Origin of the sequence: Ferranicluibacter rubi, assembly GCF_011603255.1 — a bacterium.
In the GTDB taxonomy this organism is placed as follows: Bacteria; Pseudomonadota; Alphaproteobacteria; order Rhizobiales; family Rhizobiaceae; genus Ferranicluibacter; species Ferranicluibacter rubi.
Genome location: NZ_JAANCM010000005.1, coordinates 282,867 through 381,396 on the forward strand (window position 1 = coordinate 282,867; position 98,530 = coordinate 381,396).

A 98,530-nucleotide genomic window follows, 5' to 3' on the forward strand; every position below is an offset into this window, starting at 1 on the left:
GTTGGACTTGCCGTCGAGAGGTTGACCTGGGGCTCAAAGACGTATCTTGCAGACACGGAATAAGGCGGTTCGCCGCCAGAATTGTGAAAGTGAAGAGCATGGGACTGGGAATTGGACTGCTGGGGTTTCAGACGACGATCGCCGATGACGTAACCCTGACCGGCACGGGCGTACATTCGGGCGCCGACGTTTCGATCACCTTCCATCCGGCTGAAGCCAATACCGGTATCGTCTTCCAGCGTCTCGACGGCGAGCGGGTTCTCGGCGAATACCTTGCCGTGTCCTCCAATGTCGGCAATACGGATCTCTGCACCATTCTCGGCACGTCGCCGGCCACATGGATCGCCACGATCGAGCATGCCATGGCGGCAATCTACGCCGTCGGCATCGACAATCTGCTGGTCGAGGTTCACGGCGCGGAAATGCCGATCATGGACGGCAGCTCGGCGCCCTTCATCGAGGCCATCGAACAGACGGGCATCAAGGCTCTCGCCGTGAAGCGTCGCTACATCCGCATCCTTAAGCCGGTGCGCATCGAGAACGGTGCCTCCTGGTCGGAGTTCGTGCCTTATGAAGGCGGTATGCGCTTCGAGGTCGAGATCGATTTCGATACGCCGCTGATCGGCCGCCAGTCCTGGCAGGGCGACATGACGGCGGCGACCTTCAAGAACGAGCTGTCGCGGGCCCGCACCTTCGGTTTCATGCGTGATGTCGAGCGGATGTGGGCGGCCGGTCGCGGCCTCGGCTCCTCGCTTGAAAACTCGGTTGTCATTGCCGACGACCATACGGTCATCAACGTCGAGGGCCTGCGCTACGCCAAGGACGAGTTCGTGCGTCACAAGACGCTGGACGCCGTCGGCGACCTCGCGCTGGCCGGCCTGCCGTTCATCGGCTGCTACCGCTCCTATCGCGGCGGTCACAAGATGAATGCCAATGCCTTGCAGGCTCTGTTCAGCGATCCCACGGCCTACGAGATCGTGGAAACGGCGATGCCGCGCACGCGTGTTGCGCGCGAGAAGCAGGTCGCAGGCGCGTCCGAGCTTTCCGCCTGACGCACAATATACATAAAAATTGCCTTAAAGCCGGTCATATGACCGGCTTTTTCATGGACGCGATGCCACAAAATTGCGTTAATCGGTCACCATGACGTTGCGGACTTGTTCTAGTATGATCTAGAACCGCATGGTCGGCGGCGGGGCAGCTGCCACTCGAGTTGGGATGTTCTGATGGTTTTTGCAGACGGCTTCGAATGGAAGACGATGGCGCGCGTGGCGATGGTCACGCTTGTAGCGGCGACAACCAGCGTCGTCGTGACCGCCTGCCAGAACGACCCCGACATCGACATCACCAAGCTGACGGCCGAGACCGATCCGCCTGAGGTCCTCTACAATCAGGGTCTCGCCAACCTGAATGCCGGCAAGACCACGGAAGCCGCGCGCAAGTTCGATGCCATCGACAAGCAGCAGCCGTTCTCCGAATATGCCCGCAAGGCGCTGGTGATGAAGGCTTTCGTCAACTACCGGCAGGGCCAGACACAGGACGCGATCAACGCGGCCACGCGCTATCTCAACCTCTATCCCGAATCGGAAGATGCGGCTTACGCCCAGTACATTCTGGGTCTTGCCTATTCCAAGCAGATCCCGACGGTGACGCAGGACCAGAAGCCGGCCTTCAAGACCATCGAGGCCATGCAGGTCGTGGTCGATAAATATCCGAAATCCGAATATGTCGAGGACGCGCAGGCGAAGATCCGCTTTGCGAAGGACCAGCTGGCCGGCAAGGAAATGCAGGTCGGGCGCTATTATCTGGAGCGTAAGGAATATCTGGCGGCCGTCACGCGTTTCCGCACCGTGGTCGAGCAGTATTCCGGCACGAACCAGGTCGAGGAAGCGTTGGCTCGCCTCGTCGAGAGCTACTTCGCCATGGGTATCACCAGCGAAGCGCAGACGGCTGCCGCCGTTCTCGGTCACAACTATCCTGACAGCCAGTGGTATGCCGACAGCTACAAGCTGCTGCAGTCCAATGGGCTCGAGCCGCGCGAGAATGGCGGGTCCTGGATTTCCCGGGCCGGCAAGAAGATCCTCGGCGTCTGATCCGAAAGAACAGAAGACCGGATGCTTTCACAGCTCTCGATCCGCGATATCGTCCTGATCGAACGGCTTGACCTGTCCTTCGATGCCGGCCTGTCCGTGCTGACCGGCGAAACCGGGGCAGGCAAGTCGATCCTGCTCGACAGCCTGTCGCTGGCGCTCGGCGGGCGTGGCGACGGTTCGCTCGTGCGCCATGGCGGTACCAAGGGGCAGGTGACGGCGGTCTTCGATGTCGCGCTGGATCATCCCGCCCGCGTGCTGGTGCGGGAAAACGGCATCGACGACGATGGCGACCTGATCTTCCGCCGCGTGCAATCCTCAGACGGGCGCACCAAGGCCTATGTCAACGACCAGCCGGTGTCCGTGCAGCTTTTGCGGCAGGCGGGGCAGATGCTCGTCGAAATCCACGGACAGCATGATGATCGTGCGCTGGTCGATACCCATGCCCACCGCTTGCTTCTCGATGCCTTCGGCGGCCTGACGTCTGAGGCGGAGACCGTCGCCGATCTCTTCCGGATCTGGCGTGATGCCGAGCGCGGCCTGAAGCGTCACCGCGAGAAAGTGGATGCCGCCGCGCGCGAGGCCGACTATCTGCGTGCCGCCGTGGAGGAGCTCGAGGCGTTGGCGCCGCTCGATGGCGAGGAAGACGGGCTTGCCGAACGACGGGCGACGATGATGAAATCCGAGCGCATCGCTTCGGATATCAGCGAGGCCAGCGATTTCCTCAACGGCAATGCATCTCCCGTACCGCAGATCGCCTCTCTGGTGCGCCGTCTGGAGCGCAAAAGCCACGAGGCGCCGGGCCTGCTGGAGGAAACGGTCAATCTGCTCGATGCGGCGCTGAACCAGCTGTCCGACGCGCAGATGGCGGTGGAGGCGGCGCTTCGGCGCACCGAATACGATCCGAAGGAACTGGAGCGGGTGGAAGAGCGGTTGTTCGCGCTGCGTGCCGCCGCCCGCAAATACTCGGTTCCCGTGACGGAGCTTCCGGCACTGGCCGTCCGCATGATCAACAGCGTGGCCGACCTCGATGCCGGCGAAGAGAAGCTGAAGCAGTTCGAGGCGCAGGTCGCGATCGCGCGGACGGATTTCGATGCGGCGGCTGCAGCCCTGTCGTCCAAGCGGCACAATACGGCAAGCGCGCTTTCCGAGGCCGTGATGGCGGAGCTGCCGGCGCTGAAGCTGGAGCGTGCGCGCTTCATGGTGGAGGTCGCGAGCGACCCGACGCAGCTGACAGCCGAAGGCATCGATGTCGTCGAGTTCCATGTGCAGACCAATCCGGGCACGCGGCCGGGACCGATCATGAAGGTCGCGTCGGGCGGCGAGCTTTCACGCTTCCTGCTCGCGCTCAAGGTGGCGCTGGCCGATCGCGGCTCCGCACCGACGCTCGTCTTCGATGAGATCGATACCGGTGTGGGCGGCGCCGTTGCCGATGCCATCGGGCAGCGGCTGAAGCGGCTGTCGAAGACGGTGCAGGTGCTCTCCGTCACCCATGCGCCGCAGGTTGCCGCGCGGGCGGCGACCCATCTCCTGATCTCCAAGGGGCCATCGGAAAAATCCTCGGAGATGATCGCGACGCGCGTGGCGCGTATGAACGACAAGGACCGCACGGAAGAGATCGCCCGCATGCTGGCCGGCGCCTCGATCACCGAGGAGGCAAGGGCGGCGGCGGCGAAGTTGCTGGCGGGCGGCGGCTGAGGCGGGAACCGCTTTTCCATGCGTTCGTAAGCGGAATAACCGGGCACGAGATGAGCTTGGGATCACCGGCTTCGTGCTCTTCTCAAAAGGACGATTTTCGCTAAAACACTCCCGACAGCAGGAGTGACCGCCATGACCGATATCAAGCCCGTGGATGCGCTGAGCGAAGCCGATGCCGTGGAAGAGTTGGCGTTTCTGGCCTCCGAGCTTGCCCGTCACGATGCGCTCTATCATGGCAAGGACGACCCTGAGATTTCGGATGCCGACTATGATGCGCTGAAGCGGCGCAATGGCGAGATCGAGGCGCTGTTTCCGGATCTCGTGCGGCCCGACAGCCCTTCCGGCAAGGTGGGTTCGGCACCCTCCGGCCTCTTCCAGCAGGTCACCCACACCCGTCCCATGCTGTCGCTCGACAACGTGTTTTCCGACGAGGACGTCAGCGATTTCATCGCCAGCGTCTACCGCTTCCTTGGTCGTCTGCCGGATGGTTCCATCGCGTTTACGGCCGAGCCGAAGATCGACGGCCTGTCGATGTCGTTGCGCTATGAGAAGCGCAAGCTGGTCACGGCCGCCACGCGGGGCGACGGCACGACGGGGGAGAACGTCACCGCCAATATCCGGACCATCGCGGAGATACCGCAGACGCTGCCCGACGGCGCCCCCGATGTGGTCGAGGTGCGCGGCGAGGTCTACATGGCCAAGAGCGACTTCCTCGCGTTGAACGCGCAGATGGAAGAAGAGGGGCGCCAGACCTACGTCAATCCGCGCAACACCGCCGCCGGTTCGCTGCGCCAGCTCGATCCCACTATTACCGCCACCCGCAAGCTGCGCTTCTTCGCCTATTCCTGGGGGCAGATGTCGGAGATGCCGTCGGATACCCAATCCGGCATGGTCGGGGCGTTGAAGGGCTGGGGTTTCCCGGTCAATCCGCTGACGCAGCGGCTGACATCGGTTGCCGCCATTCTCGATCATTACCGGCAGATCGGCCTGACGCGGCCGGAACTCGACTACGACATCGACGGCGTCGTCTACAAGGTCGATGACCTCGTGCTCCAGGGCCGGCTCGGCTTCCGTTCGCGCTCCCCGCGCTGGGCGACGGCGCACAAGTTTCCGGCCGAACAGGCCTTTACGATCCTCACCGCCATCGACATCCAGGTCGGGCGAACCGGGGCGCTGACCCCCGTCGCGCGTCTCGTACCGGTCACCGTCGGCGGGGTCGTCGTGACCAATGCGACGCTGCACAATGAGGACTACATCAAGGGTATCGGCAATGCCGGGCAGCCACTGCGCGAAGGGCGCGATATCCGCATCGGCGATACCGTCATCGTCCAGCGAGCCGGCGACGTCATTCCGCAGATCGTCGATATCGTCGAGGAGAAGCGTGAAGCAGACAGCGCGCCTTACGTTTTTCCGAAAACATGCCCGGTTTGCGGCAGCCACGCGGTGCGGGAGGTCAACGAGAAGACCGGCAAGGTCGACTCGGTGACGCGTTGCACCGGCGGTTTCGTCTGCCGGGCGCAGGCGGTGGAGCATCTGAAGCATTTCGTTTCGCGCAACGCTTTCGACATCGAAGGCTTCGGCGCAAAGCAGATCGACTTCTTCTTCGCCTCCGAAGACCAGACCCTGTCGATCCGCACCGCGCCCGACATCTTCACGCTGGAAGAGCGCCAGCAGGGTTCGCTCTCCAAGCTCGAAAACATCGACGGCTTCGGCAAGGTCAGCGTTCGCAAGCTCTACGAGGCGATCAACGAACGGCGTCAGGTGGCACTCCCCCGCTTCATCTACGCGCTCGGCATCCGCCATGTCGGGGAGACCACGGCGAAGCTGCTGGCGCGATCCTACGGAAGCTACGGCGAATTCGACAACGCAATGCGGGCGGCGGGCGAGCCGGGCGCGGAGGCCTGGGACGACCTGAACCGGATCGACGGGATCGGCGATGTCGTCGCGCGCGCCATCGTGGAGTTCTACAAGGAAGACCGCAATGTCGCGGTGGTGGACCGGCTGCTCGAACAGGTAACGCCGCTCGATGTCGAAGCGCCGTCGGGCGAGGGCAGCCCGGTTGCGGGCAAGACGGTGGTCTTCACCGGCTCTCTGGAAAAATTCACGCGCGACGAGGCCAAGGCCCGGGCGGAAAGTTTAGGGGCTAAGGTTGCCGGCTCCGTTTCCAAGAAGACGGATATTCTTGTTGCCGGCCCGGGCGCGGGCTCGAAGCTCGACAAGGCGCGGGAACTCGGCGTCCAGACGATGGACGAGGACGAGTGGCTGGCATTGATCGGCGGCTGATTCCGTCGATCGACGTCCGTGTATGAGCGGTTTATTTTGCACCTGCTTCGTCTTTGAATTGTCTTTTTGCACCGCACACGATACCGGATGCCGCATAACGGAGGGGAGATCCGGGATGGAGACAGTTTCGACAATCGTGAGCCTGCGCCAGTTGCTGGGTGAACATCGACGGGCAGGGCGCTCCGTCGGCCTCGTGCCCACCATGGGCTATCTTCACGATGGGCATATGGAACTCGTGCGTCGGGCCCGTGCGAGCAACGACGTCGTCGTCGCCAGCATTTTCGTCAATCCGCTGCAGTTCGGCGCCGGCGAGGATCTTTCGCGCTATCCGCGCGATCTCGCGCGCGACCAGACGATGCTGCTGGACGGCGGCGTCGATATCCTGTTTGCGCCCGGCGTTTCCGATATGTATCCGCGGGTGATGGAAACGGTGGTTGATGTGCCGGCACTCGGTGCCGAGCTTGAGGGCGCGGTGCGTCCCGGGCATTTTGCGGGCGTCGCGACCGTGGTGACGAAGCTCTTCAATCTCGTTCAGCCGGATCGCGCCTATTTCGGCGAGAAGGATTTCCAGCAGGTACAGATCATCCGCCGCATGGTGGAGGATCTCGCCCAGCCGGTCGAGGTGGTGGCGGTGCCGACCGTGCGCGAGGCCGACGGTCTCGCCTTCTCCTCGCGCAACGTCTACCTGTCACCAGCCGAGCGCCGCGCGGCCGTGATCGTGCCGCAGGCACTGGAAGAAGCGGCCCGGTTGCTGGGCTCCGGTATCGCGTCTGCCATGGAGCTGGAGCAGGCCATTGCCGGCTTCATCCGCCGCGAGCCGCTCGCCGTGCCCGAGGTCGTTGCCGTTCGCGATCCAGAGACGCTGGCGCCCATCAATACGGTTCAGGGTCGCGCCGTTCTGGTTCTTCTCTTCGTCCGGTTCGGCGCCACGCGGCTCCTCGACAATCGCGTCTATCTCCCGTCCTCTTCTTCCGAAAGCCGCCCGTCATGAGCGTTCAGCCCGGTTCCCCCTCCCGTCGTCGTCTGACGCCCTCCGCCATCCAGGCGCTGAAGGGCGAGCGGCCGATCGTCAGCCTCACGGCCTATACGACGCCGATTGCGCGGCTGCTCGATCCGCACGTGGATTTCCTGCTGGTCGGCGATTCGCTCGGCATGGTGCTCTACGGCATGGAGTCGACGCTCGGCGTTACGCTGGAAATGATGATCGCGCACGGTCAGGCTGTCATGCGCGGAACCTCGGCTGCGTGCGTCGTCGTGGACATGCCGTTCGGCTCCTATCAGGAAAGCCGCGAGCAGGCGTTTCGCAATGCCGCCCGCATCTTGAAGGAGACGGGGTGCAGCGCCATCAAGCTCGAAGGCGGGACGGAGATGGCCGAGACGGTCGATTTTCTGTCGAGCCGCGGCATTCCGGTTCTCGGCCATGTCGGCCTCATGCCGCAGCTGGTGAACACGACGGGCGGGTATCGCTCGCTGGGGCGAACCGAACGCGAGGCGGCGAAGATCCGCCGGGATGCCAAGGCCATCGACGATGCCGGCGCCTTTGCCATCGTGGTCGAGGGAACCGTCGAGCCGCTTGCGCGCGAGATCACCGCCTCCCTGAAGGCGCCGACCATCGGCATCGGCGCATCTCCGGCTTGCGATGGCCAGATCCTCGTGTCGGATGACATGCTGGGCCTTTTCAACGACTTCAAGCCGCGTTTCGTCAAGCATTTCGCCAATCTCGCGCCGCAGATTTCGGCGGCGGTCGAAGCCTATGCGGCCGAGGTGAAGGCGCGCAGCTTCCCGGGGCCGGAGCATACGTTCACGGTGAAGAGCTAAAGCAGGGGCATCCACCTCTCTATGCATGACGCGGCTTGATCGGGCCATCAGCGGAATTCATTTGCCGCTGATGCCGTCCGTGGCTAAAGCCGGGGCCTCAAGCCGCAGGCCCGGCACTTCCCTTGGATCTTCATTATGGCATCTCGTGATTTCTGGGACGGCGCTCGCCGTGGCGTTCCGATCGTGCTTTCCGCATCTCCCTTCGGCGCCCTGTTCGGTGCTCTCGCCATCGACAACGGGTTCAGCATCGTCGATGCGATGTTCATGAGCGCGACAGTGTTTGCCGGTGCGAGCCAGATGGTGGGGCTCGATCTCTTCGGCCATGCCGTCCAGCCGTGGCTCATCGTGCTCTCGGTTTTTGCCGTGAACTTCCGCCACGTTCTCTATTCCGCCTCCATGGCGCGGCACATCGCGCATTTCTCGCTTCTCCAGAAAGGGGCAGCGCTGTTCCTGCTGACCGATCCGCAATATGCGGAAACGGAGAAGAGGGGCGAGCGCGGGGAGCCGGTGACCTTCGTCTGGTACATGGGGCTCGGCCTGGCGATCTACCTGCCGTGGCTGCTTGCGACCTTGCTCGGAGCGGTGTTCGGGGGGCTGATCGGCGATCCCAAGGCGATCGGGCTCGATGTTATGCTGCCGATCTACTTCATGGCGCTGGTGCTCGGCTTCCGCAGCCGCGACAACTGGCTGCCGGTGGTCGCCGTCAGCTCGGTCGTCTCCGTGATCGCGATGCATTTGGTCGGCTCACCGTGGCATGTCAGCATCGGGGCGCTGGCCGGCGTCGTGCTGGCTGCCTGTCTGCCGGTGAAATCCGGGGAGATCTCTCGATGAGCTTCGACCATTTCCTGCCGCAGGATCTCCGCCTGATCGGCATCATCATTCTCGCGGCCCTCGCCACCTATCTCACGCGCATCGGCGGTGCGATCATGATGGCGCGGATGGAGCGCATTCCGCCGCGCATGGAAGCCGCGCTGAACGCCGTGCCCGCAGCCGTGCTCTCGACGCTGGTCGCGCCGGCGCTCTTCTACGGCGGAGCGGATGTCACGATCGCAATCTTCGCCGCCTTCCTCGTCGGCCTGCGGTTTTCGGCACTGCCCATGCTGTTTGCCGGATGGGCCGTGGTGATGGTGCTCAGATATACAGGTCTGTTCTGATCGGGCCGACGAGCATGTCGCCTGTCGGCCCTCCCTCGCTTCCCTAAAGCGCAGCCGTCGCAGCTTCCAGCCAAGCCTTCACGTCCGCGCCGTCGATGAGCGGCGTCAGCTTCTCGCGCGTTTCGGCGTGGTAGGCATCGACCCAGGCGCGCTCCTCCTCCGTCAGAAGCTCGGGCAGGATGAGGCGGCGGTCGATGGGGCAGAAGGTCAGCGTTTCGAAGCCGAGCATCGTCTGGTCGCCACCCTCGACAGGGGCTGCGTCCAGCACATGCAGCAGGTTCTCGATCCGGATTCCGAAGGCGCCGGGGCGGTAGTAGCCGGGTTCGTTGGAGAGGATCATGCCGGGCAGAAGCTCCTGCATGCCGGCGCGCGAGATACGCTGCGGCCCTTCGTGGACGGAGAGGTAGGAACCCACACCATGCCCGGTGCCGTGCCCGTAGTCGGCGCCGGCCTTCCAGAGGGCGATACGTGCCAGCGGATCGAGTTCCACGCCGCGCGTGCCCTTGGGGAAGCGCGCCGTGCTGATCGCGATCATGCCCTTCAGCACCAGCGTGAAGAAGCGCTTCTGCTCCGCCGGCACGTCGCCGATGGCGACCGTGCGGGTGATGTCGGTGGTGCCGTTGACATATTGCCCGCCGGAATCGACGAGGAACATGGTTCCCGCTTCGAGCGGCTGGTCGCTTTCCGTCGTCACGCGGTAATGCATGATCGCTGCATGCGGACCCGCCCCGGCAATCGTGTCGAAGGACACGTCCTTCAGTGGGTTCTGCAGACGTTCGCCGCAGGCGATCCGCACCGCTTCCAGCTTCTCCGTCGCAGCGATTTCGGTCACGGTGCCAGGCGTCGTTCCATCGAGCCAGGCGAGGAACTCGACCATGGCTGCCCCATCCTGCAGGTGGGCGCGGGCGGAGCCTTCGAGCTCGACCGTGTTTTTGCGCGCACGGGGAAGCCGGGCCGGGTCTGCCGCCTCGATCACGGTGCCACCGTCCTTGCGGATACGGTCGGCGAGCGCGACGGCGGCGTGGTCTGGGTCGAGTATGAGACTGACGCCGGATGTGGCGAGTGCCGACACGCGGGCTTCGAAGGTTTCCGGCGCTGCGATCTCGGCCATCTGGGTGAGGTAGGCTTTCTCCTCGATGCCGGTCTTGCGGGCGTCGAGGAAGATTTCGGCCCTGCCATCGGCATGGATGATCGCGCGGGCGAGGGGATGCGGCGTGTGGGGGACGTCGTTGCCGCGCAGGTTGAACGTCCAGGCGACGGAGGAGGGGTCGGTGAGGATGACGGCGGCGGCCCCGGCTTTCACCACCGTCTCTGCCATGTCGGCGATCTTCTCCGTTGCGAGGATGCCGGCCTGTTCGATCTTCTGGATGACGACGCGGCCCAGCGGCGCGTCCGGCCGGTCGGTCCAGAGGCGGTCGAGGGGGTTGTGGTCGAGGTGGACGAGGGCGCCGCCGATCTTCGCCAAGGCGGTTTCCAGCTTGCGGACGTCCGCGCCCGTGTGAACCCATGGATCGATGCCGAGGCGGAAGCCCTTCGGCGCGTGGCGCTCGATCCAGAGGTGCGGCGGCTCGTCGATCAGGTCGCCGCCGGTAAAGACCGTGCCGTCCACCTGTTCGGCCAGCTGTGTGACGTATCGTCCGTCCACGAAAACCACCGCCGTCTCGCGCAGGATGAGGGCGATACCGGCCGAGCCGGTGAAGCCCGTCAGCCATGCCAGACGCTCGGCGGAGGCCGGAACGTATTCTCCCTGGAACTCGTCGGCCCGGGGCACGAGAATGCCATCGATGCCCAGCGCATCGAAAGAGGCCCGGAGACCGTCAGCCCGTTCGCGACCGAACTGCGGTGTGGAGGTGACGTCGAAGGACTGGAACATGATGTCTTCCTGCATGCGGATGAGATGGAACGTTCCGCTTTATAGCAAATCCGGTCCCGATGTCCCATCGGTGCAGGCGGTGACCAAAGCGCCGAGACGCATTCATCATACTTATGCAGATTGCGCATGGCACCTATTCGCGCCAGCCCCTAGCTACCATCGGGCAATGCGTTAAAAGCACCGCCAACGGACGGGCCGCGAACACCCCGTTGCCGCAGATGCCGCAAGGCAATCTTCTGAGTGATCCGTTCGATCGGTTGCCTTCTCCTCCTCCCTCCGGGCGCCGTTTTTGGGATCACGCAGAGTCCGCTTGAGCGATCCTCCTCCTTTGGCTCGCGGACATTGGCCGGCTTGCCGGTCACGGGCGATGCTTCGGCATCGCCTTCGTTTACGAAAAGGCCGTCCCATGCTCCCGCATCGGACGGCTTTTTTCGTTATGCCCTATGCCGTTACCCGCGCTTCAGGCGCGGCTGTCGAGATGGATGGTGACCCAGCCGTTGCGCCACAGCGTGCGCACATGGCGCAGCTTCTGGGCGTTGTAGGCGGACAGGACCTTCCAGCGCTGTTCCGCCAGGATGCCCGAGAGGATGACGGAGCCGCCAGGCACGAGGTGGCGGGCGAGGTCCGGCGCCATGCGCATCAGCGGGCGGGCGAGGATGTTGGCGATGATCAGGTCGAAGGGTCCGTGTTCGGAAAAAGCCGGCGACTGGAAGCCGGTGGCGGTGACGGCCGCGATGCCGTTGGCGATGCCATTGCGGCGAACGTTTTCGCGGGCGACGCGAGTGGCGATCGGATCGATGTCGGTGGCCAGCACCGGCACGGTCTTGATCTTGCGAAGGCCGATCGCGAGAACGCCGCTGCCGGTTCCCAGATCCAACGCATTGGTGACGGTGCGCGAGCGCACGACGCTTTCGATCATCTCCAGGCAGCCGGCCGTGGTGCCGTGGTGGCCCGTGCCGAACGCTTCGCCGGCGTCGATCTCGATGGCGATCTGTCCTGAGCGGACCTTGTCCCGGTCATGCGAGCCGTGGACGAGGAACCGGCCGGCGGCGACGGGGCTCAGGCCCTCCAGCGACTTCGCGATCCAGTCGATATCCGGAATTTCCTCGCGCAGGATCTCGGTGCCGGGCTTCCAGCCATCCACGATCTCCGCGAAGCGCGCCTGGATCTCGTGCTCCTCGGCAAAGTCGAGATAGACGGAAGCCTCCCAGATGTCGCGCTTCTCGTCGATCTCCATCGTGGCGATGGCATAGCCTTCGTCCTCGAAGACGTCCGTCATCAGAGCGAGAACGCTGTCGGCACCTTTTTCGGTGGTGGTGAGATAGAGGCGCAAATCAGCCACGGGCGGTCCTTCAGGTCTTTTGAGCTTCGGATGAGCGCTTTACCACGACCACACGGCATTGCACGGCCAAAATGGCTCTTGCGGTCAAAGCCTATGCCCGCAGGGGGAAAGACGCTTAGCTCTTGGTCAGGTTTTCGAGCTTCTGGACGGCCGTGTCGGTGTTCTCGCCATAGGCGATGGTACCGCGGAAACGACCTTCGGCGTCCAGCAGGAAGACGGAGGCCGAATGGTCCATCGTGTATTCCCCATCGGGCTTTTCCGCATCGAGCGGGACCTTCTTGGCGTAGACCCGGAAGCCCTTGACCATCTCCATGACCTTGTCCGGCGGGCCGGAAATGCCGGTGACGCGGGCGGAGACGTTGGAGACGTATTGCCCGAGAATCTCCGGCGTATCGCGTTCGGGATCGACGGTGACGAAGAAGGCGTTGAGCTTCGTGTTGTCGGGATCGACCTTGGCAAGCCAGCCGTTCATCTCGAACAATGTTGTCGGGCAGACCTCCGGGCAATGGGTGAAGCCGAAGAAGACGGCCGAGGGTCTGCCGGTCAGGGCCTTCTCGGTGATCGGCTGGCCGTTCTGCGACACCAGCGTGAAGGGAACCCCGAACGGCCCGCCCACGGCGGCCTCCTTGGTTTCCGTCATCTTGTAGGTGAGGAACCCCAACGCCGAGGCGGTGACCAGAACGGCAATCCAGAGGACGATTCGAAAGAGTTTCATGTCAGGCCCGTTTCACGTCCATGCCGCTGCGCTTAATGTCACAGCCAAGGCTTACTGCATAATTCCTTCCATCGGAATCGATTTCAGACGCAGAGCGACAGGCTGCCGGCGGCAAGCGCCATATCCGGACCAAATGTCACACAGCCGAGCATGCCGGCCCAACCCGCCAGCGGAAGGCCTGCGGCGGCAAGGGCGAGCCGGGTGGCGTTGCCGGGCGAGATGCGATCCATCACGGGGTGCTTATAGTTTGTTTTTGTCTGCGTCAGATGCCGGAGGGAAGGTTTGTTATCTTTACCGGATCTTTAACGCATCGCTGTTATGCTTCTTTTCCGTGCAGGTCTTGCCGCGCGTCGACATGAGGTCGGCCGTTCCCGCCATCGCCATCTGTGAACGCTGCTCCTCCATCTGTGCGCGACACGATTTGCGCCATCCCGGACCTCGATCATGCATCATGAGACCCGCCAAAGATCCCTGACCGTCAGCCAGAGGCTTGCCACGCTGGGCGTCGTTACCTTCGTCGGAATCAGCGCGATTCTCGCCACGGGATGGTACGAGCAACAGCAGGTCGAGCGTGTTCTCGCCGAAGCAAGCGTCGCGAAGTCCGTCGAGAACAGGGCTATCGAGCTGCGGGTTACCAGCCTCGACCTCGTGCTCGCGGCCATGGACACGATCGTCGACAAGGGCGACAAGGTCATCGCGCCGGATCGCATGAAGGAAATCGATACGGCTGTGGCGGATCTCAAGAGCGCGAGCGGTGACGTTGCGGGTCTCGCCGTCGCCGTCGGCAAGCCCGACCTGGGTGCCGGGGTTCCCGAGATGATATCGCAGTTAAACCAGTCCATCCAGACGGACCTGAAGGCGCTTGTCGAAGCCGGCGCCGACCAGACCGCGTTCGATGCCATCGACGACCGGATCGATACGGCAGGGTCGCAGCTCACGGAACGTTTTGCGAGCCTTGCGGAAGCCGGCATGGCAATGACACAGATGCGTGTCGAAGAAGCGGGCGCGATTTCGCGCTCGGCCTTCGTCTGGCAGTTCGTCTGCGGCCTCGGTGCGATGGTGGTCGTTCTCGGGCTTCTGACAATTCAAGGTAATATCCTGCGCCGCGGTATCCTCGGCGTTCGCGACAGCATGCAGCGCATTCATGGCGGCGATTATGCGACGCCGGTCGGCGCGGTGGAGCGCAGCGATGAGATCGGCGACATGGCGCGCTGCGTCGATCGCTTCCGCACCGACGCCATCGACAAGCAGCGGCTGGAGCGCGATGCTGCCGACAGCCGCAGCCATAACGATACCGATCGCCGCCAGCGCGAAGTTGCAGCCACCGAAGATGCCCGCCAGGTTCAGGTCGCCGTGAGCGCGCTCGGTCAGGCGCTGAACAAGTTGGCGGACGGCCAGTTGACGGTCGCCATCGACACGCCGTTCCGCGCCGATCTCGAATCACTTCGTCTCGATTTCAACCAGGCGGTCGAGAAGCTCCGCAACGTTCTCTCCGGTATGCGCGACAACAGCGCCTCGATCACGGCCAATGGACGCCAGATGCGGTCTGCGGCGGACGATCTTGCCAAACGCACCGAAAAGCAGGCGGCCTCCCTCGAGCAAACCTCTGCCGCGCTCGACCAGATCACCGTTACCGTTCGCACCGCGACGGACAAGGCGGAAGAGGCGAGCCAGATGGTCAGCCGCACGCATGCCAATGCCGAGGAGTCCGGCAGGATCGTCGGCGAGGCCGTTGCCGCCATGGCGCGCATCGAAGATGCCTCTGCCGAGATCGGCAAGATCATCAACGTCATCGACGAAATTGCCTTCCAGACCAATCTTCTTGCGCTGAATGCCGGCGTCGAAGCCGCGCGCGCCGGGGAGGCGGGCAAGGGCTTTGCCGTCGTCGCACAGGAAGTCCGCGAACTGGCGCAGAGAGCGGCCGGTGCCGCCAAGGACATCAAGGGCCTCGTCAACAGGTCCTCGACCGAAGTCGGCACCGGTGTGCGGCTGGTGCAGGAAACCGGTGAAGCGCTTGGCCGCATCGGTACGGACGTCGACCAGATCAACGAGCACATGCGCACCATCGTGGTTGCCGCCCGGGAGCAATCGACGGGGCTGACCGAGATCAACATCGCCATCGGCCAGCTCGACCAGATGACGCAGCAGAATGCGGCCATGGTCGAGGAGACCAATGCTGCCAGCCATACGCTGGCGCAGGATGCCGAGAGCCTTTCCAGCCTGATCGCCCAGTTCGCCATCGGTGGCGCCGCGGCGTCCTACGCATCGGCGTCGTCGTCAGGCTATCGCCCTGCGGCGGCGAAGACTTCGTCCTCCGCCAAGAGCCCCATCGCCATCCGTCCCGCGACCATAAAGCCGGCTGCCGCCCATTCGCGCCCGGCGCCGTCGCCCGCCAAGGCGCTCATGGGCAAGCTTTCCGGCGCGTTCGCAACGCCGTCGACCTCCAGCTCCAACGATCAATGGGAAGAATTCTGATCATGAACATCACCTCCAAACAGTCGGGAAGCTCGATGGAAATCGTGTCCTTCCATCTCGGCAACCAGGAATTCTGCATCGACATCATGGCGATCCGCGAAATCCGCGGCTGGGCGCCGGTCACGCCGATGCCGCACACGCCGCCTTACGTGCTCGGCCTCATCAACCTGCGCGGCGCCGTCATCCCCGTGATCGACATGGCCTGCCGCCTCGGGATGAACATGACGGAACCGTCGGAACGCTCGGCCATCATCGTGACCGACATCGCCGGCAAGCTGGTCGGCCTTCTGGTCGAACAGGTTTCCGACATGATGACGATCCGCAGCGAGGACCTGCAGTCGGCACCGGAGATCATTCCGGAAGCCCAGCGCGCCTTCTGCCGCGGTATCGTGGCGCTGGAAAAGACCATGGTCTGCTTCCTCAACCTCGACACCGTCATCGCCGACGAGCTCGCTCAGGCGGCCTGATCGGCCTGCTTGGTCGAAGGTCTCCCGTTCTGACATCGCATGCCGGGCTAGCCCGGCATGCAGGGCCGGTCTATGCTTCTTCTCAATAGCTCATGTCTTGGGAGACGCCCGGCCGATGAAATGCCTTTTGCTTGTCGATATCCAGAACGGCTTCTGCCCCGGCGGCCATCTTGCCGTGCCCGGTGGGGATGCCGTCGTGCCTGTTGCCAACCGGCTGATGGCCGAGGGCGGTTATGATCTCATCGTCGCTTCGCAGGACTGGCATCCGGCCGACCACGGCAGTTTCGCCTCGCAGCATGACGGCGCTGCACCCTTCACCATGGGAACGCTGAACGGCCAACCGCAGATGCTGTGGCCGGACCATTGCGTCGAGGGCAGCGAGGACGCGGCCCTCCGGCCGGATCTCGACCAAACCCGAATCGACACGATCCAGCGCAAGGGCCTCGACCGCAACGTCGACAGTTACTCCGCCTTTCGCGACAACGATCAGACGGCGCTGACGGGACTCTCCGACCTTCTTCTCGCACGCGGCGTGACGCGGCTCGATGTCTGCGGACTGGCGACGGATTACTGCGTGAAATTTACCGCGCTCGATGCGCGTGCCATGCTGCCGGAGGCACAGATCCGGTTCATCGAGGATGCCAGTCGGGGGATCGATCCAGAGGGTGTTCGCAGCGCGATCAAAGAGATGACGCAGGCGGGCATTGCCGTGGTCACCTCGGATACGGCTCTGAGCGAAACGCGGGTCTGACGCGGCTTCCGCTGAAGGGGCAGCGCCTTATTGTGGTGCGCCCTTCTTCCACGTGACCTGCTGGTTGAAGAGGGGAACGGTCGAGATCGACATCTTCGCCGAACCTTCGACGACCTGGCGGGAATGCGCGAGATAGATCAGCGTGTTGTTCTTCCGATCGTAGATGCGGGTGACCTGCAGCGACTTCCAGATCAGCGAGAGGCCCGAGCGGAACACCTCTTCGCCGTCCTTCGAGAGGTCGATGTCGTCTATGACGACGGGGCCGGTCTGGCGGCAGGCGATGGAGTTGTTGGAGGGGTCTTCGAACCAGTTGCCCTTGCGCAGGCGATCGATGACGCCGCGGTCGAAATAAGTCACGTGGCAGGTGATGCCCTCGATCTTCGGATCGCTGACGGCGTCCACGATGATATCGTTACCGGTCCAGTCCACGCCGACCTCGCCCACGGTTTCAGCCGTGGCCGGCGCCGAAAGGGCGGCGAAGCTCAGCAGGGCGACAGCGGCGGCGAGGCGGATTTTGGGCAAGGGCATCGGCAGATCTCCGGAACGGGTTCACAGCCGAAATAAGCGTCCGGGAATGCAATGCAAGCCGTCGGCGATGAATATGCTGTTCCCACGACATGCGTATGTCGTCTTTCGACGACAATTTGGGAGATTGGCGGTCGGGTAGGGATTTCTCACGCATAGGACAATATTAATATATAATTTCTATCTAAAAGATAGATTACTCCGCACTCTGTCGTTGTTTCAACAAGGAGCGCCCCTATGGGAGTGATCGAACCGCAGTCTATCGACTACACGCAGCACCCGCGCGTGAATTCCAGCGATCCTGTCCCGCCGCGCGGGCGGCCGACACAGGCCGCGCACGTCATTGCCAGCGACGAAGAGGCTCTTGCTGTCGCTCACCAGCTCGCTGCGCAGTTTGCGGTCGGCGCCGCTCTGCGCGACCGGGAGGGCCTGCTGCCGATCGCAGAGATCGACGCCTATTCGCAAAGCGGCCTCTGGGGGATCAATGTGCCCAAGGCCTATGGCGGAGCGGGCGTTTCCTACCGGACGCTGGCGCGTGTCATCGCCATTCTCGCCGCCGCCGACCCATCCATCGCACAGATCACGCAAAATCACCTCGCGATCACCGGTCATATCGATCTCGACGGCACGGACGAGCAGAAGAAAGAATTCTTCGCCTGGGTTCTGTCCGGCCTGCGCTTCGGCAACGCCTTCTCCGAACTGAACAGCAAAACCGTCGCAGCTTTCGAGACACGGGTCGTCCGCGACGGCGACGATGTGGTCGTCAACGGCGAGAAATTTTACACGACGGGTGCATTGCTGTCGCACATCATCCCCATCGTGGCCGTCGATGAGAACGACCAGGGGGTCCTCGTCTTCGCCGACCGGGACGCACCCGGCATTACGGTCACGAACAACTGGTCGAGCTTCGGTCAGCGAACGACGGCCTCGGGTTCCGTCAAGATCGAGAATGTCCGCGTTCCGAAACATCGTCTCCTGCCGATTGCCGCTTTCGATCGTCCGACGATCGCCGGCCCCGTTTCGCAGATCATTCAGGCGGCCATCGACGCCGGAATCGCACGAGGGGCCATCGATGCAACGATTGCCTTCGTCAAGACGCATAGTCGGCCCTGGGTGGACAGCGGTAAGGAAACGGCCGGCGAAGATCCCTTCACGATTGCCGCTATCGGCGACCTCAAGATCAGGCTGCACGCCGCCGAAGCCCTGCTGGCGATCGCCGGCGATGCGATCGATGCGGGGTATGAGAACCCGACAGAAGAGGTGATTGCCGATGCGACGGTGAAAACCGCGGAGGCGAAAGTTCTGACGACGGAGATCGCCATTCTCGCGACGAACAAGCTCTTCGAACTGTCGGGGACGCGATCGACGCTCGCAAAATACGATCTCGACCGTCATTGGCGCAACGCCCGTGCGCACACGCTGCACGACCCGGTGCGCTGGAAGTTCTTCCATGTCGGCAATTTTTATCTGAACGGTCTCAATCCGCCGCGTCACCCCTGGAGCTGAAGCAACGAGCGCTGCGCGGTGGTGCCGTGTGGCGTCCGTTTTCCGTCTTTCGCGAAGCCGCGGGCATGCCCCGCGGCTTCTTCATTTTTGACAATCCTCAGATTTCGGGATGCTCGTAAAGGAAATGGTTACCATGTTTCGCCATTCTTTCGCCTAGCCGCAGTGTTCTAGGGAGCGCGCAACTTCAGCGCCAGGCGACCCAAACGGCCGGCTTCGACGACAGTGCGTAGTGCTGTTTTCGGATTGCGTAACCAATTTGGGTAAAGAGTTCCATGGCGCTAGCGATTGAGAATGTTCGACAGATCGATACGCGTTCGCAGACGCGCCCCCTCCGCCAGCAGTCCCCTTCGCCGCATAAAGCCGGCCCTGCCAAAACGCAGCGCTCGCGTCTCTTTCCTGCCGTTCTTGCCGCAGGCGTCGGCCTTGCCGGCGTCGGCTGGCTCATGGCCACCATCCTCACCATGCATGGCGTTGCCGGCGATCTCGCGACCGGCGGGCGCCCGACATTCCAGACCTCGCTTGGACTCAACGCCATTCCCCGCGGCCCGGTGGGCGAGCGGACGGTGCATGTGGCGAAATTCTCGCGTCTCGTAAAGACGCCGGTCGTGGCTGTTGCCGCAGCCAAGACGCAGCCGCAGATGGCATCCGCCAGCACCGTTCACCGCATCGTTCTCGCCGCCCTGCCGCCCAAGCCGGCAACACCTGCCGCGACGGCAGCCCCTGTTCAGGTTGCCTCGCTCGACGCGCGCGCGGATGTCGCCGTTCCCTTGCGCGAGAATGCGATGCTGGAGCCGGATGCCCGGCCGACCGGATCGCTGCCCAAGCCCTTCAGCCTCGTTCTCAATGACGACGAGACGACGGAGCATCTGCCGGATCTCGGACCGCTCCCGCTATCCCGTCCGGGGATTGCGATCGAGGCGGACGACGCGCCGACCGCGAGTGAGCGCCCTCGCAAGCCGCCGGTGCAGCTGGCCTATGCCAAGCCGAACGCGGCGATCGACATGGATGACGACGAGCCGTCCATGGCGCCGCGTAAGCCGCTGTTCGGCAACCGCAAGGGCGTCGCCTATTACGACATTTCGGCCGGCGTCGTGCATATGCCGAACGGCGAGAGGCTGGAAGCGCATTCCGGGATCGGCAAGCTGCGCGATAATCCCGATGCCGTGCACATTCCGATGAAGGGCCCGACGCCGCCCGGCACCTACAAGGTGACGATGCGAGAATCGTTGTTTCATGGCGTGGAAGCTGTTCGCCTGACGCCGATCGACGGGGTCGCCCCGCATGGCCGCGTCGGTCTTCTGGCGCACAGCTATCTTCTGCGCAATCGCGGCGACAGCCATGGCTGCGTCGCCTTTGCCGACTATCCCCGCTTCCTCAAGGCCTTCAAGCGCGGCGAGGTGACCCAGATGGTCATCGTCAGGAGCATGAAGGGCGGCTTCTCCAAGCCTGCAAAGACGCTCGCTTCGCTCTTCTCGCGCAACGGGTGAGGTTGGTGTAAAGAAAGGAAAACCCTCTCTGGCCTGCCGGCCATCTCCCCCACAAGGGGAGAAGACTCGGAGCAACGCCCCGCTACCTTGCTGATGGGAGTGGGGCGGTGGCCACAAGTCTTCTCCCCCCTTGTGGGGGAGATGGCTGGCAAGCCAGAGAGGGCCTTGTTTCTTCACAACCACCACGCCGGAGCCTTTCAGGCAGGCGTTTCTGCGGGACTTAAGCGATGCTTCCTTGGATCGAGATCGACACGGCCGATGTTCCCGGCGGTGGCGGGCAGTTGCGGCTGAAGAGCCGGGGCCAGGAATTTTCGATCATGCTCGGCAGTAACGAGTTGATGAACAGCCGGCTCAGCGGCTCGGAAGAGGCGCTGGCGTCGCTTGCGCGCGAGAAGATCGGCGATCGTCCGCGTCCGGCCTTCCTCATCGGCGGGCTCGGCATGGGGTTCACGCTGCGCGCCGCGCTTGCGATCCTGCCTGGAGATGCCGAGGTTGTCGTGGCCGAACTGGTGCCCGCCGTTGTGCGATGGGCGCGGGGGCCGATGGCGAGCGTGTTCAAGGGCTGTCTCGACGATCCCAGGGTGACGATCTACGAAGGTGATGTCGGTGCGTGCATCGCGGCCGCGCGTTCGGCCTATGATGCGATCCTGCTCGATGTCGACAATGGTCCCGATGGGCTGACCCGTGCCTCCAACGACAGCCTCTACGACCATCAGGGCCTGCGGGCGGCGCAATCGGCGCTTCGACCGGGTGGCGTGCTGGCCGTCTGGTCCTCCGGGCCGGATCCGCGTTTCACGCGCCGGCTGAAAGATTCAGGGTTTGAGGCCGAGGCGGTCTCCACGCGTGCCAACGGCAAGCGCGGCGGGGCACGTCATGTGATCTGGCTAGCGGTCAAGCGCTAGGATCTCAGACCTTCTCGACGAAACCGTCCAGAACGCGTTTCTGGCCGGCACGGTCGAAATCGATGGTGAGTTTGTTGCCCTCTATACCCGCGATATTGCCGTTGCCGAACTTGATATGGAACACGCGGTCGCCGACGCCGAATTTCGACGGGGTTTCTACCGTCGAGCGGACGGTCAGTTCGCCCTCGATGGTGCGGGCCTTGGGGCCGCTTTCGCCATAGCCGATGCGATCGATGGCGACGCCGGAGCGGTTGCCCCAGTTGTCGCGGGTCGCATCGGTCTTGTTGGCCTGCGCGCGCTTCCACCCCGGTGTCGCATAGGTGTTCTGGAACGGCTCCTGCTTGTCGAAGCGGGATTGGCCATAACCGCCACGCCCGTAGCCGCCATAGGACTGCTCCATCTCCGCCACTTCGACGTGATCGACCGGAAGCTCCTCGATGAAACGCGAGGGGATGGTCGATTGCCAGAGGCCGTGGATGCGGCGGTTGGAAACGAACCAAAGGTGGCAGCGGCGCTTGGCGCGGGTGAGGCCGACATAGGCGAGGCGCCGTTCTTCCTCCAGCCCCGAGCGGCCGCCTTCGTCGAGCGAGCGCTGGTGCGGAAACAAGCCTTCCTCCCAGCCGGGCAGAAAAACCGTTTCGAATTCCAGCCCTTTGGCGGAGTGCAGCGTCATGATGTTGACGGCGTCGAGGTTCTCGTTCTGCTCGGCATCCATGACCAGCGACACGTGTTCGAGGAAGCCGCGCATGCTCTCGAACGCTTCCATAGAGCGCACGAGTTCCTTCAGGTTCTCGAGCCGACCCGGCGCTTCCGCCGTCTTGTCGACCTTCCACATGTCGGTGTAGCCGGATTCCTCGAGGATGATTTCGGCAAGCTCGGTATGCGGCGTGTTTTCCAGCAGCCCCTGCCAGCGGCGCACCATGGTGACGACGTCGAACAGCGACTTGCGGGCCTTGGCCTTCACCTCGTCGGTCTCGATGATATCGGCGGCTGCCGCGAGCATCGGGATATCGCGGGCGCGGGCATAGTCGTGCAGCAGGCGGATGGTGGTATCGCCGAGGCCACGCTTCGGTGTGTTGACGATGCGCTCGAAGGCGAGATCGTCTGCATCCTGGCAAACGAGCCGGAAATAGGCCATCGCATCGCGGATCTCCATGCGCTCGTAGAAGCGCGGGCCGCCGATGACGCGGTAGTTGAGGCCGAGCGTGACGAAGCGGTCTTCGAACTCGCGCATCTGGAAGGAGGCGCGCACGAGGATCGCCATGTCGTTCAGCTTGTGCTTGTCGCGCTGGAGTTGCTCGATTTCCTCGCCGACGGCGCGCGCTTCTTCTTCCGAATCCCAGGCCGCGTGAACCTGGACCTTCTGGTCCTCGGGGTCGTGCCGATCGGTGAAGAGCGTCTTGCCGAGACGACCTTCATTGTGTGCGATCAGATGGCCGGCAGTGGCAAGGATATGGGCGGTCGAGCGGTAGTTCCGCTCCAGCTTGATGACAACCGCGCCCGGGAAGTCCTTGTCGAAGCGGAGGATGTTGTCCACCTCCGCACCGCGCCAGCCATAGATTGACTGGTCGTCGTCGCCGACGCAGCAAATATTAACGGTATTGTCCGCCGTGCGCGGCTCCCCCTTCGCGGGGCTCGGTCGCTGGGCCAGGAGCCTTAGCCACATGTATTGAGCGGTATTGGTATCCTGATACTCGTCCACGAGAATATAGCGAAAGCGGCCGTGATATTCGCGTAGCAGGTCGGGATGCTTGCGGAATATGGCGATGGGGTGCAGCAGCAGGTCGCCGAAGTCGCAGGCGTTGAGCGTGCGCAGGCGCGCCTGATAGGCGGCGTAGAGGTCGCGGCCCTTGCCATTGCCGAACGCGCGCGCGTCGCCTTCCGGGATGTCGGCGGGCGTCAGGCCCTTGTTCTTCCAACCGTCGATCAGCTGGGCGAACTGCTTGGCCGGCCATCGCTTGTCGTCGATGGATTCGGCCTGCAGGATCTGCTTGATCAGGCGGGTGACGTCGTCCGTGTCGAGAATGGTGAAGTCTGAGCGGATGCCGGCAAGCTCCGCATGGCGCCGCAACAGTTTGACGCCGATGGAGTGAAACGTGCCGAGCCAGGGCATGCCCTCGACCGCGCCGCCGACCAGAACGCCGATGCGCTCCTTCATCTCGCGCGCCGCCTTGTTGGTGAAGGTGACGGCGAGGATCTGGCTTGGATAGGCGCGGCCGGTCGCCATGATATGCGCGATGCGCGTGGTGAGGACGCGCGTCTTGCCGGTGCCGGCACCGGCAAGCACGAGCACGGGGCCATCCAGCGTTTCCACGGCGAGCCGCTGCTCCGGGTTGAGGCCCGACAGATAATCCGGCGCGCGATCGCGGTCGCGGGCAGCCATTGCGCGGGCTGCAAGACCCGAAGGCCCCTGTGCCGGGGCGTTGCCTTGATCCTGCCCGGGATGCCCATCGCGTGCACCAACGGGCACATCTGCCGGGTCAGCGCCTCGGCGCTCGCCTCTCGCGGGCGCGCGTGCAGGCTCTTCGTCGAAGAAGGGGATGTCGTCGAAACCGTTGCTCATGCGGTTCAATGTAGTGATTCGGGTCCGAAAGGCCAGAATTGCGTTCTTCTTTTATTCCCCGGGCAGAGGTGCGGCGATCTCCTGAACTGGGGAAATCCATCATCATTACAATTGCGTAATGATGAGCTTGCGGGATTGCGTGACATGCGGACTGCCCGGTACTTTGGGACAAACCGTCGCATTCCGCTCATCTGAACCGTCCCTGTCGGGAATGCCCACGTCGGAGACCTGCATGCAGATCTGGAAACAGCTGGCCGTCAGCCTCGTCATTCTCCTCGTCGGCCTCGCCGCCTGGGTGCGCTTCGTGCCGTCCGCCGGGCCGATGCTCGTGTCCGCCGGTGTGCCCGGCAGCGTCGTGGCACTGGTCGCGCCGTCGGCTGCATCCGGCGATAAGGGGCAGGCGCGAGGCGGACAGAGCGGGACCCAGCGGGCAGCGGCCGGCAACCAGACGCCGCTCGTCGTGACCGAGGCTGCGGGAACCGCGCTCGTCAATGATCGGCTGAACGCCATCGGCAACGGCGAGGCCATCCTCTCCGTGACCGTCACGCCGCTTTCCACCGGCAATCTCACGGAAGTGCTGGTCAAATCCGGCGAGCGGATCGAGCAGGGGCAGGTGATCGCCAAGCTCGACAGCGACGAGCAGGTGCTCGCCGTCGCGCAGGCCAAGGTGCTGCTGGACGCCGCCCGCGACAAGGTGGAGCGCAACCGCCGCCTCGGCAATGCGGTTTCGATCGCCACGCTGCGGGAAGCCGAGTTCGCCGAGCAGGCCGCCGAGCTGGCGCTAAAGACCGCGGAACTCGATCTGACGCGGCGCGACATCGTCGCTCCGTCCAAGGGCATCGTCGGCATCATCACCGTCAATCCCGGCGATTATGTCACCACCTCGACGCCGATTGCCGTGGTGGACGACCGGTCGCAGATCCTCGTCGATTTCTGGGTTCCCGAACGGTTCGCCAACAATATCAAGGTCGGTCAGGAGGTCTCGGCGGTTGCCGTGGCGCAGGTGACGCGCCAGCTGACCGGCGCCATCCACGCCATCGACAACCGGATCGACCAGGCCAGCCGAACGCTGCGCGTGCGAGCGCGCCTCGACAATCCGGACGACAGCCTGCGGGCCGGCATGTCCTTTTCGGTCAACGTCCGCTTCCCCGGCGACAGCTATCCCACCGTCAATCCGCTCGCGGTGCAGTGGAGCGCCGACGGCTCCTATGTCTGGCGCGTGGTGGACAGTAAGGCGGAGCGCGTGCCGGTGACGATCATCCAGCGCAACTCCGACAAGGTGCTGGTGGATGCCAAGCTCAAGAAGGGCGACATGGTGGCGACCGAGGGCGTGCAGCGGCTGAGGGACGGCGGCGAGGTCAAGGTCGCCAATGCGCCGGCGGGCGCTGTAGGTGATGCGGGCGAGCAAAAGGTTTCGAGCGCGCAACCCGCGGCGACGGGCACGGAGGCCGCGCGATGAGCGGCCCCCACAAGACAGGGGCGGGTGGCTCTGCGGGATTTACCGCCCTCTTCATCCGCCGACCGATCCTTGCGCTGGTGGTCAATACGCTGATCATCGTCGCAGGCCTTGCGGCGCTGAACGGCGTCGAGATCCGCGAATTGCCGGAGGTCGATCAGCCGGTCGTGTCCGTCAATACGCGTTTCGAAGGGGCGGCACCCGAGACGGTCGACCGGGAACTGACCTCTGTGATCGAAGGCGCCGTCTCGCGCGTGCAGGGCATCAAGGATATCTCGTCCACCTCGCAATATGCCCAGAGCCGCGTGACGCTCCAGTTTTCAGACACAACCGATATCGGGCAGGCGTCCAACGATGTGCGCGACGCGCTCGGCCGGGTGACGAACGATCTTCCCGATGGCGCCGATGCACCGCAGATCGTGAAGGCGGATGCCGACAGCCAGCCGATCCTGCGCCTCGCGCTCACCTCCGACACGCTGTCGATGGAAGACCTGACGCTGCTGGCCGAAAACGAGGTGACCGACCGGCTCGCCTCCGTGGAGGGCGTGGCCGACGTCCAGCTGAACGGCGAGCAGGAGAAGATCTTCCGCATCGACGTCAACCAGGGCAAGCTTGCCGCCCGCGGCCTGACGGTGGCCGACCTGCGCACGGCGCTGGCCAGCGCCTCGCTCGACGTTCCCGCGGGATCGCTGACCAGCGCCAATCAGGACCTCTCCGTCCGTGCGACGGCGGACCTGCAGACACCGGAACAGTTCGAGAAGGTTATCCTCGGGCCGAACGTGCGGCTCGGCGACGTCGCGACCGTGACGATGGGACCCGATATCGGCACCTCGTCGCTCCGCTCCGGCGGCAAGCAGGGCATTGGCCTCGGCATCATCCGGCAGGCGCAGTCCAATACGCTCGACATTTCGAACGGCGTGAAGACCACGGTCGCCGAGATCGGCAAGATCCTACCACCGGGCACGGAGCTCACCATTACCAGCGACGATGCGGTCTTCATCCAGGGCGCCATCCACGAGGTCGAGATCGCGCTCGTCGCCTCGGTCATTATCGTGACGGTGGTGATTTATATGTTCCTGCTCGACTGGCGGGCGACGCTGATACCGGTGCTGACCATGCCGATCGCGCTGATCGGCACCTGCGCTGCGATCTACATGGCCGGCTTCTCGATCAACATCCTGACCCTGCTTGCGATCGTGCTGGCCACCGGCCTCGTGGTGGATGACGCGATCGTCGTGCTGGAGAACATCGTGCGACGGCGAAGCGAGGGAATGGGACCGCGTGCGGCGGCCGTTCTCGGCACGCTCGAAGTGTTCTTCGCGGTCATCGCGACCACGGCGACGCTGGCGGCCGTCTTCATTCCGCTGTCTTTTCTGCCGGGGCAGACGGGTGGTCTCTTCCGCGAGTTCGGCTTCGTTCTCGCCTTCGCCATCATTCTCTCCGCCTTCGTGGCGCTGACCTTCTGTCCCATGCTCGCCTCGCGCATGCTGAAGGCGCAGCCTGACGGCCATGGCCATAGCGGGTTCCTTGGCCGCATCGGCGGCATGTTTGCCCGCGGGTACAGGCGCTCGCTCAAGGCGTGTCTCGATTCGCCACTCGTCGTGGGTCTCGCCTCCGTGATGGTCGTCATCGCCGGCGGCATCGCGTTTACGACACTGCCATCCGAGCTGACGCCGACGGAGGACCGGGCGCGCATCCTGCTGCGCATGCAGGCGCCGCAGGGCGTCTCGCTCGATTACACGCAGGCGCAGATGCGCCGGGTGGAGGATGCGCTGCAGCCGATGGTAAAGGCCGGCGAGATCGCCAATGTCTATTCCATCTCGGGGCAGGGCGGTTCGGTCAACAATGGCTTCATGGTCCTGTCGCTCTCGTCATGGGGCGATCGCGAGCGGACGCAGCAGCAGATCTCGCGCGAAATCTCGCGCCTGTCGGCTGAGATCCCCTCGATCCGGGTCTTCCCGGTGCAGCCGAACAGCCTCGGCATTCGCGGCGCCGGCAACGGTTTGCAGCTCGCGCTGGTCGGTAACGACTACAAGGCGCTCGGTGATGCCGCCGCCAAGCTGGTGCGGCAGATGGAGGATAGCGGTCGCTTCGAAAACGTGCGTCTGAACTACGAGGCGAACCAGGCGCAGCTGTCCGTGACCATCGACCGGGAGCGCGCGTCCGATCTCGGCATCGACATCAACGGCCTGTCGGCGGCGCTGCAGGCCATGCTCGACGGCAACAGCGTCATCGACGTCTATGTCGAAGGTGAGGCCTATCCGGTCAAGCTGCTCTCGACCACCAATCCCGTCAACGACCCGACCGACCTCGAAAACCTGTTTCTGAAGACCGGGGACGGCAAGATCGTGCCGATGTCGTCCATCGCCACCGTGAAGGAGCAGGCCGTCGCGCCGCAGCTGTCGCGCGAATCGCAGTTGCGCGCCGTGTCGCTTTCGGCGGGCCTAGCGCCCGGCACGGGCCTTGGCGAGGCTCTGGCCTATGCCGAGCAGGTTGCCAAGCCGTTGCTGCCGGCCGGCTCCCGCGTGGTGCCGCTGGCGGAAGCCGCGACGCTCAACGAGAACTCCGGCGCGCTGTTCGTCACCTTCGGCTTTGCCATCATCATCATCTTCCTCGTGCTGGCGGCCCAGTTCGAAAGCCTGATCAGCGGCCTCGTCATCATGTCCACGGTACCGCTCGGGCTCGCCTGCGCCGTGTTCGCGATGGTCCTCACGGGCAACTCGTTGAATATCTACAGCCAGATCGGGCTCGTGCTTTTGGTCGGCATCATGGCGAAGAACGGCATCCTGATCGTCGAGTTCGCCAACCAGCTTCGCGACCGCGGGCAGGGTCTGCGCGAGGCGATCGAGAATGCTTCCAACATCCGGCTTCGTCCGGTGATGATGACGATGATCGCGACCATCGTCGGTGCCGTGCCGCTCGTGCTCGCCAGCGGCGCAGGAGCCGAAGCCCGTATTGCGCTCGGCTGGGTTCTCGTCGGCGGCCTCGGCCTTGCGACCGTGGTCACGCTGTATCTGACGCCGGTCGCCTATCTCGCCATCGCCCGCTTTTCCAAGCCGCAGGTGGACGAGGAGCGTCGATTGCAGCGCGAGCTTGCCGCGGCCTACGGCGTGCACGAGGTCGAGCCGGAAGAGAGGCTGCGCGCGGCAGAATAGGCCGGCGCGCTTCCCGATGTCTCGAACCGGCGCAGCTGTGGCGCTTGCGTCCCATGCGTTCCGAAAATGTGCGGTAACGCTCGCGCGATGAAGGAGGTGCTGGACAAAGTGATTCCGGATTCTACAGTAGGGCATTGATATTTCAGCAGGACCGCAGGTAAAGGGCCGGCGGTGGAGGATGCGGTCGATGGCTCTCAAGGCGATCAGGTCGGGCGTTCGTAACGAAGCGGGGATCGTTGCGGCAATAACGGCGCTGAAGGCGCAGTTCGGCGAACGCTTGCAGACGGGTGAGGCGATCCGCGCGCAGCATGCCCACACGACCACCTATATCCCTGCGCAACTGCCGGACGCGGTGGTGTTTCCACAAAACAGTGCCGAGGTTCAGGCGATCGTCGGGATCGCCGGGGAAAACCGCGTTCCGCTGATCCCGTTCGGAACGGGCTCGTCGCTCGAAGGCCATGTCAACGCACCGCATGGCGGCATCAGCGTCGACATGAGCCGGATGAACCGCGTTCTCTCCGTCAACGAAAGCGATCTCGACTGCACGGTCGAGCCGGGCATCACGCGGGAAGAACTCAACAGGGAATTGCGCGCGACCGGCCTGTTCTTCCCGATCGACCCCGGCGCTAATGCATCGATCGGCGGCATGGCATCGACGCGTGCTTCTGGCACCAATGCCGTGCGCTACGGCACCATGCGGGAGAACGTTCTTGCAGTCACCGCCGTCATCGCCGACGGGCGCGAGATCCGGACCGCGCACCGGGCACGCAAATCTTCGGCGGGTTACGACCTCACGCGGCTGTTTGTCGGTGCGGAAGGCACGCTCGGCGTCCTGACCTCGGTCACTCTTCGGCTGCATGGTATTCCCGAGACGATCGCGGGCGGCGTTTGCTCTTTTCCAGATATCGGTGCTGCCTGCAACGCCGTCATCCTCACCATTCAGTCCGGTATTCCCGTTGCGCGGATCGAGCTTCTGGAAGAGACGCAGGTGAAGGCCAGCAACGCCTATTCCGGGCTGCATCTGCCGGAGATGCCGACGCTCTTCGTGGAATTCCATGGCAGCGCGGACAGCGTGGCGATGCAATCGGCGGCATTCGCGGAGATCGTCGAGACGTTCGGCGGCGGCGATTTCAGCTGGACCTCGAATGCCGATGAGCGGGCCGTGCTATGGAAGGCGCGGCACGACGCCTACTGGGCGCAGAAGGCGTTGCGGCCGGACTTCGCTATGCTCTCGACCGACGTTTGCGTGCCGATCTCGCGGTTCGCGGACTGCGTCGAGGCGACACGGGAGGACATTCGCGAAAACGACCTGATCGCGCCCATCGTCGGCCATGCCGGCGACGGAAACTTTCATGTCGGCCTCCTGTTCGACGACAAGGATCCGGCCTATGTCGATCGGGCGGAAGCGTTCGTGGAGCGGTTGAATGCCAGGGCGCTGGCGATGGACGGGACCTGCACGGGAGAGCACGGCATCGGGCAGGGGAAGATGCCGTTCCTGGAGGCGGAGCTTGGCGATGCGCTCGATCTGATGCGTCAGGTCAAGCGCGCGATCGACCCGGTGGGAATCTTCAATCCGGGCAAGATTTTTATGGGATGAACGAGAATTTGCCGCCGTGCCATGCTACTGCATCGCCAGCGCGGTGCCTCGCCCGCAAGGGAGTGACGGCAGATATTTGATGTGTGCCGGCCGGCATCCTGGCGTCGTTGACGACACGAGGTGCAGGGCGGCAAAGGCCAAGAGGATACACCAGCCCGTTGTGGGCTGCGTGCAGGATCGGACAGGACGTAAGGCTCGGTGCTTTCGCGTATTTTCGTCATCGTCGGCGGTTTGTTTGTGCTCGCGCTGTTTGCTGCGCTGATCGCGCCGCTGTTCATCGACTGGACGGATTTCCGCAAGGACTTCGAGCGTGAAGCCGGGCGGATCATCGGGCAGCCGGTTGTCGTGCACGGCAGTGTCGATGCGCGGCTGATCCCCTTTCCCTCCGTGACGCTCAACGACGTCCGCATCGGCGAAACCGAGGCTGGCGCGCCTCTGGTGCAGGTCGAGCATTTCTCCATGGATGCCGAGCTTGCGCCGTTCCTGTCCGGTGAGGCACTGATTTTCGACATGCGGCTGGACAAGCCGAAGGCGAAGATGCGGCTTCTGCCGGATGGTACGCTCGACTGGGCGCGGGGCCGCCGCGCTGCCATTCCCGCAAAGACCGTCGTGCTTGAGAACGTCGAAATTACCGATGGCGAAATCGAGTTCATCGACGAGCAAACCGGGCGGACGCGCGAAGTGTCGGGGTTGAACGCCGATCTTTCCGCGCGCACCCTTGCGGGTCCCTGGAAGGTCGAAGGCCGGGCAGCACTCGATGGCGAGGCCGGTAGCTTCTCCTTCTCCAGCAGCGAGCCGCTGGAAGGCGGCGGGCTGCCGTTGCGGGCGCGGCTGACGCCCGACAAGCGGCCGTTCGGCGTCGATCTCGATGGCGAGCTCAAGATCGTCGAATTCCGCCCGGTCTATCAGGGCAAGTTCACCATGACGGAGAACCGGCCCGCCGATGCCCCGAAGCGCGAGGACGATGCGGCGGCGCTCAGAATCAACGGACAGTTCGAACTGACCAATGATCGGATCCGTGTGCCGGACTACCGCGTCGAGGTCGGCCCGCGCGACGATCCCTATCTCGTGACCGGCGAGGCGACGCTCGACACCGGCAAGACGCCGGAATTCCTGCTTCTGGCCGATGGACAGCAGATCGACGTCAGCCGCATCGGCGGCAAGCCGGGTGCTGCCGGCAAGACCGGGCGTGATCCCGCGATCTCCATCCGCCAGCGGCTTTCCGCCATGATGGAGATCATCGCCAATATCCCCATTCCGCAGGTGCCGGGCCGCGCAAGCCTCAAGCTTCCCGCCATCGTCATCGGCGACACCACCGTGCGCGATGTGCGGCTCGATCTTCGCCCGGATGGTGCGGGTTGGATGATCGACAATGCGGTGGCGCAGTTCCCCGGCCGGACACAGCTCGAAGCCAAGGGCCGGCTCAATCTGTCCGGCCAGCGCGCCTTCCGGGGCGACCTTCTGGTGGCGTCCAACCAGCCGTCGGGGCTCGCCTCCTGGCTCGCCGGCTCAGTCGATCCCGCGATCCGCCGGCTTCGCACGGCCGGATTCTCCGCGACCGTCAACCTGACGGACACACTGCAGCAGTTCGAGCGCCTGGAAGTGGCGGTGGGGCCGGCGACGCTGAACGGGCGCGTGGAGCGGCAGGCGTTGAACGGTGTGCCCCCGACGCTCTCCCTGCAACTGAAGGGCAACCGGATCGATCTCGAAGCCTTGCAGGCGCTCACCGGACTTGTCGCGGGCGATGCCTCCTACGAAACGCTGCTGTCGCACACGATCGCCGCCGATATCTCCGCCGACACGCTGCTGGCCTTCGGTGAGGAAGCGCGGGACGTGCAGCTGGTGGCGACGCTCAAGAACGGACAGGTTCAGGCCGAGCGTGCTTCCATCGGCAGCATTGCTGGCGCCCAGCTGGCGGCCTCCGGGCGGATGGGTGGCACGCTGGCTGCACCGATCGTCTCGGCCAAGATGAAGATCGCCGCGCCGGACATGACCTCCTTCTTCCAGATGGTCGAGCGGCACGCGTCAGCCCATCCCATCCTCGCGCGGCTTGCCCGCAGCGGCGGCTACTACAATGATGCGGCGCTGGACGTGACGCTGACGGCCGGTAGCCGCGAGGGCGACGCGCCGGTGACCTTCGGCATCGTCGGCACGGCCGGTGGCAGCCGCGTCGCTGCGAACTATCAGGCGCCGACGATCGCGCAGGCGCTCGCGGGGCAGGGCATCTTCCTCGAGGCGACGCTCGAGAACCCGTCGAGCCTCGTGCTGCTCGGACAGGCGGGCTTTGATCCGCTGCCGTTCGACACGGACGCCAATGGGCTCCTCTCCATCAAGCTGCAGAGCACGGAGGGCGACAGGGCTAACGGCACGCTGAGTTTTACGACCGAAAAGACGGCGCTGAACGCCAGCGGTGAGATCGACCTGTCGCGGGATCGGTTCCTCAGCGGCCAGACCAAGATGACGCTGGAAAGCCAGGATTTCGAGCCCTTCCTGCTGGTGCAGGGCATTGCCCTGCCGCAGACGGGAACGGGCCTGCCGCTGAGCCTGAAGAGCGACGTGACCGTGACGCCGGAGGCGGTGACGCTTTCCGGCGTGGAAGGCAAGGCCGACCGGAATGGCTTCACCGGCCAGATCGCCTTCGACCGCACCGTTCCCGGCAAGGCCACTGGTCAGTTGGCTTTGGATACGCTCGATTTCGCCTGGGCGGCCGAAGGCTTGCTCGGGCCGGTGCAGGATCCGCTTGAGGGGACGCTCGCGACATCTCCGGTCGCGCCTGTTGCCTGGAATGGATACGACGTCGCGCTCGATCTCACCGCCAAGCAGGTCTGGCCCGGCGTCTACGGCACCATCTCCAACATGATCGGCAAGGCCGTCTGGAAGGGCGACCAGCTGGAAATCACGGATGCCGCCGGCGAATGGCTGGGCGGGAAGATGTCGGGCCGGATGTTGCTCGGCAACGGCAACGGTTCCGGATTTCTTCAGGCACGGCTCGATCTTGCCGGCGGCGATCTTTCCGCCGCAGCGTGGAAGACATCCGGGGCCTCGGTCGCCAATGGCCGGTTCGATCTGTCGCTGGCGCTCGAAGCCTCGGGCAAGACGGCGAAGGCCATGGCGGAGTCGGCGAGCGGGTCCGGTGCCGTCAATCTGTCCGATCTCACGGTGCGGGGGCTGAATGTCGGCGCGCTGCCGGCGATCCTTGCCGGGGCCGATAAGCTCGAAGGCGAGATCACGCAGGCCGCCGTGGAGCCCATCGCCCGTCCGGCCATCCTTTCCGGCGACGCAGCACTCGGCGCGGTCAAGGTGCCGTTCAGCATCGCCGGGGGAACGTTGCGGGCGCAGAACGTCACCTCCAAAGTCGATGGCGCGACGGTGACCGGTAATGCCGAGGTGTCGCTGCCCGAGCAGACGCTGGACGCAGCCTTGCAGGTCGTTTTCGATGTCGGCGACCAGACGGTTGCCGGCGCCGAGCCGCAGGTGGAACTTTCCTACACAGGCGCGCTGGAAGCGCCGGGCTTCCAGTTGCAAACCGGCGAACTCGCGAGCTTTCTGTCGCTTCGCGCCTTCGAGCGCGAGCGGCGGCGTGTAGAAATCCTGCAGGCCAACGTTCTGGAGAAGCAGCGCCTGCGCCGGGAGGTAGCGCTCTACAGAGCGCGGGCCGAGGAGCGCGAGGCGGACCGCGTGCGTGCGGCCGAAGAACAGCGGCGTCGTGCGCTTGCGCTCGAGCAGGCGGCACGGCAGAAAGCCGAAGCGGAGGCCCGCGCGGCGGCAGCGGCCAAGGCTGCGGCTGAAGCAAAAGCCATCGCCGACCAGTGGGCTGCACAGGCGGAACGTATGGCCGCAGAGAAGAAGGCCGCCGCAGAGGCGCGCGATGCAGCGCGCGCAGCGGAAGAAGACCGCCAGAGGCGCCTGATGCCGGTCGATCCCGGCGAACAGGTGGAGCGTGGCGGTACGCTGGCGCCGCCGGGCACGCTACCCGACAGGTTGAATTTCCAGACGCTGCCCGGTGTCAGGCCGCAGTAGGTCGATGCGTTGAGCGCTCCCGGAGCGTAGCGTGTGACGCTCAATCGACGTTTCGAAGGTGGTCCGAACGCCCGATCTCAGGCGTGCTCTGCCTCATCCGCGGACAGAGGCTCTGGCATAGGCAAGTTTGCACCCTGCGACTTGACCCAGGCGAGCACGTGCACGCGCAAGGCGGAGGACAGGTTGCTGTCTGCCGGTCGGGCATCGTCGATCTCGGCGATGAGGCGGGCGAGGGGAATGGTGCGGGCGACCGCGATGGCTTTCAACTCTTGCCAGAAGACGTCTTCCAGCGAAAAGCTCGTGCGGTGGCCGTGGAGGGTGGTGGAGCGCTTCTTCAGCATGCCTGTGACGACCGCTCGCGAACGGGAGGCGTCCCGCACGTCATTCGCGCCGGGTGCACAGGTTCGGCGCTTTTCAATCCGTATCCCGCCGGTCGGTCTCAGCCGGCGGTTCGCGCCGGCCCTGGTCCAGCCGACGCTCCGACGTTTCGTTCAGCGCCCGCGTCAGCGTTTTCTCGGACTTGGTCCGGCCAAAGTCTATGCGGTTCTGTTCCGCAGACTTTTCGTCCCTGGCGCGGGTCTTCTGCTTGCGGAACTGGCGCAGATTGACGACGTCGCCGGTCATGACGGGTCAGTTCTTCTTGCGGAATGCATCGAGGGAGACAACGGAAGCGCCGGCCTTGCCGTCTTCGGCCTTCGGTGCTTCGGCGTCCGCCTCACCATCGCCATCGACAGACACGTTGGGGCGCTCCACGGTGACGCCGGGATAGGCGGTGATCTCGGCGGATTCGGTCTCCGCATCCTCGTCTTCCGCAACCGCGACGTCGAATTCCAGTTCGAAATTCACAGAGGGGTCATAGAATCCGCGGATCGCGTTGAAGGGGATCACCAGCTTTTCCGGTGTATCGGAGAAGGAGAGGCCGATTTCGAACAGCGATTCCGTGACCTTCAACTCCCAGAACTGATGCTGGACGACGATGGTCATCTGCTCGGCATATTTCGACTTCAGGTGCTGGGAAATGCGCACGCCCGGCGCACCGGTCAGGAAGGTGATGAAGAAGTGATGATCGCCCGGAAGGTGACCGGTCGCTGCAACTTCGCTCAGAACCTTGCGGATGACGCCACGCAGCGCGTCCTGTGCGAGAATGTCGTAGCGGATGTGGTCCTGGCCCATCGGATCTCCGTCGTGTCTTGGCTGTTTCAGTGCGCAGGATCATTTGCCGCGCAAGCGGCGATCGACCCTGCGTCGTCCACCAAACCATTTGCACTATTGATGGACGATTTCAAGGCGCAGCGGCAGCAGCTTCTGAAATGCACGGAGGCAAAGCCTGCCATCACGCGGCATAGATCGTTCATTCAGATATGAGGAGAAGTGGAGGTTTCTGTTGCCAGGTACCTCCGAACCCCGCCTTACGGTGCGAACCGGAAGGACTTGATTTGAAGTGTCACACCGCGATTAAGCAGCGAGACGAGCTTCCGCATAGTTGTTATTTGCAACTACTGTTAAGCCCGATAACGGTGGTACAATGCCGAGCAAAAGTTCGATCTTTACGCCCTTGTCGATCCTATTTCGCCCCCATCAAAAGCCGGCCTTTAGAGCTTTCGCCGTTCGGATGCTCCGTTTCCAGAACATCTTCGGGCCGGTTTTTGGTGGAGGCGCCGGGTACCGCCCCCGGGTCCAATAGGTTTATTACACCGACAGTTTATTGCCATATCCGCCTTGCGACGGCAGGATTGATATAGGCGTTCCCGCAGCCGATGAAAAGGGCAAAGCGCATGGAAAAAGGGCACCTCCGCGGAAAAGCAGGGTGCCCTTTCGTATCTTCGTCAACAAGCGGTCTGCGCTACTGTCTTCAGGCGGCGTCCTGCTCGATTTCGGCGATCTCGATGCGGTCATCCGTCGAGATGGCGTCGATCGTGCGGCCGGGCTGCTCGGGCGAGCCATCCGCATGCTCGATGGTGATATCCACGGCGCCGGGGTCCATGAGGCCGAAGGGCGTGCAGAAGGCGATCTCGGCTGCATCGCGACCGACGCCGATGCGCACGAGGCCATCGAGATTGGCCTGGCGCGTGGCATCGAACAGCCACCAGCGGCCATCGAGATAGGCTTCGAAGACGGCATGGAAATCGGAGGGACGCAGGCCGTAGGCATAGCAGCTGACGAAGCGGGCGGGGATGCCGAGGGCCCGGCAGAAGGCGATGCCGATATGGGAGAAATCGCGGCAGACGCCGGCGCGCAGCAGCAGGCTTTCATCCGCCGTCGTCTGGCCGTTGGAAGAGCCGCGCTGGTAGTCGATATTGTTGTAGATCCAGTTGCAGATCGACGTCACGCGCTCATGCCCCTTGGGCAGATAGCCGAACTCGCGGAGGGCGAAGGCGGCAAGGCGGTCCGAGGAGACGAAGCGCGAGGGCAGGAGGAAGGGCATGATGTCGAGCGGGATTTCCGACAGCGGCGTCTCGTTGATGGTGGCCGGATCGGCGCGGAAGACGTCCAGAGTGACTTCGGCCGCGTAGTTGATTTCCAGCGGACCGGGGGCCACGTCGATCTTGAAATAGCGGTTCTGCTCCTCCGGCACGGTATAGGTCCAGCGCGTGGCCTTGGGGCTGATCGTCAGCGTTTCCACTAGGTCGTGGTGACGCTGCAGCTTGGCGACTTCGACGTTGAAGATGAACACGGTGGGTTCGCGAACTTCATAGGTGAGGGTGCAGCCAAGCTTGTAACGGACGGTCATGAGCGCGCTTTCGTAGAGGGAGGATGCAGGCCGGGTGGACGCTGGGAGGTGGCGTAGCCCGGATGACGGGTATGATGAGGGTGCCGGGGAATGCGCTGGACGATAAAAGGTTCCATCGTCTTTCCGAAATTTGTAAACGTCATGCCGAAATTGATAAATGTCATGAATGTCAGGCCTGTGACCAATTCTGCAGGACGGCACCACGAGCGAGTGGCTGGTAATGTAAACCGGGATGCGCAAATCGCCAAGGTGTCGGCAGTTCGCTTTGGAGAATGGATTTCCGGGTCTATCGCACGGGCACCACAGGTCTTATCCTGATGCGGACTCGAAGTTCGCGGACACGCCGATCATGAAACAATATCTTGACCTCCTTCGCCATGTGATGGACACCGGCTCCGACCGCAGCGACCGGACCGGAACGGGCACGCGCTCGGTGTTCGGCTACCAGATGCGGTTCGACCTTGCGGAGGGCTTTCCGGTTCTCACGACGAAGAAGCTGCATCTGCGCTCGATCATCCACGAGCTTTTGTGGTTCCTCCGCGGCGATACGAACATTGCCTATCTCAAGGAAAACGGCGTCAGCATCTGGGACGATTGGGCGGACGCGGCGGGCGATCTCGGCCCGGTCTACGGCTATCAGTGGCGCTCGTGGCCGGCGCCCGACGGGCGGCATATCGACCAGATCGCGCAACTGGTGGAAGGACTGAAGACCAATCCACATTCCCGCCGGCATATCGTTTCGGCCTGGAATCCCGCTTTGGTCGATGAAATGGCGTTGCCGCCATGCCATTGCCTGTTCCAGTTCTACGTGTCCGATGGCAAGCTTTCCTGCCAGCTTTATCAGCGGTCCGGCGATATCTTCCTCGGCATTCCCTTCAACATCGCGTCCTACGCTCTGCTGACGATGATGGTGGCGCAGGTGACGGGGCTGCAGCCGGGGGATTTCGTGCACACGCTGGGAGACGCACATATCTACAGCAATCATTTCGAGCAGGTGCGGCTACAGATGACCCGGACGCCGAAGGCGCTGCCGGTCATGCGGCTGAACCCTGACGTGAAAGACCTGTTCGCGTTCCGCTATGAAGATTTCGAGCTGGTGGGCTATGAGGCCGAAGCGGCGATCCGGGCGCCGATCGCGGTATGACGGCTGCAAGGATCGTCATCGTGGTGGCGGCCGCGCGGAATGGCGTGATCGGCCGGGACGGGGACATGCCCTGGAGGCTGCCGACCGACCTAAAGCATTTCAAGGCGTTGACGCTCGGGCGGCCGGTGGTGATGGGTCGCAAGACGTGGCAGTCGATCGGCCGCCCGCTGCCGGGCCGCCCGAACATCGTCATCACGCGCGACGAGACCGTTGCGCCTGACGGTGCAGAGCGAGTCGGTTCGCTGGAAGACGGCTTGAAGCTGGCGGGGGAGACGGCGGCTTCTCTTGGCGTGGACGAGGTCTTCGTCATCGGGGGCGGGCAGGTTTATCGCGATGCGATGTCCTTCGCCGACATCATCCATATGACCGTGGTCGAGGCCGATCTCGACGGCGATACGGTGTTTCCGGCGATCGATGCTTTGATGTTCGAGAAGGTTTCCGAGGTTTCACCGCCGCGTGGCGAGAAGGACAGCCATGGCGTCGTGTTCACGACGTGGCAGCGGCGGACCGGCAGCGGTTCGCTCGAACTTTAGCAATAAACGGAACGAAATTGCCTTGTTAACGCCAAAGTTATGACGCGCCGCGTTGAAAGGCCTCGGGGCGGTCCCTATAACGGGTTTACTTCCCAGTCGGTTCCGCCGATTGCCGGAGGTGGGAGTGTAACGAAAGAGGTATGAATGCCCTGGAGCAATCAGAACGGCGGCGGCGGTGGTCCTTGGGGCGGCGGCGGCGGTAACGGCGGCAATGGCGGTGGTGGAAACAAAGGCCCCTGGGGTCAAGGTCCCAACCGCCCGCGTGGCGGCGGCGGTGGCCGTGGCAATGGCGGTCCGCCGGATCTCGAGGAGATATTGCGCCGGGGTCAGGACCAGCTGAAGAACGTCGTTCCCGGCGGCTTCAACGGCGGCGTGGCTGCGATCATCGGCCTACTGATCGTCGGCTTCATCCTCATCAATTCCGTCTACACTGTCCAGCCGGACGAGCGTGGCGTCGAGATGCGCTTCGGTAAGCCGAAGGAAGAAATCTCGATGCCGGGCCTGCATTATCATTTCTGGCCGCTGGAAACCGTCGAGCTGGTCAAGGTCACCGAGCAGCAGCAGAACATCGGCAGCAAGTCGGTCTCGGCCGATCCGTCGTCTGCCGGCCTGATGCTGTCGGGCGACCAGAACATCGTGAACGTCCAGTTCTCTGTGCTGTTCTCGGTCACCGACCCGAAAGCCTATCTCTTCAACGTCGAGGATCCCGCCAACACCCTGCAGCAGGTGTCCGAAAGCGCCATGCGCGAGGTCGTCGGCCGTCGTCCGGCACAGGACATCTTCCGCGACAACCGTCAGGCGATCGCGCAGGACGTAAAGGCCACGATCCAGGCGACCATGGACACCTATGGCGCCGGCATCTCCGTCAACACCGTTGCGATCGAGGATGCGGCTCCGCCGCGCGAAGTTGCCGACGCGTTCGACGAGGTGCAGCGCGCCGAGCAGGACGAAGACCGTTTCGTCGAGGAATCCAACCAGTACGCCAACCAGGTGCTCGGTCGGGCCCGCGGTCAGGCGGCTCAGAACCGCGAAGAAGCGGCGGCCTACAAGGACCGCGTCGTCAAGGAAGCCGAGGGTGAGGCGCAGCGCTTCGTCTCCGTCTACGATGCCTATGCGCAGGCTCCGGACGTGACGCGCAAGCGTCTCTATCTGGAAACCATGCAGGAGGTTCTCGGCAAGTCCAAGAAGGTCATTCTCGACGAGAGGAACGGCCAGGGCGTGCTGCCCTACCTGCCGCTCACCGAAATCGGCCGACCGGCCCCGCAGGTCGGAGGAAGCAACTGATGAATAGCCGTCTTCCCTATTTTCTGATCGCGTTCGCGGTCATCCTGATGGCCGTCTATTCCTCGGTCTTCGTCGTTACCGAACGCCAGCAGGCGGTCGTCGTCCGCTTCGGTCAGATCCAGGACGTGAAGACCGAGCCGGGCCTCTATTTCAAGCTGCCCTTCGCCTTCATGGATGCCGATCGCGTCCAGTATGTCGAGGACCAGGCCCTGCGCTTCGACCTCGACAATATCCGCGTTCAGGTTTCCGGCGGTAAATTCTACGAGGTCGATGCCTTCGTGGTCTACCGTATTCAGGATCCGCGCCGCTTCCGTGAAACGGTGTCCGGTGACCGGTCCTCCGCCGAAGCCCGACTTCGCACGCGTCTCGATTCGTCACTGCGTCGCGTCTACGGTCTTCGCGGCTTCGAGTCGGCTCTTTCCGAAGAGCGGGCTTCGATGATGCGGGAAGTCCGTGCCGACCTGAAGACCGACGCCGAATCGCTCGGCCTCAACATTCAGGACGTTCGTATCCGCCGTACCGACCTGACGCAGGAAGTCTCGCAGCAGACCTTCGACCGCATGAAGGCGGAACGTCTCGCCGAGGCGGAGTTGATCCGCGCCCGGGGTAACGAGCAGAGCCAGCGCCGTCGCGCCATCGCCGATCGTCAGGTCGTCGAACTCGTGGCCGACGCGCAGCGTGATGCGGAAATCCTGCGCGGTGAAGGCGAAGCCGAACGGACGCGCGTGTTTGCGGAAGCCTTTGCGCGCGATCCGAGCTTCTTCGAGTTCTACCGCTCGATGACCGCTTACAGCGCAGCGATCGCAAGCCCGGAGACGACGCTGGTGATTTCGCCGGACTCGGAGTTCTTCCGCTTCTTCAACAGCTCGCAGGGTGCGCCCTTGCCGTCCGCGGCTCCGGCCACTCCTGTTGCACCGGCCGCCCCGGCGACGCCTGCCGCGAACTGAGCCAAAACGAACCATATGATAAAAGAAGGGGCCGGCAGCGATGCCGGCCCCTTCTTTCTTGACGGCATGCGCTAGGGATGGCAGGGCAAGCTTGCAGGGCGGCGCATCTCCCATGTCCGGCCCTCACCGAATGGTTTGACCTGCTGCTTACGCGCAGCAGACGTTACGTCCACAACGCTTGTTGCCCGTCAGGCCTGATGTCGAAGGCCTTTTCTCTGGCGCTGGCGTATCGAGGGGTATGAATGTCTCGCAAACTGCTGATCCGGCTGGTTGAAGCCGAATATTCGATCACCCGGCTGAATGTCGGCTCGCCTCTGCCGGAATGGCTGCCGGGCGCCGGCTTCTGGTCGGTCTCCTCGTCGCGGGAGGAAATGACGCTTGTCTGTCGCGCCGCGCGTGTGCCGACCGGTGTGATCTCGTCGAATGGCTGGCGGTGCCTCCGGATCGAAGAGCACTTCGCCTTCGATATTCCGGGCATTCTGTCGTCCGTGCTGGATCCGCTGTCGACGGCCGGTGTGGGCCTGTTTGCGAACTCGACCTTCAGCACCGACTACATCTTCATTCTCGGCTCCGACCTTGACAAGGCGGTCGCCGCGCTCAGGGGCCACGGCCATGAGGTCATGGTCTGAGCGGGATCACCCCGAGCGCGACAAAGCTTGGTCCGGTCAGGCCTTTTTGAGGAACTCCGTGCGCAGCACGAGGCCCTTGACCTTCTCCGCATTGCATTCGACTTCCGCCGGATCGTCCGTCAGGCGGATGTTCTTGACCAGCATGCCGCGCTTCAGCGTGACGGATGTGCCCTTGACCTTGAGGTCCTTGATCAACGTCACCGAGTCGCCATCGGCGAGTTCGGTTCCGTTGCTGTCCCTGACGACGATGCCCATGGTTGTATCTCCTCTGGCGCGCCCCCGCGCCTGCGTGTGCGTTTCGCCGCTTATGACGCCCGTGCGGTGCCGACGCAAGGGCCTGCGGCACCGGATGGTCTGCGGTGCCTCGTCGCATCCGGGCCATAACGAAAAGATGACTGGACGGGTGGGGCTTGCGCCTTATCTTCGCTTCCATGGGCGTGCAGGACTTCGGACTGTATGCCTCGCCTCTATCTGCTTCCGTACCGTGCGTCTGGCACGCCCGAGGCTTTTCCTTCCGCCGTGCTGCCGGTAAGGTACCGGCGAACCGACGGCATATCTTTCCGAAACGAGGACTTCATGGGATCACACCGCTCCAGCTTCACCCGGACGGCGGCGCTTGCCCTGTCGACGGCTCTCGTTTTCGCAGGCCCTTTCGAGGCAGCGGCTCAGGTCGCCAAGCCGATCGCGCCGCCAGCGGCCACCGGGCCGCTTCCGGTCCCGCCGCAGCCGTCGCCCTCCATCGCCCCGCCGGGACGCGCCGCGCAGGGCCCGGATTCGGTGGCCGATCTTGCTGCCGGGCTTCTGGATGCCGTCGTCAACATTTCCACCTCGCAGAACGTGAAGACGGACGACGACGCGCCGATGCCGAAGGTGCCGCAGGGCTCGCCCTTCCAGGATTTCTTCGACGAATTCTTCAAGGGCCAGAACGGGCAGGGTGCGCCCGGCCGCAAGGTCGAGTCGCTCGGCTCCGGCTTCGTCATCGACCCCACCGGCTACATCGTGACCAACAACCACGTCATCGAGGGTGCAGATGATATCGAGGTCAACTTCGCCAACGGTTCGAAGCTGAAGGCAAAGCTGATCGGAACGGATACCAAGACCGACCTTGCGGTGCTGAAGGTCGAGCCGAAAAAGCCGCTGACGGCGGTGCCGCTGGGCGACAGCCGCACGATGCGGATCGGCGACTGGGTAATGGCGATCGGCAATCCGTTCGGGCTGGGCGGTACGGTCACCGTCGGCATCATTTCAGCCCGCGGGCGCAACATCAATGCCGGCCCCTACGACAACTTCATCCAGACGGATGCCGCCATCAACCGCGGCAATTCAGGCGGTCCTCTCTTCAACATGAAGGGCGAGGTGATCGGCATCAACACGGCGATCATCTCGCCCTCCGGCGGCTCGATCGGTATCGGCTTTTCCGTGCCGACGGAGCTTGCGTCCAACGTCATTACCCAGCTGAAGGATTTCGGCGAGACCCGGCGCGGCTGGCTCGGTGTCCGTATCCAGCCGGTCACCGACGATATCGCCGAAAGCCTCGGCATGGACACGCCGCGCGGCGCACTGGTCGCCGGCATCATCGAGGGCGGCCCGATTTCCAAGGGCGAGATCAAGTCCGGCGACGTCATCACCAAGTTCGACGGTCGTGATGTTGCGGAAATGCGCGATCTGCCACGGGTGGTGGCAGAAAGCCCGGTCGGCAAGGCTGTAGACGTCATCGTCATCCGGGATGGTAAGGAGATGACCGTGCAGGTCACGCTCGGCCGGCTGGAAGACGCCGATGTTGCGAGCGCCGAAGCCTCTACGGATGAGGCGCCGGGCTCTTCGGACGACGCTCCGGCGACCAAGGGCGAGGGCGAGGGCGGTGCGGGCAGCCAGGAAGGTACTGATCAGGCGGAGCCACCGGCCGCCGATTTGCCGAAGTCCGATGAGGTGCTCGGCATGAAGCTGGCCCTGCTGGAGGCGCCGAACCGCCGCAGCTTCGGCATCGGAGACGATGTCGAGGGCGTCGTCATCACCGAGGTTGCCCAAAGCTCGGCCGCAGCCGAGCGGCGGATTACGGCGGGCGATGTCATCGTGGAGATCGGTCAGGAAGCCATGAAGACACCCGAGGACGTGACCGCACGGATCGAGGAACTGAAGGCTGATGGACGCCGCAATGCCTTGCTGATGATCTCCAACAAGACCGGCGAACTGCGCTTCGTCACTGTGCGCATCGAGTAGCCGGGAGATCGCGTCGGAAACGATGGGCCTCCGATGGGAGGCCCACGATCACTCCGGGCGCTTCCGGCGATAGAGCACGTGGCGTTTCAGATGCGGATACGTGTCCGGCACACGCGGATGGTCGAAGTCTCTATCGATAGCGCGGATAAGGCCAATGCGCTCCATCACGGCGATGGAGCGGCGGTTACCGGCGACCGCGAAGGAAACGATCTCGTCAAGGCAGCGCGTCTCGAACCCGAAGGCGAGCAGGGCGCTTGCCGCTTCCGTCACATAGCCTTTCGACCAGTGGCGCCGCGCCAGGCGCCAGCCGATCTCGACGGTGCCGATCGGCAGAATCGGAGCGAGATCCGGAATGGCGAGACCGCAGAAGCCGATAGGCTCATTGGTCTCCTTCAAAGCGAGCGCAAAGAAGCCATAGCCCGTGTCCGCGATGGCCTGACGGTTTCGGTCGAACAGGGCGTCGGCGTCCGCGCGATCCCGGCGGAATGGGAAGAACGTCATGACCTCGGGATCGCTGTTGATCTCGAAGAAGAGATCCCGATCCGTGTCCAACCAGTTGCGGATGCGAAGGCGTTCTGTTTGCGTGATGATCATGCGCGACCGGTGGGGATGACAAAATCCGTTTTGCGGTAGCCCTGGATGTAGAGAAGTGCGGTGAGGTCGCCATGGTCGATGCGGATCTTCGCCTCGGCGGAGACCGTTGGCTTCGCGTGCAGGGCGACGCCCGAGCCGGCGAGTTTGATCATGCCGAGATCGTTGGCGCCGTCGCCCACCGCCATCGCATCTTCCGGCGTGATGCCGAGACGTTCCGTGATCTCGATCAGTGCATCGACCTTGGCCTGACGGCCGAGGATCGGCTCCTCCACGGTCCCGTCGAGAATGCCGTTCTCGACCACCAGCCGATTTGCGCGGTTCTCGTCGAAGCCGATTCGCTCGCCGATGGGGCCCGTGAAGACGGTAAAGCCGCCGGAGACGAGGGCGGTATAGGCGCCCTTCGCTTTCATGGTTGCGACTAGCTCGATCCCGCCGGGCGTCAGCGTGATGTGCTTGGCGATCACGTCGTCCACGACGCTGATCGGCAAGCCCTTCAGCAGGCCGACGCGTTCGATCAGGGCCGGTTCGAAGGCGATCTCGCCGTTCATGGCCCGCGCGGTGATGGTCGCGACCTGCTCCTTCAGGCCGACTTCGGCTGCGAGTTCGTCGATGCATTCCTGCCCGATAATGGTCGAGTCCATGTCGGCGATCAGCAGGCGCTTGCGCCGCATTTCCGCATCCTGCACGATGACGTCGATCGGCTGTCCGGCAACGGCATCGCGCAATTGCCGCTCGGCCTCGGCCGGGTCGGTGCCGTCGCGCAGGGCGATATCGCAGGCAACCCCGTCGGCAAGCCAGTAGAGACCGGACGCCTGAACGGCCGCTGCGGCCTTTTCACCGAGAGCCGCGCTCAGCACCGGATTTGACGGATTGGCGACAAGCGTGGCAACGAGAGCCATGATGAAAAACCTTGAAAGAGGACAGGACACGATCCTGATAACGGGACCGACCGCCAGCGGCAAGTCCGCGCTGGCCGTTCGGCTGGCGCAGGCGCATGGCGGCGTCGTCGTCAATGCCGACAGCATGCAGGTCTACGATACGCTCCGCGTGCTGACGGCGCGGCCTTCGGAGGCGGACATGCACGGCGTGCCGCACAGGCTCTACGGGCATGTGCCGGCCGGCCAAAGCTATTCCACCGGCGAATGGCTGCGAGAGGCGACGGTGCTTCTGGGTGAGCTTCGCGCGGAGGGGCGCGTGCCGATCATCGTCGGCGGCACCGGGCTCTATTTCAAGGCGCTGACGGGCGGACTGTCGGAGATGCCGGATGTGCCGGACGAGATCCGGTCGCGCCTGCGGGCCCGCCTTCAGGCGGAAGGGCCTCATGGATTGCATGCGCGACTCGCTGAGATCGACCCGGATACGGCGGCCGTGCTGAGGCCCGGGGACGGGCAACGCATCGTCCGGGCTCTCGAAATCTTCGAGGCGAGTGGCCGGTCGATCCGCGGTTTTCAAGCCACACGCGGCGCGATGGTGGTCGATCCGGACCGGGCGTTGAAGATGGTCGTGATGCCGGAGCGGGGCGAGCTTCGGCGGCGGATCAACCGACGGTTCGAGACGATGCTGGATCAGGGCGCGATCGAGGAGGTCGCGTGTCTGCTGGCGAAAGACCTGTCACCCGACCTGACGGCCATGAAGGCGATCGGTGTGCCGCAGATCGCGGCGATGCTGCGCGGAGAGATGGACCGGCACAGCGTCATCGAGACAGCGTCGGCTGCGACGCGGCAATATGCCAAGCGGCAGATGACGTGGTTTCGCAACCAGCTGGACGAGAGCTGGGAGCGCGTGGTGCCTTGAGCAAGCCGTTTCATAAGGCATCGGCCTACTTGCGGATCAAGCTGCCGAGCGGCTTCTTGAGCAGGCTTTCGCGAAGGGATGGTGCCCGCGTGGACGCTGACGGGTCGTCCAGCGCCTGAGGCGCCGGCGCTTCGGGTGGGCGACGATCGGTTTCGCCGCCGAGGATTTGCCGGCGATAGGCGTTGAAGCGGTCGGCCTGCGGATTGGATATGGGGTCCGGGTACTGCGGCTCGACGCGCGGCAGCATGTCGGGGCGATAGCTTTCGAGCCTTTCCGAGCTGGCTGGGGTTTCCGCTCGGTTCTGGCTTTCGTGCCGCTCGGGAGCGCGAGGCGAGAGCGGTGGCGGCTCGATGCTGTCGCCGAAGGAGAGGCTGCCGGCTCCCATAGGGCTCGTCGTGTATGGCGTCGTCTCGCCGCCGGAGCTTGCGCGCATCCGCGCGACGATCGTGCGCAGGTCCACATTGGCGGGCGTGTCGTCGTCGGCCTTCATCAGCCCGCCGGCCGCCTTCGGCAGGCGGCTCTCCGGTATGCGTTCGAACCGCATGCGCATCGGCACGGAAACGGCCTCGCCGAAGGCGATCGCCTCGCCGTTTCCGATCGAAGAGAGGAAGCTCATGGTCGAGACGGAGGAATCCGGAATGGCCGAGCGGATGATGTCCTGGTCGCGATCGTTCGACAGGCGCATGGCAAAGACCGTCGAGCACTGCGAGAGGATCGTCGGGTCGAGTTCGCCCGGGCGCTGTGTGATCATGCCGAGCGAGACGCCGTACTTGCGGCCTTCCTTCGCGATACGGGCGATAGCTTGGCGCGTCGGCAGGAAGCCGAGCGACTGGTCGGACGGGACGTAGCGGTGCGCCTCCTCACAGACGACGAGCATGTGGACGCCGCCATTGCTCCACAGGCCGATTTCGAACGCCATGCGGCAGAGCACCGACGCGACCGAATTGACGACCTCCGAGGGGATGCCCGCCAGCTGGAACGTGGTGATGGGGCGACCGTCGCCCGGAATGCGGAAGATCTTGGCGATCGTCTCGAGGATGGTGTCGTTGATCGTGTTGGACGAGAACATGAAGGTATAGCGCGGGTCGTTGACCGCCGCCATGATGCGGACCTTCAGCGAGCGGAGTGCCGGCTTTTCTGTGCGACCTTCCAGACGGCCGATGCGCTCGTCGATCAGCGCCATCAGGTCGGCGATGCGATAGGGGACCGGCGTATCCGCCGTCAGGGAGCTTTTCTCCGTCTGGCGCCGCATCAGGCCGCCGTCGCCCTTGAAGCCCTTCTTGGCGTCGGGAATGAGATCGCGGAGGATGTCGAGTTCCTCGGCAATGGCGGGGCGTCCCCGGAAGACGACTTCCGCGAATTCCTCAAGCCGCATCAGCCAGAAGGGCAGATCCAGCGTATCGGTATCGATGACGACGGCATGGTCGGGGAAGGCGGCTGCGAACTCGTTGTGCGGATCGAGGATCAGGATGCGCAGCTTGGGATCGGCCTCGATCGCCTTGCGCAGGAGCAGCGTCACGGCTGTGGATTTGCCGACGCCCGTGGTGCCGACAACGGCGAAATGCTTCGACAGCATGGACGGAATGTGGATCGCCGCATCCAGGCTTTCGTCCTGCGTCAGCTTGCCGATGGAAAAGCTGCCGCCGCGGCCGGTGTCGTAGATGCGCGCGAGGTCGGCGGTGCGGATGCGGTGTGCTATGGCGCCGAGATAGGGATACTGGCTGATGCCGGCGGAAAAGGCCTCTCGCCCGTCGATATCGACACGGACCTCGCCCACGAGTTCCACGTCGATCCGAAAGATATTGTCTTGCTGCTCCGCCCAGTTGTCGTCGCTCGTGCGCATGGAGGAGACGAGGGCGACGACGCGATTGACGCCGACGGTGATGGAGACCAGCCGCCCGACGGACCAGAGTTCCGTCAGGGACGTCTCGCCGTTTTCCGCAAGGGCTGCAATGGTTGCGCGGGAGCCATTGCAGGCGATGACGCGACCGAGGAAGCGATTGCCCCGTGCGACCGTGTCGCGCCTGTCCGCCTCCGCTGTGCGGCCCTCGGCCTGAAGTTCGTTGCTCACTACGTCGTAACCCCGCTTGAGGGACGGAATGTAAGCGAGGGACTTTAAGAAGATGTTTCTCTTCGGCTATTTTTGATTTCGCTGGCGTTCGGAAGGAGCGGTTTCGCTGCCGATCTCGACAGTGTCTTGCGCTGTTGCCGCCGCAGGGCGCCCGCCCGGCAAAGGTGTAAAAAGCGTTGACGACACGGCCGAATGCCGGTATCAGTGCGCCCCATGAACATTCAAGCAATCATTCTTGTGGTGGGATCGCGCATGGGCAGGATGGTGTAACCATCCGGCGATAGCCACCCATGCGCAAACCAAGGCTCCTGACGGGGCCTTTTTTTATGCCTTCGAACAAGCAGAGCACAGGATCGAGACATGTCGGGCGGGAATAGCGAAATGGATGCAGCGAGCAAGGATAACACGATGACGGGCGCAGAGATCGTTCTGCGCGCGCTCAAGGACAACGGCGTCGAGGTCATCTTCGGCTATCCCGGCGGTGCCGTCCTCCCGATCTATGACGAGATCCACCAGCAGGAGGACATCAAGCATATCCTCGTTCGTCACGAGCAGGGCGCCGGCCACATGGCCGAGGGCTATGCGCGCTCCACCGGCAAGGTCGGCGTCATGCTGGTCACCTCCGGCCCCGGCGCAACGAATGCCGTGACGCCGCTGCAGGACGCGCTGATGGATTCGATCCCGCTCGTCTGCCTGTCCGGTCAGGTTCCAAGCTCGCTCATCGGCTCCGACGCCTTCCAGGAGTGCGACACGGTCGGCATCACGCGGCCCTGCACCAAGCACAACTGGCTGGTCAAGGACGTCAACGAGCTGGCAGCCACCATCCACGAGGCGTTCCGCATTGCGCGGTCCGGTCGTCCTGGCCCGGTTCTGGTCGATATCCCCAAGGACATCCAGTTTGCGACGGGCACCTATACGCCGCCCTCCGCCGTTCCGATCCAGACCAGCTACCAGCCGAAGGTTGATGGCGATATCCGCCGGATCGAGGAAGCCGTCGCGCTGATGAAGACGGCGCGCCGTCCGATCATCTATTCCGGCGGTGGCGTCATCAACTCGGGCGACGCGGCGACACGTTTGCTGCGCGAACTGGTTTCGCTGACGAATTTTCCCATCACCTCGACCCTGATGGGGCTCGGCTGCTACCCGTCATCCGGCACCAACTGGCTCGGCATGCTGGGCATGCACGGCACTTACGAGGCCAACATGGCCATGCATGATGCCGATGTCATGATCTGCATCGGCGCGCGCTTCGACGACCGGATCACTGGGCGGCTGAACGCGTTCTCGCCGAACTCCAAGAAGATCCACATCGACATCGATCCGTCCTCGATCAACAAGATCGTCCGCGTCGACGTTCCGATCGCCGGTGATGTCGGGCGGGTTCTCGAAGAGATGGTTCGTCTGTGGCATGCCGGATCGGCCGATCTCGACAAGACACGGCTTAACGACTGGTGGGGCGACATCGCGCGCTGGCGGGCCCGCAAGTCGCTGTCTTACAAGCCAAGCGACGACGTCATCATGCCGCAATACGCCATCCAGCGCCTGCACGCGCTGACGAAGGATCGTGACACCTACATCACCACGGAGGTCGGCCAGCACCAGATGTGGGCTGCGCAGTTCTACGGCTTCGAAGAGCCGAACCGCTGGATGACCTCGGGCGGCCTCGGCACGATGGGCTATGGTTTCCCGGCTGCCATCGGCGTTCAGGTCGCGCATCCCGACAGCCTCGTCATCGATATCGCGGGCGATGCCTCGATCCAGATGTGCATTCAGGAAATGTCCTGCGCCGTCCAGTACGCGCTGCCGGTCAAGATCTTCATCCTTAACAACCAGTACATGGGCATGGTGCGCCAGTGGCAGCAGTTGCTGCATGGCAACCGCCTCTCCAACTCCTACACGGAGGCCATGCCCGATTTCGTCAAGCTGGCGGAAGCCTATGGCGGCGTCGGCATTCGCTGTGACAAGCCGGGTGAACTGGACGATGCGATCCTGCGGATGATCGACAGCCCGGCGCCCGTCATCTTCGACTGCCGTGTCGCAAATCTTGCCAACTGCTTCCCGATGATCCCGTCGGGCAAGGCGCACAACGAGATGCTGCTGCCGGACGAAGCCACGGACGAAGCAGTCGCCACCGCGATCGACGCCAAGGGCCGGCAGCTGGTTTGATTGCACCGGCGGGACGCTGTAATGTGGCGGCGTCCTGTTCGAGAGAGGTGAGGGCCATGGCGAGAGTGAGACTTTCGGAATCCGGCGATTTGCATGTGCCTCTCGAGTTGCGAGAGAGGCTTGGTCTTGCTCCCGGTGCAGAAATGGATCTGACGACCAGCGACGGGCGGATGATTGCCGTCCCCGTGGAACATACGAGAGCGCCGGAAAAGAAGACTCTGAGTATGGTGGAGTTTCTTGAGCGGATACCACTCTACGAAGGCCCTCCAATCGATTTGACGGAAGCGTTGATAGAGGAGGCTCTTCTGGCAGAAGCGAAACGTCGGTTTGAAAACGTAAATCGGCAATGGCATGACGACCGACCATAACGATTGATACGAATATTCTCTTCCGGATCCTTCTTAAGGATGGCAGTGATCAATGGCAGCTTGCTGCGCGGCTCCTGCAGTCTCATCGCATCGTGATCATTCCCACTGTCCTTCTCGAAACAGAGTGGGTTCTCCGCAGTGTTGCAAAATATTCTCGCAGTCGCGTCTTGGAGCTCTTTCAAACGATAATGGCATCGCATGACTTCGTGATCGTCGATCGAGACGACACCGAAAGGGCTATTGCGGCCTTCGAGGCCGGAATGGACTTTGCGGATGCCATGCATCTCTGCCTCAGCGATGAGGCCACGACGTTCGTCACCTTCGACCGCGATCTCGTGCGGCGGGCGAGACGGTACTTGCCAAGTGCCAGCGTTGAGCTGGCAGACATACTCTAGAGGAAACGGACCCAGACCATGAACGCCCATCTACAGCCGACCGGCTCGGCCTACTTCATTGCCAAGGAAACCGAGATTGCGGAGAAGCATACGCTGTCCGTTCTGGTGGCCAACGAGCCGGGCGTCCTGGCGCGGGTGATCGGGCTGTTTTCCGGGCGCGGCTATAATATCGAGAGCCTGACCGTGTCGGAGACCGAGCACGAGGCGCATCTTTCGCGCATCACGATCGTGACGCGGGGGACGCCGCATGTTCTGGAGCAGATCAAGTCGCAGCTTGAGCGGCTGGTGCCGGTTCACCGTGTCGTGGACCTGACAGTGCGGGCCGGTTCGCTCGGCCACGACCGGCCGATCGAGCGCGAGGTTGCCCTGGTCAAGGTCAAGGGAACGGGCGAAAACCGGGCGGAGACGTTGCGGCTCGCCGATGCGTTCCAGGCCAAAGTGGTTGATGCGACGGTGGAGCATTTCATTCTGGAGATCACCGGCAAGTCGTCGAAGATCGACCAGTTTGTTGCCGTCATGAAGCCACTCGGCCTTCTGGAAGTCTGCCGCACCGGCATCGCCGCGATGAATCGCGGTGCGCAGGGCATGTAATAATGCCTTGTCTTTCAGATGCTTGAGGCGGGTTTTGCGGATACAGAATCCGCCGCCTCATGTAGCGAATCAAGCACAAGGGCCGCGTCTTCGTGAGGAGGCGCGGCCCTTGTCGTTCAGATCATTTCGAGAGGGCGTTTTCGCGAGGGCGGCGGGAAGGCGGCATCGAGCGTGGCGTTGTCCTCGTCCGTCAGACGGATGTCCAGTGCGGCAAGATTCTCCCGGATGCGGTCGGGCCGACCGGTTTTGGGGATGGCAATGACATCCGGCGTTGCCAGCACGAAGGCGAGCGCGATCTGGGCAACCGTCGCGCCGTGTGCGGCGGCGATGCGCTTCAGGGTGGCGTTGCCGAGCAGACGGCCTTCGTCGAGCGGCGAATAGGCCATGATCGGCACCCGCCTCTCTGCGCACCAGGGTACGAGGTCGAAGGCGATGCCTCTGCGCGACAGGTTATAGAGAACCTGATTGGTCGACATCCTGCCCGGTGCCAGTTCCTCGACCTCCTCCATGTCGTCGACATCGAAGTTGGAGACGCCCCAGGCGCGGATCTTGCCGTCCTGCTGCAGGCGCTCGAACGCCTCCACCGTTTCGGATAGGGGAACGCCGCCGCGCCAGTGCAGGAGGTAGAGATCGATATGGTCGGTGCCGAGCCGCTTCAGGCTGTCCTCGCAGGCGCGCAGCGTCTTTGCTCTCGCGGCGTTCGACGGCAGGACCTTGCTGACGATGAAGGCGTCGTCGCGACGGCCCGCAATGGCTTCGCCCACCACCCGTTCCGCACCGCCATCCGCGTACATTTCCGCGGTGTCGATCAGCGTCAGACCGAGATCGAGACCCAGTCTGAGGCTCGACACTTCGTCCGTGCGCGAGGCAGGACTCTCGCCCATATGCCAGGTACCTTGACCGAGAACGGGAACCGAAGTGCCGTTCGGGAAGGTGGTGCGGGGCAAAGTCGTGTTCATCGGGCGCATCCTCTCTGTGTCTTCAGGGGGATATAGGCGCCTACCGGTCGGACGGAAGAGGCGTCATGCCGGAGGCAGGCGGGCACCGGCGCGCTTGGCGACGAAGCGGGCGAGCGGCGGGCCCATCGCCATGACGAGGAGTAGCCGCGCCGTCTGCAAGGCCATGACGAAAGAAATGTCCACATTGCTGGATGCCGCGATGATGGCGATTGAGTCCATGCCGCCGGGGCTGGTTGCAAGATAGGCGGTCAGCGGATCGATGCCTGCGGTCTGCGTCAGGATGAACGCGAGGATGCCCGATATTCCCATCAGCACGAGGATGGAGGCGACGGTCGGCAGGAGGACGCGGCGGGCATGGGCGATGACGGGCCGCGTGAAGCCGAGGCCAATATTCCAGCCGAGGACGGCATAGCTGATGGCGAGCAGCCATTCGGGCAGGTGGATGTGAACGCTGCCGGTGACGCTGAGCAGTCCGCCGATGAGGAAGGGCATCAGGAGAACGCCGGCGGGGATGCGCAGGTACCAGCCGAGCATGCCGCCGAAGACCGCAACGGCAAGCGTCTGTGCCAGCGAAAGGGCGGCGATCGGCTCGAACCAGACGATCGCTGTGGGGGCACCTTCAAGCCCTGCCCAGTAGCGGGCGACGAGGGCGGCTGCTGCGGCAACGAAGACCACGCGCAGATATTGCATGAAGGCGACCAGCCGCACATCGGCGCCATAGGCTTCCGCCATCACCATCATGGTGGTGGCGGCGCCCGCCGAACAGCCCCAGATGGCCGTGGTGCCGGGCAGCACATTGAGCCGGGTGATCATGTAGCCGCTCAGCGTGCTCATGGTGATGACGCAGACGACGATGCCGAGAAAGAGGGGCCAGTTTCCAAGGAAGGTGCCGACGATGTCGCCGGTGATGGAGCCGGCAATCATGGTGCCGATGAGCGTCTGGCAGGCGAGAACAAGCACGCGGTTGAGGCGAATGGTGCCGCCGTTCAGCCCGACGATGCCGCCGGCGACCATGGGCCCCATCAGGAGCGCTGCCGGGATGCCGAGCGCTTCAAGGCCGCCGGCAATCGCGAGGGAGAGAACCAGCAACAGCGACCATTGTACGACGTGCGACCGCCGGCCGAGGCCGGTCTTCACGGGAGAGAGGTGTGGTGTCATCAGGCGAGCCGATCTCAGGCATCTCCAGCCGAACCGCGGAGGTTTCGGCGCAGGACATGCGGAAACGCAATGGCCGGATATTCTCTGGTGAGCCGAGGTTCACCGGTAATGCTCGGGCCGGGATAGGAGACATCCGGCGCGTCACGCGCAGGTGCCTGTCGTCAGCGGGTTAAGGACCATGGGCGGTCGGAAGTCAAGGTTCGGGCTCGCAGAGGCAGGCCCCGGATGCTTATCTGCCTTTGCTCTCGGCACTGCGCCGTGTGGCCTATCCACAAGGGGAAAGCGCACGGCCGGGCTTGCGCTCCGGCGCCGAATCCTGCCACGTCGTCTCATGGAATTTGCACCCCAGCAGGATGAGGCGCTGAAGGCTGTCAGCCAGTGGCTGAAGGCCGGGCGCAAACCGTTGTTCAGGCTGTTCGGCTATGCCGGAACCGGCAAGACGACGCTTGCGCGCCATTTTGCCGAACATGTCGATGGGGAGGTGCTGTTCGCAGCCTTCACCGGCAAGGCGGCGCAGGTGCTGCGTTCCAAGGGCGCCTCCAACGCCAAGACGATCCATTCGTTAATCTATCGTCCGCGCGGCGAGGAGGAGGTTTCCGACGAGGAAACCGGCAAGACGTCGGTCTCGCCCATGTTCTCGATCAATCGCCAGAGCCCGGTCGCGAAAGCGGCGCTGATCGTCGTGGACGAATGCTCCATGGTCGATGAAGCGCTTGGCAAGGACCTGATGAGCTTCGGCACGCCGATCCTCGTTCTCGGCGACCCCGGGCAGCTGCCGCCGGTCACCGGCGGGGGATATTTTACCAATGACGAGCCCGATTACCTTCTGACCGACATCCACCGGCAGGCGCGCGACAATCCGATTATCAAGCTTGCCATGCAGGTGCGCGAAGGCAAGGAGATCATGTTCGGCGACTACGGCACCGCGAAGATCATTCCGAAGTCCGAGGTGACGCAGGATCTCGTGCTCAAGGCCGACCAGGTGCTGGTGGGCACCAACAAGACCCGGCGGCGCTACAATACGCGTCTGCGGGAGTTGAAGGGGTTCACGACGGAATATCCGCAGTCCGGCGACAAGCTTGTCTGCCTGCGCAACGACCCGGCAAAGGGGCTGCTCAACGGGTCTCTCTGGCAGGTGATGACCTCGTCCAAGGAGACGGTGAAGCCGGGGATCAACCTGATGATCCGGCCGGAAGACGACGACATCGATCGGGGCGCGGCCAAGATCAAGCTGCTCAAGACCGCCTTCGAGGATGTCGAGGGGGAAATCCCCTGGTCGACGCGCAAGCGCTACGACGAGTTCGACTACGGCTATGCGCTGACGGTACACAAGGCTCAAGGGTCGCAGTGGAACGACGTCGTGCTGTTCGATGAAAGCTGGGCATTCCGCGACACGCGCGAGCGCTGGCTTTACACGGCGATCACGCGCGCTGCGGAAACGCTGACGATCGTGCGCTGATCCGGACCACGGTCTCGTGCATCCGGATCGAAGCGCTCACCCGTCAGGGGTGAACGTTGCGCTTCAGCTCGCTGGCGCTTATGACGAATTCGCGCTCGTTTTTGCGCTTGCCCAGCAGCTTTTCCTGGCAGAGGCGCGCCTGCTTCAGAGCATCCCGGCTTTTCTCGCGGCGATAGGTGTCCGTGATCAGCATGCACTGCATCAGCGGGCTCGATATCCCCTTGTCCACGGCATAGTGGAAGAGGTCGCCATTGGTCGCCAGCGTCTTCGCAGCGATCCCGAGGCTTTCGAATAGCAGGTCGAAATCGTTGGAGAGGTTTTCGTTGTCGATCCATATTTGCGAGACGATATCGCCGGTCGCATCGCTCGACACGGTGACGCGCGTCTGACTGTCGGTCTCCGCGGGACTGATGGAGATCGTGAAGGCGAGGGGGCTCTTCGATGGTGGAGGTGCCGCAGGTATGCGCGGCTTCGAGACCGGGATGATGACCGTGTAGTAGTCCATCGCGCCGCGGATCTGCCCGGCAAGCTGTGCCGCAAGGCTCGTTTGCTCGCCATCGGAGCGAACCGTAACGCGCGGCAGGTCGATATCGTTCGCCATCGTGGAGATCGAAAAGCGGGCCTGAACCTGCGGGCTGACGCCAAGCGCCGTCGAACTCAGAGGCACGAAAAGAAGGAGAGGGAGAAGAGAGATCATGGCGACGGGCGATGCCAGCGGAGCTGGAAGCCAGCTCGGTCTCGCCCGCCGGGTGATCGACAAACGCGATCTCGCGCGAGCGCCGGGGGTTGCCGACGGTGCCTCGCTCACCGCGCTTTCATCCGACACGTCAGCGGGCGGCGCCTCGTTGACGATCTTGACCGGCTCCGCCTCTCGAGGTGCCATCTCGACGATCGCTGCAGGGCTCACCACCTCCACGCTCGTCTCGGGGTCCATTGCTTCCGGCACGTTCGCCACGGGCGTGCGGCGCAGGTAGATGGGTGCGTATCCGCCTTTGGGAATATCGATCTGCCAGACGGCGTCCTTCCCTTCGGCTTCGTAATAGGCTGCCAGAAGCTTGCGCAGCTTGCCGGCGTGAACGCGGACGAGGGGATCGCTATCGGCGTTGAAGGCGTCCGGCCGGCGGAAAACGTCCACGGCAATGGTGTAGCCCTTCAACTGCATGGCCTGCCCGGCCAGGTCCTTCGTGACGACGTAGGAAAGGAACGCGCGCAGACGCTCGGAGCGCGCGAAAGCGGTGCCGGACAGCACATCGGCAAGAGCCCTGCGAATTTCGGTATCAGTTGGTCTGTCCAACGGCTTCAAGACACTGTGCCTCCTTCCTTTGAAAACGGCCTGCCGGCCATCCCCGTCCCAGGGAGGCACGTGCGTCATTGCGATTCTCGACGTCCTTGATTCCCATCAAGCACGTATTCATGCGGTCTGACCAGTAAGACGCATGTTATCATACAAGCAAGATTTTTCCCGGTTTTGCACGATGCAACCCTCACATGCCGGCATCGCCGATTTTCGCCAAAAACGCTCATTTATGGACGAAAATCTGTCTTCGGGCACGACTCGACGCCCTCAAACCACGTTCTGCGCGCCTATTGTTTGTCCTCGCTTTCCTCCTAGCAAGGTCTGAAATGCGTGGCGTTTAAAAATGATGTTATTTACTTACTAATAATGGAGAAATAAATCGGTGGCGCACCATAACGGGGCTTCGATCCGCATTTCGGTGCTGCATTCAGCCGCGAGCGCTCCGTGATCCCATGGTGATCGACCGAGGCTCGGCCGTCACCAGCTCTGGAACGGCGTCTCGCGGGATGGTAGAGGTGGCGTCGTCGCCCAGCCGCGTCGTCCGCCGTTCCGATTTCCCCGGTTTCCATAGGTGTCACATGCCCGCCAAGCTTTCGGTCAATCTCAACGCGATCGCCATGCTGCGAAACCGGCGCGATCTTCCGTGGCCTTCGGTTGTCGGCATCGGCAAACGTGCGCTTGAGGCCGGAGCACATGGGCTGACCGTGCATCCGCGTCCCGACCAGCGTCACATTCGCTTTTCGGATCTCGGTCCCCTGCGCACGCTGATCGACGAGATGTTTCCGCAGGCGGAATTCAATATGGAAGGCTATCCGAATGCCGAGTTTCTGGGGCTGGTCGAGCGGCATCGCCCTGAGCAAGTGACGCTGGTTCCCGATGACCCAGCGCAGGCGACGTCGGATCACGGATGGGATTTCCGGGCAAACCACGCGCTGCTGACGGATGTGATTACGCTCCTCAAGGATCTCGGGCTTCGCGTCTCCTTGTTTGCGGACGGTGATGGCGACCGGGAAGCGCTCGAGATCGCACGAGCGACCGGGGCCGACCGGATCGAGCTCTATACCGGTCCTTATGGCGGCTGCTTCGGCGCGCCGGACCAGGCGGCGGCGATCGCGAAGGAACTGGGGCGTACGGCCGAGATCGCCCGCGAACTGGGCCTCGGGGTCAATGCCGGCCATGACCTGACGGTGGAAAACCTGCCGCTGCTCGTCGAGCACGTTTCCCATCTCGATGAGGTCTCGATCGGCCATGGCCTGACGGCCGATGCGCTGGAATACGGGATGACGGAAACGGTTCGCCGGTTCCGTCGGGCCTGCGGCGAGCTTGTCGCCTGACCGCAGGCCTTCCTGGGTCTATCAGCCGGCGAGCGCGGCCTTGTTTGCCTCAAGGAAAGCCTTGAGCGACGTCGATGGCCTGCCGGTCAGTGTTTCCACCGAGTCCGTGACGATCTCGATATGGCCGAGGCGGGTGTTCGCGTCGAAGGACACAAGCGTCGGAATGAGGAAGCCGGGGAGACCGGCGCCGGCCAAACCTTCGGCAAGTTGTTCGTCGGTCAGGTTGACGACGGCGAGAGGCTTGCCCGTGACCTCGCTGACGAGCGCGGCCACTTCGGCATTGGTGTAGCCGACGGGGCCGGTGAGGGTCAGCGTGACATTGCCGGTTTCGTCGGCCAGAAGCGCTGCGACGGTGGCGGCGGCGAGATCGGCACGGGCGACGTAGGACGTACGACCATCACTTGCCGAGGTGTACCAGGTGCCCGACTGGAGGGCGCTCGGCAGCGACAGGAACAGGTTCTCCATGTACCAGCTGTTGCGAAGGATCGTGTAGGCGAGCCCCGACGCCTTGATGGCTTCTTCGGTGCCGAGGTGATCCGGTGCGAAGGTGACGGCCGATGTCTCTGCATTGGGCAGGGATGTGTAGAACAGGCGACCGACGCCTGCGCGCTTGGCGGCGGTAACGGCATTGCGGTGCTGGGTCAGGCGCTGGCCGGGAACGGCGAGCGCATCGGTCGAGATGATCAGCGCCTTGTCGATGCCCTGGAAAGCAGCGTCGAGCGTGGCGGTGTCATCGAAGTCTGCCGTGCGCAGCGTCACGCCCTTTTCGGCATAGGCAGCGAGCTTGCCCGTGTCGCGGCTGGCGGCGACGATGTCGGCGGGTGCGACCTTGCCCGAAGCGAGGAGGGCGTCGAGAACGAGACGGCCGAACTGGCCGGAGGCGCCGGTGACGAGGATCGTGGACATGGACTTCCTTCTCAAGAATGACGGCTGCCGCATTGCAGGCTGAGCCAATGATAGATATGGTCTCAAAAAGAGACTTTCTCTTCATTCCTCACTGAGACGTCTCTGTAAAGGTGGCAGTTTTTTCGCCTATAGGCACAGAAAGGGAACCGACCGGTGAACACGAATGTCCGCAAGACCCGAGGTGAAAGCGCCATGATCATCGGCGGCATGGTCTTTACGCCCGGGAATTGCCCCATGCGCGACGTGCTGGGGAACATCGGGGGCAAGTGGACGACGTTGATGATCCACGCGCTGAGCGAGGGGCCGATGCGGTTTTCGGCGCTGAAGCGTACCATCCCGGATATCTCGCAACGCATGCTGACGCAGACGCTGCGCGATCTCCAGCGCGATGGCTATATTTCGCGCACGGTCTATCCGACCAATCCGCCGAGCGTGGATTATACCCTGACGGATCTCGGCCGCTCATTCCTCACCGTGCTCCTACCGCTTGTGGACTGGTCGGCGCAGCACCACGGTGCCATTCGCGAGGCCCGCAACGAATTTGATGCCACGATGTAGCATGGTCGGCTTCAGGCCGCCTTTTTGCGGGTCGTTTCCGTCGCCTCATCAAGAGCGAAGGCAACGGCGGCCTTTGCATGGATGGCGGTCGAATCGAAGCCGGGCAGGGCAAGCGCATCAGGGTCGAGGATGAGGCAGATCTCGGTGCAGCCGAGGATCACCGCATCGGCACCTTCCGCCTTCGCCTCGGCGATCACCGCATGCAGCGCCTCACGCGAAGCATCATGGACATGGCCGGCGCAAAGCTCCTTGAAGATGACGTCGTGGACGAGCGTGCGATCATCAGCCGAGGGCACCATGACGTCGATCCCGAGGCCCGCCATGCGGTCCGCATAGAAGCCGTGCTCCATGGTGTAGCGGGTGGCCAGCAGCAGCGGGCGGCGAATGCCGGCCGCAGTCATGGCCTTCGCGGTCTCGTCGACGATGTTGATCAACGGCACGCCGATGGCGGCCTGCACGTCCTCTGCCACCAGATGCATCGTGTTCGTGCAGATCAGAACGCAGTCCGCACCGGCCGCCTCCAGACCGCGCGCGACGTCGGCGAGGCGCTTGGCGGCATCGGGCCAGCGGCCGGCCATCTGGAGGTCCACGATCGACTGGAAATCGACGGAATGCAGCAGGACTTCGGCCGAGTGCAGACCACCAAGGTGGGAACGCACCGCTTCGTTGACCATGCGGTAATAGACCGCCGAACTCTCGAAGCTCATTCCACCGATGAGACCGATCTTGCGCATGATGTCGTTTCCCCTGTTTGTTGCGATGACGACCATGATGCGGCGGATCGCTTGGCATGTGCTTGCATTTTCGAGCTCTTCTCGTTTAAGAGACGCCCTGGAATTGCGCTGTTACATCTGTTCGTGCAATATTTCGGCGTAACATATTGTAGAGGCGCCAGAATGCTCGACGATCGCGACCGAAAGCTGCTGGGACTGTTGCAGGAGGATGCGGACCAGTCGGTGACGGTGCTGGCCGAAAAGATCAGCCTGTCGCTCTCGGCCTGCTCGCGCCGCATCCAGCGGCTGGAAGAGGCGGGCTACATCGCACGCCGAATCGCGGTGCTCGATCGCGACCGGATCGGCGTGCCCACGACCGTGTTCGCCCTGATCAAGACGACGCAGCATTCCGACGAGTGGATCGACGGGTTTCGTCGGATCATTCGCGACATCCCGGAGATCGTCGAGGTGCACCGGTTGACCGGCAATTACGATTATATCCTGAAGATCGTGCTGCCGCGCGTCGAGCACTACGACGTCATCTACAAGCAGATCGTGCGTAAGACGGAACTCTTCGATGTCTCCGCCTCGATCTCGATGGAGGTCCTGAAAAGCGGCGGCGCGTTTCCGGTCGATTATGCCGTTTAAACCCTCAGTTGTTGATGCTGGTGATGGCCCAATGCGAGACGCTGCAGTCGTCCGTGTCGCAAATTGCCGACATCCACAGCGCGCCATTCGCAAAGCCGACGCCGTCGCTGTTGACGATGAGGTCGCCATAGGTCTGTTCCGCCACGCTGTTCTGCGTTTCCTGCGTCACCAGCTTTTCGTAATTCTCCACCATGTCGTCTTCCGACTGGATGTCGTAGCTCTCGCCATTGGCGTTGACGGTCAGCGGGTACGCGCCGAGATTGGCCACGGTAACGGGATCGCCAAAGCGCATAGCCTCCGTGAGGAGCTTGAAACTGTCATCGAACCCATCGGAATTGCCATGGAGCGCCTCGATCCTCTCCCTGGCCTCCAACGTCGATTGCGCAAAGCCTGGATGCGCTGACAAAAGCGCGGCGACGAGCGTGAAGGCGATGGCGCAACGCTTCAGCATGGTGTTCCTCCCGAATATTTCCTGTCGATCTGTAGACCAGCCAGCGGCGAAGCGGGAGGTCCATTCTTGCGTTTCCGCGCATTCGATAAATTTGCCCCAGCCGCTTGACCCGCAGCGTGGCATCCGGCATAAGAAGAACCGTACCGTACGGTACTCATTTTGGAGGTTTTTCACCCGTGTCGTCCCTGTCCACCCAGCCGGAATTTTCGCCGCGCCAGAACGCTGTTCTCGACAGCGCGCTTCGGCTGCTGGTCGATGGCGGCGAGCGGGCCTTGACGACGGCAGGCGTTGCGAGGGCTGCGAACTGCTCCAAGGAGAGCCTCTACAAGTGGTTCGGCGATCGCGACGGCATTCTGTCGGCGATGATCGGCTATCAGGCGAGCAAGGTGCGCACGCTGGAAGAGCGCGCGGAAACGCTGACCGTGGACAGCCTGCGCGCGCATCTCGTGGTGTTCGCGCGCGATCTGCTCGACGTCCTCAGCGGCGACGTTTCGCTGGCGCTCAACCGTCTTGCGATCGGGCAGGCGAGCCGTGATGGCTCCCATCTCGGGCAGATGCTGCAGGAGCGCGGCCGCCGCCAGATCGGCAAGCGTGCCGGAGGGCTGCTCGATGCCGGACGCAGGGCAGGGCTGTTGCGGTTCGACAACGGCGAAGAAGCCTATGGCATGCTTTACGGGCTCGTCGTCACCGATCTGCATCTTCGCATGCTGCTCGGTGAAGACATGAAGCTGACGAAACAGGATTTCAGCCGCAGGGCAGAGCGGGCGGTCGACGCCTTTCTCGATCTGTGCGGTACGAAGAAGCAAACGGCCAAGCCCTGAAGGCGGCCTAGAGTTCAACAAGGGAAGGATACATTCCATGCGCGTCTATTACGATCGTGATGCCGATCTCAATCTCATCAAGTCCAAGAACGTCGTCATCGTCGGCTACGGCAGCCAGGGTCGCGCCCACGCGCTGAACCTCAAGGACAGCGGCGCCACCAACGTCGTCATCGCCCTGAAGGCCGGTTCGCCGACCATCAAGAAGGCCGAAGCCGATGGCTTCAAGGTCATGACCGTTGCCGAAGCCGCCAAGTGGGGCGACCTTCTCATGATGGCGACCCCGGACGAGCTCCAGGCCGACATCTACAAGGCCGACATCGCCGGCAACATCCGTGACGGCGCTGCCATCGCGTTCGCACACGGCCTCAACGTCCATTTCGGCCTCATCGAGCCGAAAGACACGCTCGACGTCGTCATGATCGCACCGAAGGGCCCGGGCCACACGGTTCGCGGCGAATATCAGAAGGGCGGCGGCGTTCCCTGCCTCGTTGCCGTCGAGAAGGATGCTTCGGGCAACGCGCTCGATCTCGCGCTCTCCTACGCCTGCGGCGTTGGCGGTGGCCGTTCGGGCATCATCGAGACCAACTTCAAGGAAGAGTGCGAAACCGACCTCTTCGGCGAACAGGTCGTTCTCTGCGGCGGTCTGGTCGAGCTGATCCGCGCCGGTTTCGAAACGCTGGTCGAAGGCGGCTATGCGCCCGAGATGGCCTATTTCGAGTGCCTGCATGAAGTGAAGCTGATCGTCGACCTGATCTATGAAGGCGGCATCGCCAACATGAACTACTCGATCTCCAACACGGCCGAGTGGGGCGAATACGTCACGGGTCCGCGCATCATCACGTCTGAAACGAAGGCCGAGATGAAGCGCGTTCTGCACGACATCCAGACCGGCAAGTTCACCTCCGACTGGATGCAGGAATACCGTTCGGGCGCTGCGCGCTTCAAGGGTATCCGCCGCATGAACGACAACCACCAGATCGAGGAAGTCGGCGCCAAGCTGCGCGGCATGATGCCCTGGATCGCCAAGAACCAGCTGGTCGACAAGGCCAAGAACTGATCCGCCTTCTATGGTCGGAACAAGAGAATGCCGGGCTGTCATGCCCGGCATTTTCGTCGATGGTCGGCATGATGGCTCATCATTGTTTTTGCAGTGCAAAATAGATTGTGCTTCGCAAAAATTTACATTGAAGGTTGCATGATCGCGCTGTTGGGCGCACACTGACGCTGTCTCGTTCCACATCGAGGAGGATAGTGTGATGACGACTTTGATGGAGTATTTCGCCTGGTTCGACTTTGCGATTCTCTGCGCCATCGGCGCCCTGATCGCGTGCAGTGTGACATCCGGCAATGCTTGAGACGCGTCAGCAACGCTGATGCCTGCGGAGGACGGCAGAGGACCGGACCTTCCAGAGAGACCTCGCCGGGCATTCGTGCCCGGCGCTCCATGTCCGGGCAGAACTCTCCCGTCTCACCACCCACAGCACCCCGCCGACAGCCTCTCTCGGTCGCCCCGCAGAGAGGACTTTTTACGCTGATTTAGGTCAGTATTGTTGACTTATTCCGCCGGCCGTGATGTGGTTCGGCAAAAGCATTATCGAGGAAACATCCATGCTGGACTGGGAATCCATTTTCGCAACGCGCTCGAGCCGTATGCGCGCGTCGGAAATCCGCGAACTTCTGAAGCTGCTCGATCGCCCCGACATCATCTCGTTTGCCGGCGGCATTCCGGACCCGGCCTTGTTTCCGGATGCGGAATTCAAGGCGGCCTATGCCGATATCTTCTCCGGCCCGTCCGTCGGTGCCGCGCTTCAGTATTCGGTGAGCGAAGGCTATCTGCCGCTGCGCGAATGGCTGGTCGGCGAGATGGCGAAGATCGGCATCCCCTGCGAGGCGGAAAACATCCTCATCACATCCGGGTCGCAGCAGGCGCTCGATTATCTCGGCAAGCTGTTCCTGTCGCCGAACGATACGGCGCTGGTGACGTGGCCGACCTATCTCGGCGCGCTGCAGGCCTTCAATGCCTATGAGCCGAACTACGACCAGCTGACGCCCGGCGGCAATCGCACGCCGGCTGCCTATCAGGAAACGGCGGCAAAGGGCGGCGGTCGTGTCAAGTTCGCCTATCTCTCCGCGGATTTCTCCAACCCGACCGGCGAGACCGTGACGCGCACCCAGCGTGAAGCGCTGATCGACATGGCCGACGAGATGGACATCGCCATCATCGAGGACGGCGCCTACCAGTCGCTGCGCTTCAATGGCGATGCGATCCCGCCGATCCTCGCGCTGGAAATCGCCCGCAAGGGCGCCATCAACGAGACGCGCACGATCTATAGCGGCTCGTTCTCCAAGACGCTGGCGCCGGGCCTACGCGTCGGTTTCGTCGTGGCTGCCATGCCGGTCATCCGCAAGCTCGTCCTGATGAAGCAGGCGGCCGATCTGCATTCCTCGACCATCAACCAGATGGCGATCTGCCATGTTGCCGAGCGCGGCTTCGACCAGCAGGTCGACAAGATCCGCTCCGTCTACAGCCAACGCCGCGATGCGATGCTGAAGGCGCTGGAAACGCATATGCCCGACGGCGTGTCCTGGACGCGCCCGGAAGGCGGCATGTTCGTCTGGCTGACGCTGCCGGTCGGCATGGAAGGTGCCGCGCTGCTGGCGAAATCGTTGGTCACCGCCAAGGTCGCCTTCGTGCCCGGCAAGGCGTTCTTCGCCGATGGTTCCGGCGCCAACACGCTGCGCGTCAGCTTCTCCTGCGCCAATGAGACGATGATCGAGGAGGGCATCTCGCGCCTCGCCAATCTCATTCGCGGTGAAATACTCGCCAAGGTCGCCTGATCGTCTGCAAGCATCGCTCTATGTATTCGCGTACCACTCTGTCATGAGAGGGGTACGCGGCTTTCTCCGCGTGATGTCACCTGAGAGGACGATCGATGCAGGGCCAGAGCGATGCCACAAAAGCCTTTATTTCCGACCTCGCCGGACGTTTCCAACTGAGCGAAGGCGCCGTGACGGCGATGCTCGTTGCGGTCAAGCGCGGGCACGGCACGATGGCGCAGTTCGATATCGCCGAACTCGGCGGCCACGGCCAGTGGATGCGCGGTGGCATGACCATGGTCGGCGACATGTTCAATCACGGGCTGAAGAACACGGTCGACAATCTTTGCAACAGCCTGGCTGAAGCGCTGACTTCGGGACGCATCGACCTGCCGGGCGCATCGACCGGGCAGCACGCCTGGTGGCCGCAATGGCTGGGCGTTCCCTCCAGCACCGGTGCACAGAACGACAGCGCCTATGCGGTCTTCCCTTCCCAGCGCTGCCTGGCGATCAAGGATGGGGATGGCGTCACCCTCTACGATACCGAGGACCACCTGATCTCCGGCGTTGGCCAGCAGCAGGGCTTCGGTGGCTCGCAGACCTTTACCAGCCAGCGCGGCTCCTTCTCCGTTTCCGGCCTTCGCCGTCTCAACAATGGTGGGGACCTGCCCGGTGCCGAGCCGATCGGCAACCACAACAAGAACCATGCCGGCGCGGGATATTCCGATGCCCCGAGCGGTGGCGATCCCTGGTCTTCGCCAGAAACGGGCTCTGGCGAGAATGCTGGGGAAAGCTGGACGTCCGCCCAGTCCGCCCCGCTCGCCGCCATCAGCCCTTCGAGCGCATCGCTTGAGGAACGTCTGGTGGGCGCGGCGGAGTCCCGGCAGGAAGCCTCCGTTCCGTCACCGGATCGATCGCAGCCTGCGGCCTCGACCGCCCAGCCGGCTTCGGACGGCTTGCAGATCATTGCTCTGATCGAGAAGCTTGCTGCCCTGCGGACCGCCGGCATCCTTTCGGACGAGGAATTCTCGGCGAAGAAGGCCGAGCTTCTCAAGCGTCTCTGATCGGAATTACCGACGCGGCGAACCATTAATCCGCCGCGTCGGCTCTTCACTCAGGCCTTGGCGATATGCGGCCCGAGCAGCGAGAGATCTGCCTCGCCGAGACGCTCGGCTGCCGTCTGCATCTGGTGCCAGTAGGGGTAGAGGACGGGCGGCGCGCTGACGGTGTCGAGGCGGCTGCGTTCGTCCTCCGTCAGTTTCAGGTCGGCGGCTGCGAGGTTGTCGCGGAACTGCTCTTCCGTCCGTCCGCCGATGATGACCGAGGTCACGGCCTTGCGGCCGATCAGCCAGGCCAGTGCCACCTGCGCGGCCGACACGCCGCGGCTTTCCGCGATCTCGACCAGCACATCCACGATTGCCCAAAGGCGATCGACGTCGCGGATCGGCGGCTCCGTCCAACCAGCGGCCTGACGGCTGCCTTCGGGCGTGTGGTTGCGCCGGTGCTTGCCGGAGAGCAGGCCGCCCGCGATGGGGCTCCACACGAGGACGCCGAGGCCCTGGTCGATCGAGATCGGCAGAAGCTCGTACTCGGCCTCGCGCGCTTCGAGCGTGTAGTGGATCTGCTGGCTGACGAAGCGGTGGCGGTGGTCGCTGGCGCTGATGCCCATGGCCTTCATGATGTGCCAGCCGGAGAAATTCGAGCAGCCGATATAGCGCACCTTGCCGTGCTGCACGAGCGTGTCCAGCGCCGCCATCGTCTCTTCCAGCGGCGTCTGCCCGTCCCACTGGTGGACCTGGTAGAGGTCGATCACATCCGTGTTCAGCCGCTTCAGGCTCGCCTCGCATTCGCGGATGAGGTGATGGCGCGAAAGGCCCTGATTGTTGACGCCTTCGCCCATGGGAAAGCGTGCCTTGGTCGCGATCAGAACATCGTTCTTGCGCTTGCCGCCGAGAACTTCGCCGATGATTTCCTCCGAGGCGCCGGCGGAATAGGCGTTGGCGGTGTCAATCAGGTTGACGCCGGCATCGAGGCACATGTCGATCAGCCGCCGCGCTTCATCGACGCCCTGGCTGCCGACCATCGAGGCCCAGCCTTTACCGCCCATGGTCATCGTGCCCATGGTGATGGTGGAGACCTTGAGGCCCGAGCGGCCGAGATTGCGATATTCCATGCTGTTTCCTCCTGTTGTCCGTCGTGAAGCCGAAGATAGGGCGCGGCGGCGATGGCGGGAACGGCATCGGGAGCAAATGAGGCATGGCTTGCGAGGGCCCTGCGTTCCACCTCTTCCGGACTTGCCTCTTCCATCGGCCGGTCTATGGTCTGGCATCAGACAGCGGAACCCTTCATGACCCTTCGACTTGCGACCTTCAACATCGAAAACCTCATGCGCCGGTTCGATTTCTCCGGTTTCCGCAATCCGTCCAAGCAGGACCGCGTGCTTCGCTTGTTCGATATCGGCAACGAGGCGGCCTATGAGCGTCTGGAAGAGGCCCGCACGATCACCCACGCCGACGACACGCGGCAGATGTCGGCGCTGGCGATCGCCGATTGTGATGCCGACATTCTCTGCCTGCAGGAGGCCGACGACATGGCTGCGCTGGAGGCCTTCGAATATGGCTATCTCTATCGGATGATGGGCAGCGGCTATCGCAAGAAGGTGCTGATCGAGGGGAATGACGGACGCGGTATCGACGTTGCCGTGATGATGCGGGAGACGACGCGCGGCGGCGAGGCCATCGTCTGCACCAGCGCCATCTCGCACGCGGCGCTGACCTATGCCGACCTCGGCCTTCACGATGCGCACATCGCCCGCACGAATGTGCCGGAGGACCGCATCTTCCGCCGCGACTGCCTGCAACTGGAACTGACGATCGGCGGGCACCCTTTGACGCTGTTCGTCGTGCATTTCAAGTCGATGGGGCCGAGCCGGGACGGGGTGGACGGCCGGCTTTCCACCATGCCGGTGCGGCGTGCCGAGGCGCTGGCGGTACGGAGCATCATCGAGAAGCGGTTCGCCGGTCACATGCAGGATGCAAGCTTTGCCATTTGCGGCGATATGAACGACTACCGCGAGCGCATCGACGTCACCGGCGACCGCCGCAACGGCTACGGTTTTTCACCGGCGGCCGACACGTCCGCAGCGCTCGACGTCTTCGCGGCGGACGGCTTTGCCGAGAATGTGGTGCAACGCCGGCCGGTGCTCGACCGCTGGACGCTGTTCCACAGCCGCGGCCCGGCGGAGCGCCATCTCTGCCAGCTCGACTATATCTGGCTGTCGCCGGCGCTTGCCGCGCGCAATGCGGATGCCGTGCCGGAGATCATCCGCGCCGGACAACCCTACCGTACCGTGTTTCCGCCGGGGCAGGATGTCGAACGCTATCCCCGCATCGGCTGGGACCGGCCGAAGGCATCGGACCATTGCCCCGTCGTGGTGGCGCTCGATGTCTGAGGCGCCGCAGATCCGCCTGTCCGGCATCGGTGCGGGCTGGCCCGCGGAAGGCACGATCTTCCCCGTCGCCGGCACCGACCTGCGCGTCCTGCCGGGGCCGCATCCCATCCTCGCGCAGCATGGTCCTGAGATTGCGGCGAACTGGGTGCGGGAACAGGCTGCCAATCCCGCGCTCTTTAATGGCGAGATGGTGCTGCAGCACCGCCTGACCGTGGAAGCCGGTACCATCGTGGGCGAGGGCTACCTCGCGCCCTATGCGGCGTTTCTCTGGTGGCGCAACGTGTCTCGCCCTCCGGTCGCCTGCCACCTTGCGGCCATTCCCGTCATCGAGACCTCGGACGGGGCCGTCATCGCGGTGCGCATGGGGAAGCGGACGGCCAATCCGGGCAAGGTTTACTGTGCGGCCGGCTCGATAGATTCCTCCGACATCGTGGAGGATGCTCGTGGCCGGGTTTGCGACGTGCCGGGCAACATGCGCCGCGAGGTGCTGGAGGAAACGGGGATCGATATCGCGGAGGCGGAAGCCGGGCCGTTTCAGGCGCTGCATATCGGCGGCGCCGTCACGCTGTTTCGCCGGCTCCGCTTTGCGGAAACGTCGGCCTCCATTCTCTCCCGCATCCAGCACCATGTCGAGACCGCCGAGGAAGAAGAGATCGACGGTGCGGTTGCGATCTTCGATGCCGCTCCCGAGACGCACAACTACCAGCCGTTCATGCGGGTGATCCTCGCGCATATCTTCGGAAAGCCGCAATGACGTTTTTGCCTTGCCCGCGGCGGAACGCGAAGGCAAGGTTCGCCGGCGGCCGATGATACCGAGGCGGCGCATGGAGTGGGAGAACGGATTTGGCACGCCGCTACGCGATCTACGACGTCTTCACCAGCGAGAAGCTTCAGGGCAATCCGCTCGCCGTGGTTTTTGATGGCGACGGTCTTTCGACCGAGGCCATGCAGGCGATCGCCGGCGAATTCAATCTGTCGGAGACCGTGTTCGTCTGCAAGCCGGAGAACCCGACGTCTGCCGCGCGGCTACGGATCTTCACGCCGGGCACCGAACTTCCCTTCGCCGGACACCCGACCGTCGGCACGGCCGTGGCGCTGGCAGAGGACGCGCAGGCCGGCGAGGGCGTCAACCGTGATCTTGTGCATGTGCTCGAGGAGAATATCGGCCCGGTGCGCTGCGCGGTGAAGCTGCGGCCGGGCGAGGCCGGCTTTGCGGAGTTCGACCTGCCGCGCAAATCCGTGCGGCTGGATGCGCGCTTCGACATCGGCAGGATCGCCGACGCCTTGAGTTTGAAATCGACGCAGATCGGCTTTGAAAACCACGTCCCCGCCCTCTGGAGCGCCGGCGTCCCGTTCGTGGCGGTGCCGCTGCACGACCTCAAGGCCATGACGGACCTGGAGTTCGACGCGGCGCGCTGGGAGCAGATCGCGCCGATGGCCGACGGGCGGCTGGCCAGCGCCTATCTCTATTGCCGCGGCGGCATCAATCATCACGCCCGGTTCCACACCCGCATGTTTGCGCCTGCCATTGGCGTGCATGAGGATCCTGCGACCGGCTCGGCACTCGCCGCCTTTTCCGCGGCAATTCACTGCTTCGACCAGTTGACCGAAGGGCACCACAGCTTCCTCGTGGAGCAGGGCGTGGAAATGGGCCGGCCCTCCTACCTGCATCTCCATCTCGACATCGCGAACGGCGACATCGTCGGCGCGCGGATCGGCGGGCACGCAGTCAAGATCGCTGCGGGGGAACTCTATCTCTGATAAGTTTGCAGTTTCCACGGATTCCTGTCCCCGACAACTGGACAAGCCGCGCGAAGGCCTCTATACGCCGCGTCAGACCGCAGCAATGCAGTCCTCGTGGGTGATTAGCTCAGTTGGTAGAGCAGCTGACTCTTAATCAGCGGGTCGTAGGTTCGAACCCTACATCACCCACCAAAACGTCCTTTCCCGTGGTTTGTCTTTCCGCCTTCGTGTTTGAAGGACCATTCTTCACGAGATTGTCTCCGGTGTGCTCCCCTTCATTTCGGTCGGGACGGCCCTCACTCCTTTCCGAAGAGTGATTGCCGAATATGCCGAAGCAGAAGCATAATCCCTGTCACCGGAGCGTTTGACGCGAGCAGGTTGTCGCGCAGACACACCGACGAACAGGAAGGCCTGAGACCATGGATGTCACCATCTACCACAACCCCGCCTGCGGGACCTCGCGCAACACGCTGGCGCTGATCCGTCACGCCGGGATCGAGCCCACGGTGATCGAATATGTGAAGGCTCCGCCCACCCGCGATCAGCTTGTAAAAATGATCGGTGACGCCGGCCTGACGGTACGTCAGGCGATCCGCGAGAAGGGCACGCCATACGCGGAGCTCGGGCTCGATGATCCCGACCTTTCCGATGAGCAACTGCTCGACGCGATGCTGACGCATCCGATCCTGATCAATCGTCCCTTCGTGATCACGCCGATAGGCACCCGCCTCGCGCGTCCCTCCGAACGCGTGCTGGATATTCTGCCGGCAACCCAAAAGGGCGCGTTCGCCAAGGAAGATGGCGAAGAGGTCCTCGATGTTGAGGGCAAACGCATTGTTTGAAAAGCCGGCGGGCGGGATCGGTCGTTTCTAGCCGGCAAGAGGGACTCAAACGCAGTACAGCCGAGCGATGTCGCCCGGCTGTTCGTTCTGTTGCGTGGCGTGATCCATGTGGTTGATCCAGTGGATATTCGGTTGTCTTCTGCTGATTACAGGAAGCCGATCGAGATCCAGGGGACGAAGATGATCAGCAGCAGGGCGCAGAAGAGGGCGAGGAGGTGGGGCCAAACTTTGCCGATGACATCGTCGGGCGACACGCGGCCGATGGCGCAGGCGAGGTAGAAGCCGACGCCGAAGGGCGGTGAGAACAGGCCGAACCCCATCGCAAAGACCGCGACGATCGCATAATGCACCTCGTCGATGCCCATCAGTTTGGCGATGGGAAAGAGGAGGGGGCCGAAGAGAACGATCGCAGGGACGCCCTCGAGCACGCTGCCGAGAATGATGAAGGCCAGCGCCGAGAGCAACAGGAAGCCCATCTTGCCGCCGGGAACGCCCTGCATGAGATCGACCAGATATTGCGAGAAGCCGGACTGCGTCAGCGCCCAGCCCATGGCTGTGGCCGCGCCAACGACGAGCAGGATCGAGCCGGACAGCGAGGCTGCATCGACCAGCATCGGATACAGCCGGCGCCACTTCATCTGACGATAGAACAGGGCTCCGACGAAGATAGAGTAGATGATGCCGATCGTCGCGACTTCCGTGGCGGTTGCCACACCTTCGACGACGGCCGTGCGGATGACGATCGGCAGGCCGAGGCCCGGGATGGCGGCGAGGAAGAGCTTGAGCTTCGTCTTGCCGTCAATCTTGCGGGCCTGGCTGTTGTCTTCGCCGCGCGTCTGGATGAAGACGACGACGCACAGCGCAAGCATGCCGACGAAGGCGGGCAGGAGGCCTGCGGTGAACAGGGCCGCGATCGATACGCCGGTGACGGAGCCGACCGTGATCAACACGATCGACGGCGGAATGGTTTCCGACATTACGGCCGATGCCGACAGCAGGGATACGAGGTCGCTGTCCTTGTTGCCGCGCTTCTTCATCTCGGGAAACAAGGCAGGGGCAACGGCGGCCATATCGGCAGCTTTCGCACCGGAAATGCCGGAGACGAGATAGATTGCGCCGAGGAGCACATATTGCAGGCCGCCGCGCAGGTGGCCGATCAGCGACACGAGGAAGGCGATCATCGCCTGTGCAAGGCCGGCCATTTCGATGACGGCGCCGAGGAAGACGAACATCGGAACCGAGAGCAGGATCATGTGCGACATGCCTTCGCTCATCCGCCCGGGAACGATCGAGATCGGCACCCAGCTGGCGAAATTCAGATAGGCGGCTGTCGCAAGGACGAAGGCGAATGCAATGGGGACGCCGAGCATGATGCCGAGGAGGACGAGGCCGATGAAGAAGATCAGTAGGCTGTAATTGCCGATTTCCTCGAACCAGGGCATCGCCAGCTGGAAACAGCCGAAGACGGCGGCAAGGACGAGAAGGCTGACCGCGATCTGCGCCAGCGAGCTGGCCCGCAGCATCTTGTCGGCCGCGGTGATAAGCATCAGCACGACGCCGACGAGCAGCGCCGCTTCGCGCCAGGCTTCGCTGATCTGCAGAACGGGCGTCACGCTGATGATGCGCTCTTCGACATGTTCCCAGGTCGGGAGCAGCATGAGCGCGAGCAGCGTCGTCACGATCACCATGGCGAAGGCATTGGCGCGGGCCTCCCAGACGGGCGAAAGCTTGCGCACGAAGGCGGTGAGCCGCATGTGCTGACCGCGCCGCAGGGCGACGACGGATCCGAGCATGGTCATCCATACGAAGAGGATCGTCGCGACCTCGTCGGACCAGATGAGGGGCGTGTGGAGGAGGTAGCGCGCCGTGGTCGCCCAGCCGAGAAGAATGATCTCGGCAAGAACGATCGTGGCAGCAATGGCTTCGACGAGATGGCCGAAAAGGCGGTCGAAGCGCTGGAATGCGCCGTTTGGAGCGGGCAAGTCCGCGGTGGTTGTTGCTTCCATGATGGTTCCCCCCGAAAATCCGCTTCAACGCGGCACATCATCCTGTTTCAGGAGAGCCCAGCGGCTTCCCGAAGCAACGCGGCGCACAGTCCCTGTTGGTGGGGGCTATGCGCCGCGATTTGATCGTCAGAGCGTGCCGACGTCCTTCTCGAGCAGGCCCCAGGCTTCGGCGCCGAACTTTTCCTTCCAGCTGGCATAGAAGCCGGCCTTCGCCAGCACGTCGCGGAAGGGTGCCTTGTCGACCGTGTGGAACGTCAGGCCCGCGGCCTCGATGTCGATCCGGGCCTGTTCGTTCAGGGCCTTGATGTCGGCGCGTTCGTTGACGGCGGCGGTCGACAACTCTTCCATAATGATGGTCTGGGCTTCAGCAGGTATCGCCGACCAGCGACGGTTGTTGCAGAAGATGTGGTGTCCGTCCCAAATGTGGCCGGTCATCGAAACGTGCTTCTGCACCTCATAGAGCTTGGAGCTCTGGATGAGCGCCAGCGGATTTTCCTGGCCATCGACGATATGCGTCTGGAGGGCGGCATAAAGCTCGCCGAAGTTCAGCGGTGTCGGGGCGGCGCCCAGGGTCTGGAACAGCGTGACCCAGAGCTGGTTGCCGGGAACGCGGATCTTCATGCCTGCAAGGTCCGCTGGCGTCAGGATCGGCTTGCTGCCCGTCGTGATGTTACGGTAGCCGTTGTCGAGCATCTTCGGGAAGACGAACAGGCCGGCCTCGAAGAAAGCCTTGCGAACGAAATCGCCGAGATTGCCGTCCATGGCCTTCCAGACATGGTCGTAGGTGGGGAAGGCGAAGGCGACGGCATTGATGGCGGCAAACGGCACGATGGTCTGGTTGACGCTCGACGTGGACATCAGATCGAGGGCGCCGCCGCGGACCTGGGCAAACATGTCGGACTCGCCGCCGAGCTGGCTACCCGGATAGACCTGCAGGTCGATGGCGCCTTCCGAACGTGCGGCGATCGCTTTCGATGCTTCGACGATACGGGTGACGCCAGGGTGCGTGGGCGGGAAGGCCGTGCCGTAACGCAGCTTGACCTTGGAGGCCGCGCGCAGAATGCCGGTTGCTGCAATCAGCCCCGCAGCGGCACCCGCCGCAAATGTGCCGAACGTTCTCCGTGTGATGTTCATGATGTTCCTCCCAGGTTGATATGTGTCAATCCTCCCGCTGCAGCCTGTGCCGCGCGGTTCGGTCGTCGGGATCGGTCTGTGTCGGTGGTGGTGAGCGAGACGGGCTGACGAAGCCGTCCCTTGGATCATCCGGTATCTTGCGCCCCGCGGCCGGTTCGGAGATCACGATCTCCGTAGCGATCAAGCTCCGTGGCAATCCAGCGATGGCATTCCGTCGATGCAGTTCCCCTGCCTCCTCCATTCGCCGATCCGCGGCTATCCTCCCATCTTGTCTATGACTACCATGGTAGAATGTCAATCAGGTGCGGGGAAGGTATTTTAGAGACGTCGGGAATTCACGCTTCGATGAGATCGGCACGCTGTTCGCGCAGGCGATGCGCCGTGCGCAGGACCTCGCGCAGATGCGCCGCCATACTGTTTCCAGCAGTGACGGCATCGCCCGCTTCGATGGCATCCACGACGGCGCGATGCTGTCCGAGGAGGGTCCTGAGGTGAGATGGGTCGGGCAGGCTGAGATAGCGCACGCGGTCCATCTGCAGCTTGACGGACTGGATGACGCGCCAGCTCTTCGACAGGGATGCCTCCTCGCAGAAGCTGCGGTGGAAGGTTTCGTCGAGATCGAGAAAGAGGTCGAGCGCCTCCGCGTTGACGGCCTTTTCCTGGTCGTAGAGATTGCTTTTGATTTCGGTCAGGAAGCGCCGGGAACAGCCTGCCGCCAGGCGCTTTGTGATGGAAACCTCCAATGCTTCTCGAATGAACTGTGCTTCTTCGACGTCCCGAAGGCGAATCGGTGCGACGAAGCTGCCGCGTTGCGGGAGGATGTCGATGAGGCCTTCATCGGCCAGCCGGATCAGGGCCTCGCGCACCGGTGTGCGGCTGACGCCGAGCTGAAGGGAAAGCTCTTTTTCGCTCAGTGCCTCGGATGGCATCATGGCGAGCGTGATGATCGCGCGCCTCAGCTTCTCGTAAATCTGCGCAGCGATCGGCTGGCGAGGATTGATGGTCAGAAGAACCGACAAGGCGGGGCCCCCCATTCCGGATTCCGAGATCTCATCCGTACGTTTCACCACCATTTCGGCGATCCTTCATGTCTTTCGTTTGAACGGTAATCGCACAGTTCCGAGAGAATATCCACGCCAGACGCGTTGACAGTCTGCCATGGTAGTATATTAAATGACGCGACCCTAATGGTCGGGATGGCGAGGAGCGCATTCCGACTCGGTCGGCTGGGGAGGCTTCCGTGATTCATTTACCGTCGATTCGTGTCGCCCGATTCATGTCGTTAGGCATTTCCCTTGGCCGAGCCCGGTCGATGTCGGTCACGTCCTGTGTGGCGTGCCGGCGCGGCGCTTTGGGTTCCCGATGAGACGTGCGCAGGCGAAGTCGCGAAGCCCGAAGAGGAAAAAAGCATGAGACATATCTGGCGCTGGTTTGGTCCGATCGACAAGGTCACGGTGCAGGATGCCGCGCAGGCCGGGGCTCGCGGCATCGTCAGCGCGTTGCATCATGTGCCGACAGGCACCGCCTGGACTCTGGACGAAATTCAGAAGCGGCAGGCGGAGGTTCGCGCGGGTGGTCTGGAATGGGAACTCGTCGAGAGTATTCCGGTATCCGAGAGCATCAAGACGCAGACCGGCGACTGGAAGGCGCATATCGAAGCCTGGAAGGAAAGCCTGCGGCAGCTTGCCGAGGCGGGTATCTCGACGGTCTGCTACAATTTCATGCCGGTTCTCGACTGGACGCGGACGGATCTTCGTTGGGAAACGGACGACGGCGCCCGCGCCATGCGCTTCGACCTCGTCGATTTCGTCGCGTTCGATGTTCACGTCCTCAAGCGTCCGAGTGCTGCCGAAGACTATCCCGCAGCGCTGCTGGATGCCGCCAAGCAACGCTTCGCCGAGATGTCGCCGGACAAGATCGCTGCGATCTCGCGCAATGTCGGCGCCGGTCTGCCGGGTTCGTCCGACGGCTACAGCATCGATGAGCTCAATGTTGCCCTGACACGCTATGACGGGATCGGCGCGGAGAAGCTGCGGGCCCATCTCATCGATTTCCTCGCCGAAGTGGCCCCCGTTGCCGAAAGCCTGAATATGCGCCTGTGCGCCCATGGTGACGATCCGCCGTGGCCCCTCCTCGGCCTGCCGCGTGTGCTTTCGACCGAAGCGGATTATGTGAAGGTGCTAGAGGCGGTCGATCTGAACGCCAATGGCGTCACCTTCTGCACCGGTTCGCTCGGCGCCCGGTCCGACAACGACCTGCCGGCCATGATCAAGCGCCTGGCGCCGCGCATCCATTTCGCGCATCTGCGCAATGTGACGCGCGAAACGGACGGCTTGCCCTGCTCGTTCTTCGAGGCGCAACATCTGGGTGGCAATACGGACATGGTCGCAGTGATTGCCGCGCTGGTCTCCGAGGAGCGCCGGCGCAAGGCCGAGGGACGTGAGGACCATGTGATCTTCATGCGGCCGGATCACGGCCAGGAAATCCTCGAAGACCTGACGCGTGGTGCGCAGCCGGGCTATCCGGCCATCGGCCGCCTGAAGGGCCTCGCGGAATTGCGCGGCATCGAGCAGGCTTTGTCTCATGCGGAATATGGACTGAATTAAGCGATGACACGGCTCGATAGGACGACCCATCTCCCTGCCCATGTCGAATGCCCCGCGTTCGATCCGGCGACCTTGAAGGCCGGCATCGTTCACATCGGCATCGGCGCCTTTCATCGGGCCCATCAGGCTGTCTATACCGATCTGGCACTTGCGGCCGAGGGTGGCGACTGGGGGATCGTGGGGGCAAGCCTGCGATCCGTCGAGATCGTTGCGGATCTGAAAGCGCAGGACCATCTCTACAGTGTCGTCACCCGCGGGGCGGACGGCGATCGAGCGCGCATCGTCGGCTCGATCATCGAGGCGATCGCCGCGACGGAACAACGGGAGCATCTCCTCGACCGGCTCGCCGACAATGCCATCCGCATCGTCACGCTGACCGTAAGCGAGAAGGCCTATGGCATCGATCCGGTGTCGGGAGGGCTCGACCTTTCCCATGCCGCCATCGCGCGTGATCTTGCAAGCCCGGGCGCGCCTGTCGGCGTCATCGGGCTCCTGGTCGAGGCGCTGGCGCGCCGCATGCAGCTGGGCCGCAACCCCTTGACCGTTCTCTGCTGCGACAATCTTCCGGGCAACGGACAGGTGGTTCGTCGGCTCGTTCTGGAGATGGCGGAGCGCCGGGATGCAGCGCTGGCGCCGTGGATCGAACGGGAGATCCGCTTTCCCTCCAGCATGGTCGATCGGATCGTGCCTGCGGCAACGGATGCAACGCGGACGCTGAGCGCCTCCCTCATCGGAGCGGACGATCGTCTGGCGTTGGAAACCGAGCCGTTTACCCAATGGGTCATCGAGGACGATTTCGCAGCCGGTCGCCCCGCGTGGGAGGCGGGCGGTGCGATCTTCGTCAGGCACGTCCATGCCTATGAAACGATGAAGCTCCGGCTTCTCAACGGCTCGCACTCGCTCATCGCCTATCTCGGCCAGCGCCACGGCCTCGAATATGTCCGGGATGTCATGGCCGTTCCGGAGCATGCCGAGCGGGTTCGCGGCCATATGCATGCCGTCCTGCCGACGCTCGACGCCGTGCCGGAAATCGACCTTGCCGCCTATTGCGATCAGCTCGTCGCGCGCTTCGCCAATCCGGCCATCGCGCATCGGACGGCGCAGATCGCCATGGATGGAACGCAGAAGATGCCGCAACGCATCTTCGCGCCGGCCATGGAACGGCTGGCAGCCGGCGATGACGCCGCAGGTTTTGCCGATGTCGTGGCACTCTGGCTTGCCTATGTCGTCGCCGTCGATCGGCTGGACGATCCGCGTGCGGATGAGCTGAAGGTCGCCGCGCAGCAGGCAGTTGCCGCCGGATCCGCCGCGCCCTTCTTCGAGGTCGCCGGCCTGTTTCCACCGGCACTTCAGGAAAACACGGCCTGGCGCGCATTGGTCGATGCCCGGCTCTCGGCAATGAACGCTCTCTGAAAACACCGAGGCGCGAAGGCGCGCAGGAGACTGACGACATGGTGACGATTTCCGTTCGCGAGCCTTACAAGCTTGAAATCGACGACAGACCCGTTCCCCAGCCCGGCCCCGGTGAGGTCGCGATCCGGGTTCGTCGGGCGGGCATTTGCGGGTCCGACATGCACATCCTCCATGGCTCCAACCCCTTCGCGGTCTACCCGCGCGTCATCGGTCACGAATTTGCCGGTGTCATCGAGGCGCTGGGCGAGGGCGTGTCGTCGCTTGCCATCGGCGAGCATGTGGTCGCCGATCCGGTCATCTCCTGCGGCACCTGTTATCCCTGCCGTATCGGGCGCTCCAACGTCTGCGCCAACCTGCAGGTCATCGGTGTCCATTGCGATGGCGGCTTCCGCGCGGTGGCGATCGTCCCCGAGGCGAATGCCGTAAAGGTCTCGTCCAAGCTCAGGCTCGACGTCGCAGCGCTTGCCGAGCCGCTGGCCGTCGCTGCCAACGTTCTCTGGCGCACGGCGTGCACGAACGACGATGTCGTCCTGATCTACGGTGCGGGCACCGTCGGCATCACCGTTCTTCAGATGGCCAAGATGAAGGGTGCCCGCTGCATCATCGCCGATATCGATGCGGACCGCCTCGTGCGCGCACGGGAATTCGGTGCGGACGTGGTCATCAATTCGCGCGAGCAGTCGGTGGCCGAGGTCGTCGCACCGGAACTCGGCGGTCTCGGTCCGTCGATCGTCATCGACGGTGCCGGCATTCCGAGCCTGCTCGAAGAGGCCTGCCGGGTCGCGGCACCTGCCGGACGCATCGGGCTTCTCGGCTTTTCGCCGGGCCCCTGCAACATCAGCCAGCAGGAAATCGTCCGCAAGGAACTGACGCTGGTCGGCTCCCGCCTCAACCGTCGGTTCATTCCCGAGGTGATCGGCTGGCTGGAAGCCGGTCTGTTGCGTCCGGAAGCCATGATCACGCAGACATTCGACGCCCGTGATGCCCGCGCCGCGTTCGATCTTGTCGAAAAGCACCCCGAACAGACGCTGAAGGTTCAGCTCGTTTTCTCCTGACATGCGCGCGATGGCGGCCTTTCGAGCACAGGCGGAGGCCGCCCATCGTTAAGATTGCGTGACCTGCCCCGGAATGCCCCGCTAGTTCTCGTATTCAATCTTAGTGATCCCTTAATTTTAAACTCTGATAGTCCTTCGCATATTTGATGGAGGATTAACGATGGCTGGGCTTTTTTCATCGACGTCAGACAGGGTTTTGGAGGCGCTCGATCGATCGTCCGCTATCATCGAATTCGACATGACGGGGAAGATTCTCAAGGCGAACAAGAACTTTTGCGACCTTCTGGGCTATGCCGAAAACGAGATCGTCGGCCGGAACCATCGTATCTTCGTTGAAACGGATTATGCGGCATCCGACGATTATGCGGCCTTCTGGAAACAGCTTCGGGACGGCAATTTCGTCAGCAGCGAGTTTGCGCGGATCACGAAGACCGGCGCGGAAGTCTTCATTCGCGGCAATTACAATCCGATCAGGAACGCGACAGGCAAGGTCGTGAAGGTCATCAAGTTCGCCAATGATATCACCGAGATGAAGATCGCCAGCATCGATTCCGGTGCCAAGATCGACGCGATATCCCGTGCGCAGGCCGTGATCGAGTTCAAGCCCGACGGCACGGTCATCACCGCCAACGACAACTTCCTCAACGCCCTCGGATACGGCCTTGCGGACATCGTCGGCAAGAACCACAGCATGTTCGTCGATTCCGCCTATCGCGCGTCCAGTGCCTATGTCGACTTCTGGAAGAAGCTGAATGCCGGCGAGTTCGTCTCCGGAGAGTTCACACGCATCGGCAAGCGCGGGCAGGAGGTCTTCATTCAGGCGTCCTACAATCCTGTTTTCGATCTGAAGGGCCGGGTCATGAAGGTCGTCAAGTTCGCGACCGATGTGAGCGAGCGCGTGACGAATGTCGATCGTCTGGCGGAGAGCCTGTCGAAGCTTGCGGACGGCCATCTCGGGCAGCAGATCGAGACGCCGTTCCTGCCGAGCCTCGACAAGCTGAGGACCGATTTCAATGCAGCCTGTCGTAAGCTCGAAAGCGCGCTGAAGGCGGTGAGGTCGAATGCTGAAGCGATCGCTGCCGGTGCGGACGAGGTTCGTGTGTCGGCCGACGACCTTGCGCGGCGAACCGAACAGCAGGCGTCTTCCGTCGAGCAAACCGCGGCGGCGCTCGAGGAAATCACCACCACGGTCAAGGGATCCAGCCAGCGTGCCGAGGGCGCGGGCGTTCTCGTCGGTCGCGCCAAGGAAAGTGCGGATCATTCCGGCGATATCGTGCGCGAAGCGATCTCGGCCATGGACAAGATCGACAATTCCTCCCGCGAGATCGCCAACATTATCGGCGTCATCGACCAGATCGCGTTCCAGACCAATCTGCTGGCGCTGAATGCCGGTGTCGAGGCGGCACGGGCAGGGGATGCCGGCAAGGGCTTCGCGGTCGTCGCCCAGGAGGTTCGCGAACTCGCCCAGCGCTCTGCGGTCGCTGCCAAGGAAATCAAGTCGCTCATCACGACTTCGACTTCGCATGTCGAAGACGGTGTGTCGCTCGTCAGCAAGGCCGGCGAAGCCCTGCAGACGATCGCCGGGCATGTCCAGCAGATCAACGAGGATATCCGCGCGATCGTGGAGGCCGCCCGCGAGCAATCCACCGCCCTCGGCGAGATCAACCAGGCCATCAACACGGTCGACCAGGGCACACAGCAGAATGCGGCCATGGTCGAGGAGCAGACGGCCGCAAGCCATGGTCTCGCGGAAGAAGCGCGTGCGCTCTTCCATCTGCTGGAGCAGTTCCAGTTCGACGAACCGGTGTCGCATCGGACGGTCTCTTCCACCTCCGTTGCACGCGGCGGCCGCACCAAGGTTGCTGCCTGATCCGTCAAGGCTAGAAGGCCTTTAGAGGAACGGCCATCGTGTCCCTGTGACGCGATGGCCGAACTGTTTCCAGACCTGTATCGGTTTGACCCCAGCGGTCTTGCTACGGCTGCGGGTGGGTCGTGATCACTGCGCGTTCGAGAATAACGGAATACCTGTCATATCCGGACGGAAAATCTTGACAAATCAATACATCATGTTCGAATAAAGATGACAACTTATTGCGGAGACGGTCATCTTGCTGGTCATTCTTGCCGACGATCTCACGGGCACGCTCGATGCCGCCGCGCCCTTTGCTGCGCGGGGTTTGACGGTCGAGGTCGCCCTCGCACCGGCTGCGATCCGTGAGGCTCTGGCAGATGGGCCGGATGTTCTCTCGATCAACGTCCAGTCGCGGGAAGTCGGTGCAGAAGCCGCGCAGGCTGCGACACGTGCCGTTCTCGCCGCCTTGCCTGCAGACGTCTTGCTCTTCAAGAAGGTCGATTCGCGGCTGAAGGGGCATATTGCCGCTGAGCTCGACATGATGCTGTTTCGGGCGGCGCTGGTGGCCCCCGCGATCCCTGACTTCGGCCGTTTGGTGGAGGACGGGAAGGTCTGCGGCTTCGGCGTCGATGTGCCGATTCCGGTTGCCGAGCGCCTCGGCGCTCATGCAGGCAAGGCGCGGATACCCGATACGGCCGACATGGACGCAATGGCGGCGCACCTTGATGACGCCCTGGCTGCGGGCGTCGATCTGCTCGTCGGCGCACGCGGCCTTGCCGAAGCTTTGGCGCTGCGGATGACCGGCAATGCGCAGGCATACGCGGCCGAGGTTCCGGCGGGCCCGGGCCTGTTCGTCATCGGGTCGCGCGATCCCATCACGCTGGTGCAGATCGAGCATCTTCGCACCCGTCATGCGCCAGCTTATGTCGCCGCACCGAACGGACGCCTGTCGCCCGATGATCGTGCGGGTACCGCCCTGACACTGGTGCAGGCCGTTCCGGGCGAGGAGGAGGTGTCGTCGCTCGATGTTGCACGTCATCTCGCCTCGGGCGTCTATCCCGGCTGCGTGGACCCGTCGGCGACACTGATTCTTTCGGGGGGCGCAACGGCGGAGGCGGTGCTCGACCGCATGGGCATCCATCGGTTCCGGCTGATGGGAGAATGCATGCCCGGTCTTGGTGTTGCCTTTGCCAACGGGCATTGCATTATCGCGAAATCCGGTGGCTTCGGCGGGGCGGAAACGCTGAGCGAAATCGCCGGGCAGATGCTTCGGGACAGGGGTTGAGGAATGGGACTGGAAGCGGGAACGACACGCAAGAGCCTCGGCGACGTGGTGTTCGAGCGCATGCACCGCGCCATCAAGTCCGGGGCCTACCAGCCGGACGAGCGCCTGCCGACGGAGCATGATCTCGCAGCGGAGTTCGAAGTGTCGCGCCCGATCATCCGCGAGGCGTTGCGACGGCTGCGGGAGCAGGGGCTGATCTACTCGCGGCGCGGTGCGGGAAGCTTCGTGCGCGCGCTGGGCTTGAAGGAGCCGCTCGGTTTCGGGCAGCTCGAAAACGTTGCCGATCTTCTGAATTGTTACGAGTTCCGACTGACGCTGGAGCCGGCTGCCGCCAGTGCCGCCGCGGCGCGGCATACGGAGGCAAGCCTCACCGCTATCGCCCAAGCGCTGGAACTGATGCGGGATGCGACCAACCGGCAGTCGCATCGCGTAGACGCGGATTTCGAGTTCCATCTCGCCATCGCCCGGGCAGCACGCAATTCCTACTTCTCGACCGCCATGGAAGCCTTGAAGGAGCACATCGCCGTCGGCATGAAATTCCACGGTGCGTCCGTGAAGCGCGACAGCGCCGGGCTTGCCCGGGTGTTCGGCGAGCACGAAGCCATCGCCAAAGCCATCGCCTCGGGCGATGGTCCGCTCGCGGGACAGTTGATGCGGGAGCACCTGACGGGGTCGCGCGAGCGGCTGTTTCCCAACTGAGATATGATGCCGGCGCCTTCTGTCGGAAGACGCCGGCCGGGCCGTCAGTAGGCGGCGCGGTAGATGGCGAGGACGTCTTCGACGCTCATGTCGATGGGGTTGTTGTCCATCAGACGACGGTTGGCGTGGGCATCCGCCGCATAGACCGGCAGGTCGGCTTCGGTCGCGCCATGCGCACGCAGCGACATCTCGATGCCGAGATTGCGGCAGAAGGTGTGGGCGGAGCGCTGGAGGTCGTCCTGGGAAAGCCGTTCGCCGAGACCGAGGGCCTGGGCGACTTCGGCAGACTTCTCCGCTGCCACCGGCTGGTTGAAGGCGAGAACCTGCGGGAAGATGATGGCGTTCGCCAAGCCATGGGGCAGGCGAAGCCGCGTGCCCAGGGGGTAGGCGATGGCGTGGCCTGCCGCGGTGTTGACGGGCCCAAGGCAGATGCCGCCGTAATAGGAGGCGAGCATCATTCCCTCGCGGGCTTCCGTATCCGTGCCGTCGCGGACCGCGCGGGCGAGAAAGCGGCCGACGAGATGAAAGCCCATGCGGGCGAAGCCGTCGATCATCGGATGCGCGCGGCGGTTGGTGAAGGCCTCGACGCAATGCGCCATGGCATCCACGCCGGTCGCGGCCGTCACGGCCGGGGGTACGGAGTAGGTCAGTTCGGGATCGAGCACGGCGACATCGGCGATCAGGTGCGGGCTTTCCACCGCGATCTTGTTGCCTTTTCCGGGATCGGTGATCAGCGAGCGGATGCCGGCTTCCGATCCCGTGCCGGCGGTGGTGGCGACCTGCACGAGGCGCGTGCGACGACCGGCGACCTTGTTCGGTCCTGCCACGTCGGCCAGCGTTTGGTCGCCGTCCCAGAGGGCCGCCACCAGCTTGGCGACGTCCAGCACCGAGCCGCCGCCAAGGCCGACGATCAGGTCGGGACTGCAGCCGCGCGCGGCCTCGATCGCTGCATCGAGCGTCGTGATATCGGGCTCTCCGGGAATGGCGTCGAAGACGGTGATGCGGCCCTTCAATGCAAGGCGATCGATGAAGCCGGCGGTGATGGGCGTTGCGATGACCAGCACAGAGGTCGCGTCGGCGGCCCAGGTGCCGACGTCGCGGATGGTGCCGGCGCCGACGATGAGGCGACGCGGCTGATGAAGGGTGATGGGCGCGATGGTCATGGCGGTTATCCCTGCTCTGCGTGCGCGGCGCGGCCGGTGACGAGCTTGCGCGCATAGGCGATCGCCTCCAGCATGTTGCCATGGTTGGCAATTCCCTTGCCGGCGATATCGAAGGCCGTGCCGTGATCGACCGAGGTGCGGTCGATGGGCAGATCGACGGACACGTTGACGGCCGTGTCGAAGGCGACGAGCTTGATCGGGATATGTCCCTGATCGTGGTACTGCGCGACGATGAGGTCGAACGCGCCGGTATAGGCGCGGTGGAAGACCGTATCCGCCGAGATGGGACCGTGTGCATCGATGCCTTCGGCGCGCGCCGCCGCGACGGCGGGAGCGATCTGGTCGTCGTCCTCGGTGCCGAAGAGACCGTTCTCGCCGCAATGCGGATTGATGCCGGCAATGGCGATGCGCGGTGCGGCATAGCCGATGCGCTTCAGGTGGGCGTCGCCGGCGCGGATGGTGGCGAGCACGCGCTCGGTTGTTGCCCGCTGGATGGCTTCCTTGAGGGACACATGCGTGGAGACGTGGATGACCTTCAGCTTCTCCGACGCCAGCAGCATGTAGGCGGCCTTGGAGCCGGTGAGGCTGCGCAGCATGCCGGTGTGGCCGTCATAGTGATGGCCGGCAAGGTTCAGCGCTTCCTTGTTAATCGGTGCGGTAACGATGCAGCCAATGGTCTTGGCCTCCGCATCGCGCACGGCCTTCTCGATGAAGCGGAAGGCGGCGTCGCCGGCGACCGGGCTCAACTGCCCCCAGGCAAGCGGCGCACCTTCGATCGGCAGGTCAACGACGTAGGGCGTAAGGTCGATGTCGAGGCCCAGCGCATCGCGCGCGGCTTCGAGCGTCGGCAGGTTGCCGTAGATGCGGGTGCGGTCCCTGTCTTCCCCCGACATGTCGAGGAGGGCGCGCACGGAAATCTCCGGGCCGACGCCGCAGGGGTCGCCCATGGTGATGCCGATGATGTTGCTCATGAAAGTCTCCGTCCAGCCGCACTGTCCCAGCCGGGAGCCAGGCGGACATGTTTGATCGCGCGACGATGATAGGTGTAGGCGAGATGCAGCGTCCCGTCCGGCTCTTCGAGCAGCCAGGGATAGGACATCTCCTTATTGCGGCCGTCGATGGAATCATTCGACAGGCAGGTTCCGGGTCCCGTCTCAATGACCAGCCTTTCGGGGAAGGTCAGGCCGTCGTCTGTCGAGAGGCAGAGCGCGACCGGTGCGCGGGGCACACCCCAGACCGGCACGCAGCCGCCCGTGGGGTCGGCGTCTGGCCGGTCGTCCGCCTCGCCGAGTTCGTCATAGAGCGAGGCGCGGCGTTCCCCAGACTGGCTGGCATTGACCGGGTTGCAGATGATGGCGAGCCGGCCATCCCGCAGGCGAGTGGCGGCGATGGAAGAGTTGTTGTTCGGCACGTCGGTGGGGGCCGGCGCCGACCATGTTCGCCCGCCATCCGTGGTTTCGGTACGATAGATGACATCGGCCTGCCGGCGGCGGAAGAAGGCGGCGTAGCGGTCTTCTCCGAGGCTGACCGGCCCGAGATGGACGCAGCCGATCGAGGCCTCGATATCCTGCAGCCGCCACGTTTCGCCGCCATCTTCCGAGACGGCGATGGCCGCGGTGTCGTGACTGCCGTTCCATTTCTGGTTCGGCCGCTGGATGCAGCGGAAGATCGGCAGCAGCCAGGCGCCATCCGCCTGGACGACGATGCCGGCACGGACGAAGCAGCCGCGCGGCAGATCGAGATAGCGCCCGCCCGGCGCGGTCAGCACGAGCGGATCGCCTGCATCGCGAAACACCTCGACCATGCGGATGCGGCATTCGTCCTGGTTTCCGGAAGGCTGCGAGGTGTGGAACAGCCAGAGCTTCCCGTCCGGCGCGGCAAAGAACATGGGGTTCTGCTCGGAATGGGCCGGATCGTTGCTCAGTTGCTGCGGCGGCCCCCAGGTCGAAGCGCCTTTGGGAAGTACGCAGGCGAAGATCGAAATGTCCGACTTGCCTTCCAGCGTACCGCCGAACCAGGCGCAGACGAGCGCGCCATCCTCCAGTCGATGCAGAAAGGCGGCGTGGTTCTGAATCATCGGCGAGGGAAGCAGCGCTTCGTCCCGTCCAGGCGTCACGGGTACAAGGGCTCCGCTCATGCCGCGGGCGATTTCTTCGGGATTCATCTTGTCCTCCATGCTGGTCAGAAGTCATGGAATTTGTATAGTTGTCAAGTTTTCCAATGTCATTCCATTGAAATATCGATCCTTTCTAAAATATTATCTACATGAATTTAAATGTATTTTTGAAGAAAAATTTTTTGTGAGAAATGACATGAGAAATTAATTTGACAAAGTTGTGGTGAGGTCCGATGGTATGGTCAGCCTTGGCGAGAGGAAGCTCGGGACAACGGATCATTGCCGACCGGACGTTTCGAGCGGCAGCGCGACATCGATGCCTCGAGAGGGCCCGATCGCGTTCAACGGATGGAAGAGGGAGGAGACTATCGTGAAGAAAACACTGATTCTCGGCGCGCTGATGTTGTGCACCGCCTTGACGCCGGCATTTGCCGCGTCCGGCCCGATCAAGGTCGTGCTGGCCGAAGAGGCCGATCTGCTGGAGCCCTGCATGGCGACCCGCTCGAACATCGGGCGCGTGATCATGCAGAATGTCAGCGAGACGCTGACGGAACTCGACGTGCGCGGACAGCAGGGCGTGACGCCGCGGCTGGCCGAGAAGTGGGAGCAGAACGCCGACGGTTCGTGGCGCTTCCATCTGCGCCAGGGCGTAAAATTCTCCGACGGCACGACGTTCGATGCCAAGGACGTGAAGCACAGCTTCGACCGTATCTTCAGTGACAAGAACGCCTGCGAATCCCGCCGTTACTTCGGCGGAATGAAGATCGAGGCGAAGATCGTCGACGATCACACGGTTGATTTCAGTGCCGACCCGGTTCAGCCGATCCTGCCGCTCCTGATGTCACTCGTCACCATCGTTCCCGAGGAAACGCCGCTCGAGTTCATCCGCGAGCCCGTCGGCACCGGCCCTTACAAGCTGACCAACTGGACGCCGGGCCAGCAGATTGTGCTCACGGCCCGTGACGACTACTGGGGCGCCAAGCCCGACGTGACGGAAGCGACCTACCTCTTCCGTGCCGACCCTTCGGTTCGCGCCGCGATGGTGCAGGCCGGCGAAGCGGATCTCGCGCCGTCGATCTCGCAGCTCGAAGCGACGAATGCCGCGACCGATCTGTCCTATCTCGACAGTGAGACCGTATACCTGCGTATCGACCACAATATCGCGCCGCTCTCCGACGTGCGCGTCCGGCGTGCGCTGAACCTCGCGATCGATCGTCAGGCGTTCCTCGGCACGCTCGTGCCGGAAAGCGCGGTTCTCGCCACGGCCATCGTGCCGCCGACGACGCTCGGCTGGAACCCGGATGTGAAGCAATTCCCGTTCGATCCTGAAGGTGCCAAGAAGCTGCTCGCGGAAGCCAAGGCCGATGGCGTGCCGGTGGATACCTCCATCGAGGTCATCGCCCGTTCCGCAAACTTCCCGAACGTCACGGAAATCATGGAAGCCATCCAGGGGCAGCTTCAGGATGTCGGCTTCAAGATCGACCTGAAGTTCGTCGAAGTGGCCGAGCACGAGGGCTACTACTCCAAGCCCTTCAAGGAAGGTCGCGGACCGCAGATCGTCGCGGCGATGCATGACAACTCGAAGGGCGATCCGTCGTTCTCGATGTTCTTCAAGTACGCGACCGAAGGCACGCAGTCCGGCTTCTCCGATCCGAAGGTGGACGACCTGATCAAGCGGGCCTCGGCTGCCGTGGGTGACGAGCGCGCCAAGCTCTGGTCCGAAGTCATCGCCTACGTCCATGACGATGTGGTGGCCGACGTCCTGCTCTTCCACATGGTCGGCTTCGCCCGGGTTTCGGAGCGTCTGGCGTTCACACCGACGATCGCCACGAACTCGACGCTTCAGCTGTCCGAGATCAAGATCAAGTAATGCAGGATGGCGGGCGCTCCGGCGCCCGTCGCCAGGTTACGGCGGCGGCGGGATGATCCCGCCGCCCATGCCGCAGGAATTTCTGGCGAGGATGCCATGTTAAGCTTCATTCGAAAACGCGCCATCGCCAGCCTGATCTCCCTTGTCGGATTGATCGTGCTGGTGTTTTTTCTTTCGCGGCTGACGGGCGATCCCGCAGCGCTGTTTCTCCCCGTCGAAGCCTCGGCGGAACTGAAGCAGCAGTTCCGCGAACTGCATGGCCTCAACGATCCGCTGATGGTGCAGTTCGCGAATTACGTCGGCGATGTCGTCACCGGCGATTTCGGCGAATCCTTGCGCAAGGCGCGCCCCGCGCTCGACGTGGTTCTCGAAGCCTTCGTCTGGACGCTCTGGCTGGCCGCCATCACCATGTCGCTTGTCACGGGTGCGGCCATCCTCGTCGGTTCGCTCGCCGCTTTTCGCGCGGGTGGCTTCTTCGATCGCTTCTCCTCGATCGTTTCGCTCATCGGCGCCTCCGTGCCGGATTTCTGGCTTGCCATCGTCGCCATCGTCGTCTTTTCGGTCAATCTCGCCTGGTTGCCGACGTCGGGCACGGGCTCGATCTGGCACTGGATCCTGCCGATCTGCGTCCTTTTCGTGCGTCCCTTCGGCATCATTGTCCAGATCGTGCGCGGCTCGATGATCGGTGCGCTGTCGTCGGCCTACGTCAAGACGGCGCGGGCGAAGGGTGTGAAGTCGGGGCCGATCATCTTCATCCACGCGTTGCGCAACGCCATGCTGCCGATCATCACGGTCATCGGCGATCAGGCGGCAAGTCTGCTCAACGGTGCCGTCATCGTCGAGACGATCTTCGGTTTTCCCGGCGTCGGCAAGCTGATGATCGACAGCATCCTGCAGCGGGACTTCAACGTCGTGCTGGCGGCGATCCTCGTTACGGCGCTGGCCATCTTCCTCATGAACCTGCTGATCGACATGGCCTATGCGCTGCTCGATCCGCGCATCCGGCATTGAGGGGCACATCATGACACTCCAGACGATCGACGCGCCGCTCTCCGAAGAGCCCTCTTTCATCGTGCGCATGGGCCGCATGCTGTGTGCCGACAAGTTCGCGCTCTGTGCCGCCATCTTCCTTTTGATCATCCTGCTCCTCGCCATCATCGGCCCGCATTGGCTGGGCGATCTCGCGACCAAGCAGAACCTGCGCGGCCGCAATGCCGCCCCGTTCGACTGGGAGCGCGGCTGGGTCTGGTGGATGGGTGCCGACGCGCTCGGCCGTCCGCTGCTCGCTCGCATCGTGGTGGCGACGCAGAACACGCTGATGGTCGCGGCGGGTGCCGTTGCCATTTCCTCCATCACCGGCACGCTGCTCGGCCTCATCGCCGGCTTCTCCTCGCCGCGCGTCAACCAGATCATCATGCGGCTCGCCGACGTGATCATGTCGTTCCCGTCGCTGCTGATCGCCGTCATCGTGCTCTACGTTCTCGGCGCCTCGATCCTCAACCTCATGCTGGTGCTCGCCATCACGCGTATCCCGGTCTACCTGCGCACCACGCGGGCGGAGGTGCTGGAAATCCGTGAGCGCATGTTCGTCCAGGCAGCAAGGGTCATGGGTGCCTCCAGCAAGCGCATCCTCTTCCGCCACATCCTGCCCGTGGTGCTGCCGACGTTGACGACGCTTGCGACCCTCGATTTCGCTTATGTGATGCTCGCCGAAAGCGCGCTGTCCTTCCTCGGCATCGGCATCCAGCCGCCGGAAATCACCTGGGGCCTGATGATCGCGCAGGGTCGCCAGTACCTGCAGAATGCCTGGTGGCTGTCGTTCTGGCCGGGTCTTGCCATCATTCTCACGACCATGTCGCTGAACCTCCTGTCCAACTGGATGCGGATCGCGCTCGATCCCGTGCAGCGCTGGCGTCTTGAAATGAAGGGTCGCAAAAATGGCTGACCATCTCCTTGAGGTCCGCAACCTCTCCGTGGAATTCCACACCGCCGTCGGCGTGGTGAAGGCGGTTCGCGACATTTCCTATTACCTCGACCGCGGGGAAACGCTGGCCATTCTCGGCGAAAGCGGCTCGGGCAAGTCGGTTTCGTCCTCGGCCATCATGAACCTCATCGACATGCCGCCGGGGCGGATCAGCGGCGGGCAGATCCTGCTCGACGGCGTCGATCTCCTGACCATGCCGGCGCAGGCGCGGCGCGAGGTCAATGGCCGGCGCATCGCCATGATCTTCCAGGATCCGCTGAGCCACCTCAATCCGGTCTACACCGTGGGTTGGCAGATCCGCGAGGCGCTGACGGCACATGGGACGAATGGTGCCAAGGCACAGGCCGAAGCCCTCCGGCTGATGGGCCGCGTCGGCATTCCCGATCCGGAGCGCTCGCTCGACAAGTATCCGCACGAGTTTTCCGGCGGCCAGCGCCAGCGTGTCATGATCGCCATGGCGCTCGCGCTGCGGCCGGACCTGCTGATCGCCGACGAGCCGACGACCGCGCTCGACGTGACCGTCCAGGCGGAGGTTCTGGCGCTGCTCGAAGAGCTGCAGCAGGAAACCGGCATGGCGATCCTCATCATCACCCACGATCTCGGCGTCGTTGCCGAAGTCGCCGACCGCGTCGTCGTGATGGAGAAGGGCCAGCTGGTCGAAAGCGGTACGGTGCGCGACGTCTATCGCAATCCACAGCATCCCTATACCCGCAAGCTCATTGCTGCCGCCCCCGGCAAGGGCGAGATGCATGCGCCGCTTCCCCGGGTCGAGCCCGTGCTGCAGGTGCGCGATGCCCGCAAGACCTATGGCGCCTTCGACGCGCTGAAAGGTGTCTCGTTCGACCTCATGCCCGGTGAGACGCTGGCGGTGGTGGGCGAAAGCGGATCGGGCAAGTCGACGCTCGCGCGCATTCTCCTGCGCCTTGATGAGCCGACCAGCGGCAGTGCGCTGTGGAAGGGCAGGGACCTTTTCCAGATGGGTGCTGCCGAACTCTACAAGCTGCGGCGCGATCTGCAGATGGTCTTTCAGGACCCGACGCAATCGCTGAACCCGCGCATGACCGTCTACCAGCTGGTGTCGGAGGCGTGGGTCATTCATCCGGATATTCTGCCCAAGGCCAAGTGGCGCGCCCGCGTGGCCGAGCTGCTCGTGCAGGTCGGACTCGGGCCGGAGCATATGGGGCGCTATCCGCACCAGTTTTCCGGCGGGCAGCGGCAGCGCATCGCGATTGCGCGCGCCTTAGCGCTGGAACCGAAGCTGATCATTTGCGACGAGGCGGTCTCGGCCCTCGACGTCTCGGTGCAGGCACAGGTGATTGCGCTGCTCGACAATCTTCGCAAGACCATGGGCATCGCCTTCATCTTCATCGCGCACGACCTGCCCGTGGTGCGCGACTTCGCCGACCATGTGATGGTGATGCAGAACGGCAAGGTGGTGGAACTGGGCACCGTTCGCGAGGTCTTCGAGACCCCGCGCGAGGCCTATACGCAGGCGCTGCTCGCGGCCGGTCTCAACCCCGATCCGGACGTCCAGGCCGCCCATCGCGCCGCCCGCCTCCAGCGGGCCTGAGACCTGCGGCTGCCGCTGCACACATCAAGAATTCAGGAGAACGTCATGTCCAAGAAAGCTTTCGTCGCGCTCGTCACCTGCTTCAACGACGATGAAACGATCAACTACGCCGCCACCCGCGCGCAGGTGCGCCGGCAGGTCGCAGCCGGCAACAACATCATGTGCGCCGGTACGAATGGCGATTTCTCCGCGCTGACCTACGACGAGAAAGTGCAGCTGACGGAAGAGGTGGTGGACGAGGTTGGTGGCAAGGTCGATGTCATCGTCAATGCGGGCATGCCGGCGACCTTCGAGACGCTGAAGCTCGCCCGGGAATTCGACCGTATCGGCGTCACCGGCATCGCCGTCATCACGCCCTTCTTCATCGCCTGCACGCAGGACGGCCTGATCCGGCACTTCTCGACGGTCGCGGACGCGGTGCAGACGCCGGTCTATCTCTACGACATTCCTGCCCGCACGCAGAACCACATCGAGCCGGAAACGGCCCGGGCGCTTTCCGCGCATGGCAACATCGCCGGCATCAAGGATTCCGGCGGCGCCAAGGAGACGCTGGAGGCCTATCTCGCGGTGGGTAAGAGCGTCGAGGGCTTCGAGGTCTATTCCGGCCCGGATCATCTCGTGTTCTGGTCGCTGCAGAACGGCGCCGCGGGCTGCATCTCCGGTCTCGGCAATGCCATGCCAGACGTGCTCTCCGGCATCCTCAACGCTTTCAACAGCGGTGATATCGCCGAAGCGGAACGTCAGCAGGCGATCTACACGGCCTTCCGCACCGATCTCTATGCGCTCGGCTTCCCGCCGGCGCTGGTCAAGCGCGCGCTCTACCTCACCGACCCCTCGGTCGGCGCCAGCCGCCAGCCCGCCCTGCTGCCCGACCGCGAGCAGGACGAAAAGATCGCCGTCATCCTCAAGCGCTATGGTCTCATGGCGGCCTGATCGGCTTTCACGATTTCCCGTAGGACATCGCAAAAAGATGCCTGCTGCAACTGGACAAGCCGGGCGAAGGTCTTTATACGCCCGGTCACACCGCAGCGATGCAGTGTCGCACCGCGGATACGCAGTGTGGCACTGCAGGCATGCAGTGGGGATGGGTGATTAGCTCAGTTGGTAGAGCAGCTGACTCTTAATCAGCGGGTCGTAGGTTCGAACCCTACATCACCCACCAAAATTTCTTCATGCACATTGCTATGATGATTGACCGCGCTTCTGGCGCGGTTTTCATCGTTTCTTGTTTGCCTCTCCCACGCGCGTCGTTTTGTCGTTGGACCGTCATTTTCAGCGCGTGTTGCCGTGCTTCGAAGACCGAAGCGCCGATAGCGCAGCCTGCCTTGACCATCGACGCCTCCACCGTCTTCGCGATGCATCTCCACCCGTCTAAATCTCCTGTATTTATTTTGTCGACAGAGATTGCGTGATTTGCTAAAGCCTTCTCAACAGCGGGCGAGGGATGGGGAACATCGTTCGGTTCGCGCTTCTTTTGGAGAGATGAGATGACCGATTCCGTTTTTGCCGGCTGCATTCCCGCTTTGATGACGCCGTGCCTGCCCGATCGCACGCCGGACTTCGATGCGCTGGTGCGCAAGGGTCGCGAACTGATCGATCTCGGCATGTCGGCCGTCGTCTATTGCGGATCGATGGGCGACTGGCCGCTCCTGACGGACGAGCAGCGGCAGGAAGGTGTGCGTCGTCTGGTGGAGGCCGGCGTTCCCGTCATCGTCGGCACGGGTGCCGTCAGCACGGCCTCTGCTGCCGGTCATGCGGCACACGCCGCGAAGGTGGGTGCGAAGGGCCTGATGGTCATCCCGCGGCTTCTGTCGCGCGGCTCGTCGCTGGCTGCCCAGAAGGATCACTTCTCGGCTGTCCTAAAGGCGGCCGACGGCCTGCCCGCCGTCATCTACAACAGCCCCTATTATGGCTTTGCCACGCGCGCCGATCTCTTCTTCGCGCTGCGCGCCAGCTTTGCGAACCTCGTCGGCTTCAAGGAATTCGGCGGCAAGGCCGACATGACCTATGCGGCCGAGAACATCACCACCGGCGATGACGATCTCATCCTCATGGTCGGCGTCGACACGGGCGTCTATCACGGCTTCGTCAATTGCGGCGCCGGCGGCGCCATCACCGGCATCGGCAATGCGCTTCCGAAGGAAGTGCTGCACCTCGTCGCTCTGTGCGAAAAGGCAGCTGCCGGCGACGCCGAAGCGCGCCGCGATGCGAAGGAGCTGGAAGAAGCGCTGTGGGTGCTTTCCACCTATGACGAAGGCCCGGACCTCGTCCTGCACTACAAGTATCTGATGGTGCTGAACGGCGACGCGGAATACGAACTGCACTTCAACGAGGGCGATGCCCTCAGCGCCTCGCAGCGCCGCCACATCGAGAATCAGTACAAGCTGTTCAAGGCCTGGTACGCTTCGCGCTATCCCGCGTAAAGGCCTCGTCTGACGACATGAAAAAGCCCATGCCGCTAACCTGCGGCATGGGCTTTCGTCGTTTTAGGGCTAGAGCAAATCCAGCAAAAGTGCGAAGCGGTTTTGCGTCCGGATTTGTGTGAAAACAAAGAGATAGAGAGTTTTTGCGATTCGAAGAAGAGCAGAAATTCTCTAGCGTTTCAGCCTACCATTTCTGGTGGACGTGCGGGGCGATCAGGCTCCTGTAGATCTCGCGCGCGGCGGCCATCACGTCGTTCGAAATAGGCGCGAGATCGGCAGCGGCGGCATTGGCGCGGGCCTGTTCCGCATTGCGGGCGCCGGGGATGACGACGGTGACGGCGTCGCTCATCAGGATCCAGCGGAGGGCAAAAGCCGCCATGGTCGCGCCCTGAGGTACCAGCTTGCGCACCTCCTCGACCGCCTGCAGGCCGACCTCGAACGGCACGCCGGCAAAGGTCTCGCCGACGTCGAACGCATCGCCGTTGCGGTTGAAATTGCGGTGGTCGTCGGTGGCAAAGGTCGTGTCCGCGGTGATCTTGCCGGACAGGAGGCCGCTGGCGAGCGGCACGCGGGCGATGACGGCGATGTTCTTGCGGCGGGCTTCCTGAAAGAACAGGTGGTCCGGGCGCTGGCGGAAGAGGTTGTAGATGATCTGGATGCTGACGACGCCGGGATATTCGATCGCCTTCAGCGCTTCCTCGACCTTTTCGACCGACACGCCATAGCCGCCGATCTTGCCGGCCGCCTGAAGCTCGTCGAGACCTTCGAACACCTCTGGACGATAGAGGACCTCGGTCGGCGGGCAGTGTAGCTGCACGAGATCGAGAATATCGACGCCGAGATTGGCAAGGCTGCGGTCGATGAAGCCTTCGAGGTTCGCCTTGGTGTAGCCCTCCGTGACATGCGGGTTCAGCCGGCGGCCGGCTTTTGTGGCCACCATCGGCCGCGTGTCCCCGCGCGTCTTCAGCACATCGGCAATGATCTTCTCCGAGCGGCCATCGCCATAGACGTCGGCGGTGTCGATGAAGGTGATGCCGGCATCCAGCGCGGCGTTGAGCGCCGCGCGGCCATCGGCCTCGCTGACGTCGCCCCAGGATCCGCCGATCTGCCAGGCGCCGAAGCCGACATTGGACACGGTGAACGGCAGTCTGCCGAAGGAATGGTTTTTCATGATGATCTCCCTCGACGACGTCCGGAAAACGTGCGCTTTCCGGACGTCGTCTGTTTCTTGTTTTGTCGCATTGTCCGACGCCGAAGCGATTCCGCTTCGGCTGGAAATGCTGACGTCGAAGTCCCCTAGGCTACCCGAAATACGGTCCCTCAGAGTGCCTTCCTGTCGAAGGCTATGGCCGAAGGATATGGCCATGGCAAGCAAAGCCATGCTCGCAGTGAAGGTTCCCAAAACAAAGCCGGGCATTGCTGGAATGCCCGGCTCGATGACGCGTGAGGATGGCTGTCAGGCCGTCTGCATGGCGCCGGGACCCGGAATTGCCTTCGGCGGCACCTTGCCGAGGATGATCATGCCGAGCACTTCGTCCTTGGTGACGTCCTCGGTGCGGGCATGCCCGACGACCTGGCCGTTCTTCATGACGGAGACCCGATCGGCGAGATCGAAGACGTCGTGGATGTCGTGGCTGATCAGGAAGATGCCGATGCCTTCGCGCTTCAGCTGCCGGATCAGATCGCCGACCTGCGCCGTTTCCTGCGGCCCGAGTGCGGCCGTCGGCTCGTCCATGATGAGGATGCGTGCGTCGAACAGGATCGCACGGGCGATCGCCACGGACTGCCGCTGCCCGCCCGAGAGCGCCTTCACCGGCTCCTTGAAACGGCGGAAGTTGGGGTTGAGCCGCCCCATCACTTCGCGGGCCTTGGCTTCCATCGCCACGTCGTCCAGCGTGCCCCACGGGGTGCGCAGTTCGCGCCCGAGATAGAGGTTGGCCGCCGCGTCCACATTATCGGCGACGGCCAGCGTCTGGTAGATCGTTTCGATACCGTATTTCTTGGCGTCGCGCGGATTGGAGATCTCGGCCGGCTGGCCATTGATCAGGATCTCGCCGGCATCGCGCTTGTAGGCGCCCGAGAGGATCTTGATCAGTGTCGATTTGCCGGCACCGTTATGGCCGAGAAGCGCCACCACCTCGCCGGGGTAGAGATCGATCGAGGCGTTGTCGACCGCATGGATGCCGCCGAACGAGATCGAGACGTTCTTCATCTCGACCAGCGGCGTGCCGGATGGGATGGCTGTGGTGCTACCGCTGGCGGCTGTTGCAGGGATGCCTTGGGGTGTTGTCGGGGTCATGATCGGCCTCCTTACTTGGCGCGCGCGCGATAGACGGTGTCGAGCCAGACGGCGACGACCAGCACGAAGCCGACGACGATGCGCTGGAGCGGGCTGTCGATGCCGAGAAGCACCATCCCCGACTGCAGGGACTGCATGACGAAGGCTCCGAGCATGGCGCCGGCAATGGTGCCGACACCGCCGGCCAGCGACGTCCCGCCGATGACCGCGGCTGCGATCGTATAGAGCTCGTCGAGCTCGCCCTGCGCATTGGTGGCTGCGTTGAGGCGGGCGGTGGAGATTGCGGCGGCGATGGCGCAGAGAATGCCCATCAGCGCGAAGATACGCACCGTGACCCAGCGGGTCTTGATGCCGGCAAGTTCCGCCGCCTCCTGGTTTCCGCCGATGGCGAAGACATAACGGCCGAAGCGCAGGCGGGTGGAGATGAAGGTCATCACGATGCCGACGGCAATGGCGATGAGCACGGGAACGGCGATGCCGTGGGAGATCTTCAGCCCGCCCTCGGGCACGGGAATGGCGTTGGCCTCGGCATAGCGAAGGGCGATGTTGACGGGCCAGTAATAGTTGTTGGCAACGAGCACGGCCCCGATGACGACGGCGCAGGAGAGGGTGGCCAGCACATATTCCGCCCAGACCGGCCGGCGCGGAAAGCCGAAGCGCTTGCGCTGCTTGCGGGCGTTGAGAATGGCCCCGACGATGGCGAGGCAGGCGATGAGCCCGACGACCCAGCTGGCGGTGGCGCCGATGGAGCCTTCTGTGCCGCCGCCCATGAGGCGGAAGGTGGCATTCATCGGGGCAACCGTCTGCCCTGACGTGACGAACCACGTGGCGCCGCGCCAGACGAGCAGGCCACCGAGCGTGACGATGAAGGAGGGTACGCCGAGAAAGGCGATGATGACGCCGTGGAGCGCGCCGATGAGGCCGCCGACGACGACGCCGCAGGCGAGCGTGACGATCCAGATGAGCGAACTGTCGAGGCCGAGATATTGCGGCAGGATCTGCGCCTGCATGACGCCCATCACCATCCCGCAGAAGCCGAGCACGGAGCCGACGGAGAGGTCGATGTTGCGCGTGACGATGATCAGCACCATGCCGGTCGCCATGACCGCGACGGACGAGGTCTGCACGGTGAGGTTCCAGAGGTTGCGCGGGGTCAGGAACAGGCCACCCGTCAACATGTGGAAGCCGATCCAGATGACCAGCAGCGCGCCGATCATGCCGAGCAGGCGCGTGTCGATCTCGGTGGCGCGAAAGAAGCGCCGGACCGGATTTTCGGTCGTCGCCCGTGCCGGGTTGAATGGTATCGTATTGGTGGTTTCGGCCATGGCCTCGTCGTTCTCCCTCATGAACCGGGCAATGAACCGGGCAGGCGTGCCGTGTTTCCACGACCGTGCGCGATCCTCCGCCTGTGCAGATCCCTCATCCGCTCAGATCGGGGGCGGACGCGGCATGCTCGATGCCCCGTCCGCCCCGTTTCACATTGGCTTGCCGATCCGTTTCAGGCCGATCAGTTGCAGGCGGCGACCGAGCCGGCCTTCACGCCCTGGCAGGCTTCTTCCTTGCTGATCCACTTGGCGTCGATCACGGCGTTCAGATTGTCCTTGGTGATCGGCATGGGGGAGAGGAAGACGGACTTCATGGCCACCTTCTTCGGGCCGCCTTCAAAGGTCTGGACGTCGGTGATAGCGTCCATCTTCTTGCCGTTGGCGAGATCGACCGCGATTTCCGCGGCGCGCTTGCCGAGAACGCGGCTGTCCTTCCAGACGGAAACGGTCTGGGTGCCGAGCGCGACGCGGTTGAGTGCCGCCTTGTCGGCATCCTGGCCGGAGACGGGAACGGAGCCTGCGAGCCCCTGCGCGTCCAGCGCTGCGATCGCGCCGCCGGCGGTGCCGTCATTGGAGGCGACCACGGCATCGACCTTGTTGTCGGCGGCGGTCAGGAACTGCTCCATGTTCTTCTGGGCCAGTTCCGGCTTCCAGCCGTCGGTGTAGGCTTCGCCGACATTCTTGATCTTGCCGGCGTCCATGGCTTCCTTCAGCACTTCGACCTGGCCGGAGAACAGGAAGTCCGCATTCGGATCGGCCGAGGAACCCTTGATGAAGACGTAGTTGCCTTCGGGCTTTGCCTTCAACACTTCGCGGGCCTGCATACGGCCGACTTCCTTGTTGTCGAAGGTGATGTAGAAGGCGGCGGGGTTTTCAATCAGGCGGTCGTAGCCGACGACCGGAATGCCTTCGGCGGCAGCCTTCTCGATGGCCGGGCCGATCGCATCGCTGTCCTGCGCCAGCACGATCAGCGCGTTGGCGCCCTGCGAGATCAGCGACTCCACATCGGTCAGCTGCTTGGCGGCGGACGACTGGGCGTCGGCCGAGATGTACTTATCGCCGGATGCTTCGAGTGCCGCCTTGATGGCAGCCTCGTCGGTCTTCCAGCGCTCTTCCTGGAAGTTCGACCAGGATACGCCGACGACGAGGTCCTTGGCCTGCACGGCGGAGTGCAGGGATACGATGACGGCAACGCCGGCCATGAGTTTCAGAACGGATTTCATCAAAAC

Annotated in this window: 85 protein-coding genes, 2 tRNA genes and 1 other RNA gene; 55 read left to right on the forward strand and 33 right to left on the reverse strand. The window is 63.4% G+C overall.

What is annotated here, in order from left to right; translation table 11 throughout:
- Positions 1–104 precede the first annotated feature (104 nt).
- The 8 genes from lpxC (at position 105) to G8E10_RS12555 (ending at position 9,043) form a co-directional block, all read left to right on the forward strand.
- Positions 105–1,052, forward strand: a complete 948-nt coding sequence (gene lpxC / locus G8E10_RS12520) for a UDP-3-O-acyl-N-acetylglucosamine deacetylase (RefSeq protein ID WP_167129475.1) — start codon at positions 105–107, stop codon at positions 1,050–1,052.
- Positions 1,053–1,259: 207 nt separating this feature from the next.
- On the forward strand, positions 1,260–2,093 hold the full coding sequence (locus G8E10_RS12525; RefSeq protein ID WP_245419915.1) for an outer membrane protein assembly factor BamD: 834 nt from the start codon (positions 1,260–1,262) through the stop codon (positions 2,091–2,093).
- A gap of 21 nt (positions 2,094–2,114) precedes the next feature.
- The gene (gene recN / locus G8E10_RS12530) at positions 2,115–3,788 is read left to right on the forward strand and encodes a DNA repair protein RecN (RefSeq protein ID WP_167129274.1); all 1,674 of its coding nucleotides are present in this window, start codon (positions 2,115–2,117) and stop codon (positions 3,786–3,788) included.
- A 132-nt stretch (positions 3,789–3,920) separates the two neighbouring features.
- Positions 3,921–6,071, forward strand: a complete 2,151-nt coding sequence (ligA, locus tag G8E10_RS12535) for an NAD-dependent DNA ligase LigA (protein ID WP_167129276.1) — start codon at positions 3,921–3,923, stop codon at positions 6,069–6,071.
- 115 nt (positions 6,072–6,186) lie between these two features.
- Entirely contained in the window at positions 6,187–7,062 is an 876-nt protein-coding gene (gene panC / locus G8E10_RS12540; protein ID WP_167129278.1) for a pantoate--beta-alanine ligase, read from the forward strand.
- Positions 7,059–7,889: a 3-methyl-2-oxobutanoate hydroxymethyltransferase gene (gene panB, locus G8E10_RS12545; RefSeq protein WP_167129280.1), complete on the forward strand. Its 831-nt coding sequence runs from the start codon at positions 7,059–7,061 to the stop codon at positions 7,887–7,889. The genes panC and panB overlap by 4 nt, the downstream gene beginning before the upstream one ends.
- A gap of 135 nt (positions 7,890–8,024) precedes the next feature.
- A complete protein-coding gene (locus tag G8E10_RS12550) occupies positions 8,025–8,720 on the forward strand; it encodes an AzlC family ABC transporter permease (protein WP_167129282.1) in 696 nt (231 codons plus the stop codon).
- Positions 8,717–9,043 carry an AzlD family protein gene (locus tag G8E10_RS12555; RefSeq protein WP_110799192.1) on the forward strand — a complete coding sequence of 109 codons (327 nt, stop codon included), beginning with the start codon at positions 8,717–8,719 and terminating at the stop codon, positions 9,041–9,043. The genes G8E10_RS12550 and G8E10_RS12555 overlap by 4 nt, the downstream gene beginning before the upstream one ends.
- Positions 9,044–9,086: 43 nt before the next feature.
- Here G8E10_RS12555 and G8E10_RS12560 read toward each other — a convergent pair whose 3' ends face one another.
- The 4 genes from G8E10_RS12560 to G8E10_RS12575 all read right to left on the reverse strand — a co-directional run bounded on the left by G8E10_RS12560 (position 9,087) and on the right by G8E10_RS12575 (position 13,206).
- Positions 9,087–10,916 (reverse strand): aminopeptidase P family protein, encoded by a 1,830-nt coding sequence (locus tag G8E10_RS12560; RefSeq protein WP_167129284.1) that lies wholly within the window; start codon positions 10,914–10,916, stop codon positions 9,087–9,089.
- Between the two features lie 460 nt (positions 10,917–11,376).
- The gene (locus G8E10_RS12565) at positions 11,377–12,258 is read right to left on the reverse strand and encodes a 50S ribosomal protein L11 methyltransferase (RefSeq protein WP_167129286.1); all 882 of its coding nucleotides are present in this window, start codon (positions 12,256–12,258) and stop codon (positions 11,377–11,379) included.
- Positions 12,259–12,373: 115 nt separating this feature from the next.
- A complete protein-coding gene (locus G8E10_RS12570; protein ID WP_132447525.1) occupies positions 12,374–12,973 on the reverse strand; it encodes an SCO family protein in 600 nt (199 codons plus the stop codon).
- Between the two features lie 83 nt (positions 12,974–13,056).
- Positions 13,057–13,206, reverse strand: a complete 150-nt coding sequence (locus G8E10_RS12575) for a hypothetical protein (RefSeq protein WP_165929712.1) — start codon at positions 13,204–13,206, stop codon at positions 13,057–13,059.
- Positions 13,207–13,417: 211 nt separating this feature from the next.
- On the opposite strand from G8E10_RS12575, the gene G8E10_RS12580 reads away from it, so the two are divergent.
- The 3 genes from G8E10_RS12580 to pncA all read left to right on the forward strand — a co-directional run bounded on the left by G8E10_RS12580 (position 13,418) and on the right by pncA (position 16,666).
- A complete protein-coding gene (locus tag G8E10_RS12580) occupies positions 13,418–15,448 on the forward strand; it encodes a methyl-accepting chemotaxis protein (RefSeq protein ID WP_167129289.1) in 2,031 nt (676 codons plus the stop codon).
- 2 nt (positions 15,449–15,450) lie between these two features.
- Entirely contained in the window at positions 15,451–15,915 is a 465-nt protein-coding gene (locus tag G8E10_RS12585; protein WP_092934375.1) for a chemotaxis protein CheW, read from the forward strand.
- A 115-nt stretch (positions 15,916–16,030) separates the two neighbouring features.
- Entirely contained in the window at positions 16,031–16,666 is a 636-nt protein-coding gene (gene pncA / locus G8E10_RS12590) for a bifunctional nicotinamidase/pyrazinamidase (RefSeq protein ID WP_167129291.1), read from the forward strand.
- Between the two features lie 27 nt (positions 16,667–16,693).
- Here pncA and G8E10_RS12595 read toward each other — a convergent pair whose 3' ends face one another.
- Positions 16,694–17,194 (reverse strand): CreA family protein, encoded by a 501-nt coding sequence (locus tag G8E10_RS12595; RefSeq protein ID WP_167129295.1) that lies wholly within the window; start codon positions 17,192–17,194, stop codon positions 16,694–16,696.
- Positions 17,195–17,428: 234 nt separating this feature from the next.
- Between G8E10_RS12595 and G8E10_RS12600 the strand changes: the two genes are divergently transcribed.
- The 3 genes from G8E10_RS12600 to G8E10_RS12610 all read left to right on the forward strand — a co-directional run bounded on the left by G8E10_RS12600 (position 17,429) and on the right by G8E10_RS12610 (position 21,086).
- Entirely contained in the window at positions 17,429–18,697 is a 1,269-nt protein-coding gene (locus G8E10_RS12600) for an SfnB family sulfur acquisition oxidoreductase (protein WP_132710254.1), read from the forward strand.
- Between the two features lie 272 nt (positions 18,698–18,969).
- Entirely contained in the window at positions 18,970–20,184 is a 1,215-nt protein-coding gene (locus G8E10_RS12605; protein WP_167129299.1) for a DUF2778 domain-containing protein, read from the forward strand.
- 227 nt (positions 20,185–20,411) lie between these two features.
- On the forward strand, positions 20,412–21,086 hold the full coding sequence (locus G8E10_RS12610) for a spermidine synthase (RefSeq protein WP_167129302.1): 675 nt from the start codon (positions 20,412–20,414) through the stop codon (positions 21,084–21,086).
- Positions 21,087–21,090: 4 nt separating this feature from the next.
- Here G8E10_RS12610 and G8E10_RS12615 read toward each other — a convergent pair whose 3' ends face one another.
- The gene (locus G8E10_RS12615) at positions 21,091–23,649 is read right to left on the reverse strand and encodes an ATP-dependent helicase (RefSeq protein ID WP_167129305.1); all 2,559 of its coding nucleotides are present in this window, start codon (positions 23,647–23,649) and stop codon (positions 21,091–21,093) included.
- Between the two features lie 232 nt (positions 23,650–23,881).
- Here G8E10_RS12615 and G8E10_RS12620 point away from each other — a divergent pair, with 232 nt between their 5' ends.
- The 4 genes from G8E10_RS12620 (at position 23,882) to G8E10_RS12635 (ending at position 33,877) form a co-directional block, all read left to right on the forward strand.
- Entirely contained in the window at positions 23,882–25,108 is a 1,227-nt protein-coding gene (locus G8E10_RS12620) for an efflux RND transporter periplasmic adaptor subunit (RefSeq protein ID WP_167129307.1), read from the forward strand.
- Positions 25,105–28,260 carry an efflux RND transporter permease subunit gene (locus G8E10_RS12625; RefSeq protein ID WP_167129311.1) on the forward strand — a complete coding sequence of 1,052 codons (3,156 nt, stop codon included), beginning with the start codon at positions 25,105–25,107 and terminating at the stop codon, positions 28,258–28,260. The genes G8E10_RS12620 and G8E10_RS12625 overlap by 4 nt, the downstream gene beginning before the upstream one ends.
- 187 nt (positions 28,261–28,447) lie before the next feature.
- Positions 28,448–29,857 (forward strand): FAD-binding oxidoreductase, encoded by a 1,410-nt coding sequence (locus G8E10_RS12630; RefSeq protein ID WP_167129315.1) that lies wholly within the window; start codon positions 28,448–28,450, stop codon positions 29,855–29,857.
- 198 nt (positions 29,858–30,055) lie between these two features.
- The gene (locus G8E10_RS12635; protein ID WP_167129319.1) at positions 30,056–33,877 is read left to right on the forward strand and encodes an AsmA family protein; all 3,822 of its coding nucleotides are present in this window, start codon (positions 30,056–30,058) and stop codon (positions 33,875–33,877) included.
- Positions 33,878–33,954: 77 nt separating this feature from the next.
- Here G8E10_RS12635 and G8E10_RS12640 read toward each other — a convergent pair whose 3' ends face one another.
- The 5 genes from G8E10_RS12640 to G8E10_RS12660 form a co-directional block, all read right to left on the reverse strand.
- Complete coding sequence (locus tag G8E10_RS12640) at positions 33,955–34,218, reverse strand: ribbon-helix-helix domain-containing protein (RefSeq protein WP_167129322.1); 264 nt, start codon at positions 34,216–34,218, stop codon at positions 33,955–33,957.
- Between the two features lie 73 nt (positions 34,219–34,291).
- Positions 34,292–34,501, reverse strand: a complete 210-nt coding sequence (locus G8E10_RS12645) for a DUF4169 family protein (RefSeq protein ID WP_167129324.1) — start codon at positions 34,499–34,501, stop codon at positions 34,292–34,294.
- 6 nt (positions 34,502–34,507) lie between these two features.
- Positions 34,508–35,050: an SspB family protein gene (locus tag G8E10_RS12650; protein ID WP_167129328.1), complete on the reverse strand. Its 543-nt coding sequence runs from the start codon at positions 35,048–35,050 to the stop codon at positions 34,508–34,510.
- Positions 35,051–35,247: 197 nt separating this feature from the next.
- Positions 35,248–35,645: a transfer-messenger RNA gene (gene ssrA / locus G8E10_RS12655) on the reverse strand.
- Positions 35,646–35,729: 84 nt separating this feature from the next.
- On the reverse strand, positions 35,730–36,608 hold the full coding sequence (locus tag G8E10_RS12660; protein ID WP_110799177.1) for a transglutaminase-like domain-containing protein: 879 nt from the start codon (positions 36,606–36,608) through the stop codon (positions 35,730–35,732).
- Between the two features lie 349 nt (positions 36,609–36,957).
- On the opposite strand from G8E10_RS12660, the gene G8E10_RS12665 reads away from it, so the two are divergent.
- The 5 genes from G8E10_RS12665 to G8E10_RS12685 all read left to right on the forward strand — a co-directional run bounded on the left by G8E10_RS12665 (position 36,958) and on the right by G8E10_RS12685 (position 41,145).
- Positions 36,958–37,752 (forward strand): thymidylate synthase, encoded by a 795-nt coding sequence (locus tag G8E10_RS12665; protein ID WP_167129332.1) that lies wholly within the window; start codon positions 36,958–36,960, stop codon positions 37,750–37,752.
- Entirely contained in the window at positions 37,749–38,285 is a 537-nt protein-coding gene (locus tag G8E10_RS12670) for a dihydrofolate reductase (protein WP_167129335.1), read from the forward strand. Before G8E10_RS12665 ends, G8E10_RS12670 begins: the two co-directional genes overlap by 4 nt.
- A 144-nt stretch (positions 38,286–38,429) precedes the next feature.
- Complete coding sequence (gene hflK / locus G8E10_RS12675) at positions 38,430–39,569, forward strand: FtsH protease activity modulator HflK (protein ID WP_132662997.1); 1,140 nt, start codon at positions 38,430–38,432, stop codon at positions 39,567–39,569.
- The gene (gene hflC / locus G8E10_RS12680) at positions 39,569–40,516 is read left to right on the forward strand and encodes a protease modulator HflC (RefSeq protein ID WP_165910553.1); all 948 of its coding nucleotides are present in this window, start codon (positions 39,569–39,571) and stop codon (positions 40,514–40,516) included. Before hflK ends, hflC begins: the two co-directional genes overlap by 1 nt.
- Before the next feature lie 242 nt (positions 40,517–40,758).
- The gene (locus G8E10_RS12685; protein ID WP_167129338.1) at positions 40,759–41,145 is read left to right on the forward strand and encodes an ACT domain-containing protein; all 387 of its coding nucleotides are present in this window, start codon (positions 40,759–40,761) and stop codon (positions 41,143–41,145) included.
- A 36-nt stretch (positions 41,146–41,181) separates the two neighbouring features.
- Here the strand turns inward: G8E10_RS12685 and G8E10_RS12690 are convergent, their stop codons facing one another.
- Positions 41,182–41,400, reverse strand: a complete 219-nt coding sequence (locus G8E10_RS12690; RefSeq protein ID WP_167129340.1) for an alkylphosphonate utilization protein — start codon at positions 41,398–41,400, stop codon at positions 41,182–41,184.
- A gap of 321 nt (positions 41,401–41,721) precedes the next feature.
- On the opposite strand from G8E10_RS12690, the gene G8E10_RS12695 reads away from it, so the two are divergent.
- Positions 41,722–43,365 carry a DegQ family serine endoprotease gene (locus G8E10_RS12695; protein ID WP_281517545.1) on the forward strand — a complete coding sequence of 548 codons (1,644 nt, stop codon included), beginning with the start codon at positions 41,722–41,724 and terminating at the stop codon, positions 43,363–43,365.
- 48 nt (positions 43,366–43,413) lie between these two features.
- Here the strand turns inward: G8E10_RS12695 and G8E10_RS12700 are convergent, their stop codons facing one another.
- Both G8E10_RS12700 and serB read right to left on the reverse strand, forming a co-directional pair.
- A complete protein-coding gene (locus G8E10_RS12700) occupies positions 43,414–43,959 on the reverse strand; it encodes a GNAT family N-acetyltransferase (RefSeq protein ID WP_167129342.1) in 546 nt (181 codons plus the stop codon).
- The gene (gene serB, locus G8E10_RS12705; RefSeq protein WP_167129345.1) at positions 43,956–44,858 is read right to left on the reverse strand and encodes a phosphoserine phosphatase SerB; all 903 of its coding nucleotides are present in this window, start codon (positions 44,856–44,858) and stop codon (positions 43,956–43,958) included. Before serB ends, G8E10_RS12700 begins: the two co-directional genes overlap by 4 nt.
- Here serB and miaA point away from each other — a divergent pair.
- Positions 44,857–45,753: a tRNA (adenosine(37)-N6)-dimethylallyltransferase MiaA gene (gene miaA / locus G8E10_RS12710; RefSeq protein ID WP_167129349.1), complete on the forward strand. Its 897-nt coding sequence runs from the start codon at positions 44,857–44,859 to the stop codon at positions 45,751–45,753. The genes serB and miaA overlap by 2 nt on opposite strands.
- Before the next feature lie 25 nt (positions 45,754–45,778).
- On the opposite strand, the gene G8E10_RS12715 is transcribed toward miaA, so the two are convergent.
- On the reverse strand, positions 45,779–47,824 hold the full coding sequence (locus G8E10_RS12715; RefSeq protein WP_343289736.1) for an ATP-binding protein: 2,046 nt from the start codon (positions 47,822–47,824) through the stop codon (positions 45,779–45,781).
- 381 nt (positions 47,825–48,205) lie between these two features.
- Between G8E10_RS12715 and G8E10_RS12720 the strand changes: the two genes are divergently transcribed.
- Genes G8E10_RS12720 through ilvN form a run of 4 tightly spaced genes read left to right on the forward strand, consistent with a single transcriptional unit; the run spans position 48,206 to position 51,344 of the window.
- The gene (locus G8E10_RS12720; protein WP_167129487.1) at positions 48,206–49,990 is read left to right on the forward strand and encodes an acetolactate synthase 3 large subunit; all 1,785 of its coding nucleotides are present in this window, start codon (positions 48,206–48,208) and stop codon (positions 49,988–49,990) included.
- A gap of 56 nt (positions 49,991–50,046) precedes the next feature.
- Complete coding sequence (locus tag G8E10_RS12725) at positions 50,047–50,358, forward strand: AbrB/MazE/SpoVT family DNA-binding domain-containing protein (protein ID WP_167129353.1); 312 nt, start codon at positions 50,047–50,049, stop codon at positions 50,356–50,358.
- A gap of 2 nt (positions 50,359–50,360) precedes the next feature.
- Complete coding sequence (locus tag G8E10_RS12730; protein ID WP_343289740.1) at positions 50,361–50,753, forward strand: type II toxin-antitoxin system VapC family toxin; 393 nt, start codon at positions 50,361–50,363, stop codon at positions 50,751–50,753.
- 18 nt (positions 50,754–50,771) lie between these two features.
- Positions 50,772–51,344 carry an acetolactate synthase small subunit gene (gene ilvN, locus G8E10_RS12735; protein ID WP_092934325.1) on the forward strand — a complete coding sequence of 191 codons (573 nt, stop codon included), beginning with the start codon at positions 50,772–50,774 and terminating at the stop codon, positions 51,342–51,344.
- A 116-nt stretch (positions 51,345–51,460) separates the two neighbouring features.
- On the opposite strand, the gene G8E10_RS12740 is transcribed toward ilvN, so the two are convergent.
- Positions 51,461–52,303: an aldo/keto reductase gene (locus tag G8E10_RS12740; protein WP_167129356.1), complete on the reverse strand. Its 843-nt coding sequence runs from the start codon at positions 52,301–52,303 to the stop codon at positions 51,461–51,463.
- 63 nt (positions 52,304–52,366) lie between these two features.
- Complete coding sequence (locus G8E10_RS12745; protein WP_425530839.1) at positions 52,367–53,479, reverse strand: AbrB family transcriptional regulator; 1,113 nt, start codon at positions 53,477–53,479, stop codon at positions 52,367–52,369.
- 313 nt (positions 53,480–53,792) lie between these two features.
- On the opposite strand from G8E10_RS12745, the gene G8E10_RS12750 reads away from it, so the two are divergent.
- A complete protein-coding gene (locus G8E10_RS12750) occupies positions 53,793–54,920 on the forward strand; it encodes an ATP-dependent DNA helicase (protein WP_110734183.1) in 1,128 nt (375 codons plus the stop codon).
- 43 nt (positions 54,921–54,963) lie between these two features.
- Here the strand turns inward: G8E10_RS12750 and G8E10_RS12755 are convergent, their stop codons facing one another.
- A complete protein-coding gene (locus G8E10_RS12755; RefSeq protein WP_167129361.1) occupies positions 54,964–56,223 on the reverse strand; it encodes a hypothetical protein in 1,260 nt (419 codons plus the stop codon).
- A 572-nt stretch (positions 56,224–56,795) separates the two neighbouring features.
- On the opposite strand from G8E10_RS12755, the gene G8E10_RS12760 reads away from it, so the two are divergent.
- Positions 56,796–57,551 carry a pyridoxine 5'-phosphate synthase gene (locus G8E10_RS12760; protein WP_167129365.1) on the forward strand — a complete coding sequence of 252 codons (756 nt, stop codon included), beginning with the start codon at positions 56,796–56,798 and terminating at the stop codon, positions 57,549–57,551.
- Positions 57,552–57,572: 21 nt separating this feature from the next.
- Here G8E10_RS12760 and G8E10_RS12765 read toward each other — a convergent pair whose 3' ends face one another.
- Positions 57,573–58,457 carry an SDR family oxidoreductase gene (locus tag G8E10_RS12765; protein WP_167129369.1) on the reverse strand — a complete coding sequence of 295 codons (885 nt, stop codon included), beginning with the start codon at positions 58,455–58,457 and terminating at the stop codon, positions 57,573–57,575.
- A gap of 192 nt (positions 58,458–58,649) precedes the next feature.
- On the opposite strand from G8E10_RS12765, the gene G8E10_RS12770 reads away from it, so the two are divergent.
- A complete protein-coding gene (locus G8E10_RS12770) occupies positions 58,650–59,015 on the forward strand; it encodes a winged helix-turn-helix transcriptional regulator (RefSeq protein ID WP_167129492.1) in 366 nt (121 codons plus the stop codon).
- A gap of 11 nt (positions 59,016–59,026) precedes the next feature.
- On the opposite strand, the gene G8E10_RS12775 is transcribed toward G8E10_RS12770, so the two are convergent.
- A complete protein-coding gene (locus G8E10_RS12775) occupies positions 59,027–59,749 on the reverse strand; it encodes an aspartate/glutamate racemase family protein (RefSeq protein WP_167129372.1) in 723 nt (240 codons plus the stop codon).
- 162 nt (positions 59,750–59,911) lie between these two features.
- On the opposite strand from G8E10_RS12775, the gene G8E10_RS12780 reads away from it, so the two are divergent.
- Positions 59,912–60,376: an Lrp/AsnC family transcriptional regulator gene (locus tag G8E10_RS12780; RefSeq protein ID WP_110734192.1), complete on the forward strand. Its 465-nt coding sequence runs from the start codon at positions 59,912–59,914 to the stop codon at positions 60,374–60,376.
- 4 nt (positions 60,377–60,380) lie between these two features.
- Here G8E10_RS12780 and G8E10_RS12785 read toward each other — a convergent pair whose 3' ends face one another.
- The gene (locus G8E10_RS12785; protein WP_167129373.1) at positions 60,381–60,827 is read right to left on the reverse strand and encodes a hypothetical protein; all 447 of its coding nucleotides are present in this window, start codon (positions 60,825–60,827) and stop codon (positions 60,381–60,383) included.
- Positions 60,828–61,003: 176 nt separating this feature from the next.
- On the opposite strand from G8E10_RS12785, the gene G8E10_RS12790 reads away from it, so the two are divergent.
- The 4 genes from G8E10_RS12790 to G8E10_RS25950 all read left to right on the forward strand — a co-directional run bounded on the left by G8E10_RS12790 (position 61,004) and on the right by G8E10_RS25950 (position 65,529).
- A complete protein-coding gene (locus tag G8E10_RS12790) occupies positions 61,004–61,648 on the forward strand; it encodes a TetR/AcrR family transcriptional regulator C-terminal domain-containing protein (protein WP_110734196.1) in 645 nt (214 codons plus the stop codon).
- A gap of 37 nt (positions 61,649–61,685) precedes the next feature.
- Complete coding sequence (ilvC, locus tag G8E10_RS12795; protein WP_110799157.1) at positions 61,686–62,705, forward strand: ketol-acid reductoisomerase; 1,020 nt, start codon at positions 61,686–61,688, stop codon at positions 62,703–62,705.
- Between the two features lie 551 nt (positions 62,706–63,256).
- On the forward strand, positions 63,257–64,486 hold the full coding sequence (locus G8E10_RS12800) for an aminotransferase-like domain-containing protein (RefSeq protein ID WP_132663025.1): 1,230 nt from the start codon (positions 63,257–63,259) through the stop codon (positions 64,484–64,486).
- A gap of 95 nt (positions 64,487–64,581) precedes the next feature.
- The gene (locus tag G8E10_RS25950) at positions 64,582–65,529 is read left to right on the forward strand and encodes an SHOCT domain-containing protein (protein ID WP_281517546.1); all 948 of its coding nucleotides are present in this window, start codon (positions 64,582–64,584) and stop codon (positions 65,527–65,529) included.
- 50 nt (positions 65,530–65,579) lie between these two features.
- Here the strand turns inward: G8E10_RS25950 and G8E10_RS12810 are convergent, their stop codons facing one another.
- A complete protein-coding gene (locus G8E10_RS12810; protein ID WP_167129377.1) occupies positions 65,580–66,638 on the reverse strand; it encodes an aldo/keto reductase in 1,059 nt (352 codons plus the stop codon).
- Positions 66,639–66,812: 174 nt separating this feature from the next.
- Between G8E10_RS12810 and G8E10_RS12815 the strand changes: the two genes are divergently transcribed.
- The 5 genes from G8E10_RS12815 to arsC all read left to right on the forward strand — a co-directional run bounded on the left by G8E10_RS12815 (position 66,813) and on the right by arsC (position 70,501).
- Positions 66,813–67,916 (forward strand): endonuclease/exonuclease/phosphatase family protein, encoded by a 1,104-nt coding sequence (locus G8E10_RS12815; RefSeq protein ID WP_167129381.1) that lies wholly within the window; start codon positions 66,813–66,815, stop codon positions 67,914–67,916.
- A complete protein-coding gene (locus tag G8E10_RS12820) occupies positions 67,909–68,670 on the forward strand; it encodes an NUDIX hydrolase (RefSeq protein WP_167129384.1) in 762 nt (253 codons plus the stop codon). The genes G8E10_RS12815 and G8E10_RS12820 overlap by 8 nt, the downstream gene beginning before the upstream one ends.
- Positions 68,671–68,759: 89 nt before the next feature.
- The gene (locus tag G8E10_RS12825) at positions 68,760–69,677 is read left to right on the forward strand and encodes a PhzF family phenazine biosynthesis protein (protein ID WP_167129388.1); all 918 of its coding nucleotides are present in this window, start codon (positions 68,760–68,762) and stop codon (positions 69,675–69,677) included.
- A 98-nt stretch (positions 69,678–69,775) separates the two neighbouring features.
- Positions 69,776–69,851 (forward strand) — tRNA-Lys (locus tag G8E10_RS12830).
- Between the two features lie 227 nt (positions 69,852–70,078).
- Positions 70,079–70,501, forward strand: a complete 423-nt coding sequence (arsC, locus tag G8E10_RS12835) for an arsenate reductase (glutaredoxin) (protein WP_167129390.1) — start codon at positions 70,079–70,081, stop codon at positions 70,499–70,501.
- 146 nt (positions 70,502–70,647) lie between these two features.
- On the opposite strand, the gene G8E10_RS12840 is transcribed toward arsC, so the two are convergent.
- From G8E10_RS12840 to G8E10_RS12850, 3 genes are all read right to left on the reverse strand, one after another.
- Complete coding sequence (locus tag G8E10_RS12840; protein WP_167129394.1) at positions 70,648–72,507, reverse strand: TRAP transporter large permease; 1,860 nt, start codon at positions 72,505–72,507, stop codon at positions 70,648–70,650.
- Positions 72,508–72,633: 126 nt separating this feature from the next.
- Positions 72,634–73,641 (reverse strand): TRAP transporter substrate-binding protein, encoded by a 1,008-nt coding sequence (locus G8E10_RS12845; protein WP_167129398.1) that lies wholly within the window; start codon positions 73,639–73,641, stop codon positions 72,634–72,636.
- A 335-nt stretch (positions 73,642–73,976) separates the two neighbouring features.
- Positions 73,977–74,714 carry a GntR family transcriptional regulator gene (locus tag G8E10_RS12850; RefSeq protein ID WP_281517547.1) on the reverse strand — a complete coding sequence of 246 codons (738 nt, stop codon included), beginning with the start codon at positions 74,712–74,714 and terminating at the stop codon, positions 73,977–73,979.
- A gap of 336 nt (positions 74,715–75,050) precedes the next feature.
- Here G8E10_RS12850 and uxuA point away from each other — a divergent pair, with 336 nt between their 5' ends.
- From uxuA to G8E10_RS12880, 6 genes are all read left to right on the forward strand, one after another.
- Positions 75,051–76,247 carry a mannonate dehydratase gene (gene uxuA / locus G8E10_RS12855; RefSeq protein WP_167129402.1) on the forward strand — a complete coding sequence of 399 codons (1,197 nt, stop codon included), beginning with the start codon at positions 75,051–75,053 and terminating at the stop codon, positions 76,245–76,247.
- Between the two features lie 3 nt (positions 76,248–76,250).
- A complete protein-coding gene (locus G8E10_RS12860; RefSeq protein ID WP_167129404.1) occupies positions 76,251–77,660 on the forward strand; it encodes a mannitol dehydrogenase family protein in 1,410 nt (469 codons plus the stop codon).
- A 38-nt stretch (positions 77,661–77,698) separates the two neighbouring features.
- Positions 77,699–78,715 carry a Zn-dependent oxidoreductase gene (locus G8E10_RS12865; protein WP_167129407.1) on the forward strand — a complete coding sequence of 339 codons (1,017 nt, stop codon included), beginning with the start codon at positions 77,699–77,701 and terminating at the stop codon, positions 78,713–78,715.
- A gap of 160 nt (positions 78,716–78,875) precedes the next feature.
- Positions 78,876–80,585 (forward strand): methyl-accepting chemotaxis protein, encoded by a 1,710-nt coding sequence (locus G8E10_RS12870; RefSeq protein WP_167129411.1) that lies wholly within the window; start codon positions 78,876–78,878, stop codon positions 80,583–80,585.
- A 238-nt stretch (positions 80,586–80,823) separates the two neighbouring features.
- On the forward strand, positions 80,824–81,852 hold the full coding sequence (locus tag G8E10_RS12875; protein ID WP_167129415.1) for a four-carbon acid sugar kinase family protein: 1,029 nt from the start codon (positions 80,824–80,826) through the stop codon (positions 81,850–81,852).
- A gap of 3 nt (positions 81,853–81,855) precedes the next feature.
- Positions 81,856–82,551: a FadR/GntR family transcriptional regulator gene (locus tag G8E10_RS12880; protein ID WP_110728132.1), complete on the forward strand. Its 696-nt coding sequence runs from the start codon at positions 81,856–81,858 to the stop codon at positions 82,549–82,551.
- Between the two features lie 44 nt (positions 82,552–82,595).
- Here G8E10_RS12880 and G8E10_RS12885 read toward each other — a convergent pair whose 3' ends face one another.
- The 3 genes from G8E10_RS12885 to G8E10_RS12895 are packed head-to-tail and all read right to left on the reverse strand — an operon-like array spanning position 82,596 to position 85,878.
- Positions 82,596–83,714: an iron-containing alcohol dehydrogenase gene (locus G8E10_RS12885; protein ID WP_110799144.1), complete on the reverse strand. Its 1,119-nt coding sequence runs from the start codon at positions 83,712–83,714 to the stop codon at positions 82,596–82,598.
- Between the two features lie 5 nt (positions 83,715–83,719).
- A complete protein-coding gene (gene pdxA, locus G8E10_RS12890; RefSeq protein WP_132710323.1) occupies positions 83,720–84,685 on the reverse strand; it encodes a 4-hydroxythreonine-4-phosphate dehydrogenase PdxA in 966 nt (321 codons plus the stop codon).
- The gene (locus tag G8E10_RS12895) at positions 84,682–85,878 is read right to left on the reverse strand and encodes a sialidase family protein (protein WP_167129419.1); all 1,197 of its coding nucleotides are present in this window, start codon (positions 85,876–85,878) and stop codon (positions 84,682–84,684) included. Before G8E10_RS12895 ends, pdxA begins: the two co-directional genes overlap by 4 nt.
- A 322-nt stretch (positions 85,879–86,200) precedes the next feature.
- Between G8E10_RS12895 and G8E10_RS12900 the strand changes: the two genes are divergently transcribed.
- The 6 genes from G8E10_RS12900 to G8E10_RS12925 all read left to right on the forward strand — a co-directional run bounded on the left by G8E10_RS12900 (position 86,201) and on the right by G8E10_RS12925 (position 92,416).
- Positions 86,201–87,700: an ABC transporter substrate-binding protein gene (locus G8E10_RS12900; RefSeq protein WP_110799142.1), complete on the forward strand. Its 1,500-nt coding sequence runs from the start codon at positions 86,201–86,203 to the stop codon at positions 87,698–87,700.
- A 96-nt stretch (positions 87,701–87,796) separates the two neighbouring features.
- Positions 87,797–88,711 carry an ABC transporter permease gene (locus G8E10_RS12905; protein ID WP_110799141.1) on the forward strand — a complete coding sequence of 305 codons (915 nt, stop codon included), beginning with the start codon at positions 87,797–87,799 and terminating at the stop codon, positions 88,709–88,711.
- Between the two features lie 10 nt (positions 88,712–88,721).
- Entirely contained in the window at positions 88,722–89,645 is a 924-nt protein-coding gene (locus G8E10_RS12910) for an ABC transporter permease (protein WP_167129421.1), read from the forward strand.
- Positions 89,638–91,254, forward strand: a complete 1,617-nt coding sequence (locus tag G8E10_RS12915; protein WP_132663047.1) for an ABC transporter ATP-binding protein — start codon at positions 89,638–89,640, stop codon at positions 91,252–91,254. The genes G8E10_RS12910 and G8E10_RS12915 overlap by 8 nt, the downstream gene beginning before the upstream one ends.
- A gap of 45 nt (positions 91,255–91,299) precedes the next feature.
- Positions 91,300–92,187: a dihydrodipicolinate synthase family protein gene (locus tag G8E10_RS12920; protein WP_167129423.1), complete on the forward strand. Its 888-nt coding sequence runs from the start codon at positions 91,300–91,302 to the stop codon at positions 92,185–92,187.
- 153 nt (positions 92,188–92,340) lie between these two features.
- Positions 92,341–92,416, forward strand: a tRNA-Lys gene (locus G8E10_RS12925).
- On the opposite strand, the gene G8E10_RS12930 is transcribed toward G8E10_RS12925, so the two are convergent.
- Positions 92,402–92,587: a hypothetical protein gene (locus G8E10_RS12930; RefSeq protein WP_167129428.1), complete on the reverse strand. Its 186-nt coding sequence runs from the start codon at positions 92,585–92,587 to the stop codon at positions 92,402–92,404. The genes G8E10_RS12925 and G8E10_RS12930 overlap by 15 nt on opposite strands.
- Before the next feature lie 154 nt (positions 92,588–92,741).
- On the opposite strand from G8E10_RS12930, the gene G8E10_RS12935 reads away from it, so the two are divergent.
- Positions 92,742–93,677 (forward strand): dihydrodipicolinate synthase family protein, encoded by a 936-nt coding sequence (locus tag G8E10_RS12935; RefSeq protein WP_132663050.1) that lies wholly within the window; start codon positions 92,742–92,744, stop codon positions 93,675–93,677.
- A 184-nt stretch (positions 93,678–93,861) separates the two neighbouring features.
- Here G8E10_RS12935 and G8E10_RS12940 read toward each other — a convergent pair whose 3' ends face one another.
- The 4 genes from G8E10_RS12940 to xylF form a co-directional block, all read right to left on the reverse strand.
- Positions 93,862–94,848 carry an aldo/keto reductase gene (locus tag G8E10_RS12940; RefSeq protein WP_167129432.1) on the reverse strand — a complete coding sequence of 329 codons (987 nt, stop codon included), beginning with the start codon at positions 94,846–94,848 and terminating at the stop codon, positions 93,862–93,864.
- A 285-nt stretch (positions 94,849–95,133) separates the two neighbouring features.
- Positions 95,134–95,889: an ATP-binding cassette domain-containing protein gene (locus G8E10_RS12945; RefSeq protein ID WP_132664425.1), complete on the reverse strand. Its 756-nt coding sequence runs from the start codon at positions 95,887–95,889 to the stop codon at positions 95,134–95,136.
- A 98-nt stretch (positions 95,890–95,987) separates the two neighbouring features.
- Entirely contained in the window at positions 95,988–97,301 is a 1,314-nt protein-coding gene (locus G8E10_RS12950; RefSeq protein ID WP_110799467.1) for a sugar ABC transporter permease, read from the reverse strand.
- 182 nt (positions 97,302–97,483) lie between these two features.
- Complete coding sequence (gene xylF / locus G8E10_RS12955; RefSeq protein ID WP_110728122.1) at positions 97,484–98,524, reverse strand: D-xylose ABC transporter substrate-binding protein; 1,041 nt, start codon at positions 98,522–98,524, stop codon at positions 97,484–97,486.
- Positions 98,525–98,530: the final 6 nt, after the last annotated feature.

Coding starts and splice junctions, on each gene's coding strand:
- G8E10_RS12525 (WP_245419915.1), top strand. CDS start 1,260: ATGGCGCGCGTGGCGATGGTCACGCTTGTAGCGGCGACAACCAGCGTC.
- recN (WP_167129274.1), top strand. CDS start 2,115: ATGCTTTCACAGCTCTCGATCCGCGATATCGTCCTGATCGAACGGCTT.
- ligA (WP_167129276.1), top strand. CDS start 3,921: ATGACCGATATCAAGCCCGTGGATGCGCTGAGCGAAGCCGATGCCGTG.
- panC (WP_167129278.1), top strand. CDS start 6,187: ATGGAGACAGTTTCGACAATCGTGAGCCTGCGCCAGTTGCTGGGTGAA.
- panB (WP_167129280.1), top strand. CDS start 7,059: ATGAGCGTTCAGCCCGGTTCCCCCTCCCGTCGTCGTCTGACGCCCTCC.
- G8E10_RS12550 (WP_167129282.1), top strand. CDS start 8,025: ATGGCATCTCGTGATTTCTGGGACGGCGCTCGCCGTGGCGTTCCGATC.
- G8E10_RS12555 (WP_110799192.1), top strand. CDS start 8,717: ATGAGCTTCGACCATTTCCTGCCGCAGGATCTCCGCCTGATCGGCATC.
- G8E10_RS12560 (WP_167129284.1), bottom strand. CDS start 10,916: ATGTTCCAGTCCTTCGACGTCACCTCCACACCGCAGTTCGGTCGCGAA.
- G8E10_RS12570 (WP_132447525.1), bottom strand. CDS start 12,973: ATGAAACTCTTTCGAATCGTCCTCTGGATTGCCGTTCTGGTCACCGCC.
- G8E10_RS12580 (WP_167129289.1), top strand. CDS start 13,418: ATGCATCATGAGACCCGCCAAAGATCCCTGACCGTCAGCCAGAGGCTT.
- G8E10_RS12585 (WP_092934375.1), top strand. CDS start 15,451: ATGAACATCACCTCCAAACAGTCGGGAAGCTCGATGGAAATCGTGTCC.
- pncA (WP_167129291.1), top strand. CDS start 16,031: ATGAAATGCCTTTTGCTTGTCGATATCCAGAACGGCTTCTGCCCCGGC.
- G8E10_RS12595 (WP_167129295.1), bottom strand. CDS start 17,194: ATGCCCTTGCCCAAAATCCGCCTCGCCGCCGCTGTCGCCCTGCTGAGC.
- G8E10_RS12600 (WP_132710254.1), top strand. CDS start 17,429: ATGGGAGTGATCGAACCGCAGTCTATCGACTACACGCAGCACCCGCGC.
- G8E10_RS12605 (WP_167129299.1), top strand. CDS start 18,970: ATGGCGCTAGCGATTGAGAATGTTCGACAGATCGATACGCGTTCGCAG.
- G8E10_RS12610 (WP_167129302.1), top strand. CDS start 20,412: ATGCTTCCTTGGATCGAGATCGACACGGCCGATGTTCCCGGCGGTGGC.
- G8E10_RS12615 (WP_167129305.1), bottom strand. CDS start 23,649: ATGAGCAACGGTTTCGACGACATCCCCTTCTTCGACGAAGAGCCTGCA.
- G8E10_RS12620 (WP_167129307.1), top strand. CDS start 23,882: ATGCAGATCTGGAAACAGCTGGCCGTCAGCCTCGTCATTCTCCTCGTC.
- G8E10_RS12625 (WP_167129311.1), top strand. CDS start 25,105: ATGAGCGGCCCCCACAAGACAGGGGCGGGTGGCTCTGCGGGATTTACC.
- G8E10_RS12630 (WP_167129315.1), top strand. CDS start 28,448: ATGGCTCTCAAGGCGATCAGGTCGGGCGTTCGTAACGAAGCGGGGATC.
- G8E10_RS12640 (WP_167129322.1), bottom strand. CDS start 34,218: ATGCTGAAGAAGCGCTCCACCACCCTCCACGGCCACCGCACGAGCTTT.
- G8E10_RS12645 (WP_167129324.1), bottom strand. CDS start 34,501: ATGACCGGCGACGTCGTCAATCTGCGCCAGTTCCGCAAGCAGAAGACC.
- G8E10_RS12650 (WP_167129328.1), bottom strand. CDS start 35,050: ATGGGCCAGGACCACATCCGCTACGACATTCTCGCACAGGACGCGCTG.
- G8E10_RS12660 (WP_110799177.1), bottom strand. CDS start 36,608: ATGACCGTCCGTTACAAGCTTGGCTGCACCCTCACCTATGAAGTTCGC.
- G8E10_RS12665 (WP_167129332.1), top strand. CDS start 36,958: ATGAAACAATATCTTGACCTCCTTCGCCATGTGATGGACACCGGCTCC.
- G8E10_RS12670 (WP_167129335.1), top strand. CDS start 37,749: ATGACGGCTGCAAGGATCGTCATCGTGGTGGCGGCCGCGCGGAATGGC.
- hflK (WP_132662997.1), top strand. CDS start 38,430: ATGCCCTGGAGCAATCAGAACGGCGGCGGCGGTGGTCCTTGGGGCGGC.
- hflC (WP_165910553.1), top strand. CDS start 39,569: ATGAATAGCCGTCTTCCCTATTTTCTGATCGCGTTCGCGGTCATCCTG.
- G8E10_RS12685 (WP_167129338.1), top strand. CDS start 40,759: ATGTCTCGCAAACTGCTGATCCGGCTGGTTGAAGCCGAATATTCGATC.
- G8E10_RS12690 (WP_167129340.1), bottom strand. CDS start 41,400: ATGGGCATCGTCGTCAGGGACAGCAACGGAACCGAACTCGCCGATGGC.
- G8E10_RS12695 (WP_281517545.1), top strand. CDS start 41,722: ATGGGATCACACCGCTCCAGCTTCACCCGGACGGCGGCGCTTGCCCTG.
- G8E10_RS12700 (WP_167129342.1), bottom strand. CDS start 43,959: ATGATCATCACGCAAACAGAACGCCTTCGCATCCGCAACTGGTTGGAC.
- miaA (WP_167129349.1), top strand. CDS start 44,857: ATGATGAAAAACCTTGAAAGAGGACAGGACACGATCCTGATAACGGGA.
- serB (WP_167129345.1), bottom strand. CDS start 44,858: ATGGCTCTCGTTGCCACGCTTGTCGCCAATCCGTCAAATCCGGTGCTG.
- G8E10_RS12720 (WP_167129487.1), top strand. CDS start 48,206: ATGGATGCAGCGAGCAAGGATAACACGATGACGGGCGCAGAGATCGTT.
- G8E10_RS12725 (WP_167129353.1), top strand. CDS start 50,047: ATGGCGAGAGTGAGACTTTCGGAATCCGGCGATTTGCATGTGCCTCTC.
- ilvN (WP_092934325.1), top strand. CDS start 50,772: ATGAACGCCCATCTACAGCCGACCGGCTCGGCCTACTTCATTGCCAAG.
- G8E10_RS12740 (WP_167129356.1), bottom strand. CDS start 52,303: ATGAACACGACTTTGCCCCGCACCACCTTCCCGAACGGCACTTCGGTT.
- G8E10_RS12750 (WP_110734183.1), top strand. CDS start 53,793: ATGGAATTTGCACCCCAGCAGGATGAGGCGCTGAAGGCTGTCAGCCAG.
- G8E10_RS12760 (WP_167129365.1), top strand. CDS start 56,796: ATGCCCGCCAAGCTTTCGGTCAATCTCAACGCGATCGCCATGCTGCGA.
- G8E10_RS12765 (WP_167129369.1), bottom strand. CDS start 58,457: ATGTCCACGATCCTCGTCACCGGCGCCTCCGGCCAGTTCGGCCGTCTC.
- G8E10_RS12770 (WP_167129492.1), top strand. CDS start 58,650: ATGATCATCGGCGGCATGGTCTTTACGCCCGGGAATTGCCCCATGCGC.
- G8E10_RS12775 (WP_167129372.1), bottom strand. CDS start 59,749: ATGCGCAAGATCGGTCTCATCGGTGGAATGAGCTTCGAGAGTTCGGCG.
- G8E10_RS12780 (WP_110734192.1), top strand. CDS start 59,912: ATGCTCGACGATCGCGACCGAAAGCTGCTGGGACTGTTGCAGGAGGAT.
- G8E10_RS12785 (WP_167129373.1), bottom strand. CDS start 60,827: ATGCTGAAGCGTTGCGCCATCGCCTTCACGCTCGTCGCCGCGCTTTTG.
- ilvC (WP_110799157.1), top strand. CDS start 61,686: ATGCGCGTCTATTACGATCGTGATGCCGATCTCAATCTCATCAAGTCC.
- G8E10_RS12800 (WP_132663025.1), top strand. CDS start 63,257: ATGCTGGACTGGGAATCCATTTTCGCAACGCGCTCGAGCCGTATGCGC.
- G8E10_RS25950 (WP_281517546.1), top strand. CDS start 64,582: ATGCAGGGCCAGAGCGATGCCACAAAAGCCTTTATTTCCGACCTCGCC.
- G8E10_RS12810 (WP_167129377.1), bottom strand. CDS start 66,638: ATGGAATATCGCAATCTCGGCCGCTCGGGCCTCAAGGTCTCCACCATC.
- G8E10_RS12815 (WP_167129381.1), top strand. CDS start 66,813: ATGACCCTTCGACTTGCGACCTTCAACATCGAAAACCTCATGCGCCGG.
- G8E10_RS12820 (WP_167129384.1), top strand. CDS start 67,909: ATGTCTGAGGCGCCGCAGATCCGCCTGTCCGGCATCGGTGCGGGCTGG.
- arsC (WP_167129390.1), top strand. CDS start 70,079: ATGGATGTCACCATCTACCACAACCCCGCCTGCGGGACCTCGCGCAAC.
- G8E10_RS12840 (WP_167129394.1), bottom strand. CDS start 72,507: ATGGAAGCAACAACCACCGCGGACTTGCCCGCTCCAAACGGCGCATTC.
- G8E10_RS12845 (WP_167129398.1), bottom strand. CDS start 73,641: ATGAACATCACACGGAGAACGTTCGGCACATTTGCGGCGGGTGCCGCT.
- G8E10_RS12850 (WP_281517547.1), bottom strand. CDS start 74,714: ATGGTGGTGAAACGTACGGATGAGATCTCGGAATCCGGAATGGGGGGC.
- uxuA (WP_167129402.1), top strand. CDS start 75,051: ATGAGACATATCTGGCGCTGGTTTGGTCCGATCGACAAGGTCACGGTG.
- G8E10_RS12860 (WP_167129404.1), top strand. CDS start 76,251: ATGACACGGCTCGATAGGACGACCCATCTCCCTGCCCATGTCGAATGC.
- G8E10_RS12865 (WP_167129407.1), top strand. CDS start 77,699: ATGGTGACGATTTCCGTTCGCGAGCCTTACAAGCTTGAAATCGACGAC.
- G8E10_RS12870 (WP_167129411.1), top strand. CDS start 78,876: ATGGCTGGGCTTTTTTCATCGACGTCAGACAGGGTTTTGGAGGCGCTC.
- G8E10_RS12880 (WP_110728132.1), top strand. CDS start 81,856: ATGGGACTGGAAGCGGGAACGACACGCAAGAGCCTCGGCGACGTGGTG.
- G8E10_RS12885 (WP_110799144.1), bottom strand. CDS start 83,714: ATGACCATCGCGCCCATCACCCTTCATCAGCCGCGTCGCCTCATCGTC.
- pdxA (WP_132710323.1), bottom strand. CDS start 84,685: ATGAGCAACATCATCGGCATCACCATGGGCGACCCCTGCGGCGTCGGC.
- G8E10_RS12895 (WP_167129419.1), bottom strand. CDS start 85,878: ATGAATCCCGAAGAAATCGCCCGCGGCATGAGCGGAGCCCTTGTACCC.
- G8E10_RS12905 (WP_110799141.1), top strand. CDS start 87,797: ATGTTAAGCTTCATTCGAAAACGCGCCATCGCCAGCCTGATCTCCCTT.
- G8E10_RS12910 (WP_167129421.1), top strand. CDS start 88,722: ATGACACTCCAGACGATCGACGCGCCGCTCTCCGAAGAGCCCTCTTTC.
- G8E10_RS12915 (WP_132663047.1), top strand. CDS start 89,638: ATGGCTGACCATCTCCTTGAGGTCCGCAACCTCTCCGTGGAATTCCAC.
- G8E10_RS12920 (WP_167129423.1), top strand. CDS start 91,300: ATGTCCAAGAAAGCTTTCGTCGCGCTCGTCACCTGCTTCAACGACGAT.
- G8E10_RS12930 (WP_167129428.1), bottom strand. CDS start 92,587: ATGGTCAAGGCAGGCTGCGCTATCGGCGCTTCGGTCTTCGAAGCACGG.
- G8E10_RS12935 (WP_132663050.1), top strand. CDS start 92,742: ATGACCGATTCCGTTTTTGCCGGCTGCATTCCCGCTTTGATGACGCCG.
- G8E10_RS12940 (WP_167129432.1), bottom strand. CDS start 94,848: ATGAAAAACCATTCCTTCGGCAGACTGCCGTTCACCGTGTCCAATGTC.
- G8E10_RS12945 (WP_132664425.1), bottom strand. CDS start 95,889: ATGAAGAACGTCTCGATCTCGTTCGGCGGCATCCATGCGGTCGACAAC.
- G8E10_RS12950 (WP_110799467.1), bottom strand. CDS start 97,301: ATGGCCGAAACCACCAATACGATACCATTCAACCCGGCACGGGCGACG.
- xylF (WP_110728122.1), bottom strand. CDS start 98,524: ATGAAATCCGTTCTGAAACTCATGGCCGGCGTTGCCGTCATCGTATCC.